Raw genomic sequence first — 109,327 nt, forward strand, 5'->3', positions numbered from 1 at the left:
GTGCGACCTGCGAGACGTTCCTCGAGGCCCGGGCGACCGACCGCGAGGGCGTCGCCGCGGCGGCCGCCAGTTACGCCACCGGGACGATGAAGCTCACCTACGACCCCGAGGTGGTCGCGGAGGAGGACCTGCCCGACGTGGTGGCCGGCACCGGCTACGAGGCGGGGTTCCGGACGACTGACCGCGAGGACGACCACGAACTGGCGGGCCGCCTCGTCGTCGGCGGCTTCTTCGGCATGATGACTATGCTGTGGTACGTCCTCTTCCTCTACCCGGCCTACCTCGGCGTCGACCCGGAACTGCTGTTGCTCGACCCGAGCGGACCGGCCGGCGACTACCTGCTGTGGAACATGGCGGTGATGACCGCCGTCGTCGTCGGCTACACGGGGTGGCCGCTCCTGCGGGGCGCGTACGTCAGCCTGCGGGCCGGCCGGCCGAATATGGACCTGCTGGTGGCGATGGCCGCGACGACGGCCTTCGCCTACAGCGTCGTCGCCGTCGGCCTCGGCGAGACGGAGGTGTACTTCGACGTGGCGACGGTCATCGTGCTCGCGGTGTCGGTCGGCGACTACTATCAGGACCGGGTGCGACGGGCGGCGGCCGGTCGGCTGACCGACCTCACGGCCCAGCGCGCCGACGCGGCCCGCCGCCGGACCGCCGCGGGCACCGAGACGGTCGACCTCGCGGCGCTGGACCCCGGCGACGAGGTGGTCGTCAAGTCCGGCGAACGGGTGCCGGTCGACGGCCGGGTCGTCGAGGGCACCGGGGCCGTCGACGAGTCGCTGGTCACCGGGGAGTCCCTCCCCGTCCGGAGGACCGAGGGCGACGAGGTCGTCGGCGGCGCGATGGTCACCGAGGGCGCACTCGTCGTCGAAGTCGGCCCCAACGCCGAGAGCACGGTCGACCGCCTCACCGAACTGCTGTGGACCGTCCAGAGCGACCGGGGCGGCGTCCAGCGACTCGTCGACCGTATCGCGGCCGTCTTCGTCCCGCTGGTGGTCGCGCTGGCCGGCCTGGCTCTCGTCGGTCACCTCCTCGCGGGCACGGGCGCGACCGACGCCCTGCTGACCGGCCTCGCGGTGCTGGTGGTCTCCTGTCCCTGCGCGCTGGGGCTGGCGACGCCGCTCGCGACCGCCGCGGGGGTCAAGACGGCCCTGGAGGAGGGCATCGTCGTCACCGACGGCGCCGTGTTCGAGACGGCCACCGACGTCGACGTCGTCGCCCTCGACAAGACGGGGACGCTGACGACCGGCGAGGTGACGCTGCTGGCCCGCCCCGACGACGAGGTGCTGCGTCGCGCCGCGGCCGTCGAACAGTTCGCGGACCACCCGCTGGCGACGGCCGTGACCGACGCGGCGCCGCCCCCGGACGCTGCCGTCGACGGGTTCGAGCGCCACCCCGGTCGCGGCGTCAGCGCCAGCGTCGACGGCGACCGAGTCGTGGTCGGGACGCCCCCGCTCCTCCGGGACCGCGACCTCTCGGTCCCCGCCGACCTGCAAGCGCGGTGTGACGAGGCCCGAGCGGACGGCCACGTCCCCGCGCTGGTCGGGTGGGACGGGCGCGCCCGCGGCGTCGTCGTCGGCGGGGACCGACCCCGCGACGCGTGGGAGTCGGTCGTCACCGCCCTCTCGGCCGAGCACGAGGTCGTCGTCATCACCGGTGACAGCCCCGAGGCCGCGGCACCGTTCCGCGACCACGACGCGGTCGACGAGGTGTTCGCCGGCGTCCCGCCGGAGGCGAAGGCCGAGGTAGTCGAGCGGTTGCAGTCGCGGGGGACCGTGGCCATGGTCGGCGACGGCACCAACGACGCCCCGGCACTGGGGTCGGCCGACCTCGGTATCTCGCTGGCGTCGGGGACGAAACTCGCCGCCGACGCGGCCGACGCCGTCGTGACGACCGACGACCTCCGGGCGGTCCCCCGCGTGTTCGACCTGACCGCGGCGACCCGCCGGCGCATCCGGGAGAACCTCGCGTGGGCGTTCTGCTACAACGCCGTCGCGCTGCCGCTGGCACTGCTGGGCCTGCTGAACCCGCTGTTCGCGGCGGTGGCGATGACCGCGAGCAGTCTGCTCGTCGTCGGGAACTCCGGTCGGTCGCTGGGCGGGAGCTCGATTGACGACGCCGCCGGGACGGTGGGCCCGACCGCGACGCCGGACGCCGACTGAGCGGCGTCGACACCGGCCGTCTCCTTTTGTGCCTGCCGCGCCTACTGCTGGTGATGACCGAGCAAGCGACCTTCGCCGGCGGCTGTTTCTGGTGTACCGAGTCGGTGTTCAAGCAGGTGAACGGGGTCGATGACGTGGTGTCGGGCTACGCCGGCGGCCACGTCGAGAACCCCTCCTACGAGGCGGTCTGTCGCGAGGAGACGGGCCACGCCGAGTGCGTCCAGCTAACCTTCGACCCCGACGTCGTGAGCTACGAGGACCTCCTCGCGGTGTTCTTCACGACCCACAACCCGACGACGCTGAATCGGCAGGGCAACGACGTTGGCACCCAGTATCGCTCTGCGGTCTTCTACCACGACGACGCTCAGCGGGCGACCGTCGAGGCGTTCATCGAGGAGATCCAGCCGGGCTACGACGACGACATCGTCACCGAGGTCGAACCGCTGGAGACGTTCTACCCCGCCGAGGAGTACCACCAGGACTACTTCGAGAAGAACCCGAACCAGGCCTACTGCCAGATGACCATCCCGCCGAAGATAGAGAAGTTGAAGCAGAAGCACGCGGAGTTGCTGGCATGAGCTTCGAGTTCACGACGACGGTGGACGTCCGCTACGACGATCTGGACACCTACGGTCACGTCAACAACGTCCGCTACGGCACCTATCTGGAGGAGGCCCGCATCGACTACCTCGCGGAGGTCGTCGCCCGCGGCGACCGGTCGTACCTCTCGGCGGAGGGCGAGGGGACGGGCATCGTCATCGCGAACCTCGAACTCGACTACGAACGCCCCGTTCGGTCGGCCGAGAGCGTCTCGGTCGGCGTCCGGGTCCCCCGGCTCGGCACCAAGAGCTTCCCGTTCGAGTACGAGGTCCGCGACGGCGACGCGGTCGCGGCCACGGGCGAGACGACGGTCGTCACCTACGACCGCGAGGCCGAGGCGCCACAGGAGATTCCCGACGACTGGCGCGAGGCCATCACCCAGTTCGAAGGGCTCTGATGCTCTCGGACACGCCGGGCATCCACCACGTCTCGGCCATGGGCGGCGACCCACAGCGCAACGCGGAGTTCTACGTCACGGGACTGGGGCTCCGACCGCTGGTACGGACGGTCAACTTCGAGGACAAGTTCACCCACCACCTCTACTACGGCGACGACGCGGGCCGGCCCGGGTCCGTGGTGACGTTCTTCGCGTCGCCGGGTCAGCCGGCGGGTCGCACCGGCCGCCCCGGCATCCGGTCGGTCCTGCTGGCCGTCCCCGACGGGACGCTGTCGTACTGGGCCGACCGCCTCGACGCCCACGGGGCCGACGTCGACGACCCACTGACCCGGTTCGACGAGCAGGTCCTGCCCGTCCGTGACCCCGACGGGACCCACGTCGACCTCGTCGCCGACGGCGACCACGGCGTCCCGGTGCAGTCGGGGCCGGTGCCCGAGAGCCGGGCGGTTCGGGGCGTCCGCGGGGTCACCCTCCGGTCGCGAAGTCCGTACGTGACCGCGAGCCTCCTCGACACGTTCGGGTTCGAACTCGCCGCCGAGACGGCCGACGCCGTCCGGTACCGCGTCGACGGGCGCGGGTCGACGGTCGACATCCTGAAAGACGACGCCCCGTTCGGCCGGGAGGGCGCGGGGTCGATCCACCACGTCGCCGTCAGCGTCGACAGCGAGGCCCACCTCCACGAGTGGCACGACCTGCTGCGAGACCGGGACTTCGACGTCTCGCGGGTCAAGGACCGGCACTTCTTCCACTCGCTGTACGTCCGGGACCCCGGCGGCATCCTGTTCGAACTGGCGACCGAACGCCCGGGACTGGGCGTCAGTCCCGACGACGATGCGCCGGCCGACACGCTCCGTCTCCCGCCGTGGCTGGAGGAGGACCGCGAGATGATAGACTCACAACTCCCGCCGCTGTCGATGCCCGAGTGGTGACCCGATGAGCGACGCCGACCCGCACGCCGGACAGGACATCGTCACGGCGGGCGCGCCACCCCAGGCCGCCGAGACGGCAGTCGTCATGCTCCACGGCCGCGGCGACTCGGCGCGGCACTTCCTCAGACTCGCCGACGAGTTCCACCACCACGGCGCGCTGTACCTCGCGCCGGAGGCGGCCGGCAAGGCGTGGTTCCCGGGCCCCGCCGACGCCCCACACGAGCGGCGGGAGCCGTGGCTCTCCTCGGCGGTCGCACTGGTGGGTCGCACGCTCGACCGGGCGGCCGACGCCGGCGTCGCCCCCGAGCGCACCGTCTTCGTCGGCTTCTCGCAGGGCGCGAGTGTCGCCGGGGCGTACGTCACCTCCGAGCCGGCCCGGTACGGCGGGCTGGCGATGCTCGCGGGCGGCCTCCTCGGCCCGGACCCGGTCGCCGACGCCACCGAGTCGGGGTCGCTGGAGGGAACGCCGGTCTTCGTCGGGTGTGGCGACGAGGACCCCTACGTCTCGCCGGACCGCGTGCGCGCGACGGCCGCGGCGTTCCGCGAGATGGACGCCGACGTGACCGACCGGGTGTACGAGGGACTGGGCCACGCCATCACCGACGACGAGATAGCGGCCGTCGACGCCCTCGTGGCGGCCGTCGCCGACGACTCATAGCCCCGCCAACCGACGCCTGAACCCCGCGATGTCGTCGGCGCGGTGGAGCAGAACGCTCCCGACGACGCTGGTCAGGAGGACGTAGCCGACGGTGAAGGCCGGAATCGTCTCCGAGAGCGTCGGCGTCGTCCCGGCCGTCGTGAGGAACGCGGCGATGACCAGCGAGAACTCCCCGCGCGGCGTCAGCGCCGCACCCATCCGGACCGCGCCGTCGGCGTCCAGCCCGAACGCGCGCCCGGCGTAGTAGCCGCTGCCGAGTTGCCCCGCGAGCGTCACCGCGCCCGCGCCGAGGACGAACGGCGTGACGTCGACGACCACACGGGGGTCCGTCTGGACTCCGACCCAGAGGAAGAACACGACGGCGAAGACGTCCCGGACCGGTGCGAGGTACCGCTCGGCCTCGGCGGTCAGGTCGGCGTTCTGGAACAGGCCGCCGGCGAGGAAGGCGGCGACGGCCTCGCTGGTCCGGGTGAGCGCCCCGAGTCCGGCGACGAGAGCCGCGACGCCGAGGGCGGCGACGACGAACAGGTCCCCCCGGAGCGGCCGCAGCGTCCGACCCAGACGGTCGGCACCGCGGAGCGTCACGGCGGCGACGACCACCAGGAAGACGACGCCGACGGCGAGCGAGCGGGCGAGGTCGACCCCGCTCCCGCCGGCGACCAGCCCCGAGAGCACCGCGAACAACAGCGCCGTCACGACGTCCTCGACGACGATGACGCCGAAGATGGCGTCGGCGGTCCGGGACCCCAGCCACCCGGCGTCGACGACCGACTTCGCGATGATGACCGTCGAGGAGTTGAACACGACGAGCGCGAGGAACCCCGCCTCCAGCGGCGTGAACCCCACGGCGAGGCCGACGAGGAAGCCCAGCGGGAGGCTGACGCCCACGTCGACGCCCCCGGCCAGCGCGAACGCCCGGCGCTCGGCCAGCAGTTCGGCGACGCTCAGCTCCAGCCCCACGAAGAACAACAGGAGGACGACGCCCAGCGCCGCCGGCAGCGAGAGCAACGTCGGGAGGGCGACGCCGACGGTCTCGGCCCCGAGACCGACGCCGAAGGGGCCGAGCGCCACGCCGGCGAGGATGTACGTCGGGATGACCGACTGGCCGATACGCTGTGCGGCGAGGGCGAGCGCGACCAGTCCCAGCAGTACCGCTCCGGCGACGAGCAACGGGTTCGCCACGACTCAGTCGAGGAGCGCAGCCAGTTTCGCGTGGGCCTCGTCCGTGCCGACGGTGACCAGAACGTCCCCGGCCTCGACGCGCGTCTGCGCGTCGGGGCTCGATATCGTCCGCTCGCCGCGCTGGACCGCCAGGACGAGGACGCCGGTGTCGCTCCGAATGGCGCTCTCGCCGAGCGTCCGCCCGGCGACCGGGTCGTCCGGCCCGACCTCGACCCAGCGGATGCGCGCGTCCTCGAGGGCGTGGTCGATGTCGTCCGGTGCCGGTTCGAAGTACGTGCCGTCGTATATCTCGGCGAGCTTCCGCGCCTGTCCCTCGGTGAGCGAGAAGAGCCGCTCGCTGTCCTCACCTTCGGCCTCGCGCCAGTACGTCTCGCGGCTGCCGTCGTTACGGAGGAGCACCGTCAACCGCCCGCCGTCGGGGAACGACACCGCGTAGCGACGCCCGACGCCCGGGAGGTCCGTCTCGTAAACGCGCATGTGGGTGTGTCGTCGGCTACCTACTTCGGTGTTCGTGTCGGCGGAGCGTCACCGTGGGTGCTGACGCCGCCCGTGGGACCGGATGCGTAGGAATTGGTGCCCGGAGCCGCCGGACCGACGACCGGTTTAACGGCGCTTTTACCCCATCTTACGTGACAGATAGTTACAGGACCGCGAGCGGTTGTCAGAGAAGGCATGAGACTACGGATACCAGTACTGTTAGGCGTTCTCGTTCTCGCACCGGTGGTCGCGACGCCGGTGGTAGACGCACAGACGCAGGCGTCCGGTCCGACCGCGATTACCGAGTGTCGGACCATCACCGAACCGGGGCGGTACGTCGTCACGCGCGACCTCACCAGAGACGCACTGACCGACAGGCCCTGTCTCCGCGTGCGCGCGAGCGACGTCGTCGTCGACGGGCAGGGTCACAGCGTCGACGTCGCCCGTCTGGCGAACGCGGTCAACGTCGGCAGCGAGGACCGACGGCTCTCGAACGTGACCGTCAGAGCTCTCGATGCCGACGATTACTACGAGGCGTCGGCCATCGCTGTCGACGACGTCGACGGCGTCACCGTCAGGAACGTCACGGCGTCGGACAACAGGGTCGGCGTCTCGGTGACCGACTCGACGGGCGTCCGCATCGAGTCGAGCGGGTTCTACGGCGCCGGTGCCTTCGGTGCGACGACGACGCCATCGACGAGTGGCGTCGCCCTCTTGAACACCACGGACACCGTGATAGTCGACAACAGGTTCGGCCAGTTCACGCGCGGGACCGCGGTCAGCGTCGACCACGGGGCCGCGAACACGACGGTCGCCAACAACAGCATCCGTGGCTGCGTCGAGTGCGACAAGTCCTCCCGGCCCGAGTGGAACGATGGGAATGCGGCCGTCGGAACGGGCGTGGAGGTGGCCTGGTCGACCGGGACGACGGTCGTGAACAACTCCATCTCGCAGCACACCAACGGCGTCGTCGTCGGCGGAGACGCGACCGACACGGTGGTGGAGCACAACCGAATCACCTACGCGCGGACCGGCGTGCTCGTCGCGACGACCGGCCCGACCGACGGCGGCGACGCCGACCGGCGGACGCTCGTCGCGAACAACACGCTCCGGACGAACGCCGTCGGGCTGCAGGCCGCCTCGACGCACGTGCCGCTGGTGGTCCGCCACAACGTCGTCACCGAGAACGACGTGGGACTGTTCCTGCCCGAGGCCAGTATCTGTCCGCCCGACGCCGGCGGGACCGAGCGCACGACGGTCCGCCGGAACGCCGTCGTGAACAACACGCTGTGGGCCGTCAACAACGAGCGGGCGGCCACGCTGAACGCGACGGACAACTACTGGGGGGCCGCCGGCGGCCCGTCGAGCGCGAACGACACGGACGCCCCGTTCGCCGATCCGGTGACCGGGACGCTCGCGGACGGGCAGGGCGGCGCCGTCTCGGAGTCCCCGACGACGGCGGGCGAGTCCAACGTCCACTTCGACCCGTGGCTGAACGAGTCGGCAGTCGAGGCCGGGGCGTCGTAGGGTTCGTCCGTCCGCCGACCGCTCCGTCGCCGCGGTTACACCAGGAGCGACAGCACCGCCAGCACGAGGAAGGCGAGGACGAGCCACTTCGCCAGGGTCATCGACAGGCCCGCGACGCCGCGGGCGCCGACGAGGCCGGCCACGACGGCGAGCACGAAGAACCCGACGGCGAGTTCGAGTATCGCCACGCTACCGCCGCCTCCGTACCGGGAGGTGGCTAGCGGGACTGTGCAAGGCACGGTCGGAGCCGGTCGGCGGTGAGTCGGTCATGCGACACCCGGAGTACGCCGCGGGGCGCCGAGTCGGGCCGCGTTGCAAGTGCAAGGTCGGCCGACCGTGCCGTCGCTCACGGAGCGTCCGACGACGGTCCGCCCGCCTCGCCCCCATGGACGAGGTCACAGCGCGTAGCTCAGCCGCTCGCCGGTGTCGAGGCCGTTCCGGACGGCGGCGTGGAGCCGCGCCTCGCCGGCGACCCAGTCGCCGACGCAGTACAGCCCCTGCTGTTCGGCGCTATCGACGGGGCCACCGGCGACGGCGCCCTCCGTGAGGGCGTACCGCCAGCCCTGCTGGTCCGTCCAGTCCGGGTCGGTCAGTCTGTCGTCGCCGACGACGTCCGCCGTCGCCGCCGCCAGCGCCCGGACGTTCTCGGCCGCGGGCGCGTCGTAGTTGTCGACCGACCACTCGTGGTTGGCCTGCACGACCAGCAGGCTCTCGCCGTCCGGGACGTGCCCGGGTTTGCACTCCTCGCGGGACACCCAGCCGACCTCGTGTTCCTTGTCGGTGTTCACCAGCGCGTAGTAGGGCCGGTCGAGCTCGAACGGGTAGTGCAACACGGCGGTCCAGATAGTCCGGTAGTCGACAACCCCAGCGGCGTCGGCGAGCGCGCGCCGTGCCGGGTCGTCCCACGACGCCTCGCGCACCAGCGCCGCCGTCTGTGGGGCGGGCGGGTTCATCACGAGGGCGTCAAACGGCCCCCACGTCTCGCCGGCCCCGTCGACCAGCTCCCACTGCTCGTCGCCGGGCAGCCGTCGGAGTTGCTCGACGCGCGTCCGTCGATGGACCGTCGCGTCGGTCCGGTCGAACAGCCGTTTCGCGAGCTGGGTCAGACCCGCCTCGTAGCTCCACTTGTGGTCGTCGGCGTCGCGGCCCTCGCTGACCCGTCCGTCGCTGTCGAAGGTGTACACCGGGCCCGCCGTATCGACCAGCCCGGCGGTGTCGAGCGTCTCTCGGACCAGTTCGGTCACGCGGGGGTCGTCGTCCTTGAGGTAGTTCGCCCCGTAGTCGTAGGTGCAGTCCCCCTTCCGTCTGGTCGCCGCCCGTCCGCAGACGCCCCCGGACTTCTCCAGAACCGTGACGTCGGCCGCCGGCACCGTACCGTCGACCACGTAACTGAGCGCCGCTGCTGCCGCACCCGCCCCGACGACACCGACTCGTGGCATACCGCCGTGTAGGTCGTCGACGAGTGTGAATCCCTCGCCGTCGGCAGGGCGACTGGAGCGCGTCTCGAGAAGACAACTGCGAACGGGTCGCGTCGGGACGGACGGCGGTCGCCGAGCCGTGAAAGGGCGGCTCAGTCGTCCGCGACCGTCGGCGCGGTCGACTCCGTCGCGTCGACGGCGGGGCTCTCGGACATCGGCGTCCACGCCAGCTCGCCCTCGTAGTGGAACGCGCGGTGGTCCTGCGTGGGGTCGACGACGGTCAGCGAGAGCCAGCCGTTGTCGAGCAGGTCGGTGAGCTCCTCGTGGTCGGCCAGCACGTCGGTGACGCGGTCGACCGGCGCGTGGATCACCGTCGAGAGGCGCAGGGGCTGGTGGTGCGGGTCGTCGTCGGCAGCCAGCACGGACTGCAGCGGGAGGCCGGTCATCAGGTCGCCGCCGTTGCCCTGGTAGACGCCGACGTTGCCGACCGGGTTGTGGGTGACCTTCGACCCGCTCCCGAAGGCAGCGGTGTCGACGGTGGCGAAGTAGTACTGGTTGTTTATCCACTGGGTGACCACCATCGGACCGGTCATGATGGCCGCCAGCGCGTCGCCGTCGGGGTCGGTCGACCAGTCGTAGGAGTGGAGGAACGCGCGCCCGTCGAGGTCGGTGCCCTCGGTGAGGTCGCGGGGACCGACGACGAACCCGGCGTTGCCGGCGAGGCCCCACTCGGGACGGGTCTCCGCCCAGTCGGCGGCGCGGCGCTCCGTCTCGCGCACGCCCGCCTCCTCGGCGCCCATGGTGGTGGCGCGCTCGGCGGCCGCCCCCTCGCGGGCCGTCTCGAGGTCCGCGCGGAGCTGTTCGAGGTCCGCATGGTGGCTCTCGGGGACCTCGTCGGCGTAGAGGGTCACCTCGTCGGTCGTGGTGTTGTGCTCGCCGGCGAGGAAGACGGTGTCCTCGGGGACGTCGAACCCGCGCTCGCGGAGCTCCTCGAGGACGGCGTCGTCGTTGCAGATGGCGGCGAGGACGCGTGCGCTCGGTCCGCCGGGGTTGCCGGCACAGGCGCCACAGTCCAGGCTCGAATCGAACGGGTTGTTCGCCGTCTCGCTGGCGTGGCCCGTGAACACGACGAGGCGGGCGAACTCCTCCCAGCCCATCAGGTCGAATGCCGTCGCGGCGTACTCGACCTTCTCCTCGAGGGTGAGTCCTTCGCGGAGCTCGTGGACGCCGTCGGGGTTGTAGTCCACGCCGGGGGCGCAGAACTCGTGCTCGTCGGGGGTGCGGTCGTCGGCGGCGTCGATGAGACCGGCGGCGCGGGCCGGCGCGAGCGTGCGGGCCGCCAGCGCGGCGCCGTAGCCGCTCCCGGCCGTCTCGACGAAGCTGAACGCCGTCGCGGCGTTCTTCTTGAGCGACGCGAGGAGGTCCCCGCCCGCGTCGAGCGTCGCCGACCAGCGGTCGTGGTCGGCCTGTGCGTCGTCGGCGCCCTTCGTCGGGCGGTCGACGACGTGGTGCTGGGCGTCGACGATGGGCGGGCAGGCGTCGACAGCCACGTCGGCGTCGTAGCCCTCGTAGCGCATCGGGACGCCGAAGAAGCCGGCGTAGCCGTGCGTATCGTAGTCGCCCGTGGTTTCGAGGTGGCGGCGGAGTATCTCCGAGCGGGTGTCGATACAGAAGACGAGTTGGGCGTCCGGACGGCCGCCGTCGTCGGCCTCGGCGCGGGACTCGCTGGCGTCGCTGACGGCGCCGACCAGCTCCTCGCGGTAGCTGGCCTCCCACGCGGTCAGCCAGCACTCGCGAAGCGGGACGTCCTCGGTCTCGCCGACCGGGTCGACGGTGCGGGTGGTGCCCGGGGCGTCGAGCGGGTCGATGGGCGCGCCGACCAGGTCGGCGAGCGCCAGGCGGGCCGCCAGATAGCCCTCGAGCGTGACGGGGAACTCCGACTGCCAGTCGCCGCCGTCGGCCGCGCGCTGCTTGACGTAGCCCGTCCAGCCCGGCAGGGCCGTCAGGTGGTGTTCGAAGACGTCCGGCAGGCGGTCGGCCGGGTGGTCCGCGAGGAGGTGTCCGAGCGCGTCGACCGGGTCGGCGGGCAGGTCGGCGATCGCCCCGGCGTCGGGAATCTCGCCGTCGTGGCGAGCCACGGCGTGGAACGCGCCGTAGAACCCCTGCTCGCGGTTCGGCATCGACCACTGGGCCTGTCCCTGGTCGAGGAACGACGACAGCCACTTCGTCAGGAGGCGGTCCACCTCGTCCTCGACGGTCTGTTCGTCGTCGGCCTCCTCGGCCCCGTCGGTCGACGCCGCGGTCATCCGCTCCAGCGATGTCTCCGGGTCCGTGTCGTAGCCGTGGTCGGCGAGTTCGGCGCGCAGGACCTGCGGGTCTATCTGGCCGGCCGCCCAGGCCTGGCGGAACACCTCGGGGCTCGGGTAGCCGTCGGCGTCGAACAGGTCCGCGGCCTCGGAGACGGCCTCGTGGAACGGCTGGTCCTCGAAGCCCGAGAGCGGGTTGGCCGTCACGAAGGAGTGGAGCGGCCAGGCGTCTCCGACCGCGGTCGCGGCCTGTTCGATGCTGTCGTGAATCTGGGTCTCAGTACTCATTGTAGTCCTCCTTGGCAGTCAGAACGGTGTCAGCGGGGGGTTGGCTCAGGTTCAGGAGCGCCACGTACAGGCGCTGGCTGTACTGGTACGCGCCGCATTCGATGGCGACGTAGACGGCGAGGAAGGCGGCCGCGACGACGCCGTGGACGAGCGTCAGGTCGGTGGGGGCCGTGACGACCGGCACGTCCACCAGCAGAGTTCTGACGAGGTTGTACGTGAGCGCGTAGACGGCTATCGCCGGCAGGAACACGAGCGGCACGGCCCCGTACCGGACCGTGGCCGGCAGGTCGGTCTTCGCGAGGGCCGTGCGGGTGGCGTGTAGCGTCGTCAGCACGACCAGCCCCGCGAGCAGGAGGCCGCTGTCGAAGTGGGTCCCCTTGCCGGTGAGGACGGCGAAGACGGCACCGCCCGCGAGCGCCGACAGGATGGCGACGCCGGCGCCGAGGACGCCGGTCGACGTCGCGTCGGCCTCGCCCGGCGCGGTCTGTTCGACCTGACTCCCCGTCGAGAGGAACTGGTAGGCCTTGTAGAACCCGTGCAGGATGAGGTGGGTGAGCGCCGCGCCGAAGAAGCCGAGCCCGGCCTGCATTATCATGAATCCCATCTGGCCGACCGTCGAGCAGCCCAGTTGGCGCTTGACGTCGGACTGGACGGTCTTGAGGAGCTTCCCCAGCAGGGCGCTCGTCGCGCCGACGACCAGCACCACGAGCATGAACTGCGCGTCGGCGGTGACCACCGGGGCGAACCGGAGCAGCAGGACGCCGCCCGCGTTGACGAAGCCGGCGTGCATCAGCGCCGACGCCGGCGTGGGGGCGGTCATCGAGGAGAGCAGCCACGTGTGGAACGGCACCAGTGCGGACTGCATCATCGCGGCCAGCAGGAGCGCCGCCGCCGCGACCAGCCACGCCGTCTGCGGGACGGTGTCGGCGGCGGCCACGATACCGGAGACGGTGGTCGCTCCCGTCGACAGCCACAGCGTCACGAGCGCGACGGTCAGCAGGGCGCCGCTCGCGAGGAAGTAGCGGCGGGCGAGGGCGGCCGCGGCCTGTGCCTGCGGCCAGCCACGGACGTGACCTATCAGGTCGGCCATCACGAGGCCCATCGCCACCCACGCGGCGGCGAACAGCGCGACGTGGTCGGCCGCGACCAGCACCATCACGGCCACCGTGAACGCGAACACGCCGCCGAAGAAGCGGTCGATGGTCCGGCTCCCGGCCATGTAGCGGCGCGAGTAGCTGTGGACGATACCGCTGAAGAAGGTGACGACCACCCACATGACGGCGGTCAGCCCGTCGACGGCCGCCACGCCGGGCAGCGTCCACGCGCCGTCGACCGTGAGTCGGGCGGCGAGGACGCCGAGGCTCGCGACACACAGCGCCCACACGACGACCGTGAGTGTCCGGGGCACCGGCGACGTCGCGTCCGTGTCCGTGTTCGGAAGCTGTCCGACCGCCGTCGTCTGCTGTTGTTCCGTCATCGTTTGTTCCGTGTCGACCGGTCGCCGCCACCGCGGACGTCTGGTCCGCGTCGCACGGCACCGGTCGCCTTCACCCACCATTACGAACAAACTGGTTATTAAAGTCTTCTATTCTACCAGAACGTTCTCGATATTGCGGATTATAGAACATTATGATTACGCAGATGAAGGCGGCCGGGTTCGGGCCACGGCCGCTGCGGGTCAGACCGTGTAACGGCCGACGGCGAGAGGAGCGAAAACTGGCGACGTAGCGCCACTCCATGACGATATCGACGATAGCAGTTGCGCGCGTTCTGGAGGGCCCGCGCGTGCGACGTGTGACTACCCACGCCGGGATGGGCTCCCGACCGAACAGGACCTACCGGACACTCTGAGAACGAAGCGGTCGTACTGATGGTGTATTTCGACCAGATTGTGAGCGAGCGTGCGGTCGGGACGAAGTGGACGCCGCGGACTACTCGGACGTGAACTCGCCGAACGGGGTCGTCTCGTGGCTGCGGACGAGCACTTCGTCGGCGACGGTCAGCCCCATGTCGAGCAGTTTCTGTGCGACCGGCGTGATGTCGCTGTCCGTCTCGCCGACGACGGTGACGAGCAGGTTCTGCTCGCCCGTGACCAGCTCCTGGACGGAGACGACGCCGTCTATGTCGAGGATCTCGGGGATGAGATCGCCGCGCTCGGGTATCGAGGCGGTGCAGAACAGCAGCATGCGGAGTGGATACCCCGACTGCTGGTAGTCGACCTCGGCGCTGTATCCCTTGATGACCCCGTCGGACTCGAGACGCTGGATTCGCTTGCGGACCGTGCTGTCGGACGTGCCGGTCCGGTCGGCGATGTCGCCCGACGACGTGTTTCGAGCGTCCTCCTGGAGCGCGTGGAGGATCTGTCGGTCCACTTCGTCGATGTCGTCGCCCATACAAGTTCGTCCCGCGGTGGCGACAAAGGTACTTCGGCTCCCGGCGTACTTCGTGGCGGCACAGTGTGATTCGATATAGCGTTATTTGATTTACCCACGTGAGACGCCCGACGCGTCGAACTTTTACGAGTCGGGCGATTATGAGCCGCTAATGGTCCAGAACGTCGCCTCTGTGATGCCGGAGCTGGAGCCGGAGGACTTCCACCTGCTCTCCGGCGTCGAGCAGGGGATGCGGTTCTCCGAGTACGTCAACCGCGAGAAGCTCACGGAGTTCTCCCGCCTGTCCGCCGAGAACGTCGACTACCGGCTGGACCGCTGTGAGGACCGGGAACTCGTCGAGCGAAAGACCATCCAGTACGAGGGGTTCAAACTCACCTTCGAGGGGTACGACGCGCTCGCGTTGCACACCTTCGTCGAGCGAGACACGATCGAGGGGTTCGGCGCGCCGCTTGGCGTCGGCAAGGAGAGCGACGTCTACGAAGTGCAGTCCTACAAGCCCATGGCCCTGAAGTACCACCGCGAGGGGTACACCAACTTCCGCGAGGTGATGCGCGAGCGGGACTACACCTCCGACCGGGACCACGTCTCGTGGCTCTACACCGCCCGGAAGGCCGCCGAGCGGGAGTACGAGGCCCTGGAGACGCTGTATCCCGACGTCTCGGTCCCCCAGCCCATCGATACGAACCGCCACGCCATCGTGATGGAGAAGGTCGACGGCGTCGAGCTCTCCCGTACCGGCCTCGAACCCGAGCAGGTGGTGCCGATACTCGAGCTCGTTCTGGACGAGATGCAGACCGCCTACGGGGAGGGGTTCGTCCACGCGGACATGAGCGAGTACAACGTCTTCGTCACGACCCAAGGGGTCGTCGTCTTCGACTGGCCACAGGCGGTGCCGACCGACCACGAGAACGCGCGTGACCTGTTGGCACGCGACGTGGACAACATCGTGAGCTACTTCCAGCGGAAGTACCCCGCGGAGGTCGGCGACGTGGACGTCGAGTCGATCGCCGATGCACTGGCGACCGACTCGTTCGACGCGCTGAGCGAGCACGTCGACTGAGCACGGTTTTCCCGTTTTGCTGGTGTTCCCGCGACGAGCGACGGCCCTGAGTGGCGTTCGCCGGCTGACTTGTAAACTATATGTTGCTATATCAAATTTCCAGTCCGGCGCCTACCCCCATCTTGAGTCAGCGGCAGAGGAGGAGGGCTGAGCCGACGGTTCTCGGCCATCACGCGGAGAGAGCCAACGGCTAAGTTCGCGCGGGCCGACGGTCCGGCCATGACGCTCGAACTACTCGGCAACTTCGACGCCGACCCGGCGGCCGGGAACGTCGTCGACGGCGAACTGGCCGTGACAGACGACGTCCTCGTCAAGGCCTTCGCCCTCGGCCCGGGCGGACGCATCGAACCGCACGAACACGACGGCGCGACCAACGTCTTCCACGTCGTCGAGGGGACGGTGACCGTCCAGCGGGACGACGAATCGGAGACGGTGACCGCACCCGGTGTCGTCCTCAACGAGCGCGGACAGGTCCACGGTGCACACAACGAGAGTGACGAGCGAGCGGTGCTGACCGCGAGCCTCTGTCCGTTGCCCTGAATCGAGTCGCGCCCACGCGACGGCCGTTCCGGCAGAAGGCGCCGCCACCCTCGTGTACTGTTGCCCGAACGAGTCTGCGTAGCGGCGACTGCGTGGCCGTCGCCGACGCCGCGACCCCCTGATCAGGTCCGGAGAAGGGGGAGTTCCGAACTTACTCGCAGGTCGTCCGCGACCGGCGTGGCACACTCCGTGGACACCGTTGTTCCGGATGCTGCTGGGCGTTCGCTGTCGTCCTGAGACGGCTGCAACGGTGAGGCGAGCGGAATCGGCCGGCCGGACGTGCCACGGGACGGCCCGTCGGCTACGTCGAGTCAGCTGCGGCACGGCCAATCGGCCAGAAGCTGGAAGGCGACGTGGACGAGTGACTGCGGGAGCGGCGTCAGTACGGGTCCGGGGTTCGAACCAACAGAATCGCACTGGCGCGGTACCGCGGCCGTAGAGGTAAACGGCTGCGCGCTATATGGAATCGGGTCAGCTGGCCGAACCCTGACCCATCTCCGCGGGGTTCTGCATCCCCTCTTTGACGCCGACGCTGACCAGGGCGAGATTGACGGGGAACGCCGCGAGGAAGCCCAGCGACAGCGACAGCACCAGCGCCAGCCAGAACAGCACGTCGGTGATGTGGGCTTCCGCCGCGACGAAGAGGTCCGCCCCGATAGCGACGACTTCCATGACCGTGATGGAGGGCGTCTCGCTGTACAGCGCGTCGCGCATCGCGGTCCAGAACTCGACGCCCTCCTGCATCAACGGCCCGACGGTGAGCGCGTACCCGAAGGTGTACGCGAAGCCGAACGTGACGGCGGCGACCCACCCGACGGTGAGGCCGAGCAGGCCCTGAGCGAGCAGGATACCCACGACTTCGCCGGCCCCACAGCCGGAGTAGCAGTGGGCTGTCGACCGGAGGCCACGGCGCCACAGCGAGTCGCCGCTAATCTGGGTGCGACCGGCGTACCAGTAGACGGCCAGCCCGAAGGGGCCGGAGTAGAGGACGACGAGCGACCAGACACCTTTCATCATCGACGGCAGGGCGCGGTTGTTGGCGCTGATGTCCCACCACAGGACACCGACCGACGCGACGGCGACGAGCGCCCAGACGAGCAGCACGCGCGGGTCCGAGAGGACGGGCTGGAGCGTCGCCCGAACTGGTTTAGCGGCCTGTGCGAGCTGGGTGAGCAGTCCCTGTTGGAGCATGATGCGTACGAGCGTCGTGCGGGCGTCGCCGTTACTTGGGCTGGACGACTCTATGCCGTTGCGGTTAGCGTTCCAAAGGCGCGACTGGCGAACGAGCTGCCGTTCCAGTAGAGCAGTTCCGAGAGCGGTCCACAGGGGCCGGAACCGACCGGGTTCGGAATCCAAACCGCTCGTCGATCACCAGCTCTCGCGTAGGTTCTCGACCGGGTTCGCCTCGTCCGTCTCCACCATGTCGGCGTAGAGGTCGGCCACGACGTGGACGTACAGCGTGACGCCGACGACGAGCGCCCAGTAGGGGGCCGAGGCCAGCCACAGTCCCCCGACGGCGACGCCGGCCAGGAGGACGTGGCTGAGCAGTCGCTGGAACTTCGAGAGGTCCGCCGTCTCGAAGATGTCGTCCTGCCCGGTGAACGCGAGGCGCGGGTTCCGGAGGACCCGGCGGGTACTCTCGGCCGACCCGGTGTTGAGATACGCGACGAGGAAGTGGTCGAAGTCGATACCGACACCGAGAGCGACGGCGACGGCGACGACCACGGCAGGGTGGACCGGCGGCGTGGTCAGGAGGACGAGAGCGAGGCCGGCGAGGACGGAGAGAATCGCGTGGTCGCGGGAGTACATCGTCGGACGTTCACCCCGCAAGGTAATGAACGCTGGCCGTGGGGACCGGTAGACTGACACTCCCCTCTCGCAATCGGGACGTATGGACGAGCAGTTCCTCGAAGCGACAGTGAGCGTCCGCGGGGTCGTCTGCCGGCCCGACGGGCGGGTCCTCACCATCCGTCGGGCGAGCGACGGCGGGTGGGAACTGCCGGGTGGACGGATTCGGGACGGCGAGGCCGTGACGGACTGCCTCCGGCGCGAGGTCGAGGAGGAGACCGGGCTAGCGGTCGCGGTCCACGACCCGGTCCACACGGTCACCTGGCACAACGAGGCCGGTGACGGCCGGCTCGCGGTGTACTACCACTGCACGACCGAGCGTGCGGACGTCGTACTGAGCCACGAACACACCGGGTTCGAGTGGCTTCCGGAGGTTGATGCCTCCGAGCGGCTGAGCGAGCCCCAGACGACCGCGACGAGTCGGGCACTCGCCCGGGGTGAGTCGAGGCCCGCGGAACGTGTCGACTAGTCGCCGGGTCGGCGGCCAAATGCGCGCCCGAACAGGTGCGCGACGACGCGGTCACTCCCGAGAAGGTAGAGGACCCGACCGACGAGCGAGGCGACCCGTTCCCACCGCACCGTCGGGACCGCGCGCCCACCGAACTCCGTCTTGAACGAGAACGTACCGTCCGCGAAGTCCGGCGTCGTCTCGCCGAAGTTGCAGGTCCCGTACCCCGCGTCGATGCCCCACTGGATGGCCGCCCGGTAGAGCACCTCCGAGGGGAACTGCTGGAAGTTCGACGGGTCGTAGGCCGGAAAGAGCAGGGACAGACAGTCACGTTCGTCGTCACGGACCGCGAGCAGTTCACCGGCCGGGGCACCGTCCCCGCCAGTCGCCCGGAACAGCACGAGACGGTCACCGATGGTCGCCAGTAGCGCCCGCAGGAACGCCGGCGAGGCGCCGTCGCCGTCAAGGCGGTGCATGTGCTCGGCGTGGCGTGCCGCGAAGCTGTCGATACTGTCGGCCGTGACCGGCACGTTCGTCGCGGTGACGCCGGCATCGTCCGCTTTCCGGAGGTTCCGGCGTTTCTTCTGGGAGAGGTCGGCGGCGACGGCGTCCCACGGCCGGTCGGTGTCGAGGACGAACTGGCAGTCACGCACCGACGGGAAGTAGCCCCGGTCGCGCAGTCGGCTGGCGTATCGCAGCGAGTCGCCCCCGGCGGGCCTGAGCAGGTGCCCGATGGTCCGTCCACCCGTCAGCGTGGCCAGCTCGTCGGCGATGGCGTCGAAGACGGCGGCCTCGTCCGTGGCAATCATCGCCCCGTTGCAGCCCGGTTTCGCCGGCCCGAGAAACCGGAACGGCGTCCCCGGGAGCGAGCGGACGAACGCCGGGTGGACGCCGACGAGCGTCCCGTTCGCGCGGACCTGCACGTGCCGAGCTGACGCGTCGGTCGCGTCCTCGTAGGCCTGCAGCCACTCGTACCGCTCGAAGACGCTCCCCGTGCGGGACTGCTGGGCGACGATAGCGTTCCACTCCCCCTGTTTGACCTCGGTGATAGAGCGGTGGACCGAAGTCGTGAGGTCGGTCATCCGGTAAGCGTTCGCGCGGGTACGTCCTAACTATATGCTTCGGCCGGAAGGCGCTCCGTTCCGTGGTAAGCAGCGCCTAGGGATGGGTTTATCTCCGCCACGGGCGAGAGGTAGTCCATGACCGAACTGGCCGTCGGCGTCGTCGGGGCTGGCTGGATGGCCACCGACTACCACGTGCCGGCTTTCACCAGTCACCCGCGCACGCGTGTCGTGGCCTTCGCCGAACGGGACGCCGCCCGGCGATCGACCGTCGAGGCGGACCTCTCGGTGCCGGGCTACGCGGACGCCGAGGCGATGCTCGCGGCCCACGACCTCGACGTCGTCAGCATCTGTACGCCGCCGAGTACACACGAGGGTATCTTCCTGGACGCCGTCGAGGCGGGCTGTCACGTCCTCTGTGAGAAGCCGCTGGCGCTGACCGCCGAGAGCGCCCGCCGGATGGCCGACGCGGCCACGGAGGCGGGCGTCGTCACGCAGGTGGGCTACCTCCACCGGTACTACCGGAACTACGAGCGCGCCCTCGAGATGCTGTCGAACCACCTGCTCGGCGACGTCGTCGAGGTGACCGTCGCCCACCACTCGGCGCCGCCACAGCAGGGGTGGTACTACAATCCCGACCTCGCGGGCGGCGGTGTGGCCCGCGACCTGTTCCCGCACTCGCTGGACGTCCTGTTCGAGGCGTTCGGGGAGGACGCGACGGTGACCGACGCCGACGTGCGCCACCTCCGAGGGAACGCCGTCGAGGACACCGCCCGCGTCTCGCTCGACATCGGCGGCGTGCCGGTGGACATCTCGGCGACGTGGACCCAGACCGACGGCGTCACGCGGGTGCTCGTCGTCGGGACCGAGGGCTGGCTGGAACTGGACGCCGAGACGTTGCAGGGCGAGGTCCACGGCCGCCCCATCGAGTTCCAGCACGGCGACCTGCCGCTGGTCGACATCGGCGTGGCGACGCTGTTCCCGGCCAGCGACGAGGACGCCCACACCGCCCGCATCCACGACTTCGCGGACCACGCCGCGGCGGGCGACACCGAGACGGCCGCGCCCGCCGCGCGGGGCGTCGCCGTCGCCGAGGTCGTCGACGCGGTGTACGAGCGGACCGGGGCCGCATGGAGGGCCGAGCGGTGACGGTCCTCGTCACGGGCGCGACGGGCTTCATCGGCCTGAACCTCCTGCACGCCCTCGACGACCGCGAAGCGGTGGCGATGGTCCGACCGGGCGCGTCGACCGCCCGACTCCCCGACGGCGTCGCCACCGTCGAGGCCGACCTCTCGGACCCCGGTTCGCTCGCGGCGGCCCTGGACGGGGTCGACTCGGTCGTCCACCTCGCGGCCGCGGTGTACGCACAGGCGGAGATGGAGCGGACGAACGCCGGCGGTACCGAACGGTTGGTCGACGCGGCGGCCGACGCCGACGTCGAGACGGTCGTCTTCCTCAGCACCGTCGGCGCCCACCCCGAGGTGCCGGCGGACACGGGCTCGCCGTACCAGCGCTCGAAGGTCGCGGTGGAGGACCTGCTGTTCGGACAGGACCACCCCTTCGGCGTAGCGGCGCTGTACCCCACGTACATCTTCGGCCCGCGGGACTACCGGTTGACCCGGTACGAACACGTCCGGCCCGTCGCGGCCAACCGGGTGCTGGTGCCGCCGCTGTACACCTACGACGAGTACAACATCGTCCACGTCGACGACGTGGTCGGGAGCATCGCGCACTGTCTGGACGCGGACGCGACGGGTCGGCACCTGATCACCGGCCCGAACCTCACGAACCGGCAGGTGCTGGGGACCATCGCCCGACACGCACCGGGGAACTGCCGCGTCGTCGGCGTCCCCTACGGCGTGACCCGCTGGGTCGTCAAGCCGACGCTGGACCTGCTCCACCGGGTCGGCGTCTCGCCGGTGCCCGGTGACGGCTTCCTCGAACGCGGAGACTTCGGGACGGTCCGTGAGGCCCTGACCGAACAGGCACCGGTGCGCCAGCGCTCGTGGCAGTCGGCGCTGACCGAGACCATCGACTGGTACGAGTCGGTCGGCGTCCTCTAACCGGTGAGCCGGTAGACCACGCCCTCGCGCTTCGAGAGCGGGTTCTCGGCCAGCGCCGCTCTGGTCCCCAGGACGTAGCTGTCGTCGCCGTCCTGTCCGAACGAGAGCACCTGTATGTCCAGCCCGCCCTCGACCTGCACCTCGCGCATCGGCCAGCGACCGCTGTCCCGCGGCGTCGCGGCGACGATGCGGCCGGCGGCCTCCGTGAACGAGCTCGTGAACGCGCCGAAGACGTACTCGTCGCTGAGTGCGTCGACGTTCCCGGTGTGGACGTGGCCGCCGATGACCGCGAAGCCGACGGGGTACCCGTCCGCGTCGAAGTGCGGGAACTCCAGCACCGGGTCGACGAGCGGTTCGCCGCGGTCGGACTTGACGACGCACTCGCCGTCCTCGCTGGTCCCCAGCTGCGGGTCGTGACAGTGGAACCCCTCCTTCAGCGGCCATCCGTAGTTGGCGCCCTTCTCGACGACGTCGACCTCCTCGTAGGTCGCCTGCCCGACGTCGCCCAGGACGAGTCGGTCACCGCTGAAGGCCATCTTCCACGGGTTCCGCAGGCCCCACGCGTACTGCTCGTCGCGGCCGTCCGTCCCGACCAGCGGGTTGTCCGCGGGGATGCCGTAGGGCAGGTCGCCGGTGCGGCCGTCGACGTCGAGGCGGAGGACGCTCCCCTTGAGGTTGCCCGTCAGGTCCTGCCCGTTGAACGGGTTCAATCCGTCGCCCAGCGCCGCGTAGAGGTAGCCGTCGGGACCGAACGCTATCGTCCCGGCCTGGTGGATAGGCCGTTCCCACGGCAGGTCCAGTAGCACTCGCTCGGTGTCGGGGTCGCCCCGCGTTCCGTCGGCCGTCGCCTGGAACTCCGAGAGCCGTTCCCGGTGGTCGAGTTCGTCGTCGGTCGCGGGCGTGCTGTACCGGACGTAGAACAGGCCGTTGTCGGCGAACTCGGGGTGGAAGGCGAGTCCGAGCAGTCCGCGCTCGTCGAAGGCCACCCAGTTCGGGAGGTCCACGCCGAGCGCGACCAGTCGGTCCGAGAGGTCCAGAAACGGCTCCTCGCGGAGACCGTCGGCGTCGTGGACGTACACCACACCAGTCTGGTCGACGACGAATCGCCGGTCGATACCGTCGTCGGCCGTCACGAGGGCCGTCGGAGAGACGAGGCCGGTCGCGACCTCCTCGACGCCGATTGTCGGTCCCTGCTCGAAGAAGTTGCCGGTCGACCCGCCGCTGTCGCTGCCATCGCCGCCGTCGGCGGTGTCGCCACCGTCGCCGTCGCCCCCGTCCCTGGCGTCGTCGCGCGCCCCGAACGAACACCCGGCGAGTGCGCTGGCGGCCCCGACCGCACCGAGCGTCCGCAGGAAGACTCGTCGGGAGGACCCCGCACCACCCTCGTTCCGTCGATTCATGCACCGAAGAAGGCCCGAACGCATTTAACCGTTTGTCGGCGCCTACCGGACCGGAGCAACCTATATGCCGGTCGGCGACTACCGGTAAGTCATGCTTATCGGGACGGTAGAGCCATGCAAGCAGTGATACTCGCGGCCGGCGAAGGTCGGCGGCTCGGCCCGTTGACCGAGGGCCGGCCGAAACCGATGGTCCCAGTCGGTAACCAGCCCATTCTCGAGTCCGTGCTGGAGGCCGCGGTCGAAGCCGGCGCCGACGAGATAGTGCTCGTCGTGGGCCACGCCCGCGAGCGCATCCAGAGCCACTTCGGCGACGGGGACGAGTGGGGTGTCCCGGTACGGTACGTCGTACAGGACCACCAGCTCGGCGCGGCCCACGCGCTGGCACAGACCGAGTCCGTCGTCGACGGCCCCTTCCTCGCGCTCCACGGCGACCAGCTGGTCGACGCCGACCTGCTGGGCGACCTGCTGGAGCGGTGGGAGCGGACCGGGCAGGCGACCATCGCCGCCGTGCAGTCCGACCGGCCGACGGAGTACGGTGCGGTCGACGTGGACGGCGAGTCGGTCGTGGCCGTCTCGCGGGACCCGACCGACGACCCACCGTTCCTCGTCAACGCCGGGGCCTACGTCTTCGATGCGGGCGTCTTCGACGTCGTCCGGGGCGTCGAGGCGACCGAAGAGCAGGACTACGGGATGGCGACCACGCTCCAGCGGTTGGCCGACGAGGGGGCGCTGTCGGCGGTGCTCCACCGCGGCACGTGGCAGGACCTCACCTACCCGTGGGACCTGCTGACGACGAACGCCGCGTTGCTCCGCGGGCAGGCCGACGGCGGCGACGGGGCACAGGTCCACGACAGCGCCGCCGTCTCGAACGACGTGGCGCTGGACGAGGGCGTCACCGTGGGTCCGAACGCGACGCTCCTGCCGGGCACGGCCCTCGGCCGGAACGTCCGCGTCGGGCCGAACGCGACGCTCTCGAACTGCATCGTCATGGCCGGGGCGAGCATCGGCGACGGCGCCGTCCTCCACGACTGCATCGTCGGCGAGTCGGTGTCGGTCGGGCCGAACGCCACCGTCGAGGGCGGCCCGGCGCGGGTCGTCGTCGGCGACACCGTCCACGACGACGTGGGCCTCGGCGGGGTACTGGCCGACCGGACGACCCTGCGGGGCGGCGTCACCGTCGCGCCGGGCACCGTCGTCGGCCGCGAGGTGCTGGCCGACTGCGGGACCGTCCTCGAGGGACGAATCGACAGCGGCGACACGATACGGAGGGGGTAATCATGTGTGGAATCATCGGCTACGTCGGCACGGAACCGGCCAAGCCACGACTGGTGTCGGGGTTACAGAAACTGGAGTACCGCGGCTACGACTCGGCGGGGGTGGCGCTCGTCGACGACGCGCTCTCGGTGACCAAACAGGTCGGGCTCGTCGCCGACCTCGACCTGCCCGCCGAGGCCCCCCAGACGTGTGGCATCGGCCACACCCGCTGGAGCACGCACGGGAAACCGACGGACGCCAACGCCCACCCGCACACCGACTGTTCGGGCCGGGTCGCCGTCGTCCACAACGGTATCGTCGGCAACTACGACGACCTGCGGGCCGAGCTGCCCGAGCACACGTTCCGCAGCGAGACGGACACGGAGGTCGTCGCCCACCTCGTCGAGGAGGAACTCGAACGCACCGCGGACCTGCGGGCGGCGGTCGCAGCCGTCGTCGACCGCATCGAGGGGAGCTACGCGCTGGGCGTCGTCGCGGCCGGCTACGACGGCATCGTCGCGGCCCGCCGGAACAGCCCCCTCGTCGTCGGCCACGGAAGCGACGGCAACTTCATCGCGAGCGACGTGACGCCCCTGCTGGAACACACCCGCGAGGTGTCGTATCTGGAGGACGGCGACGTCGCGCGCCTGACGCGGGACGGCATCGACGTCTGGCACGACGGCGCCCCCGTCGAGCGGGCGGTCCACACCATCCAGTGGGACGCCGAGGCCGCCGAGAAAGGCGGCTACGAGCACTACATGCTCAAGGAGATCCACGAGCAACCACAGGCGCTTCGGCAGGCCGTCGCCGGTCGCATCGACCCCACCGAGGAACGGGTCGACCTCGACCTCTCGCTGTCTCGGTCCTTCCTCGACGACCTCGACGAGATCCAGCTCGTCGCCTGTGGCACCTCCTACCACGCCTGTCTGTACGGCAAGCAGCTGCTGGAGACGCTGGCGGACGTGCGCGCGACCGTCGAGTACGCCAGCGAGTACACCGTCGGCAGCGGCCGGGACCCGGGTCGGACGCTCGTCGTCGGCGTCAGTCAGAGCGGCGAGACGGCCGACACCCTCCGGGCGCTGCGGATGGCGAAACGGACCGGCATCCGGACGCTCGGCGTCACCAACACCGTCGGGAGCACCGTCGCCCGCGAGTGCGACGATGCGCTGTACATCCAGGCCGGCCCCGAGATCGGCGTCGCCGCGACCAAGACGTTCGCCTCGCAGGTGGTGAGCCTCGCCATGTTCGCGATAGACGTGGCCGACACGCGGGGCGAACTCGACCCCGTACAGGGCCGGGAACTGCTCTCGAACCTGCAGGCGCTCCCGGGGGCGGTCCAGCAGGCGCTCGACCGCGACGAGGAGGTCCGCGAGGTGGCGGAGGCCTACGCGGGCGGCGAGGCGTTCTTCTTCATCGGTCGGCGGTTCGCCAACCCGGTCGCGCTGGAGGGCGCGCTCAAGCTGAAGGAGATCTCCTACGACCACGCCGAGGGGTTCCCCGCGGGCGAACTGAAACACGGGCCGCTGGCGCTGGTCACCGAGGCGTCGCCCGTGCTCGCCGTCCTCACCGACGGCGCCCGGCCCGAGGAGACCCAGAACAACGTCAAGGAGGTCCAGTCACGCGGCGCACCGGTCATCGCCATCGCCTCCGAGTCGGGCCGAGAGGGCGACTACGAGGTGGGGTTCGACGTCCCCGACCTCGGCCTGCTGGAGCCGCTCGCGGCGAACGTCTACCTCCAGCTGTTCGCCTACTACGTCGCCGACAGCAAGGCCCGCCCCATCGACAGACCGCGTAACCTCGCGAAGAGCGTCACCGTCGAGTAAGGGCGTTTTGACGCCTCCCTGACCACTTCCCGAGCTGCGGACGTCGACTCCGACCCGACAGTAGACCTCGTAGTTCGACAACAGTAGTAGAAAAGGGTATATTTGCTGGTAACTAATCGATACGAAGATGGCACCAGACCCACCGACAGACGAGGGACCGGGCGAGTACGACCTCTCGAGGCGGTCGCTGCTCAAGGTTACCGGGGCCGCACTCGGGACGGCGTCGATCGCCGGGTGCCTCGGACAGCGCCCGGATGGCTATCGGCGTCTCGGCTACGGCGGAGTGCCGTGGTTCGTCACCGGAGGCGTCGAATCGGCGGTGTTCGCACCGCTCGCGCTGTCGCTGTCGGGACCCAGCGACGGCCTCGTGGCCCGCTGGGCGCTCGACGGGACCGGGTCGACCGCGGCCGACGCCGTCGGCGGCAACGACGGCGCCATCCGCGGCGCACCGACACAGGGCGTCCCCGGCGTCCACGACTCGACGGCCTACGACTTCCTGTCGGGGTCCGGCAACTACGTCGAGGTGGCCGACGCCGGGCCCCTCCGTCCCGCGACACTCTCCTTCGGCGGGTGGTACCGGACGACCAGCGGCGCGAACAGCCAGACGGTCGTCCAGAAGGCCGACGCCCGCTTCGGCGACGAGGGCTACGCCGTCGACGTCCAGACCGACAACAGCGTCCGCGGCCACGTCGCCGTCGAGAGCGGGCGAGCGTCGGTGAACCCGTGGGGCGTCGCCACCCACGACGGCGCGTGGCACCACCTCCTGCTGACGTGGGACGGAAGTGCTCTCGTCCTGTATCTCGACGGCGAAGAGGTCGACCGTGACACCTCCCAGTCGGGCGCCGTCGTCCACAGCGACCGGTCGCTGTTCATCGGCCGCGGCGACAACGGCTACACCACCTACTACGGGATGGACGGGGCCGTCGACGACGTGCGCGTCTACGACCGCGCACTGTCGGCGAGCGAGGTGACGGACCTCTACGAGGGGGTGTCCGAGACAGCGACGGCGACACCGACGCCCACTCCGACCCCGACGCCTACCGAAACGGAGACGCCGACAGCGACACCCACGGCCACGCCAACGCCCACGGAGACGCCGACAGCGACTCCGACGCCTACGCCAACCCCGACAGCGACGCCAACGCCAACGCCCACGCCGACGCCCACGGAGACGCCGACAGCGACGCCGACGCCAACGCCCACGCCAACCCCGACCCCAACGCCCACCGAGGACACCGGTCCGGCAGCCGTCGCCCGCTGGCGGTTCGAGGAGACGGACGGGACCGTCGTCGCCGACGCCGTCGGGGCCGCAGACGGGTTCCTCCGCGGGTCGCCGACCCTCGATACGACCGGCGTGTTCGACACCTCGGGCATCGAGTTCGGGTCGAGCGACGACGACTACGTCGAGGTGGCCGACGCGGCCGCGCTGCGACCAGCGGCGGAACTCTCCTTCGGCGGGTGGTACCGGACGACCAGCGGCGCGAAGAGCCAGACGCTCCTCCAGAAGGCCGACGCCCGCTTCGGCGACGAGGGGTACGCCGTCGACGTCCAGCGCAAAAACAGCATCCGCGGCCACGTCGCCGTCGAGAGCGGCCGGGCCGCGGTCAACCCCCGGGGCGTCCACACCCACGACGGCGAGTGGCACCACCTCATGCTCACGTGGGACGGTGACGTGCTCGTGCTCTACCTCGACGGCGAGATGGTCGACCGCGACACCTCCCAGTCGGGCGCGGTGGTCCACAGCGACCGCTCGCTGTTCGTCGGCCGCGGCGACAACGGCTACACCACCTACTACGGGATGGAGGGGGCCATCGACGACGTCCGCGTCTACGACACCGCCTTGACCGCCACCGCGGTCGCGTCGCTGTACGACGGGGCGGCCCTATCGCCCACCCCGACGCCGACGCCCACGGCGACGGCGACCCCCACCGCGACCGAGACAGCGACTGCAACACCCACACTGACACCGATTCCAAACGACGAGTTCGGCGAGTCCGGCTACGGGAGCCACGGCTACGGCGGCATCGTCGACAACTGACCATGACCGACAATCACCAATACGAGACCCCGGCCGCCGGTACGCTGGACTGGGACCAACCGCTGAACCGCAACTTCGAACGCATCGACACGGACGTCGAGATACGCGACGCCGACGCCGACCGGTCGAACTACGTCCCGAAGGCCGGCGCGAAGTTCCTCGCGACGGACACCGGGAACGTCTACATCGGCGACGGCGGGTCGTGGACGCAGCTCGGTACCATCGGCGACGGTGGCTCCGGTGACGGCACGGCCGTCGAGAGCTCGGGCGTGACCTCGCTGCTGCTCGACGGCTTCGTCGTCGCCGTCGGGCGCAACCTCGCCGACCCGCAGACCGTCGATCCCGCTGGGACCGACACGCCGGTCCAGGACGCACTGGACCTCGTCGCGGCCAACGGCGGCGGCGAGGTCCACCTTCCGGCGGGCGTCGTCGAGGAGACGGGGCCCATCCGCCCCTACGAGGAGACCCAGATACTCGGCCTCGGCGTCGAGATATCGAAGGTGGCCATCACCGACCGGAGCGCCGACGGCATCCTGTTCGACCGGGGTGCGGGCGCGGACCGCGTCAAACTCGACGGGTTCGCGCTGAACGGGCCGGCCGGCACGGGACCGACCGGCGTCGCCATCCACCACGCGAACAGGGACACGCAGGACCTGCAGGTCGGCCACCTGCTGTGCTGGGGCTGGAACAACGCCGTCTACCGCGTCGACGAGGGCGTCGGCCCGTTCCAGTGCCGGCACGACCAGCTCACCATCTACGAGTGCGACGCCGGCGACCAGGACGGCCTCTTCGAGTTCCGCTCGTGGTACGGCCCGGCCAACTGGTTCGGCACCATCGCCGCCTACCCCAGCGCCACCGTCAGCGGGCAGAACACGACGGTGTTCTTCTCCCGGGGCGGCACCCAGACCGTCGACTACCTCACGATGGGCGGGTCCGCGGGCGTGGCCGTCCACCAGACGTGGGACAGCGTCCTCGAGTTCGGCAACGTCCACTGGGAACCGACCACCAATCCGACCAGTCCGCCCGCGATCGTGCGACTGTTCGGCCACGGGTCGGCCGTCGTCGACACGGTGAAACACGTCACCGGCACGGCCGACTACGTGTACGAGCTGGGGTACGACAGCTACAACGGCCGCGGGCCGGCCCGGAAGATACTCGGCCCGTACATCGAACTGGGCGCCGACGCGGACATCGCCTCGAACGTCGTCAACCTCTCGGCCGCGGGCGACCCCGGCGCGCCGTCGCTGTACCAGGGCGCCCCAGAAGACGTCACCGTCACCCACGGCGACGGCAATACCGGCGGGCTCCGGGCGCTCGGCACGGCGGGGACCGGGTTCTGACCCGGACGGCGCCGTATGTCGTTAAGTGGCCCCACGGCGGAGTGGTAGGCATCGATTATGGCCGACGACCCCGCGCGGACCCGGTTGCTCGCACACGCCCGCACCCGAGTCGACCCCGCAGTGAGTGGCCTCCGACGGGTGCTCGCGAAGTCGACGCTCCTCGAGCGGACAGCGTGGCACACCGGCGAACGCATCCACATGCGCGAACCAACGGCACGCCGGCGTCCCGACCCAGTCGACGTCGCCGGCCGCTACGACGGCCCGACGGTACCGACCTACCCCACTGACGCCGACCGCGCACCGTCGCTGTTCCAGCCGGCGGGTGACCTCAATCCGGTCCTCACCGCCGCCGACGTCACCGACTTCGGCCGGACCGACTGCGTGGCCGACCCGTTCCTGTTCGTCACTGAGGCCGGCGAGTGGCACCTGTTCTTCGAGGTGTACACCCACAACCGCGACCCCTCGGCGGCTATCGCCCACGCCGAGAGCGCGGACGGCTACGACTGGACCTACGACCGCGTGGTGCTCGAGACCGACGAACACCTGTCGTACCCCTACGTCTTCCGCTGGGAGGGCGACCACTACATGGTGCCCGACCGCTGGGCCAAGGCGCGGGGGCCTGCCGGCGTGACCCTCTACCGCGCCGAGTCGTTCCCCCACGAGTGGACTCCCGTCGCGGACCTCGTCCAGCCGGCGACGCCGCTGCACGACTTCAGTCCCTTCCGCTGGGAGGGGCGCTGGTGGGGGCTGCTCGGCGACGGCGTCGACCTCTATGCCTACTACAGCGACGACCTCGAATCGGCCGACTGGACGCCACACGAGGACAACCCCGTCGTCGAGGGGCGGGCCCGCGCAGCCCGACCCGGCGGCCGCCCCATCGTCTTCGAGGACCGGGTCCTCGCGTTCTATCAGGACTGTGCCGACCGCTACGGGGAGCGGGTGCGCCTCTACGAGATCACCGACCTCACGCCGACGAGCTACGACGACGAAGAGCGCGACGACTCGCCCGCCGTGGCGGGGACCGGCGGCCTCGGGTGGAACTCCGGCGCGATGCACCAGGTCGACCCGTGGTTCGACGGCGAAGGCTGGCACTGTGCGGTCGACGGTAACCTCGGCCTCGGCTATCAGGTGCTCGGCGAGCACCACTGGGCCATCGGCATCTACCGGGCCTGACCCCGCTACGGCAGGTCCTGTGGCACCGGGTCCGGCGTCGTCAGCCCCTCGAGGAAGCCGACGCCGTAGAGACAGTACTGCGCGGCGAGCAGCACCGGGACCAGCAGCGCCAGCGGACTCCGCCGGTCGCGGTACACCTGCGCCGTGGCGTAACCGCTGACGAGGAGGAACGCGACGAGCATGAGCGGGACGCAGCGGGCCCTCCGGGCGCGGAGGTCGGCCAGTGCGGCGAGGGTCCCGCCGCCGAGCGCCAGCGACGGGAGCGCGGAGTACCACCGTATCACTCGCCCGTGCCGGCGCTGGATGCGGGCCATCGCGTAGCCGTACGACCGGCTCTTCTTGCAGAAGGCGCCGAAGTCGGCCGAGAGGTGGTGCGAGACGGCGATAGCCGGGTCGAAGGCGAACCGGTAGCCGGCCTCGGAGAGACGGAAGTGGAACTCCGCGTCCTCGCCGACGTTGACGGCGTCGTCGTACCGGAACTCCTCGAACACCGCGGCCCGATAGAGGACGTTGCAGGCGGCGACCGACCGCACCCGGCGGACCTCGTCGATGGCGTGGGACTGCGGGGACCCGCCGGACCCGAAGACGGTGCCCTGCAGACTCCCGACCAGTTTCGCGAAGGCCGGGTCGTCCGGGAACGGGCGGTTCGGCCCGCCGACGCCGACGACCGACTCGTCGTCCGCGTAGGCTTCGATTCGCTCGACGTGCGAGTCGAGCCACGTCGCCGGCACGGCACAGTCGGAGTCGGTGAAGGCGACGTACTCGCCAGTGGCAGCGTCGACGCCGCGGTTCCGGCACTCGCCGATGGTCGCGCCCTCGGCGACGAGCCACTCGGCGCCGTGACGGTCGGCAATCTGCGCCGTCCGGTCCGTCGACCCGCCGTCGACGACGAGCACCTCGTAGCGGTCGTCCGGGTACGTCTGTCTGTCCAGCGACGTGAGCGTCTCGCCGACCGTCCCCTCGGAGTTGTACGTCACGACGACGACGGACACCATCGGTGCCACACCGTCGTCTCCCTGTACTGACACGGGTATGCAGTCGCTTCCGCGGCGAATAATCCTATCGGTGCCACCGGTCCGCTCGTCTCCGATAGCCCCGCCCCGGAAAGCATAACATCCCGCTCGGCGATACAGTAGGACGTACATACCGTCTCCCGGTCCACACGGTGCGGCGCGGGTGACATCACATCCAGCCCTCATGTCAGACGACCCGATATCTCGAAGCAATCCAGTCGCGGGGTCGGACGGCGGACCGTCCTACCGCGTCCTCGGCTGTGCGACCGAGCACCCGAACCACGTCTTCCAGGTCCGCACCCCGTTCAACCACCGTTCGTTCGACGCACTGAACGCCACCGGCGTCGACCTCGACGTGGTGTCGCCGACGCCGTTCGCCCCGCCCGTCGGCCCCTACTCCGAGTACCGCCACGTCCCGAAGACCGAACAGTGGGGGTCCTACCGCGTCCACTACCCGCGCTTCCTCTACATGCTCCCGAAGCGGTACTTCTATCACGTCTCGGGCAACTCCGCCCGGAAGCGCGTGAATAAGTACGTCGAGGAGACGTTCGAGACGCCCCACGACGTGGTACAGGCCTGCGGGTTCTACCTCGACGGCTACGCCACGCTGGAGTACTGCAAACGCCACGACATCCCGCTGGTGGCGCTCTCGCACGCCGGCGACCTGAAGAACTTCGACCGGTTCAACGACACTGTCCAGTCACACATCCGCGAGACCATCGACTACTGCTCGGCCGTCCTCACGGTCAGCGACGAACTCAGCGCCGTGGCCCGCCGGTTCGCGCCGGCGAGCAAGGTCACGACGCTGCCCATCGGCGAGGACCCGGAGAACTACCCGACCGACCGGCGCGAGGCCATCCGCCGAGAACTCGGCATCGCCCCGGAGACGAAACTGCTCCTGTTCGTCGGTCGCTTCGAGAAGGAGAAGGGCGTCCGCGACCTCGTCGCCGCCCTCGAGTCGCTGGACCGCGACGACGTCGCCGTCGCCGCCGTCGGCCACGGCGGGGCGCTCCACTGGTGGTTCCTCGACCGGCTGGGCGAACTGCGCCACCCGGCCCACGCCTACTGGCAGCTCGATCCCATCGCCGTCCGGCGTCTCCACGTCGCCGCGGACCTCCTGGTCCACCCCAGCCACTTCGAGGCCCGCCCGACGGTCATCTACGAGGCGATGGCCGCCGAGACGCCGGTGCTGGCGTCGAACGTCGGCGGCATCCCGGAGATGGTCGTCGACGGCGAGACCGGCGTGCTGGTCCCCCCACACGACCCCGAGACGCTGGCCGCGACGCTGGACCACCTCCTCGACGACCCCGAGCGACTCCGCGAGATGGGCACAGCGGGCCTCGAGCGGCTGCTCGACCAGCAGTGGACGTGGAAGCGCCACGCCCAGCGCCTCACCGAGATACACCGGGAGGTCATGCGTGTCTGACCCCCGCGTGAGCGTCGTGATTCCGGCCTACCAGCGGGGTCACATGGTCGGCCGGGCCGTCGACACCGCCCTCGCACAGACCGTCGCTGACATCGAGGTCCTCGTCGTCGACGACGGCTCGACCGACGACACGCGAGCGGTGGTCGAGGGGTACGACGACCCCCGGGTTCGCTACCTCGCCCACGAGACGAACCGCGGCGTGAGCGCCGCCCGCAACACCGGCGTCGAGGCGGCCCGCGGCGAGTACGTCGCCTTCCTCGACTCGGACGACGAGTGGCTGCCGCGGAAGCTAGAGCGCCAGCTCGCCGCTATCGACGCCCGGGGCGAGGGGTGGGTCGGTGCCTACTGCGACGTCGCGACGTCCGGTAGTTCCCTGCTGGGGCGTGTCGCCGCGGCCGTCTCTGACCGCCTGTTCCGTGGCGCTGCGCCCCGCGAGGGCGGGCGGGAACTCGCCGCGTCGCTGCTCGCGATGCAGGTGTTCATGGGTCCGGGGTCGACACTCGTGGTCGAGCGGCGCGTCTTCGAGGCGACGGGCGGGTTCGACGAGGGCCTCTCGGCGTATGAGGACTGGGACCTCGTCCTGCGAGTCCTCGCCGTCGGGAACCTCGCGTACGTGGACGAACCGCTCGCGCTGACCCACTTCACCGGCGACGCGCCCGCGGCGACCTACGTCGAGAACGACCGCCGGTACCTCGACCGGAACGCCGCCCTCGTCGCCGAACTGGAGGCCGAAGGCGTCCCGGTCCGGCGCGTCCACCGGATGGGTCTGGTCGGGCACTACCTCGCCGAGGGACGGTTCGGCGAGGCCGCCGAGTACCTCGACTGGGAGACGGTCACGCGGCCGAAAGACCTCGCCCGACTGGCGTTCTGGTCGGTGCTGGGTCTCCGGTCGCTGGCGGGGGGTCGGAGCGGATGAGCGCGTCGGACGGTGCCATCGGCGACCCCTACCGCGTGCTGGCCTGTTGCATCCACCACCAGAGCCACGCCCTGCCGGTCCGGTCGCCGTTCAACCACCGGTCGTTCGACGCGCTGAACCGGACCGCCGCCGACCTCGACGTGGTGGTGCCGACGCCGTTCGCCCCGCCGGTCGGCTCCTACTCCGAGTACTCGCGGGTCCCCCGGACCGAACGCTGGGGGACCTACGTCGCCCACTACCCCCGGTTCCTCTACGCGGTGCCGAAGCGGTACTTCTACCACGTCTCGGGCGACTCGCTCCAGAAGCGCGTCACGAGGTACGTCGAGCGCACCTTCGAGACGCCCCACGACGTCGTCCACACCTCGGACATCTACCTCGACGGCTACGGGATGTTGCGGTACTGCCGCCGGCACGACCTGCCGCTGGTGGTCAACAGCCACGCCGTCGACCTCCACAACTACGAGTCGTTCAACGAGCAGGCGCAGGCCCGCATCCGCGAGACGCTGGCGTACGCGGCCCGAATCGTCGTCGTCAGCGACGAACTCGCGACCCGCGCCGCCCAGTTCGTCCCGGAGTCGAAGATCCGGACCGTCCCCATCGGCGAGGACCCGTCGCGGTTCCCGACCGACCGGCGCGAGCAGATCCGCGACGAACTGGGCATCGGCCCGGAGACGACGGTGCTGCTGTCGGTCGGCGCCTACGCCGAGGAGAAGGGCCTGAAGGAACTCGTCGCGGCCGTCGACGCCTTAGACCGGGAGGACGTGATGCTCGTGACCGTCGGCCACGAGGGCGACCTCCGGTGGTGGCTCCTGGACCGCCTCGGCAAGCTCCGTCACCCCACCCGGTCGTTCTGGCAGCTCGACCCCGTGGCGCTGCGGCGCTGGCAGATAGCCGCCGACGTGCTCGTCCACCCCAGCTGGGCCGAGGGGCGGCCGACGGTCATCTACGAGGCGATGGCCGCGAAGACGCCGGTCGTCGCCTCGTCGGTCGGCGGCATCCCGGAGATGGTCGTCGACGGCGAGACCGGCGTGCTGGTCCCCCCACACGACCCGGAGACGCTCGCCGCGACACTGGACCACCTCCTCGACGACCCCGGGCGACTGCGCGAGATGGGGGCCGCCGGCCACCAGCGACTGCTCGACCAGCAGTGGACGTGGCACCGCCACGCCGAGCGCCTCAACGAGATCCACCGGACGGTGATGGCCGAATGGTGACCGACCCGACCGTCTCGGTCGTCGTCCCGTACAGTCCGCAGTACACGCCGGCTGAGATGCTCGAAGAGGCGAAGGCGACCGTCGCCGCACAGACGGTGCCGACCGAACTGCTCGTCGTCGACGACGTCGACACCGGCCCCGCGGACGCCCGCAACGCCGGTCTGGACCGCGCCGCGACGCGGTACGTCGCCTTCCTCGACGCCGACGACCTCTGGGAACCGGACAAACTCGACCGGCAGCTCGAACGGATGGCCGAGACGGGCGCGGGCCTCTGTCTGGCCGGCGACCCGATGACCCTCGACGAGTTCGTCTACGAGGCGTTCGTCGGCGACCTGGACGAGGTCACGTCGGCCATCCTCGTCGACACCGACCGGGTCGGCGTCCGGTTCGAGTCCTCGCTCCGCCGCGGCGAGGACACGCTGTACGTCCTCGAAGCCGCGACCGAGGCGGGCGTCTGTCTCTGTCCGGACCTGTTCACCCGCCGCCGCCACGACCGGAGCATGATGGCCTCGGGACTGCCCGTCGAGGAGTACCTCGAACAGGCCAAGCGGTTCGGCTATCTGGTCGACCAGCGGGTGCCGGCAGCCCACCCGTACACCGACATCTACTACGTCCAGTTGTTCACGACCGTCGGGCGGGCCTACCACCGAGCGGGGGCGTACGACCGCGCCGTCGCCTACTTCATGCGGGCGCTCCGTATCTCGCCCCACCCGTCGACGGCCCTCGCGCTGGCCCGGACACTGGTCGCGCGGGTGATGCCGTGATGGTGGTCGACAGTCCCGGGCCCGCGCTCGCACTCGAACGGACCCCACGATGACCCGAGACGCCGACCGCCCCGCCGGGTCCGTCGGCCGCCCGACGATGCCCCGGCGGTTGAACTTCGCCAGAGCGGGCGGCCTCCTGCTGGCGCTCGAAATCGTCGGCGTCGTCGTCGGGTTCGGGTCGACGGTGTACTTCGCCGGCGCGCTCGGCGCGACGGCACTGGGCGTGTTCTTCCTGTTCGAGGCCGTGCTGAGTACGCTCGGCACGTTCGCCGACTTCGGCATCAACGGGGCCGTCGAGAAACGCATCAGCGAGGGCGGGGACGCCGACGCGCTCCTCGCGGCGGCGCTCCTGCTCAAGGGTGGCCTCCTGCTTGGACTCGCGGCCCTCGTCGTCCCGTTCCGGGGCGTTGTGAACGGCTACGTCGGCGCACGGGTCGTGGTCCCGCTCCTGGTCGCCGCCGTGCTGTACCAGCTGTCGATGCTCACCGTCCACGTCCTCCGGGCGGAGCTGCGGGCCGACGAGACGGCCGTCCTCCAGTTCCTGCGGCTGGCGACGTACGTCGTCGTCGCCGTCGTCCTCGTCCAGTTCGACGCGGGTGCGATGGCGCTGGTCTACGGCCTCGTCGCCGGCTACGTCGTGTTGCTGGCTGCCGGCGTCGTCCGGATGGAGACCGGGCTGGCCCGCCCCTCGGTCCGGCACCTGCGGACGCTCGTCGACTACGCGAAGTTCAACGGCGTCTGGGGACTGGGCGGCCACGTCTACAACACGATGGACATCCTCGTCGTCGGCCTGTTCCTCTCTGGGGCCCACGTCGCCAGTTACGAGCTCGCGTGGCGGGTGACGGTGATGACCGGCATCGTCGGCGGCGTCGTCGCGAACACCGTCTTCGCCCAGATGAGCGCGTGGGACGCCAGCGGCGAGCGAGCGCGCATCGCGCCGACGGTCCGGGACGGACTGGCCGCGTCGCTCGTCCTCGTGATTCCCTCGTTCGTCGGCGTCGCCCTGCTCTCCGAGCAGCTACTCGGCCTCGTCTTCGGACCGGAGTTCCTGCTGGCGGCGACGGCGTTCGTCGTGCTGATGGGCGAGAAACTGGTCGCCGCCGTCAACAACGTCTTTGACGCGGCGGTCCGGGCCGTCGACCGACCCGACGTCGGCGCCTACGCGACGGTGGCGTCGCTGACGCTGAACGTCGTCCTGAACCTCCTGCTGGTACCCCGGTACGGCCTCGTCGGAGCCGCCGCCGCGACCGGGACGGCGATGGCGGTCAACACCGTCGTCCTCGGCGGGTTCCTCCGGCGCATCGTCCCGCTCTCGTTCCCGACGGACGTGGTCGCGTGGTGTGCCGGCGCGGCGGCGGTGATGGGCGGCGTGTTGGTCGTCGCCGGCACCGTCGCGCCGGCGACGCTCCCCGGCCTCGTCGCACAGGTGCTGCTGGGCGGCGTCGTCTACGGTGCCGTCCTCCTCGCCTCGCCCTCGCTCCGTGCGAGACTGCTGGCGACGGCCCGGCAGTTCGGGGCGTGACCCCTACCCAGTAACGTCGGCCGCCGTGGTGCCGTTCTCGCCGTAGAGGCCGCGGAACCCGTCCGAACTGTGGTAGACACGGACCGAGTCGGTGGCGTACACGACGTTCGACCGCGCCTCGGTCGCGGCGAACCGCTCCTCCGAGACCGTGAAGACGTTCTGCTCGCTGCTCCGCAGACTCAGCCCGAGCGCGACGAGGTGGTCGGTCCAGCGGTCGCGCACCACGAGGAAATCGGCGTCGGTCCGGAGCCCGTCGGGCCGGGCGCGGAGGACCCGCGTGGCGTTGTAGGCCGCCGTCTCGAAGGCGCGGTTGGTCACCTTGTCGGTGGCGACGTCGTCGGAGCCGTACGTCTCGACGAACTCGGCAGTGGTTCCGATAGCCCGGAACTCGGCGTCGGTCATCGACACCTGCTCGCGGCGCTCGCCGGTGTAGACGCCCTCCACGTCGTCGGCCGTGAGGACGGTGAACGCCGTCGCGCCGCCGAGCGAGGCCACCACCAGGAGCGCGACGGCGACGTACCGGCCGTCGACGGCGAGCGCACGGCGGAGGCCGACGGCGAGCGGGAACACCGCGACGAGCGTCACGACGAACTTCAGCCGCTCTAGCTGCGGGACGGGAATCGGCAGCGGGAGCAGCAGTCCCGACAGGCCGAGGCCAGTGACCGCGAGCGTGAAGCCGCGCCGGTACCGCCCGAGGTGGTCCAGTAGTTCGTACGCCGCGAGCAACAGGAGCGCCCCGAGACCGGCGGCGTAGACGCCCGTCGGCGTCAGCAACCACCGGCCCGCCCGCCCGACGCTGTCGGCGGGGAGCGTGACGCCGTAGGTGTACAGGCGGGCGGGCGGGACCGTCGCCACGTCGAACAGGACGCCCAGCGACAGTTCGACGATGCCGACGACGATGCGGCTGGGCGAGTACGACCAGTACGCGAGCAGGAGCGCCCCGCCGACGACGCCGGGGAACAGCCAGCGGTACCGCAGCGTCGACCAGCGGCCACCCGAGACGGTCGGGAGGAGGTACGGACGCGCGAGCGCCACCGGAACGGCCGCGGCCACGACCCCGGCGAACAGGAGGTACGTCAGGTGGTGCGTGACGACCATCGTCCCGACGAGGAGGAGGGCGAACACCGAGAGGCGACGGTAGGTCCGTTCGTCGCCGGCGTCAAGGAGCCGGCTGTTGACGTAGACGGCGACGAGCAGGAGGACCGACGCCAGCGCCTGCGGGTAGAAGTACAGCGCGTGGTAGCTGAAGAACTCCAGCACGACGACCGAGAGGGCAGCCGTCAGCCCCAGTCGCGTCGACCCGAACACCGACGCGCCGAGGAGGTACGCGAGCGGGACGACCAGTGTGAACAGGAGGATGCCGGTCAGGACCAGAGCGTCGTACGCGTCGAGGCGGGTGAAGTGCGTGACGGTGCCGACGAGGAAGTGAAAGACCGGGTAGAGGTCGTAGCCGTGGGGGACAGCCGTCGTGTAGCGGGCCGAGATGAGCGTGTCGACGGCGGCGACGTGGGCGAACGTGTCGGTGCCGCCGAAGTAGAACCCGGTCGTGAGGTACTTCCCGAGACGGCCCGCGAGAAAGAGCGCCGAGAGCTGTGTCACGACGGCCGGGACCGACGGCTCGGCGCGTATCTGCAGGGCGACCAGCACCAGCCCGAGCGGCAGGGCGACGGCGAACGGGAGCAGGCGCGAGCCGAGCAGCGCCGTGGCGACGACGGCCCCGCCGGCGAGCACGAGGACGACCTTCGTCGTCACGCTGGCCGGGATACGGCGGTCGACCGCGGGAAACTCGCCGCGGGAGGCGACGAAGAGCACCAGCGCGACGACGGCACCGACGAGCGTGAACCCAGCCCTGAGGAGCGTGGGCCGGCCCAGGAGGTCGAGCGCGTACAGCGCCGACAGCCCTGCGGCCGCCAGTAGACAGACGGCGACCGGGACGTACTCGGCGCGGCGGAGGGTCGGAGCGGAGACCATCGGGGTTCGTTGGAGGCTCTTTCGCTGGCGGCAGCAAAAGTGTTGCAGTCGCCGACCAAGCTTAACCTGCTGGCGAGCGTCTGGAACGTATGCACAGACGGACGCTACTGCGGTTGGGTGGGGCGGGACTGGTCGGCGCGCTGGCCGGGTGTGGCGGGTCGGGCGACGACGGACCGAGCGAGACGCGCGTGGCGATGACCGACGACCTCGTGTTCGACCCGAAGGAGGTGACGGTCGCCGTCGGCGACACGGTGGTGTGGGAGACGACGGGGTCGGTGGCCCACAGCGCCACGGCCTACGAGGCCGACCTGCCCGACGGCGCCGCCTACTTCGCCTCCGGGGACTTCGAGAGCGAGTCGGCCGCCCGGCAGGCCTACCCCGACGGCAGCGTGGGGTCGGGCGAGACGTACCGCCACACGTTCGAGACGCCCGGCGAGTACCCCTACTTCTGTATCCCCCACGAGTCCGGGATGCGCGGCACCGTTGTCGTGGAGTGAGTCAGCCCGCACCGAGCGTACGGACCACGGAGAAGAGGGCGAGTCCCGCGCCGAGAGCGACGAGCGACCGACCGACGACGAGCGACGGCCACAGCGCGTCGGCGGTCGCGGTCGACCGCCGGTGGCGACAGACGACGGCCGCGCCGATACAGAGCGCGACCACGCCGTGGATGGCATACAATCCCAGCCCGAGAGTGAGGGCGAGGACGTAGGCCCCGACGTACGCGGCGGGGGTGAAGAGGAGCTGGGGCCACGGCGAGACGTCGTGACGGTCGAACAGGCGGAGAAAGACCGTCGGGAAGTACCACGAGGCCGTCCCCGTGAACAGCAGGAACCCGGCCAGGGCGACGCCGATGACGGCGTCGGTCACGGTCTCGGGGAGCATCGACACACGGTAGCGAGCGGCGGTTGAAAGTCGTTCCCCTCCGGCGCTGCTCACCCGAGATAGTCGGTGAGACCGGCCTCCAGCGAGACGGTCGGGTCGTACCCCAGTCGCTCGCGGGCCTTCGTGATGTCGGCGACGCTCTCGCGGATGTCGCCCCGTCGCGGCTCGCCGCTCGTTATCTCGGCGTCGGGCGCGACCCGGTCCCGTATCGTCTCGGCGACGGTCCGGATGGTCGTGCCCGTCCCGGTGCCGACGTTGAACGCCTCCCCCGTCGCGTCGGTGGTGGCCGCGAGCAGGTTCGCCTGCACCACGTCCGCGACGTCGACGAAGTCCCGCGTCTGCTGGCCGTCCCCCTGCACGGTGAGGGGGCCGCCACCGCGGGCCTGCTCGGTGAACGCCGTGATGGCACCGGCGTAGTCCCCGCCGGACTGGCGCGGTCCGTAGACGTTGAAGTACCGGAGCGCGACCGTCGGCAGGTCGTAGAGGTCGGCGTACAGCCGACAGTAGTGGTCGCCGGAGAGTTTCTCCAGCCCGTACGGTGAGGAGGGCTGTTTCGGTGCCGTCTCGGCGACCGGCATCGACTCGGGCGCGCCGTAGATGGCCGCGCTGGAGGCGAAGACGACCCGGGCGTCCTGCCGGCGGGCGGCCTCCAGCACCGACAGGGTCCCGTCGACGTTGACCGCGTGGCTCGTCGTCGGGTCCGCGACGGACTGGGCGACGCTGACGACGGCCGCCTCGTGGAAGACGAGGTCGACGCCGTCCATCGCCCGTGCGAGCGCCGCGTCGTCGCGTACGTCGCCCTCGACGAGCGTCACGTCGGCGGGCACTCTGGCGCGGTCACCGGTGAGGAGGCTGTCGAGGACGCGGACGTCGTTCGTCGGTCGGAGCGCGTCGACGAGGTGGCTCCCGACGAACCCCGCCCCGCCCGTCACGAGGACGGTCTGCTCGGCGACAGTCGCAGTCATAGCCTACCGTGCGCGAGGGGCGACCAAATAGCCGTGGGTGCGGCGTCAGTCGGGGCGCGGGGGCCGCCACGTGGGTGCTCGCCAGACGTGTACGAGGACGACGAGCCCACCGACGGCGGCGAGCGCCAGGTGGCCCAGCGCGTTCGGCGACTCCCCGATAGCGCGGAGCAGTTCACCGAAGCCGATGGCGGTGTCGTACGGGTACGCCGGCAGGAACGGCCACAGGAGGAACGTGAGCTCCTCGACGCGCCAGTAGTACAGCGCCACGTAGGTGTCGCCGAGGAGGTGGCTGGCGTACCCCAGCCAGAACGCCACGCCCACCTCGGGGTGGGCGCGGTGCCACGCCACCGCGAGGACCAGCGCCGAGAGCGGGACGGCGAGGACGAGCGAGTGTGCCAGCGACCGGCCCGAGGGGATGACCCCGACCCACCACGCCAGCGGCTTGTCGACGAGGTCCGGGAGTTGCGTCGCCACCAGCACCGCCGCCAGCTCCGCCCGCGAGACGCGTCGGCGGAGCACCAGCGCCAGCACGACGAGGAGGGCGTAACCGAAGGCGGCGTGGGTCCAAGGGTACATTCGCGTACCGACGAGACGGGGGCCGACGGCTTGAACCCCCCGCTAGGCGACACCTACCGGACCCCGTGGGATTATGCGCCTCGCCGGCGTAGCGACCGGTGATGACGACCCACAGACAGCGCCGCTTCCTGTACGCGCAGGTCGGGCTGACGCTGACCGCCACCGCGCTACTGGCGACTGTCGGGGCGCTCACGCTCGAGTACGTCTTCGTCGTCTCCTTCCTCGGGTTCGTCGTGTTGACCGCGCTGACCGCGCCGCTCCACGCACGCCCGCGCTGGCGGTCGCGGCTCCGTTGGCCGCTGCTGGCCGGTGCGGTCGTCTTCCTCGTCCTCGTCGGCCTCCGCACGCTGGAGAAGTTCGTCGGGTCGCTCTAGTCCCAGCGGCAGGTGACGACGAGACGGTCGTCCTCGGCGGTCGGTTCGACCCGGACCGGACGCCCGACGACCCGGGCGAGACCGACGCCGACGACGGAGACGACCGGGTGGTCGAACAGTGCGTCGGTGCCAACGGCCGGTCCGGTGACGGTCACCTCGGCCCCGGCGGCGGTCGTGTGGCCGGTCGCGCTGTCGGCGAGTTCGAGGTCCGCGACGAGGCAGTCGACGAGCACCGGGAGTCGGTCGGACGGGTCGGCGGCCGTCTGGTCGTCGGCCACCGACGTGTCGAGCGTCGTCAGCAGGCGCACGCCGACGGGGTCTACGTGGGTATCGTGTCCGTCTGCGGTCAGCGTGACCGACTCGCCATCGGGGACGTATTCGGGCGGGCCGTCGCCGGCGAGTCGGCGGGCGTTCGCGCCCATCGTCGCGGCGAGGTCGGACGCGACCCGTGCCGGCACCGTCCGCTCCGTCGCGACGAACTGGAGCAACAGGGCCGCGAAGAGGGCGGTGCCGCCCCACGCGAACAGCAGGGTCTGGAAGGCTGGCACCGCGACGCCGGCGGCGGCGAGGCCGACGCCGACGACGGCAAACACCGGGACCGGGTTCCGGTCACCGAACCGGTCTCGGAGTCGGCCGCCCGCGGCCGCGTGGGTGCTATCCACGGCGCCTCACCGTCCCACGGGCCGCCAAGACAGGGTCCATACCGCTGTCCAGTCCTGCCGCCGGTTTAGCTGTTCCCCTCACTGGCCCAGCCGTTTCATCGTCGGGTGGCCGTTCAGGACGTACATCATCAGCGCCGTGATGCAGAGCAGCGTCCCGCCGATGGCGAACATGACGGCGATACCGAGCTGGACCGGGTAGAACGTCCCCGCGTCGACGTACTGGACGAGCAACAGGAGCGTGACGCTCACGCCCAGCAGCGTCGTGATGGCGCCGGGCAGGCCGACGATGACGAGGGGGCGGCCGTACTCGACGGTCCAGACGATGTTGCGGACGAGGTCCAGTCCGTGCGAGAGCGAGCCCTGCGTGCTGGCGTTCGCCACGTCGTAGGAGATGGTCGTCCCCACCTCGGCGACGCTGAGGCGGTTCCGGTGGGCGTGATACAGGATGTCCGTGCTCGCGCCCATGTTGTTGCCGATGGTCTGGTCGCTCGCCAGCGAGCGCACCGCCCGCCGGCTGTAGGCCCGGTAGCCGCTCTGCGTGTCGCGGACCCACCCGCTCGGCCGGAGCTTGCCGAGGCTGACGTTCGTGAGGTTGTTGATGACCGCCAGCCCGAGCGACCGGACGAACGGTATCTTCGACCGCCGCTCGCCGACGTAGCGACTGCCGATGACGATGTCGGCGTCGTCCCGGGATTGGGTCTCGACGAGCATCGGGATGTCGCCGGGGTCGTGTTGCCCGTCGGCGTCGATGACGACGAGGTGGGCGGCGTCGCGGTCGGCCGCCTCACGGAACAGCGTCTTCAGCGCCCCGCCGTAGCCCTGGTTGCGGTCGTGGACGACGACGGTCGCACCGGCCTCGCGGGCACGGTCGGCCGTCGCGTCGCGGCTCCCGTCGTCGACGACGACGACCTCGTCGGCGTACGACGCGGCACGGTCGACCACGTCGGCGATGCTGTCGGCGGCGTTGTACGCCGGAACCCCGACGACGACGGTGGGCGTGTCCCGTGCGACACTCCACTGCTCGGGGATGGCGACCACCTCGTAGTCGGCGTGCTCGATGGCGGCGAGCGTGCGGTCGTAGTCGATGCGCGGGCAGTCGCGGGTCTGGAGGACGATGCCCGGCGAACCGCGCTCTCTGGCGGTCCGGGAGAGCAGTCGGTTGAGTTCCGCCTGCGACGCCCGTCTCGACGGCGGCGAGAGGACGACCGCGCCCAGCGAGGCGAGCGTATCGAGCGGCTCGGCGCCCTCGTCCAGTCCCGAGTAGGTCACGAGGACTGGGTGGCCCCGACGGCTCGCCCGGAGGACGGTCCGGATGGCGGCGTCCCCGTTGGTCGGGGTGAGGACGACGCCGATAGTCACGTCCTGCATCGCCCGCGCCGCCTCGGCCGTCGTGTCGTCGGGAATCGAAACGAGAGGGAGGGTGTCGTCGCTGCGACCGGGAACCGACGCCGTCGCCACGTCCAGCACCGTCGTCGCGCCGTCGGCGGAGACCCACCTGACCGTCGGCGCCGCCGGTGACGCCCCATCGCCCGAGAGCGGCACCACCTCGTCGACTGTCGGGTCGGACACGGCGGCCTCGCCGGGACCCTCGAGGAGGTAGCCGACGGTGGTCGACTCGCCGGGTTCGACGGCGGCCTCGACGGCGAGCCGGCCGTCGCTGAACGTCCCGTCACCCGCCCCCCGGTCGCGTCCGCTGAGCGTCGCCGTCGCTGGAACGGGGTCCGAGAGACTGACCGCGACGGGGTCCGAGAGACTGACCGCGACGGGGTCCGAGCCGTGCGTCCGGACGGCGAGCGAGACGAGCCGTCGGCCGCCGTCGACGTCGGCCACCGTCTTGGTCACTGCAACGTCGTCCGACTGTGTGTGCGCCGAGTCGTGTTCCACCGTGAGTCCTCCCGTATCACCACTCCCCAGTAGTGTACTACCCAGCTATACGTCGATTGCCTACATATAGATGCCGACGGCTACGAGCCGTCGGAGACGCGCACCCAGACGTGGACCTGTCTGACCGGCGACCCGGCGCCGGAGCGGTACAGGCGGTAGGTCAGCCGGAGGTCCTCGCCTGCCATGCCCGGCCGAACGGTGTGCCTGCTGACCACCGACTCGCCGGGGGCGACCGACACCGGGAACCGAACCAGCTCCTCGGCGTCGGTGACGGTGACGGTGTCGTTCTCGACCGCGACGCGTTCGAGGCGCCCGACGACGGTGCCCTCGAACCCGTCGGGACCGCGGGCGCCGACGCCGATGCCGACGGTCGTCGGGTCGCCGACCGTGAGTTCGGTGGGGTGGTCGCCGGCCCCGAGGTCGCCGGAGTCGGTCTCGCCGAGGAGGTAGAACTCGGTGACGCCGGCGGTGTCGGTGGCCTCCTGTGCGACGACGCCGACGGCGCCGACGCCGGCGACGAGGACCAGGACCGTCAGCGCGATGCCGAGGGCCCCCTCGTCGGTGACGGCGACGGCCCGGTCGCGCACGCTGCCGAGGTCGGTACCCGCCCGCACGTCGACCGGCACTCGCAGACGGCGGGCCCACGCCACGGCCGTCGCGGCGAGCGTCACGAGGCACAGACCGCCGACGACGGCCGGCCGCTGGAACCCCCAGACGGTGAAGTCCAGGACGCCGCCGACGACAGCCACGGCGACGACGCTCCCGCCGACGCTCAGGCCGAGCCGGGCCAGCCACGAGGTCCGCGCCGTCGCCCCCGGTGCCGTCTCCCCGGCCCGTGGGAACACTGCCGAGACGAGCGCGTACCCCGGCACGAGCAGGACGAAGGGGATTCCCACGACGATGGCGAGTGGCGTCCACTCACCGGCCGGCGAGAAGGCGACGACGCCGACGAGCACCACGCTCGCGACGAGCAGTAGCAGGTCGGCCGGGCGGCTCGCCCCCGACCCCGAACGAGTCATAGCGGAGTATCTGCGCGGTGGGACTAAAAGAGCGCGGGCTTCGGTACGGGCGTCCTACCGGTTGCCTCCGAGGGTCGTATCGCTCGCTACGCGCTCGCGTTCGAGCTGCTCGACGCGCTCGTATCGACGGGGTCGCGGTCGGACTCGGCCTCGAGGAGCTCCCGGTAGCGGTCGCGGATGGTGACGGTGCTGACGTCGGTGGCGTCGCTGACCGTCTCCTGGGTGAGTTCCTCGTTGACCAGTAGGCCAGCGGCGTAGATGGCGGCGGCGGCCAGTCCGACGGGGCTCTTGCCGCTGTGGACGTTCTCGGCCTTCCCCGTCTCCAGCAGGTCGTGGGCCCGCATCGCCAGTTCGTCGCTGGCGTCCAGTTCCGAGACGAACTTCGAGAGGTAGTCGGCGGGGTCCGGCGGGCCGATCTCCAGCGAGAGCTCGCGGTTGATGTAGCGGTAGGCGCGGGTGAACTCCTGTTCGTCGACGCGGCTGACGACCACCATGTCGTCGATGGTCTGGGGGAGGTTCGCCTGCCGGACGGCGGCGTACAGCGACGCCGTGGCGATGCCCTCGATGGAGCGGCCGGGCAGGAGGCCCTCGTCCAGCGCCCGACGGTAGACGACGCCGGCCGTCTCGCGGGCGCTCTTGGGGACGCCGAGGGCGCTCCCCATGCGGTCGATCTCGCCCAGCGCCTGCTTGAGGTTGCGCTCGCTGTGGTCGCGGGTGCGGAACCGCTCGTTCCACGTCCGCAGGCGCTGCATCTTCTCGCGCTGGCTGGCGGACAGCGAGTTCCCGTTGGCGTCCCTGTTCTGCCAGCCGATGTTCGTCGAGAGGCCCTCGTCGTGCATCAGCTTGGTCGTCGGCGCGCCGACGCGGGACTTCTTGTCGCGCTCGGCGGAGTCGAACGCGCGCCACTCGGGGCCGCGGTCGATGGCGTTCTCGTCGACGACCAGCCCACAGTCTGCACAGACCGTCTCGCCGCGAGACGCGTCGTGGGTGAGGTGGCCCCCACAGTCCGGACAGACCTGCCCCTCACTCGCCTCCGCCGCTGTCTCCTCGTCGACGGTGCTACCCCGTTCCTCGGCGTCGTGTGTGCTGAGTGTGGTCATGATAGATGACGAGCGAGCGGTACCGCCACCACCCGCGTGCGTACAACAGTAGAGACGGGCTACCAGTATCAGCACTAGTTCGGCGTATGCCAAACGATAGTGGGTATCGTTCACACACCCGAGCGACCGACGCGCAGCCGGGTCCCCTCCGCGACGGACTCGTCGGCCTCGACGGGGCCCATCGACCGGGTGACGAACGAGCGGACGATCCACGCCTCGGCCCGCTGGAGCCGGTACTGCAGCGTCGACCGCGAGACGTCGAGCGTCTCCGCGAGGTCGGTCAGCGAGACGTCCCGCGGGGTGCGGTAGTAGCCGTGTTCGACGGCCGCCTCGACGGCCGCCTGCTGTTCGGGCGGGAGTTCCGCCAGCGTCACGGACTCGTCGGTCCAGTAGGACGGCTCGCCGAGCTGGCGGAACTCGACGGTCAGGCCGGGCCGTAGTTCCGCCTCCAGCGCCGCGAACAGGTCGTCGACGCCCTCGTCGCTACAGAGGAGGAGGCGCCACTCACACCGGCTCCCCCGGCGTTCCGTCTCACAGAGGACGCCGTTGCCGACGTGTTCGATGGCCAGCCGCGGGATGGAGTGACAGTCGCCTGCCTCCGACCGATAGCTGTAGACGGTACGGCGGCCCTGCTCCGACGCGATGACCTCGTAGTGCCACTCCGTGTCGCAGTCCCGGGTCCCGATGCACTCCGTGCACTGGACGGGGCCGTCGAACACCTCGTCGAGTCTGTCCAGCGCCGCCTCCGTGCCGGCGACCCGTTCCAGCCGCCACATCCCGTCGTTCGTGACGTTGCAGGCGATGGTCCGGGAGTGGGTCTCCGGGTAGTCGATGAACACGTCCATCAGGGGGTCGACCCCGCGTTCGTAGTCGATGGTGAAGATGAACTCGCGCATTGGCCGTGCTACTCGACGGAGCGGCTTATATCCACGGCCGATTTCGGCGTGTGCCGAACGGGTCGTCATACCGGTGGGGCCCGTCCACTATGGTATGTCGTGTGAGTCGTCGCAAGCGCCCCGACCGGAGCGCGACCCGCCAGCGAGCGACGCGTCCCGGGGTCGAGCGCCGGCCCACAACTGGCGCCCGACCGTGGTCCACGGGGCCGTCCTGTGGGCCCTCCTCCTCGGAGCGGCGCTGGCCGTCCCTGCGGGCCACCCGCTGGAGCTCGGTGTCGCCGTCGCCGGCGTGTTCGTCCTCCCCGTCCTGCCCGTCGCGCTGTGCTGTGACTACCGACAGGCCAGACGCGCCGGCACCTGCGACCCCGGCGTCGCCGCCTACCTCGGCAACCTCGCCCGCGACGTCCGGACGACGCTCACCCGCGGCGACGCACTCGGGAGCGAGCGCCGGGCGTTCGACTCGTGCTGACCGGCCTCAGAGCCAGTCGGTGTCCGGGTCGATGTAGTCCGGCGGCGTCTCGCCGGCCAGCGCCGCCTCGACGTTGGCGGCGACGGTGGCGTTCAGGTCCGCGCGGGCCTCCTCGGAGTACCACGCGGCGTGGGGCGTGACGATACAGTTCTCGAGGTCGGTCAGCGGGTGGTCCGTCTCCGGGGGTTCCCGCCGGAGGACGTCCAGTCCGGCGGCCGCGATACTGTCGTCTCGCAGGGCCTCGAGCAGGGCTTCCTCGTCTATCAGGCCGCCCCGGCCGGTGTTGACGAGGACGGCGTGGTCCTGCATCGCGTCGAGCGCCGCGGCGTCGACCATCCCGCGGGTGTCGTCGGTCAGGGGCGCGTGCAGGGAGACGTAGTCCGCGCGCTCGTACAGGTCGTCCAGCGCGACCTTCTCGACGTCGGCCTCGGCCATCGCCGTCTCGTCGACGTACGGGTCGTAGGCGACCACGTCGACACCGAACCCGCGCATCTGCTCGCGGACGCGACGGGCGATGGGGCCGAAGGAGACCAGCCCGAGCGTCCGGCCGCGGACCCGGTGGACCGGACGGGTCCGCTCCCAGCCCCAGTTGCCGGCCCGCACGTCCCGGTCGTAGGCGGCGACGGTCCGGATGCAGTCCAGCAGGAGCGTCACCGTGTGGGTCGCCACCTCGTCGGTGCAGTACTCGGGGACGTTCGTCACCGCGACGCCGTTCTCGGCCGCCGCGGCCACGTCGACGTTGTCGATGCCCACCCCCGCCCGGGCGACGATGCGCAGGTCCTCGAGTTCCTCGAGCACCGCCGCCGTCACGGGCGTGTTCACGTCGACGACGAGGGCGTCGGCCCCCTCGGCCGCCGCCAACAGCGCGGCTTCGTCGCTCGTCTCCGCGGCGACTACCTCGGCATCCAGTTCCTCGCGGAGCAGCGCGACGTCGATCATCGGGTCGTCGCTGGCGACCACTCGTGGCATATCCGGACGAAAGGACGCCCCGTATATAACGGGCCCGTGGCGTTTTCAGTCGGCAGGAATCCGACGTCGGATGGTTTTCGCACAGCTATCCGCCCACGGGCACAGGACAGATGCACCTATATTTAGTCACTTTGCATCCAATGTTCTCAGCTTTCGAGAGCTAACTCGTTTTTCAATCCTAGATTCGGATATTTATCTACATATGCGCCACTATTAGACTCTAAATTTGTAAAGCGTTTCTGCACTCTATACTTACGACTGTAAATCCGACAGGAGGCAGTTGCTCTCCGGGTGGCGGGCCCCGCCGGGCAACGATTGGCCCTCGGAACGAGTGCAGCGATGGTGGAACGCCGTGCACACGCCGGGCGGTGGCTACGGAGACGCGGGGTCAGTACCGCGGGCGCGATTCACGGGTCGAACGTTATCATACCCTTGACAACGGTCGGGTCCATCGCACGCTGGAAGGCGTCGTCGATGTCGGCCAGCGAGGACTCGAAGTCGACGATGCCCGCGACGTCGACGACGCCGTCCGCGAGGAGGTCGACGGCAGCGTCGTAGGTGTTCTTGTAGCGGAACGACCCGTGGACGTCGATCTCGTTGTCGATGACCTCCAGGACGTCGAAGGGAACGTTCGCTTCGTCGGCCAGACCAACGAGGACGACGGTGCCGCCGCGCCGGACGGCGTCGAGCGTCGACCTGATGGACGGTTCGGCCCCGGACGCCTCGACGACGACGTCGGCCCCGACGCCGTCGGTGTAGTCGTCGACGGCCGCTTCGAGGTCCGTCTCGGTGACGTCGACGGCCAGGTCGGCTCCGCGGTCCTCGGCGAACGACAGCTTCTCTTCGACGACGTCGGTGACGACCACGTCCGTCGCGCCGGCGGCGCGGGCCGCCTCCATCACCATGAGGCCGATGGGACCGGCACCGGTGATCACTACCGTATCACCGGTCCCGACGCCGCCGCGACGGCAGGCGTGGATACCGACCGAGAGCGGTTCGCAGAGCGCGCCTTCGGCGGTGGAGACGGAGTCGGGCAGCTCGTAGGCGAAGTCCGCCGGCCACGCGACGTACTCGGTGAACGCGCCGTCGTGGGGCGGTGTGGCCATGAACGTGACGTCCTCGCAGAGGTGGTAGTCGCCGCGTTTGCAGTGGGCACAGCGGCGACAGGGGACGCCCGGTTCGAGCGCGACGCGGTCGCCCGGTTCGAGACCGGTGACGTGCTCGCCTACCTCGACCACCTCGCCGGCGCTCTCGTGACCGAGGACGAGCGGGTCCTCGACGACGTAGTCGCCGATACGCCCGTGCTCGTAGTAGTGGACGTCCGACCCACAGATGCCGACGTCGCGGACGGCGACGAGGACGTCGTCGGGGCCGGGTGACGGTCGCGGACGGTCTTCGAGTTCGAACTCCGTAGGTTCGGCTAACACTGCGGTGCGCATGTGTGCGGATTCGTCACACGCCTACTAAAACTCCAGGGGTCGCCGCTCACCACTCGGCGAGGCTGCCGTCCTCGTGATGCCACACCGGGTTGTACCAGTTGACCTCCGTCTGTGCCTTCTCCCGGACGTACGCCTCGTCGACGTCGATGCCGAGGCCGGGCCCCGTCGGGCGCTCGACGTACCCGTCCTCGAACTCGAACGTCTCGGGGTCCTCGAGCAGGGCGAGGCGCTGGCTCGACTCCGGGTCGTCGATGTCGAGGTCCTGCTCCTGCAGGACGACCCCCTGGGAGCTGAACGCGACCTGGAGGCTCGCGGCGAAGGCGACGGGACCGAGTGGACAGTGCGGGACCACGGCGACGTCGAAGGCCTCGGCCATCGAGACGAGTTTCCGCATCTCGCTGATACCGCCCACGTGGGAAACGTTCGGCTGGATGACCGACACCGCGTCGTCGGCGAGCATCTGCTTGAAGTCGTATCGCGAGTAGAACCGCTCGCCGGTCGATATCGGGACGGTGGTCTGGTTGTTGAGTCGGCGGAGGAACTCGGAGTGTTCGGGCAGCACGGGCTGGTCGACGAAGACGAGGTTGTACGGTTCGAGTCGGCGGACGAGTTCGAACGCCATCGATTTCGAGACGCGGCCGTGGAAGTCCACCCCGAGCAGGCAGTCGTCGCCGACGGCCTCCCGGAGGGTGGCGACCCGGTCGATGGCCCTGTCCCGCTTCGCCGTCGTCTCCAGGGGCCGGAACTCGCCGCAGACGTTGGACTTGAACGCGCGGTACCCCCGCTCGTACCCCTGCCGAGCGGACTCGGCGATGTCGTCGGGGTCGTCGCCGCCGACCCACTGGTAGACGAGCAGCCGGTCGCGGACGTGGCCGCCCAGCAGCTCGTGGACCGGGACACCGTGGTGCTTGCCCTTGATGTCCCAGAGCGCCTGGTCGATGCCGGCCAGCGCGCTCATCAGGACCGGGCCGTTCCGGAAGTAGCCGCTCTGGTAGAGCTTTCGCCAGTTGTACTCCGTCCGGCACGGGTCCCCCCCGAGGAGGTACCCCTCGACGAGTTCTGCGACGGTGGCCCGGACCGACTCCAGTCGTCCCGGAATAATCGGCTCGCCCCACCCGACGACGCCCGTGTCCGTCTCCAACTTGAGCAGCAGCCACCGGGGCGGAACGGCGAACAGTTCGTAGTCGGTTATTTGCATGGGTGGCACATAGTGAGGTGTCCACTTGAAACGGAAGGTCGGGAGGGCACCGGTCGCGGAGTGACGGCGTGCACGCGCCTGCGAGGATACAATTTTATGACCGTGGAAACCGTTAGCATGGCTGTTAGCATGAGTATCGTCGACAGTTTCTCCCTCGACGGAGAGACGGCTATCGTCACCGGCGCGGCACAGGGACTCGGGAAACAGATGGCGAGCGGCCTCGCGGAGATGGGCGCCGACGTCGCCATCGCCGACGTGAACCTGGAGAAGGCCGAACGGACCGCCGAGGAACTCGACGGCGAGACGGACGTCGTCGCCACCGAGGTCGACGTCACTGACGAGGCGTCGGTCGAGGCGATGGTCGCGGACGTGACGGACCGACTCGGTCCCATCGACGTCCTCGTCAACAACGCGGGCATCGTCGAGAACTCGGCGGCGGAGGAGACCAGCATCGAGTCGTGGCGGCGCATCGTCGCCGTCAACTTAGACGGCGTCTTCCTCTGTGCGAAGCACGTCGGCCAGCAGATGCTCGAACGCGGCGAGGGACGCATCGTCAACATCTCCTCGATGTCCGGGTTCGACGTCAACGTCCCCCAGAAGCAGGCCAGCTACAACACCACGAAAGCCGGGGTCCGGATGCTGACACAGTCGCTGGCCGTCGAGTGGGGCGACCGCGGCGTCCGGGTCAACGCCATCGCGCCGGGGTACATGCGGACGGAGCTCGTCGACGAGGTGCTGGCGGAGGACCCCGAGATGGAGGAGGCGTGGCTGGAGAACACGCCGATGGGGCGGCTGGGTCGCCCGGAGGAACTGAAGGAGCTGGTCGTCTACCTCGCGTCGGACGCCTCCTCGTACATGACCGGGTCGACCGTCGTCATGGACGGCGGGTACACCTCGCGGTAGCGGGTCGTTCCGATCTCGGAGACCGATACGGCCGCGTCGGCGTCAGTCCGCCGCGAGTCCGGTCACCCGTTCTTTCGCGCGCGCCCACCCCTCGACGTCGGTGGGCTCGTACTGCGTCGTCTCGAACGCCGACTCGACCAGTCGGCGGCCCGCCGCGAGGTCCGGGAGCGTGTCGACGGCCAGCGCCTGCGTCAGGAGGTTGCCGACGGCCGTGGCCTCGACCGGACCGGCGACGACCGGCATCTCGGTCGCGTCGGCGAGCAACTGACAGAACAGGTCGTTACGGACGCCGCCGCCGCCGAGGTTGATGCTGGACGGCGGGTCCTCGACGACCGACGCGAGGGCGTCGAGTTCCAGCGCCGTCTTCGCCACGAGGCTGTCGAGCAGACAGCGGACGATACCGCCCTGTCCGGTCGGCACCGGCTGGTCGGTCCGCCGGCAGTAGTCACGAATCTGCTCGGGCATCGGCGCGTCGATGCCGAACGCGTCGGCGTCCGGGTCGACGAGCGCGGCTCGCGCCGGGGCGTCCCGGGCGGCCGACAGCAGGTGGTCGTAGTCGACGGGGTCGCCGGCCTCGCGCCACGCCTCGCGGCACTCCTCGAGCAGGAAGAAGCCGTTGACGTTCGTCAGGAGGCGGACGGTGCCGTCGACGCCCAGCTCGTTCGAGACGCCGTGTTCGAAGGCCGCGTCGGTGCGGACCGGCGCGTCGCGCTCGACGCCGAGGATGAACCACGACCCCGTGTTGAGGAAGGCAGCGTCCTCGGAGAGCGGGAGGCCGGCGACGGCCGCCGCCGTGTCGTGGCTCGCCGGCGTGACGAGGTCCGGCGTCGACTGGAGCGCCGTGGCCACGTCGTCGGCGACCGGACCCAGTCGCTGGCCGGGCTCCTCGAGCGCCGGGAGGAGGTCGGTCGGGAGGGCGAGTTCGTCGAGCAGGTCGGTCGCCCACGCACGTTCGCCCGGGTCGACCATCTGGGTGGTCGAGGCGACGGTCACCTCGCCACAGGGTCGGCCGCCCAGCAGCGTGGTCAGCAACTGGGGCATCATGAGCAGGCTGTCGGCCCGTTCGAGGAGTGCGGGGTCCTCGTGGGCGAGCGTGTGGAGCTGCCACAGCGTGTTCGGCGTGTTCCAGTTGGTGATGCCGGTGGCGTCGAAGACCCGGCGCTCGTCGACGGCCTCGAACAGCGCCTCGCGGGTCGCCGTCGCGTCCGGGTCCCGGTAGGAAACCGGGTCCCGCAGGACCTCGCCGTCGGCGAGCAGGCCGAAGTCGAGGCCCCACGTGTCGATGCCGACCGTGTCGACGTCGTCGGCCCGGTCGCCCGCGGCTTCGAGGCCGTCGACCATCCGCTCGCGGAGCGCCGCGAGGTCCCAGACGTAGCGGCCGTCCTGCTCGACCGGCCGGTTGTCGAACCGGTGGACCTCGCGGACGTCGAAGTCGGTCGGCGTCACGCTCCCGAGGTACACCGTGCCCCCGCTCGCACCGATGTCGATGGCGACGTGGTTCATGGCGTGCTCACTGTCCGTAGCTGTCGAGTTTCCCCTGCAGGCGGTCGATTTCGGCGTCGGGCAGTATCTCGGGGTCACCGATGGCACAGGCCTGATAGTGGATGCGGGCGCAGTACTCGACCATCAGCGCGACGTTGTAGGCGTCCGCCAGCGAGCCGTCGGCGGTCAGGACGCCGTGGTTCCGCAGCAACGTCGCGTTGTAGTCCTCGCCGAGGGCGTCGACGGCCGCGTCGCCGAGGGCCTGGGTCGCGTGGGTCTCGTACTCGGCGACGGGCACCTCGGACCCGGTGAACGCCAGCAGGTAGTGGGAGGCCGGAATCGCCTCGCCGAGCGACGCGAACGTGGTCGCGTACGGCGAGTGCGTGTGGACGACGCCGCCGACGTCGGGGCGCTGGTCGTACACCTCGAGGTGCATCGGCAGTTCGGTGGAGGGGTCGGCGTCCCCCTCGACGACGGTGCCGTCGGTGTGGACGACGGGGACGTCGGCGGGTTCGATGTCCGCGTACGGGATGCCAGAGGGGCTGATAGCGACGTGGTCCTCGTCGAGGCGGGCGCTGAGGTTGCCGCCCGTCCCGGTCGTCAGGTCGTCGTCGAGCAGGCTCCGGCCGTACTCGCAGATGGCACTACGTGTCTCGTGGTACGAAAGGTTCTGTGATGACATGTGTCGTGTGTGGAATCGCGGATACTCTGTCGGTGATACGTGCGATGGCGGGACTGCTCCCGTCGCGGGAGTCAGTCCGAGGAGCTGCTGACGGTCTGCATCCCGTCTTCGAGGGCGACTTCGGCGTCCGAGTCCAGTTTCCGCTGGTGGATCGTCTCGCCGGAGCCGGCGTCGAAGAGGTGGACGTCCTCGTCGGGGATCTCGACGTAGACCCGGGAGCCCTCGCTGATGGGACGCTGGCCGTCGATCTCGACGATGAACGTCTGTTCGTGGCTCTGGTTGACCGCCTTCAGGTAGACGTAGGAGATGCTCCCCATCGGTTCGACGACGTCGACGACCGCCTCGAACTCGTGGTCAGTCACGGGTTCGTCGTGTAGCGAGATGTCCTCGGGCCGTGCCCCGAGGACGAGTGCGCTCCGGTCGCCGACCGACGTCTGCATCCGCTCGGTCAGGTCGAAGTCGAACCCGTCGGCACGCAGCGTCCCGCCCTCGACCTCCCCCTCGAAGAAGTTCATCGAGGGCGACCCGAGGAAGCCGGCGACGAACTGGTTGGCCGGCCGGTAGAAACACTCCAGCGGCGTGCCGACCTGTTGCAGTTCGCCGTAGTTGAGGACGACCAGCCGGTCACCCATCGTCATCGCCTCCGTCTGGTCGTGGGTGACGTAGAGCGTGGTGACCCCGAGGTCGTTCTGCAGCCGGTTGATCTCGGTGCGCATCTCCGCCCGGAGCTTGGCGTCCAGATTCGACAGCGGTTCGTCCATCAGGAAGACGTTCGGGTCACGGACGATGGCGCGCCCGAGCGCGACACGCTGTTGCTGGCCGCCCGAGAGTTCGCCGGGGCGGTTGTCCAGCAGCTCGTCGATGTCCATCATCTCCGCGGCCGAGGTGACCGTCTCCTCTATCTCCTCGTCGGACATGTCCGTGGACATCTTCAGTCCGAACGACATGTTCTCCTCGACGGTCATGTTGGGGTACAGCGCGTAGTTCTGGAACACCATCGCGATGTCCCGAGCGCGCGGGCCGAGCTGGTTGACGATGGCGTCACCGATCTCGATGTTGCCGTCGCTCTGCGTCTCGAGTCCGGCGACGATCCGCATCAGCGTCGACTTCCCGCTCCCCGACGGCCCGACGAAGACGACGAACTCGCCGTCTCTGATGTCCAGGGAGACGTCGTCGACCGCGACGACCGACGAGTCGCCCTCACCGAACCGTTTCGTTACGTCGTCTATCGTGATTCTAGCCATTATCGTACCTCCGTTGTGCAGCTACCTGAATCTAACCCCGCTGCGAGGGTGTGGTTCGCGAGCGATGCCTGCCGTCCGTCTGGAGTCGTGCTCATTCCTTGATCACCACACCGAAGCTGAGACCGGCAGCGAGGTACTTGTTGACCGCGATGAGGAAGATCGCCACGGGGATGATCATCGACATCGACGCGGCCGCGAGCATCGACCACTCGATGGAGCGAGAGCCGATGAACGAGTAGACGAACAGCGTCACCGGCACCGCCTCGAAACTCGTCAGCACGAGCCCGAACAGCAGCTCGATCCACGCGAAGATGAAGCTGATGATGGCCACGGAGAAGATGCCCGGCTTGGCTGCCGGCAGGACGACCTTCCGGAAGCCCTGGAACTGGGTCGCGCCGTCGACGCGGGCGGCCTCCTCCAGCGTCTCGGGGATGCCGTCGAAGAACGCCTTCATCACCCACACGACCAGCGAGAGGTTGATGCTGATGTACATCAGCACCATCCCGATGCGGGTGTCGAACAGGTTGAGCTCCCGGAAGATGATGAAGAACGGGAGCACGACGGCGATGGGCGGGAGCATCCGCGAGGAGAGTATCCACACGAGCACGTCCCGTTCCATCGGGATGTCGTACCGCGAGAGGACGTACGCCGCCGGCACGCCGATGGCCAGGACGAGGACGACCGACGCCCCGACCATGACGAGACTGTTGACGAACGCCCCGACGAAGTCCGATTGCTGGGCGAGCTCGATGTAGTTGTACACCGTCGGCAGGAAGACCCAGTCCGGCGGGAGCGAGTTCGCCTGTCCCGGGGGCTTCAGCGACATAGAGGCCAGCCAGTACAGCGGGAACAGCACGACGAACGACCACGAGAGCAGGAAGGCGTGTCGGACGACCTTCACGAGCGTCTCCCGCGTGTCCTTGTCGAGCCGCTGGGCGGATCCCGGGTCGATGTCTTGGGTGGCCATCAATCCCACACCCCCTCGAAGCCGACCTTCGCGATGACGATGTTCGCGATGGCGATGACGAAGACGAGGTACACGACCGCGATCGCGGCCGCCACGCCGACCTGGTTGTTGATGAACATCTGTTCGTAGATGTTGATGCTCACGAGCTGGGTGGCCGTCCCCGGGCCGCCCTGTGTCAGGCCGTACACGACGCCGAACGTCCGGAACAGGTCGATCAGCCTGATGAGGGCGGCGACGAACACGACCGGCTTCATGTACGGGATAATGACGTGGACGTAGCGCCGCCACAGCGGCGCGCCGTCGACCCGTGACGCCTCGACGAGCGTGTCGGGCACCGACGAGAGGCCGGCGTAGAAGATGATGAACATGAACGGCGTCCAGTTCCACGTGTCCAGCAGGATGACCGTCAGCAGCGGCAGGTCCGAGAGGAACGCCGGCGAGGTGAAGGGCGTCGCCGTGTTGATGACGTACGGGATGATCCCGATCTCGGTGTTCAGCATCAGTCGGCCGATGGTCGCGAGCGAGACGGGGGCGACTGCCATCGGGAGGATGAACAGGACCCGGTAGAACGACTTCATCCGCGTGGATTCGACGCCGGCGACGAAGGCTGCCAGGAAGAACCCGAGCAGGCTCTCGAGGACCAGGGCGCTCACGACCACGGTGACCGTGATGACGAACGAGTGGAACGCACCGCCTCGGGTGAACGCCGTCCGGAAGTTATCGAGGCCGACGAAGTCGGCCGCGAAGACGTTCAGCGTGGGCTCCGCGATCAGCGAGAGGTACAGGTCGTAGGCACCGGGGAAGAAGGTGATACTTACCATCACCAGCACCATCGGCGCCATGAACCAGTACGGGAGGTAGTCGTTCCACAGGTCCCGGACTCTGGCGAGGCCTTCTGTGTTGGTCGTTTCAGTTTGCGTTGGTGTACTCATGATGTGTTTGAAAATGTAACCCGTGACGGGTATAGTGCTTGGCCTCAGCCGCTGTAGATGTCTTCGGCGGCCGCCGCGGCGTCTCGCATCGCCTTCGCGGCTTCCTTCTGGCCGGCGATGGCCCGCTGGAGCTCTTCGGAGTAGCGCTGGCCCCACTCGGGGTACTTGCGGTCGAACGGGTCGGGCGAAGCGACCTTGAGCGATTCGAGCGAGACCGACGCGTAGTCCTCACCGACTTTCGAGATGTAGTCGTCGTTCTCCCAGGTGGACTCACGCACCGAGAACACGCCGCTGCTCTCCGTGTTTATCCAGAGGTCGGTCGGCGGGGACGTCGCCCACAGCATGAACAGGAAGGCCTGCTCCGAGTTCGAGGCGTTCGTGGACGTGGAGATCTGCCAGTTGAACGCGTTCGGGTTCAGCTCGCCGCCTTCCGGCTTGGGCACCTTCGCGATCTGGACGGTGTCCTTGACGCTGGACTCGTCGCTGGTCAGGCCGCCCCAGAACATGTTGGCGTCCGCGACGATGTGGCCGGCGCGGCCCTCCTGCATCGTCGTGAGAACGTCCGACCAGGTCTGGGTCGACGCGCCGTCCGGGCCGTAGTCCTGGAGCAGGCTCGTGTAGTACTCGGCGGCCTCGATGACGCCGTCGGTGTCGAGCCCCGAGTCGGTCGGGAAGTCGGTCCAGAGGCTGGTCCCCTTCTGGCGGAGGAGCGTGTTCAGGATGTAGATGTTCATCCCGTAGCCCTTCTGACCACGACCGGCCGTGCCGACGATGTCGGACTCCTCCTCGTGGATGACCTTCGCGTTCTCGCGGTGCTGTTGCCACGTCTCGGCGACCTCCAGACCGTGCTTGTCGTAGAGGTCCTGGCGGTAGAACTGGGTCTGGACCTCGACCGTGATGGGCAGGCCGGTCCAGTTGTCGCTGTACCCACCGCCGTGGGCCTGCCAGCGCGACGACTCGAAGAGGTCGTCGGGCTTGTAGAAGCTCTCGTCGTAGAGGCTCCCGTCGTTGAAGTACGGGTCGAGCGGCTGGAGCCAGCCCTCCTCGCGGAACTGGTTGACGACTTGGTCCATGAAGAAGACGTCGAACTGCCCGGCACCCGTACTCGCGTCGGTCTGTCGCTTGGTCCGGAACTGGTTCTCCGGCAGGATGTTCCACTGGACGTCGATGCCGGTCAGCGCCTCGAACGTCGGGATGGCCGGCTTGATCGCCGACACCCACGGATGCTGGACCGCACCGATGTTTATCGTGTCGCCCTCGAACTGTTGCCAGTCGATGTCGGCGCTGTCGTACTCGCTCAGCGGGATCGGGAGGTCCTCCTCGGAGCTCCCGTCGCCGCTAGAGCCGTCACCGCTCGAGCCGTCCCCGCTCGAGCCGTCGCCACCCCCGGAGCCGCCTCGCGTACATCCCGCGAGACCGCCGAGAAGGCCGACACTCGTCGCTTTGAGGAACTTACGCCTTTTCTGCGAGTATCTGCTGCTGTCGTCTGCCATTGGTGTATCTCTCCTTCGTGACCAAACTCCCCATCGATAATAAACTTAATCATTTGTCGAGCATGTTATAGAAGTGCACGCCACCCAAACAGATATATAGAACAGATATCAATTCCGTCGGTGTATGGAGTACGATCTCACAGACCGGACCGTCCTCATCACCGGTAGCGGCAGAGGGATGGGGAAGGCAGCGGCGGAGAAGTTCGCACAGAACGGAGCGGACGTTGTGGTCAACGACGTCGACACCGAGGTAGCGGAATCGACCGCCGCCGAGCTTCGAGAGAGCGGTGCGGACGCCGTCGGTATCGGCGCCGACGTGAGTGACGACGCCGAAGTCGCGGCCATGGTCGAGACAGCGACCGAAGAGCTGGGTACCATCGACGTATTGCTGAACAACGCCGGCGTCGGCGACGCCGGTCCATTCCTCGACGAACAGTACGACGACACCTTCGAGTTGAACCTCGACGTCCACCTCTACGGTGCGTTGAACTGCATCCGCGAGGTAGTCGACGGGATGGTCGACCAGGGGTACGGGAAGATCATCAACACCACCTCCATCCACACCAAGAACGGCGTCGGGATGTCGCCGGCGTACGACGTCGGCAAGTTCAGTCTGCTCGGACTGACGAAGAGCCTCGCGCTGGAACTCGGGCGCGAGGGAATCCGGGTCAACGCCGTCGCGCCGGGCTGGGCGGACACGCGGATGACAGACGAGTTCAGCGACGCCGTCACCCAGCAGATACTGGACAACAACCCGCTCGGTCGGTTCGCCGACCCGGAGGACGTCGCCAACGCGATGGTGTTCCTCGCGTCGCCGGCCAGCGACTACATCAACGGCCACGAACTCCGCGTCGACGGCGGACAGGTCCCGATCGACAGCTGGCGGCTGGACGACCGGTAGGCCCGCGGCGACACCGGCAAAAACTATTTATTGTGCGACTGGGATAGTCCGATTCGTTGGACCGACAAGACAACTCTCGTCGCTGACCAGCCGAGGCGGTGCCGACCGGCATCGGCCCGCCGGTATCGGCGGCGAGGCGGACGCCGACAGTGTGCGAGTCGTTCACGCCACCGTCGGGACAGCACGAACGAGTTCGAGAGAGCACCCATGATACGAGATAGACGCACTGCGAAGCGCACCACGCGACCGACCACTCGAAGCGACCGGAGGGCCGAATGATGCGCGCCTCCGCTCTGACAGGCGTCGGCGAGATAGAGGTACAGGAACGGGAGCGACCGGAACCGGGGGCCGGCGAGGTGGTCGTCGAGGTCGGTGCCTGCAGCGTCTGCATGACCGACTACCACATGTACCACGGCACGTTCCCCGTCGAGACGCCGGTGGTTCCGGGCCACGAGGCGGCCGGCACCGTCGCGGCTGTCGGGAGCGACGTCACTGGCTTCGAAGCGGGCGACCGAGTCGCCATCAACCCGACGGTGCCGTGTACCACCTGTTCGTACTGCAAGCGCGGTGACACGCACCTCTGTGACAACAACACCAGCATCGGTGGCGCTGCCGAGACGGTACTCGACGGCGCGTTCGCCGAGTACGTCCGCGCTCCGGCCATCAGCCTCGAGCCCATCGAGGACATGTCCTTCGAACGGGCCGCCCTCGCCGAACCGCTGGCCTGCTGTCTGCACGGCGTCGAACAGGTGGACCTCACCCCCGGCGACAGCGTCGCTATCATCGGCGCCGGTCCCATCGGTCTCCTGTTGCTGCAGGCGTTCCGCAACGCCGGCGCCGCGCCCATCGTCGTCTCCGAACTCGACGAGGAGCGGCGGGAATACGCCGCCGAACTCGGCGCGGACGTCGTCGTTGACCCGAACGAGGAAGACCCGGAGGAGGCCATCCCCGAGGCGGCCGGCGGCAAGGTCGACGTCGGCGCGGAGGCCATCGGTCTCGTCCCGACCATCGGGCAGGCCAACGCCGTGACGGCGAAGGGCGGGTCGACCCTCATCTTCGGCGTTCCCGACCAGGAGGTCACGATGGAAGTCAGCCCCTTCGACATCTTCTTCGACGAGGTGGGCTACCGCGGGTCGTTCGCGTTGAACACCGAGGACTTCGAGCGTGCAGTGACGCTGCTCCAGCACGACCGCATCGACACCGAGACGCTCGTCACCGAGCGTATCGGCCTCGAGGACCTCCCGTCGGCGTTCGAGCGGATGGAGAACACGGAGGGTCTCAAGAAGGTCGTCGTCCCCGGCGGCGACTGACCGACGTCGACTGTTCCCGCTGTACCGTTCGCCGGCCGACCGTACGATAGCTCGTGATTTATACGTCGGTATTGTGGGCGCCTCGAGCCCGCTCCGGCGGAGAGAACCGAATCGAGACCACTCACGGCAGGCTCGTTCTTCTCTACAGAACGCGAATATTCCAATCAGAATTGGTAGAACGAATCAATTATGTTTGATAATTCGTGATAAATACGACCGTGGTATTAGTTCACACTGTCGAGGATGTTCTGCTGTAACGAACAGAGTTTTACCCGTGGGGCCTGTACACAACGGACATGGCCGACACACCCGACTACACCATCGATGCGACGGAGACGTCGTTGGACCTATTGGAGCTCCTCGCCGACGCTCCGGAGCCGATGGGCGTGACGACGCTCGCCGACCGCCTCGACGTCTCGAAGAGCGTGGTCCACAATCACCTCTCGACGCTGCGTAGCCGCGGATACGTCGTCAAGCGTGGGAGCCGGTACGAACCGTCGCTCCGAAGCCTGAGTATCGGGTCCCAGACCCGGGCGAAGATACCGGTGTACCAGTCCGCGCGCCAGCAACTGGACAACCTCGCTGCGGCGTCCGGGGAGACGTCTGTCATGTTCGTCCTTGAAGAAACCGAAGGCGTGCCGATATACATCGCCGAGGCCACCGAAGGGTGGTCGCCACGATACCGTGAGGGCGAGCGGCTCCCGCTGCACGTAAACGCACCCGGGAAGGCGATCCTCTCGTCGCTCCCTCAGGACCGTATCGACGACGTCCTCGACGCGACGGACCTCGTCGCGCCGACGAGTGCGACGATAACCGAACCCGCGGAACTCAAGGCCACGCTCCGGAGCGTCCGGGACGACACCGTGGCATTCTGCAGAGGAGAACAGTACGAGGGGATCGTCGGCGTCGCCACTGCGGTGTCGACCAGCGACACCGACCGGGTCGCCGCTATCGGCGTCTGCGGTCCCGTAGAGCGTCTGAACGGCCGCTACCTCGAAGAGGACATCGCCGGACAGGTCCTCAGCACCGCGAAGTCGATACAGGTCGCCCTGACGAGCCGGTGACCTGTTTCCACAAGTGGAATAACGCGTGTATATCTGTTATGAGAATCCCTTCGGTCTCCCCATCGCCGGGACGCGTCGGAGGGTCGCGAGCGTCACTGCAACCCGCCCTGTTATAACAAGCGTACATACGGTTCCTGAGTAACACGGGGAGAGATTTCCGTAGTGTATCGGTATATTTTGCATATCGACACCCAAAATACGACATGCAGTGCAATATCTCGACTACCAAATCCATATTCCCCATAATTAGTCAAATTATTCAGACTAAGAGCGGGCTCTGGTCGCAAATACCGATATTTAGCTGTCTTTTCCGCACATATTCTGGTATATTGAATTTTCGCCACCTTCGAAGGGCGATTTAGACGTCTTCGTTCCGGAAGTGACGTTTCGAATCGTTCCGTGTGACGATTTCCGGGTCGAATCGGCACTACCATCGCTTTCTGGCGACGAGAACAGCCACGGCGCGGACACACCGGTCGGATTCGAGTCCAGACAGACCACACGAGCGACGGCCCGTACGTTCGACAGCAGGCCGTGGAGCCGTCCCGGTCCGGTGGGTCAGCCCCGGGCGAGACAGTCGTCAGTGTGACCGACCCGCACGCACGAGTCCGCTCCGAACGGTTTAAGGGCGCGAGCCGAAAATCCCGTAGTAACTCGCTGGACGACGGGCACCAGCGGGCACCTGCGTGTGCAGGTCGGGATGTGAGTCGCGAACGCGACTTGAACCACGCAACGCCCGTGGTGAACCACAATGGCACGAAGTGCATACTCGTACATCCGAGACGCGTGGCAGAGCCCCAAGGAAGGCAAACTCGCAGAGCTGCAGTGGCAGCGCCAGCAGGAGTGGCGCGACGAGGGCGCCGTCGAGCGAATCGAGCGCCCGACCCGCCTCGACAAGGCCCGCTCGCAGGGTTACAAGGCAAAGCAGGGCGTCGTCGTCGCTCGCGTGTCCGTCCGGAAGGGCAGCGCTCGCAAGCGCCGCCACAAGGCCGGTCGGCGCTCGAAGCGACAGGGCGTCACCCGTATCACCCGCCGGAAGGACATCCAGCGCGTCGCCGAAGAGCGCGCCGCTCGGGTGTTCCCGAACCTGCGGGTCCTCAACAGTTACTCCGTCGGACAGGACGGCCGACAGAAGTGGCACGAGGTCATCCTCGTCGACCCCGAGCACCCGGCCATCCAGAACGACGACGACCTCGCGTGGATCTGTGAGGACGACCAGACCGACCGCGTCTTCCGCGGGCTGACCGGTGCCGGCCGCCGCAACCGCGGCCTCGGTACGAAGGGCACCGGCGCCGAGAAGACCCGCCCGTCGCTGCGCAGCAACCGCGGCAAGGGCAAGTAACGCGGCTTTCTCCCCGTTTCTGCACCCTCGCGAGCCACCGGTGTGACGCTACGCCCAGACGCCTTGCGCCCGGTCCATGACCGTCACTACCACGACGTGAGGGAGCGTGACGACGGCGATGAACACGAGGTAGAGCGCGACCCACTCGGGCAGCGTGGCGGGCGGGTTCGGGACGAGAACGTAGAGTCCCACGAGCAAGCACAGCGACGCCACGGTCAGCGGGAAGGCATCGCGGGCGAACTGCGTGAACGCCCCCGTCGGGTCCCGGTCGCGGAGCGCCGCGACCGCGTCGTCGTCCACCAGTAGCAGGCGGGCGACGTGGCGCAGGGAGTGCCACAGGCAGAAGTAGACGCCGATGGCGAGGACCGGCGGGACGACGGCGAAGTAGGCGACCAGTCCGAGCGTCTCGGCGGCGTCGAGGCGCCACGCGGCCTGTTCCTCCGCGCGGACGTAGCCGACCGCGAGCGTCGCGACCACGAGGACGCCGTAGCCGGCGGCCAGTGCGGCCCGGACGTCCGTCCGGAACGCCCACTCGATGGCGGCGACGGCACCCGGCGCGAACAGGTCGACGAGGTCCACGGCGACCCGGCGGTACCACGCCGGGAACGCCAGCAACGGCACGAGCATCGGTAGACCGCCCCGGACGGCGACGGTGGCCACCCGCTGGAGGGGCGACCGGAGGTGGTCGGCGTCGGCGAGCGCCCGCAACGCGTAGAGGTCGCCCTGCCCCCAGTGGAACCACGTGACCGCGATGAACAGGACGAAGGCCGCCGCAGGGGTGAGGAACCAGCCGACGGCATAGGCGCCGCCGACGAGCCCGTAGAGCGCGACCACCCGTGCGACGGCCCGCCAGTCGGGATGCTCGCCGCGGGACCGCGCGACGGCGAGGTGGTCGACGGCGCCGTGTGGCAGTCCCAGGAGGAGGACGCTGGCGACCAGCGGGACGTACTGGAGCGTCGGCGGGACCGACAGGCCGCCGAGGAACGGGACGACGAGGAGGGCACTGGCGACCCAGGAGGGAAGGAGAACCGTCCGGCGAATCGTCTCGCGGGCCGGGGCCGCGAGGCTGTCGGTCACCCCCATCTGTCACAGAGCCACGCGTAGAGGACCAGTCCCTGTACGACGAACAGCGAGGTCAGCAGGAAGAAGACGGCCTCCTCGACGGGGAGGTCGAGCAGGGGAATCACCAGGCCGGTCGTGTACTGGTCAGAGAGCGTCCACACGCCCAGCGCCAGCGCGATGCTGTCGGCGACCCAGAGGTACAGCGTCGGCACGAGCGTCCCGATGGCGACGGTGCGCCACTCGGCGACGAGGAACGGCCACCCGAAGGCCCACTGGATGGCGAGGATGGGGACGCTCCAGACCAATAGCGACCCGAGGTAGAGGCCGGCGGGGGCTGCGAGCAACGCGACGCCGACGGCTGCGACCACTCCGGCGGCGAGCAGCCCGAGCGCCCGCGTCGGGAGTGGGATGGCGAGCGAGCGCGACGTGTCGACGCCGTAGCGGGCCACCCACAGGCCGACGCCGACCGGCTGGAAGACGAAGAAGAGATACTCGCCCAGCGGCGCCGCCCACAGGCGCGTCAGTACCGTGCCCTCGCCGTACCACCAGACGCCGCGGAGGACGAGGTAGTTGTCCCACGGCGTCGTGTAGACGAGCGCCAGCGTCGCCAGCACGGCCGTCCCCGAGAGGACGACGCGGCGGCTGGCCAGTCGATAGCGCGCGGTGAGCGCCAGTCCGGCCAGTGCGGGCAGGACCAGCACGGCGTGGAACTGCAGGTAGGTGAGACTCGGCGTCATCGGTGGGGCTGTGCTGACCGAGCGCGGCCGACCGGGAATCTCATCCGCGCCAGGTGGGCTGGCCGTGGTTGTGAACGTCGGTCGGGACGGTGTTGGGACCGCGCTCGGAGACGGCACTGACGGCGTAGAAGGTGGCTTCGGGGTCGCCGTTGCGCCGCCAGTGCCACCACGTCCGCGCGAGCAACCAGAGCCGGCGGCGGCGGGTGAGTTCCGGCGTCTCCGTCAGCACGTCGTAGCCGCGGTCACGGATGAGTCGGTGGTGTTCCGCGTACAGCACCGCCGACAGCAGGACGCCGAACTGGCAGTCCTCGGGGAGGTAGCTGATGCCCTTGACGCCCTCGCGGTACAGCTCGTCGGTGCGGGCCAGTTCCTCCTGCATCACGGCGCGGAACGCGTCGTCGACCTCCGCGTTCGCGAGCTGGTCCTCCGTGACGCCGTGCCGCTCCAGCGTCTCCTGTGGGAGATACACCCGGCCGTACTCGTGGATGTCCTCGCGGACGTCCCGGAGGAAGTTCGACAGCTGGAACGCCTCGGCGAGCGCCTCGGCGTGGGGGAGGGCCGTCTCTTTCTGCGGCGGGTCCATCACTATCGTCATCATGTTGCCGACGGCGACGGCCGACCCGCGCATGTACTGGCGCAGGTCCTCGAACGTCTCGTAACGGGCCTGTGCGATGTCCATCTCCATCGCGTCGATGAAGACGTTTATCTCCTCGTCGGGGATGTCGTGTTCCTCGCGGAGGTCCTGAAACGCCGCCAGCACGGCGCCATCGTCCGTGTCGTCGGGTTCGCGGTTTCCGAGGGCCGTCTCACGTATCGTCTCCAGTCGTTCGTGCTGGACGGTCGGCGGCGGCCCGTCCGGCTGGTCCACCACCTCGTCGGCGACGCGGAAGAAAGCGTACATCACGTAGGTCGGATAGCGGATCCGCTCCGGGAGAACGCGAGTCGCGAGATGGAACGTCCGGCCGGTCTGCTGCTGGATCGATTTGCTCGTTCGGATATTGTCAGATTGCATTGAGTGCTGGCGACAGGTCGGTCATCGGCTGATACGACGGGTCCGCGACATACTCCGGCACCGGGTCCGTCGTCGGGCCGTCCGGCCCGACTGCGGCGCGGGCTCGGCCACGACCGTTCGCGGCGATCGCGTGCTCGGACCCGGGTCGGAATGACACATCATCTACAGACAAGTAGGTGGAGAGCAACTTTAAACTGTGTACCCAACTGCTTTGGACCGATTCGAGACAGCGGTTCCGTCCGTCGGTTTGGCGCCGGACCCTCACCACGTCTCGAAGACCTCTTCCAGCAGTTTCCGCTCGCCCGCACGGAGGTGCTGGTGGAACGTCGACGGACAGATGTCCATCGAGTCGGCCAGTTCCTCGCCGGAGACGTCCCGCGGCCAGTCGAAGAAGCCGCCGAGGTACCCCTTCCGGAGCGCCGTCAACTGACGGTTCGTCAGACGGTCCTCCAGCGTGGCGAGGAACGCCTGCCGGGAGACCGGTGGCTCGTCGCGTTCACGGACGGACACGAGGTCCGTACCGGGGTAGCTGTCGCGGACGTGTTCGACGACGCTGCGCGTCTCTGTCGTCGCCGGGAGCGTCACCGAGAACACGGCGTGGTTCGGCGTCACGGTGATGTCGCGCGTCTCCGCGCCGCGGTCGGCCAGCAGGGAGACGACGGGCGGGTCGTCGACGGCGAACTCGAACAGCGACGCCGACTCCGACGTCGAGACGTGCGTCGCGGCGGTGACCTGTGGGTGGTCTGCGGCGGTCGCACACACCGCCGACGGGTCGTCGGTCTCCACGAGGAAGAACATCACCGTCCCGTCGTCGTCGGTGACGCTCCCGCCGTACTCCATCCGACAGCCGAGGTCCCGGGCCAGCGAGACGAAGAAGATGTCGTCGTCGCGTATCTGGAGCTCCAGCTCCGTCACGTTGTCCGCGGTCAGGAGCTTGCTCGTCTCCGTCGCGTCGATAGCCGTCGAGATGGCCTGTCCGACCGCCCCCAGCACCGCCCGCTCGCGCGGGTCGAACACGTCGGCGCTGTCGGCGTACACCGTGAGGACGCCGTACAGCGACTCCCCGGCGACCAGCGGGACCGCCGCGACCGAGCCCACGTCGCCACCCGCCAGCTCGTGGTGGTGGGCGCCGACGTCGCCGGTCGCGACCTGTATGTCCTCGGTCCGGGCAGCGAGCGCGACGGGGTCGTCGTCGGACAGCGAGACGGCGAGGTCGGAGTCACGGGCCGTCGACAGGGCCGCCGGCCGGATGGTCTCGTCCCGGAGGTCGAACTCGCCGATCCACGCGAACTGGTATGAGTCGACGGCCGCCAGTCGGTCGACGACGACCTGCTGGATGTCGGATCGGGACCCGGCGGTCATCACGTCGTTCATGACCCCCGTGACGAGGCCGTCGAGGCGGTGCACGAGGTGTTCGAGGTTCGAGCGCTCGGCCCGGAGCTGCTCGCTTCGACGCTCGGCCGCCAGTTCGGCGAGTTTCCGCTGCGTGATGTCGATGTGCGCGACGACGGCGCTCCCGGCCTCCTCCGCCGGGAGCGGCGCGACCCGCATCAGGAACCACTGCTTCTCGTCGGGCGAGTGACAGGGGTACTCCAGCGTAAACAGGTCCCGGTCGCCGGAGATGACCGACTCGATGCCCGCGACGGCCTCCGCGGCGTACTCGTCGGCGTCGACGTCGGTCGTCCCGAAGTAGTTCACCCCCTGCATCTCGCCCTCGTCGGCACTGGCGAACTCCCGCCAGGCCCGGTTGGTGAAGAGGATGGTTCCCTCCTCGTCGAGGACGGCAATGTTGATGGGGAGCGTATCGAGCGTCGAGTGCGCGAGTGTCTGTGGTGGCTTCATTCGCGATTGCCCCGGCTACGGCGTGCCGATACCCCCTACTAGAGGTGGCTCGTGGATAAACGTGTGGCCCGAATCCCCAAGTGAATGGGTATCCGAGCGGACCCCACGGTAGGTTGCCCGGGCGGAAAACACTATACTGTGCCAGCGGGTAGCAGTGGGTATGTTCGAGTCCCGGAGCGACCGGGAGACGGTGACCTGTATCGCCTGCGGTGACCGCCTCGCCCGGTCGGACGCTCGCGAGTACGACAAGCACGGTGACCGGTGGGAGCGCCGGGACAAGGAGTTCGAGTACCTCTGCAAGGGGTGTTTCGCCGACACGTCCCGGCAGCCACGCGGCGACCTCGAGGCGACGCTCGACGACGCCGGGGCCGGCGAGACGGACCGCGAGACGTTCCTCCGCCGCTATCGGGAACTGGCCGAGGACCGAAGCGTGGAACGGGAGTGAGCGCCCCCACGAGACACCGCCGATTCTCACCCCGACAGTCCTAACTACACCGTGGGCGTAGGCCGGGGCATGACTACCGAGGACGCCCAGTCGGCGGCCGGCACCGCCGAGGGGCAGGGCCCCGTCGAGATCGACGAGGAGATGGCCCGGCACATGGAGAACAAGCGCGAGGAGTTGTTCGAGAAGTTCGGCATCCGCGACGAGTTCCCGCCGGAGGTGCTCGACGAGGCCGAGGAGCGCACGCAGGACGTCCAGCAGGAGATCCAGGACGAGGTCGACGAGCGCCGGGACCTCCGGGACATGACGACGTGGACGACCGACCCCATCGACGCGCAGGACTTCGACGACGCTATCTCCGTCGAGGAACGGGACGACGAGTACGTCCTCTGGGTCCACATCGCCGACGTGACCCACTACGTCAATCCCGACACCGCGATGTGGGCCGAGGCCGTCGAACGGGGCAACACGGTGTACCTCCCGGGCTACACCATCCACATGCTCCCGCCGGTGCTCGCCGAGACGGTGTGCTCGCTGGTCCCCAACGAGGACCGGCTGGCCCACACCGTCGAGATGCATCTGGACAAGGAGAACCTCTCTTACGAGACTATCGACATCTACAAGTCCGTCATCGAGAGCGACGCGCGCCTCACCTACACGCAGGCCGAGAACCTGCTCGACGACCCCGACAGCGCCGACGCGTTGCTCGAAGACACGAGCGTCGACCTCGCGGAGAAGACCCAGCTCATCTGGAACCTGGCCGACCGGATGCACGAACAGCGGAAAGAGGACGGCTCGCTCGTCCTGAACCCCGCACGGGACCGCGCCCACACCATCATCGAGGAGTGCATGCTGAAGGCCAACAAGGCCGTCACGCACGAACTGATGTGGGACCGCGGCGTCGAGGCGATGTACCGCGTCCACCCGCAACCGAGCCCCGAGGAGTGGGACGAGGCCCTCGTCGAGATCCAGGACCTCGACGGCGTCTCTATCCCCGGGTCGACGTGGGACGACCCCCGGAAGGCGGTCAACGCCACGCTCGAACAGGCCCCCGGCCGCCAGCTCGACAAGATCCAGTGGGCCGTGATGAAGGTGATGCCGCGCGCGAAGTACATGAACGACCCCTTCGGCGGCCACCACGCCCTGAACTTCGAGATATACGGCCACTTCACCTCGCCTATCCGCCGGCTCTCGGACCTGATCAACCACTGGATCGTGTACACCAACGACGTGCCCGAGGACCTCGTGGCGCTGTGTGACCGCGCCAGCGACCGGCAGCAGGACGCCGAGCAGTGCGAGCGCGAGTACAAGAAGTTCCTCGAGGAGATCGGCCTCGACGCCGCCGCCGTGAACAACCGCGGGCTGGAAATCGTCGACGAAGACGAGGACTGAGCTACGTCGGGGGCTGTCCCTCGGCGAGGTGATCACGGCTCCACGACTGGAGCGCGTCGATGATGGGCGCGAGGTCGGCCCCGGCCGTCGTCAGCGAGTACTCGACGCGAACCGGTTTGTCGTCGATGACGTCCCGCGTGACCAGCCCCGACGCCTGCAGGTCGTCGAGCGCCTCCGAGAGCACCTTGTCGGAGATACCGTCGACGCGGGTCTTCAGGTCGTTGAACCCGAGCGGGCCGGCCACGAGGAGCGTGTGTATCAGCATCGGATGCCACTTCTTGCCCAGGATGGCCGTGGCGCGGCGGAGCTGGCGCCGCTCGCTGGTCTCTCTACCGGTCGTGTCCCCGTCGGTGCCCATACTGTCTCCGGGTTCAGACGGACGGATAATATAGATACTGGCACCTGGACGGTGGACGTACCCACCGTACCCGTGGGTCGGCACCGACAGCGGCGTCCAGCACGACCGAGAGTCAGCAGATCGGTTTCGGGTCCAGCCCCATGCCCGACAACGTGTCGGCGTAGTCCGCGTACGCGGCCTCGATGGCCTCGACTGCGGCGTCGCGTGCCGCCTCGCGCCCCGCGTCGTCGAGCGCCGACAGCGCGTCACGCGCCGCGTCCAGGTCGCCCGCGTCGGCCCGTATGTCGCGGAACGTGTCGGCACCGGCCTCGTCTGCTTCGTTGACGAAGAAGCTCACCACCTGCAGATAGAACCGGTCGGCGAGGAGCGGGGCAGCGATGAGGCCGGCACCGACGCGGGCGTCCGTCGCACCTACCGTCCGGAGGTGTGCAGCGAGCGCGTCCGGGTCGCCGGGGTCGGCGTCGATACTGCCGGCCCGCTCGCGGGCGCGCTCCTCGGCGGTCCCGAACGCCGTCGCGATAGTCCCGTCGGCGTCGTCCACCCAACCGGCCATCGCGTCCGCGACGCCCGCTTCGCGTGTCGCCGCGGCCTCGCGGACGGCTGCCGGCGTCAGGTCTGCGCCGGTGACCGCGACCAGCAGTTTGTCCGACCCGAGGCGCTCCAGTTCGGTACTCGCCTCCTCGCGTACGGCATCGAGTGTCTCGGCGGCGTCCATACCGATGTCGATGGTCGCTCGGTGCTTAGAACCCCCACCCGATTTATCGGCCGTCGGTCCCTATCGGAACCATGCCCGAGGACTACCCCGACCCGCCGGCCGACCACCCCTCGCTGTCGGCGGCCGACCTGAAACGACGCCTCAACGCCGGGGAATCGGTCCGTCTGCTCGACGTCCGCGACCGCGACGAGTTCGACCAGTGGCACATCGACGGCCCGTCGATCACGGCGACACAGCTCCCGTTCACGAAGTTCCTGCAGGCGAAGGTGACCGGCGGCGTCGACGACCTCGTTGCCGAGGTGGCCGGCGACGGCCCGATCACCGTCGTCTGCGGCCGCGGCGAGGCCAGCGGCTTCGTCGCCGGCCTGCTGACGGACCACGGCGTCGACGCGCGCAACCTCGCCGACGGGATGCGTGGCTGGGCCCGCCTCTACGAGAGCCGCGAGGTACCCTGCGACGCGGCGACCGTCGTCCAGTACCAGCGCCCCTCCTCCGGCTGTCTCTCGTACCTCATGGTCAGCGACGGCGATGCGGCCGTCGTAGACCCGCTCCGGGCGTTCACCGACCGCTACGTCGACGACGCGGCCGACCGCGGCGCGACGCTCCGGTACGCGGTCGACACGCATATCCACGCCGACCACGTGAGCGGCCTGCGACGACTCGCCAGCGAGTACGGCGTCGACCCACTGTTGCCCGCCCGCGCGGCCGACCGCGGCGTCACCTTCGCCGTGACCGAGCTCGGCGACGACGAGGCCATTACGGTCGGGTCGGCGTCACTCGACCCGATGCCGCTCCCCGGCCACACCACCGGCATGACCGGGTTCCGCGTCGGTGACGTGTTGCTGGCCGGCGACAGCCTCTTCCTCAAGAGCGTCGCACGCCCGGACCTGGAGGCCGGCGACGACGGCGCGCCGGCCCTCGCACGCTCGCTCCACGAGACGCTGACCGAGCGTCTGGCGCCGCTCCCGGACGAGCTACTTGTCGCACCGGGCCACTACTCCGAATCGACCGTCCCCGCCACCGACGGGACTTACACCGCACCGCTCGGGGCGCTGCGCGAGCGACTCCCGGCCTTCGGACTGGACCGCGCGACGTTCGTCGAACGAATCTGTGGCGATATCCCCCCGCAGCCCGTCAACTTCGAACGCATCGTCGCGGTCAATCTCGGCACCGACGACGCCGATGACGACACCGCGTTCGAACTCGAACTCGGGCCGAACAACTGCGCCGCGGCGCCGATGGACGCCGCTTAGAACGGAAGTCGCCGGCGGAGCTGTTCGAACAGCGATGGGTCGTCGTCTGTCGACTCCGGTCCGACGACGTCCTCGTCGGGGAGGATGACGGTCCGCTCGCCGTCGTCGTCGACCTCGATGAGGTCGTCCTCTTTCAGCGCCGCCAGTGCACCCTCTATCTGGTCGATGTTCACGTCCGCCTGTGAGCGGATCTCGAACACGGTCATCCCCTCGTTGTGGCGGTCCGCGAGCGCGTCGAGTACCGCAACCTCGGTCTCGTCCCGGTCGCGGTACTCCGGCTTCGCTCTCATACTGGCCTCTATACCCGCCCGGCTCTTGGCTTTGTCCCTCCTTCTTGGGCTGTGCTCCTACGTTCGAGTAATGGACCACCACGCCATCGGAGACATGAGAACGATACCGCTGCGAATAGGGGGATACGCGGCGACCTGTTCGAGTGTCTGTCTGCTACCCATCCGTTCTGCATCTGGGTCATCATCAGGCAACTACTACGCCGTCGCATAAGCCACGAAAACGGGGCAAGTAGTCAACGTCGGAGCCCGTTATCTGACGCCCACTTTGATCTCCTCGCTCTTGTTTCGCCTGCCTATCTCTCCCGTTGCAGTAGAGTGGTTCGCTCCCTCGACGTAACTCTGATGGGCCGGACCGTGGGTAAGGGTGCTGAGATAGCGGAACAGATAGGTCCGCAGTTCGATATTGCCCTCCTCCCACTGGCGAGCCCACTCGGTCGTCGTGTAGGTCACGCGATACAGCTCGCCGTCCGGCGTAACCGCACGGTGATACACTCTGTCTGGCGTCCAGCTTTCATTGAACGTTGGATCCGGTTCGTCACGGTAGGCATTGTCGATATTCGAGTGAGCCAGTATGAGAGCGGTGTCGATTCTGGTGAGGAAATCCTGTGAAGCGTTGGGTCGCATCTCGTAGGTCACGACAACGTAATTCTTCTCACCGTTGACAAACGCATATTCTATATCAGTCACATTGGTACCACTTACCAACGTCGTTCGGTAATCAGCGGAATATTCACCGAGTTGCTCGGTATGATTCCACGTCGATGAATCCCCGGCAAACATTTCATCTCGCTGAGCAGGCGGGATGAACTGATCAACGGTGAGATAGTACGTGAACGCGGTGTTTGGCTCACTTGTCGTAGCAATGATGGTGTACTCGCCTGTCTCGGGAAGCGTCACCATCGTCAGTTCTGCCGTGTCATCGATGCCGCCGTCGTCGTTCGTGCCGAGCACGGTTCCATTCGGACCAAGGAGCCGTACGAGCGGGTCGCCGCCGTCCCCACCGAGCGTGATATTGGCTTTCGTCCCCGCTTCTGCGGAGAACTCGACTGGCTCGTAATATCTTTGCCCATCCTTCGGATCGCCACCGTCCAACTCACTCCGAATCGTCCGACCGGCATCTTGTTCTAATGAGACGCTCCGTAGGTCTGTCCCGTCTTCCGGAACCGTTGGCGTTGCCGTCGGCGTCGCCGTCGAAACAGGAGTTTCGTTCGGAGGTGTGCCATCCGTTCCACTGGATCCGGTCTCGCTTTGGCCGACGCCGAGACCGGTACAGCCCGATGTAATCAGGAGAGCGATAACTGCGAGCGTAAGGAGAGCGTGCCGAGGTGGGCTTAGAATATCTTTTGCCATTGTTATGTTTTTAATTCTCTTGTAATTAATTACTTTCCAAGGTATATAAAACTAGGAAAACGGTTGGGTGAGGGATGTTAGAATCAGAACCACAGGAGAGCACTATCCACAAAGAGAGGGGTAATCCGGGTACTGACAACCGCCGGTGTCACTGGAACCACTGCTTGAACCGTAGTGGTCGGAGGGCGTGCCCCCATCGTAGCTACCTGAGCTACTGGAGTCGTCTATCTGGTCGTGACTAGACCCGGACGAGGTACCACCAGCGAACAGTCCACTACCGGAGGCTTCACCGCTTCCCCCGCCGAAACTAGCCCCAGATCCAGTATCGGTGGTACTGCCACTCGACCCTCTCGTGAGATTGTGGCCGCTATCACTTGTTGTGTCACCGTGATTAATACTGGAACTGCCAGTGTCACTGGACTCACCGGTGTCACCTGAGCCGCTATCGTAGTGGTCGGAAGGTGATCCGCCGTTGTACGTATCGGTACTGCCGTCGTATATGTAATCGTTGGAGCTACTGGACTTGTCTGTCTGGGTAGTATCACCAGTTGAAGAATCAGAACCCGAGTCCATTCCGAGGTCCTGTCGATTCGCAGCAGGCTCCGCGTCGTCCATCACTGCGTCGTAGTCCAAAGTCCCATCTGGGTTCCTGTAGCCGCTGAGGTCCGAATCGAGAAGTTCGTTGAGGTCGCGTGGTTTGCCTTCGACCCATATCGAGGTCCCCGACTCGCCGTCGGCCTCAATTATCTTCTGCTCCCCAGTCATGGGGTTGGTGAGGACCACGTCACTCAGACAGTCGTTCTCCCAGAAATGACAGTCGGAGTCACCACCTCGACCGTTGCCGCCGTTCGAGGCAGATTGGCTGACACCCCCATCAAACACGTCGACACGCTTCGTCGCGGTCCCGCGACGGCCGCGGGCGTCGTAGGCGACGACACGGAGAGACTGCGTGCCGGCGTCGTCGAACACGTGCGTAGTGCGCGCGCTAGCGTTCGCACCGGAGACGGGCGTTCGCCCGGTGACGTTGCCGTCGACGACCCACGCGAGCGTCGAGAGTGCCGACTCGGTACTCGCGGCGTCGGCGGTGAAACTGACGGCGTCACCGCGCGTGACCGTCGTCGGCCCGGTCAGCGACACCGACGGGCCCGACGACGACGAGACGACGACGTGGAGGGTATCGGACCGGGTCGCCCCGTCGTCGTCGGTCACCGAGACGGTGACGTTGTACTGGCCGACGGCGGTCGGGCGGAACTGTGTCTGTCGGCACGAGCGACAGTCCGGCGGGACAGTCGCGCCCGACGGCGTCTCGACGGTCCACGAGACGCGCGCGACGGTTCCGTCCGGGTCGCGGGAGCCGTCTGCGTCGAGATACACCGTGGTGTTCGTCGACACCGTCTGGTCGAGGCCGGCGTCGGCGAGTGGCGGGGCGTTCTCGGCGGCGACCGCAGTGCCAGCGAGGAGCGCCGCTGCGAGGAGCGCGACCGCGGCCAAACTGTGCAGACGCATCGCTCGACGCTGGGCCCGCCTCACGGTATAAAATTACGTTTTCAATTCGAACAAATAAGTCACCTATGTCGGGAAATGTAGCGACGATGGCGTGACGTGAGCGTGACGGGTAGGGTTTAAGTAGGACACGGCGGCAAGAACTGACAATGGGTCTCAAATGTTCCGTCCTCGGGCACACGTACGGTGAGGCCACCGTCGAGCGCGAGCGCGAAGAACAGGGGAGCGAAGTCGTCATCACCATCCAGGAACGGGAGACCTGTGAACGGTGTGGAAAGACGCGTATCGTCTCCGAGAACAAAGAGGTGACCGCGATCGAGACGCCGTCGGACATAGCCGGCGACATGGTCAAGGACACGGACGAGCCGTCGACCGTGGCGGACGACGCCGACGACGAGTCAGTCGAGGTATCGGATGAGGGACCGACCGACGAGGTGACAGCCGATGCGGCGACAGAGCCGGCGGACGAGGACGACGGCCCCGTAGCGTCGCCGACGGAGTCGGCGGACGTGGGCGAATCGGCCGCCGACGTCGTCGACCCGGACGCCGACGACGCGGAGATACTGGACGACAGCGACGACGAGACGGGGTCGGGCGGCGACACCGAACTGGAGGACCCGACGACGGACGTTGACGTCCCCGACGCGGAGGACGACACGCCCGTCACCGACGTCGAGACGGAGGACCCGGAGGAGGACGACGGCCTCATCATCGACGGGGACGACGAGGAGTCACAGACCACCGACCGCGAACCCGGTCAGTGGCCCGACGAGCCGGGCGACGACGGCGACGACTGGGCGCCGGAGACGGTGCTCGGTGGCGAGGACGACACCGACGACACGCCGGACTCCGAAGCGGCCGGGAGCACCGCCGTGACCGTCCCGGAGGGGCAGTTCCAGTGTCCCGAGTGTGGGTTCACGACGGACGTCGAGGCGAGTTCGCTACGTGCGGGTGACTTCTGTCCGGAGTGTCACAAGGGGTCGCTGGTCACCGACACCGAGTGAACGCAAAGAGTAAGACGGCGCCTCGCAAAACGACGGCCATGCGAGAGTACAAGATGCGACGGGGCGAGCATCTCGAAGACCGCGTCCCGGACATGGAAGCGTTCGTCGAGGAGTACTTCGGTCCGATCACGGACACCGAAGAGCACAACGGCAGCGACCTCCTCGTCGTGGACGACCCCGACAACCCGGTGTTCGAGCGGGTCGTCGCCGGCACCGTCGACTACGGGAGCAAGAAGGACAAACTGGCCCTGCACATCGACGAGAAGCCCGCGGAGCAGGTCATCTCCGAGGGACACGTCGACGCCGCCGAGGACGCCGTCTCGGTCAAGAACGACTTCCTCGAGGAGGCGACCGGCCGGGACGCGAAGGCCCGCCGTGACTCCCTGAAGCGGTCCGTCGAGGACGACGCGGACGCGCCGGACAACGTCTGAGCGAGCGGCGCTGTTTTTCGAGACGAGTCAGATCGCCGTCACCCCTAAATACTCTCGTGTCATACGTTCACACACGCCCCACCGGAGGCGCACAGAATATCCGGGCCGCGGCACCCCCGCGTGGTCCGGCCGGAAGCCGGGCACCCTGTCATAGTTTGTCCGCCCCGCCGGAGGCGGACCCAATCCGGCATTCCGGGCACGTCCGTCTCGTCTTCAGTCGACCAGGCCGTAGCCGCGCCTGACCAGTTCGATGTCGAGTGCGACGACCGCGACGGTGAGGCCCGTCAGCACGAGGAGCGACCGGTTCGGCGGGACAGCCACCGCTTCGGGGATGACGCCGTAGCGGACGCCGTTGACCATGTACACCATCGGGTTCAGGAGCGTGACCTGTCGCCAGATGCCCGACAGCGCCGACAGCGGGTAGAACACCGCGCCGAAGAACACCAGCGGGCGGATGATGAACTGGTTCATCACCGTCAGGTAGTCGAAGTCACGCGCCCAGAGGCCGCCGATGACGCCGAAGGCCGCGAACAGCGTCGGGATGACGAGCGTGAACGCCGCGAGGTAGAACGGGTTCGCGACGGTCACCGGCGTGAAGACGAGGCCGACGCCCCAGATGATGGCGCCGACGACGATGCCACGGAGCGAGGAGGCGGCGACGTAGGCCAGGACCATCTCCGTGTGCGAGAGTGGCGAGGTGAGTACCTCGTGGATGTACTCGTTCCAGCGCCCGTGGAAGATGGAGAACGAGGCGTTCTCGAAGGCGTTCGATATCATCCCCAACACGACGAGCCCGGGGAGGATGAACAGGATGTAGCCGGCACCGCCGAAGGCGTTCGGGTCGCTGCCGCTGATTCGTTCGCCGAGGACGACGCCGAAGACGGTGAAGTACAGCACGTTCGTGATCATCGGCGGGAGGAACGTGTTGCGCGGGCGGCGGACGTAGCGGAGGATCTCCCGGTGGAGGAGCGTCCAGAGGCCGACGAGCCGTGCCCGCAGGCCAGTGGGTGCGCCGTCGCGGGCGTCGTCGGTCGCCGGTCCCGCGCCGTTCGTCCCCACGTCGGTGTCGTGGCTCATGCCGACACCTCCGCGTACTCGCGGTCGTCGCGGGTCAGGTCGACGAACACCTCTTCGAGCGACGCCCGGCGGATGTCGAGCGACGTGACGTGGTGGCCCTGCCGTTCGAGCGCCCGGACCAGCTCCGGCGCGGTCTCGCTCCCGCCGGCCGCGGTGACGCTGAGGCCGTCGTCGGTGACCGTCACGTCCGTGACGCCGTCGACGGCGAGTCGCGGCGCGGTCCGCGGCGGGTCCGCCAGTCCGAGGTCGATGGTGTCGGTGCCGCGGGCCATCAGGTCGTCGGGCGCGGCCACCTCGACCTTGCTCCCGGAGTCCATGATTGCGACCCGGTCACAGAGCCGTTCGGCCTCCTCGATGTAGTGGGTCGTCAGCAGGATGGTGGTCCCGGCGTCGTTCATGCGGTTGATGATGTCCCAGAGATCGTGGCGCAGCTGGACGTCGACGCCGGCGGTGGGTTCGTCCAGAATCAGCAGGTCCGGGTTCGAGACGAGGGCCCGCGCGAGGACGAACCGCCGTTTCATCCCGCCCGAGAGCCAGTCGAAGCGGGTGTCGCGCTTGTCCCAGATGCCGACGGTCTTCAGCGCCTCCTCGGCGCGTCGGCGAGCCTCCGTGCTCCCGATACCGTGGTAACCGGCCTTGTGCTCGAGGACCTCGATAATCGGGAAGAAGCGGTCGACGTTGAACTCCTGTGGTGCGAGGCCGATGCGGTCGCGGGCCTCGCGGTAGTCGGCCTCGACGTCGAAGCCGAACACCTCGGCGTCCCCGTCGTCCTTGTGGACGAGGCCGACGAGCGTGTTGATGAAGGTCGTCTTGCCGGCCCCGTTGGGCCCGAGCAGACCGAAGAACTCGCCGCGCTCGACGGTCAGGTCGAGGCCGTCGAGCGCCTGTACGTCACCGTAGTTTTTCCGTAAGTTTCGGGCGCGTATCGCGGGAGCTGTCATTACCGGTGCTACCCGGTGGACACCGAAAAGGACGTTGAACGCGGTGGCGCGGGTGAGAGAACGCAGACCTACCGACCGAGGCGCTCGCGGGCGATGCCGACGCCGGCGGGCGTGATGATGAGTTGGTCGTCGTCCTTCTGGACGATGTCGCCGCCGACCTCGCTGGCGACCTGTTTGAGTTCGTCGCTGATGTGTTCCATCGTCCGGTCCTGCGTCGAGTGGCGGGTGATGTCGGCGATGACGATGTCGCCGTCGTAGACGGCGTCCTTGATCTCGACGACGTCCTGCTTGTCGCTGATACGGGCGATACGGACCTGGCGCTCTGCCTCGGCACCCGACGCGTCGAAGTCGTCCGCGTTCAGTTCGACGTAGTCGTCGGTCTTCCGGGAGTTGCCCGACTCGCCGAGAATCTTGCTCATGAGTCCCATGTGCCCCACGGCGGGCGCTACCCGTTTCAACTTTTCGTCAGACGGGGTTTCCGCCGAATCCGCCGCCGAGGACCCGACCTGTGACACCGTGCAGCCGTCACACCGAGAACTCGAACAGGTCGTCGCCCACGTGGTGGATGGACTCGACGACCTTCCCGCTGTCCCCGACCATGTCGTCGCCGTCGGTCTTCGCGCGCCCGATGGCGAGGAACTTCCCGTGTGCCTCCTCGTTGATGGCGACGAGGTCACCCGCGGCGATGTCGGCGTCGGCCTCGGTGATGCCGGGCCGCATGATGTCCGCGCCGTCGGAGACGAAGGAGATGGCACCGGTGTCGACGGTGACGACGTGCTTCTCGGGCGGGTGTGCGTTCGCGCCCTCGACGGTGAGGAACGGTTCGCCGTCCACGTACAGCACGAGCGGGTCGCCGTCGACGAGGACGACGTCCCAGTCGCTGTCGTCGAACTCGACCTTCTCGAAGCTGTCGGCGTCGAGTTCGACGCCGAGGTTGTCCGCGAGCGCCGTCGCGATGGCGTCGACCTCGTCCGAGCGGAGGTGGTGCCGCGATTTGACGTTCATACGAGCGTCTGCGGGGTCGTGGAGGGTAAGCGTAACGAAGGCCCGGTGCGCGAGCCGCGAGGGGAGTCTTTAGTCACGGCGGCCCGTAGCCGACGTATGCGCGTCGTCACGCTACTGCCGTCCGCGACGGAGATCGTCTACGCCCTCGGCGTCGAACCGGTCGGCGTCTCTCACGAGTGTGACTACCCGCCGGCGGCCCGCGAGCGACCGTCGGTCAACCGCTCCCGTGTCGACCCGGATGCCACCAGCAGCGAGATAAACGAACAGGTCGCCGAGGCCGAGTCCGGCGACGGCGTCTACGCCATCGACCGCGAGACGCTGGCCGCGGTCGACCCCGACGTAATCGTCACACAGGGCGTCTGTGACGTCTGTGCCGTCGACCACGTCATCGTCGCCGAGGCCGTCGAGGACCTCGGACTGGACGCCGAGGTGCTGACGCTTGACGTCCACAGCCTCGGCGACCTCTTCGACTCCATCCACCGCGTCGGCGCGGCCATCGGGCGTGACGAGGCGGCCACCGACCTCGTGGCGACTCTCCGAGAGCGGGTGGCCGCCGTCGAGACGACGGCCGCGCGAGCCACCGAGACGCCCAGCGTGGCCGTCCTCGACTGGCTGGACCCGGTGATGGTCGCCGGGCACTGGATACCCGAGATGGTGGAGATGGCGGGCGGGGCCTACGGGATGGCCGAGCGCGGTGCACACTCCCGACCGCGCGAGTGGGCGGAAGTGCGGGAGTACGACCCCGACGTGCTGGTGGCGGCCCCCTGTGGCTTCGACGTCGCCCAGACCCGCGAGAACCTCGCGGACCTCACCGAGCGACCGGGATTCGACGACCTCACCGCCGTTCGGGAGGGTCGGGCGTACGTGGTGGACGGCCACCACTACGTCAACCGTTCGGGGCCGCGGCTGGTCGACACGCTGGAGTTCCTCGCGGCGCTGTGTCACCCGGACCTGTTCGACGCGCCGCCGCGGGACGCGGTGCAGGAACTGCCGTCGCTCCGTGCCTGAGCGGGGCGCGACGGCCTACTCCGCGGTCAGCGAACAGCGGCCCTCGTAGCTCCCCTCGTCGATGCTCCCGATGGCCGGGTCGTCGCCACACACCGGGCAGTCCGGGTTCGGGGCGACGGGCACCTCGTCGACGGTCATCTCGGCGGCGTCGTAGGCCAGCAGACGGCCGTCGAGCGGTTCGCCGTAGTCCATCGCGAGCTTGACGACCTCCGTCGCCTGGATACAGCCGATGGTGCCGGGGAGGACGCCGAGGACGCCCGCCGTCGCGCAGTCGGGGACGGTGCCCGCCGGCGGTGCCTCGGGGAACAGACAGCGGTAACACGGCCCCTCGCCGTCGCCGACGAAGGTCGTCACCTGCCCCTCGAACCGGAAGATGGCGCCGTGAGAGAAGGGGATGCCGGCGAGGGTACAGGCGTCGTTGACGAGGAAGCGCGTCTCGAAGTTGTCCGAGGCGTCGACGACGATGTCGTAGTCGGTCACGAGGTCCCCGACGTTCGCCTTCGAGAGGCGAACCTCGTGGGTGTCGACGGTCACGTCGGGGTTCAGCCCGGTGACGAACTCGCGGGCGCTGTCGACCTTGGGTCGGCCGATGTCGTCGTCCCGGTGGATGACCTGCCGCTGGAGGTTCGAGCGCTCGACGACGTCGTCGTCGACGACGCCGAGCCGTCCGATGCCGGCCGCCGCGAGGTACTGCAGGACCGGCGAACCGAGGCCGCCCGCGCCGACGACGAGCACCGACGAGTCCAGCAGTTCGGCCTGTCCCTCCGGCCCCACGTCGTCCATGATGATGTGCCGGGAGTAGCGGTCGAGTTGCTCGGGGTCCAGGTCCGGTCGCATGGGTCGTGGTTGGCCACCGGGAAAGATAAGCGACGGGGTGCGACGGGGTCGTCAGGCTGCCAGCGGCGGCGGCTCAGCAGTCGTAGAGGTCGCGGTACTTCGCGTCGGCGTAGTCGAGGAAGTAGTCGGCGGTGAACGGCTCGCCGGTCGCCTCCTGCACGAGGTCGTCGGTCCGGTAGCGGGCGCCGTGGCGGTGGACGTTCTCGGTGAGCCAGTCGTGGATGGGGTCGAAGTCGCCCTCGCGGACGAGCGAGTCGACGTCGCCCACGTCCTCACGGAGGTGGTGGTCCAGCTGGGCGGCCAGCACGGACCCGAGCGTGTAGGTGGGGAAGTAGCCCAGCGCCCCGTTGGTCCAGTGGATGTCCTGCAGGCAGCCCTCGGCGTCGGTGTCGGGTCGGACGCCGAGGTACTCCGCCATCTTGTCGTTCCACACCTCGGGGACGTCCTCGACGGCGAGGTCACCGCGGATGAGGTCGCGCTCTATCTCGAAGCGGAGGACGATGTGCATGTGGTAGGTGAGCTCGTCGGCCTCGACGCGGATGAGGTTGTCCGGGTGGACCGTGTTCGCGGCCTCGTAGAACTCCCGCGGCGTCGCGTCGGTGCCCAGATGCTCGTTCGCGGTGTCGGTAAAGAGGTCCCAGAACGCCCGCGTCCGGCCGACGTGGTTCTCCCAGAACCGGGACTGTGACTCGTGGACAGAGAGGTCCCGGCTGTCGCCCAGCGGCGTCCCGTAGGCCTCCTGTGGCAGGCCCAGCGTGTAGGTGGCGTGGCCGAACTCGTGGATGGTCGACCCGATGGCATCCATCGGGTCGTCGGGCTTGAACCGCGTGGTCACGCGGGCGTCGAACTGTGTCCCCGTCGAGAACGGGTGTGGCGCGGTGTCGAGGCGGCCGTGGTCCCAGTCGTAGCCGAGCGTGTCGAGCGCCTCCTCGACGAGGGCGTGCTGGTCGTCCTCGTCGTAGGTGCCCTCGAAGGGGTCCGCGAGGGTCACGTCGCTGTCGGCGATGTCGTCGACGAGCGGGACCAGTTCGTCCCGCAGCCGCGTGAGAATCGCCTCGGCGGTGTCGATGCCGAGGTACGGCTCGTACTCCTCGAAGAGGACCTCGTAGGGGTCGCGGTCGGGGTCGATGGCCGCGGCGTACTCCCGGCGGAGCTCGACCATCTCCTCGAGCGTGTCGGCGTACAGCTCGAAGTCGTCCTCGGCCTTGGCCTCCTCCCAGACGGGCAGAGCGTTCGAGGAGGCCTCCGAGATGCGCTCGACGAGGTCGGCCGGCACCTTGACCGCCCGTTCGTGGTCCCGGCGGACCTCGCGGACGACCGCCGCCTGTTCGGGGTCGAGGTCGGCGTCCTCGAGTTCGTCCAGCCACTCGCCCAGCTGGTCGTCTGTCAGCAGCTCGTGGTGGAGCGTCGACAGCGCGGAGGACTGCTTCGCGCGGGCCGGCGTCCCGCCGGAGGGCATCATCACCTGCTGGTCCCACTGGAGGACACCCCCGGCGTCGGAGACGTAGTGGAGGCGCTTGACGTGGTCGAGGAACTGCTCGTAGGTCGACTCTGTCTCGGTAGCTGTTGCCATGGGTCGGTGTTAGGCGTAGGGTCCTAAATGCTCGGTGCTGGCGGTAAGGAGCGAGCCACGCGGACCGCGCTCACAGACGAGGTCACCGGAGCCACGACTCGACGACGCCCGCGTAGATTCGCCGGCACCGCGCCAGTACGTCGATTGAGACGCTCTCGTCGGCGGTATGGGCCTCGCCGGGTTCGGCCGCGCCGACGACGACGCAGTCGGTGCCGGCGTCGGCCAGCCAGCCGGCGTCCGTCGCGTGTGGCTTGACGACCTGTTCCGGTGCGCCCTCCTGGGCGTCGGCGGCGGCGTCGCGGACGGCGTCGGCGAAGTCGGCGTCGCCACAGGCCATCGGCGGCAGGTCCTGGTCGACGCGCCAGGAGACGCCCTCGACGTCCTCGACGCGGTCCAGCGGCGCGCGCTCGCCGGGCACGGTCCGCTCGTCGACGGTGGCCTCGCAACGCTCGGGGATGACGTTCCACGCCGACCCACCGTCGATTTCCGTGACGGCGACGCTCCCACGGACCTCGTGGCCCAGCACCGTGGTCGACGGGAACTCGAGGCCTCGTACCACGTCGACCGCGTCGGTCGCGCGGTAGATGGCGTTCTCGCCGGCGTCGGGTTCGCTGGCGTGGGCGGCGCTCCCCTCGGCGACGATGGTCGACCCGCGCCGACCCTTGTGCGCGACGGCGACGTCGGTGACACCCGGCGCGGAGTAGCCCGTCGACCCCTCGCCGACGACGGCGTAGTCCACCCGGAAGCCGTCCTCGATGGCGGCCCGGCAGCCGACGCCGCCCTGCTCCTCGCCGGCGAACGAGACGAAGACGAGTTCGTCCTCGGCGGGCATCTCGGCCGCCTCGAACGCCAGCATCGCGGCCGCGAGGCTCCCCTTCATGTCCGCGCTGCCCCGACCGTGGATGCGCCCGTCGCGCCGCTCGACGACGTAGCCGCCGTCGGGGTCGACCTGTGACTCGTCCGGCGGGACGACGTCGTGGTGGCCGACGAGCGCGAGTGACGTGCCGTCGCCCGGCCCCTTCCGGGCGACGACGTTGCCGTGGGCGTCGTGTTCGACGGCGGCGTCGGTGTGGTCCCGGAGCCACGCCGAGACGAACTCGCCGGCGGCAGCCTCGTCCTCGTGGCTCGGGATGGCGACCAGTTCCTCGGTCAGATCGGCGACGTACATACCCGAGGGTGGCACGCGGTACGTTTGGCTCTGGTGGACGGGTGCGGCGGCGCGGAAAGCGCGGCGCCGCCTACCCCTCGGCGGGCGGCGGGAACGGGAGGTAGGACTGCCAGCGCGTTATCTCGCCGTCTGCCGTCTCGACGACGAACACCTGCCGGAAGTCCGCCTCGCTCCCGTCTTTCATCGTGTGGTGCGTGTCCACTTCGACGGCGAAGGCGTCGTCCGCCTCCCAGACCTGCCGAATCGTCAGACCGGGCTGTTCGACGATGTTCTCGAGCGCCCACGCGAGCGCCTCGCGAATCGCGTCCGGGCCGCGATACTCGGACTCCGGGTAGTGCGGGTCGATGAACACGCCGTCGTCGGCCCAGAACTCCGCGGCGGCCGCCAAGTCCCCGTCTTCGAACGCCCGCAAGACGTCCTCGACGTCGTCCCGGGTGAGGGTCTCTGCAGTGGAAGCCATGGTACCACCGACAGGGAGGTTGTCTGGCCAACGGTGTAGTCATTCGCTCGCTACCGCGAGATGGCTGACGTTTACTCACCGCGGTCGAGCCCGTCGTCGGACAAACGACGGCTTACCGCGCGGCCAGCGGAGACCCGAACCCGACGCAGTCGGTCAACTCGCGAACAGCCGACGCTCGGCCCGTTCGTGGTCGGCGGCGAGCACGTCGACCAGCGGCGCGAACGGCGTCATGTCGTCTATCGAGCGGCCCGCGCTGTCGTCGACGGCCGCGGTCATCACCGGCCGGAGGGCGTCGAGAATCCGCTGGGCGTCGGTGTGGCCCAGCGAGAGGAGGCGCTGGGCCGCGCCGAGTAAGCCGGTGACGAAGCCGTGACAGCACAGCAGACACGCCTCCCGTACGTCGATGCCCGCCAGTCCGGCCGCGGCGCCGAGCACGACGGCGTAGTTGCCCGGCGCGTCCCCGGCGTGGACCCGCTCGGCGTACGCTTCCAGCAGGTCGGCCTCGCGCAGGTCGCGCTGGAGCGACAGGAGGCGGTCCCCGGACTGCTGGGCGCTCTCGCGGAACTCCGCAGCCAGCGTCACCGCCGCCAGCCGTCGGTCGGCGGCGCAGATAGCGTCGAGGTCGCCCTCGCGGGCGGCGGCGTGGGCACGCCGGAGGGCGACCAGTTCGGCGGGGCCGACCTGCCGCCGGAGGTACGTCTCGAGGAGCGCCTCGAGGTCGGCGGCGTCGGTCACCCGGTCGTCGGCGACGAACTGTTCGAGGCCGTAGGAGACGGTGTAGGTCCCCACGGGGAGGAAGGAGTCGGCCAGCCGGAACGCCTCGAGGGTCGCGTCGTCGCTCATCGGTCCGCCCCGTCGATAGTTCGGACCCCGTGGTCGTGGGCGTGCGAGTGCGTGCCGCCGTCGTGGCTGTGGGAGTCGTCGCCGTGGCCGTGCGAGTGCCCGTCGCCGCCGTGACTGTGGTCGGGGTCGGCGTCGTCGAACGTGGTCGGCGGCACGGCCTCGAAGCGCGTCTCGACGCCCGGGGGGAGGTCGTCCGCGACGGCGGCCAGCATCCGCTCGCGGGTGTCCGGCACCGGGAACAGCGCCTCGCCGTCGCGTGTCGCGAGGTCCCAGTGGCGGTTGCCCAGCGCGTGGCCCAGTTCCAGCGCCGCCGTCGGCGAGACGTCCGCGTCGCCGAACGAGAGCACCAGCGCCTCGATAGCGGCGAGTTCGACCACGACGAGCGTGCCGTCGTCGGTCTCGAGGACGTCGCCGTCGGCGAGGTCACGGGCGACGACGATGCCCACGTCCTCGCCCTCGGTCGACTCGGTGCGGACGCGGGAGCGCCGTCGGTCGGTGTCCGAGAGCACCACGCGGACCGGGTCGGCGTCGGCCAGTCGGGCCGCGACGTCGGCGTCCTCGCGGTGGCCCAGGCGCGTCTCGGCGACCAGCATCAGTACTTCCTCCCGGACGGTGCGGGCGCGTCCAGTAGCTCACGTCGAGCGTCGTCCCACGCGGCGCGGAGCGTCGACTGGACCGTCTCGGCGCGGTCGGCCAGCGCGCGCACGGCGACGCCGGCTCCGTTCGGGAGTGCGGTCGCGCCGGCCCGTGCGTCCGCGTCGGTGACCGTCTCGTGCAGCGCGTCCGAGAGCCCCGCCGCGTCGCCGTCGGGTGCGACGACGAACAGGGTTCCGTAGACGGTGAACTCCCCCAGGACCCCGGGTGCCCTTGGCTCGCCGTCGGCGGGCGTGAGGTGGGTCGCGTCCTCGAACAGCAGGCCGTCGGGCCCTCTCACGCGGACCCGCGAGAGGTACCGCTCGAACGCGAACCGCTCGCCGCGGGCGAGGCGTCCGGGCACGACGATATCGGCGAGTACCGCCGACCCGCCCGCGGCGAGGTCCAGCGTCAGGTTCTGGTAGTACCGCGACGCCGCATGTAGGATGGTCGGTTCCGGGACGTAGTCGAGGTGGCCGCCCGCACCCACCGACAGGGTCGCGTCGGCGGCGGCGTAGTTGGCGTTCATCGACTGCACCTTCGTCGAACTCTGGGTGGAGACGTGGGCGACGGCGTCGTCCTCGACGGCGATGGTCACGTCGTGGCGGTCCCCCTGTGCGATGCCGCCCGTCGGCGACTGGAGGAACACCGTCTCGGCCGCGGGATGGGGGTCGTGGCCCAGCGTCCCCGAGACGTGGAACGGCACCGTCGCGTAGTCGTGGACGAGCTTCGTCCCGTCGCTGGTCGGCGCGAAGCGGAGTTCGAGGACCCCGTCCTTGCCCGGCGCGCCGACGGCGGCCTGCGGCGGCGACTCGGCGGCGTAGGCCTCGAAAGACGGGTGTGGCGCACCGGCGTCGGTCGCGTCGTCTGCAGGGTTCTCGCCGTCCCCCTCCGGTCGCGCCTCCGGCGCATCCGTCGCCATCAGGCGAACAGCACCCCCTCGCGGACGTGCTCGAGCACCTCGTCGACGCCCTCCTCGGCCTTGCAGTTGGTGAAGACGAACGGACCGTCCCGGACCTCGCGGGCGTCCCGTTCCATCAGGTCCAGGTCGGCGCCGACGTGGGGCGCGAGGTCCGTCTTGTTCACCACCAGCAAGTCACAGTCCACGACGCCGGGGCCCCGTTTCCGGGGGATGTCGTCGCCCTCCGCGACCGAGATGACGTACAGCGAGTAGTCCGCGAGTTCGGGGTTGAACGTCGCCGCGAGGTTGTCTCCACCGCTCTCGACGAGCACGAGGTCCAGTTCGGGGTGGTCGGCGAGGAAGGCGTCTATCTGCTGGAGGTTCATCGACGGGTCCTCGCGGATGCCCGTGTGCGGGCACGCGCCCGTCTCGACGCCGGCCACGAGGTCCTCGGGGACGACGCCGGCAAAGCGCTCGCGCAGGCGGTCGGCGTCCTCTTGGGTGAGGATGTCGTTGGCGATGACGCCGACGTCCAGTCCCTCGTCGCGGAGGCGCGGGACGAGTTCGGTGAGCAGGGAGGTCTTGCCGGACCCGACCGGGCCGCCGATACCGACCGTCGCGACGTCGCGGTGGGTCAGACTCACGGTTCCTCCTCGCCCTCGGCGGTGCCGACGCTGTCCGAGCGGATGGGGTCGTGGACCGTCACGAGCTTCGTCCCGTCGGGGAAGACGGGTTCGACCTGAATCATGTCTATCATCTCCGGGACGCCCTCCATGACGTCCTCGCGGCCCAGCAGCTGGGAGGCGCCGGAACGGATCTCGGCGACCGACTGGCCGTCACGGCCCCGTTCGATGCACCAGTCACTGATGTAGGCGACGGCCTCGGGGTGGTTCAGCGGGACGCCGCGCTCCTTGCGGCGCCGCGCGACCTCTGCGGCGGTGAAGACGGTGAGTCGTTCCTGCTCTTTGGCTGTGAGTTTCATAGCATGTACCGCTGTGCGAGTGGCAGTTCGGAGGACGGTTCGCAGGTGACGTGTTCGCCGTCGACCTGCACCTCGAACGTCTCGGGGTCGACCGCGATGTCGTCGGGACAGTAGTCGTTGTACATCATGTCGTCCTTCCCGGGCGTGCGGGTGCCCTCAACCGGGACGATGGGGGTGTCGAGGCCGTACTCCTCGCCGACGCCGCGTTCGGCGGCGGCCGGCGAGACGAACGACAGCGAGAGCGCGTGTTTGGCCTTGCCGACGGCGCCCGCTCGCTCCCGCTGCAGGATGGGCTCGCAGGTCATCAGCGACCCGTTGGCCTCGCCCATCTCCGAGTGGACCGGGAACCCGCCTTTGAACGTCATCGCGGGCTTGACCCCGAAGAAGGCGGGGTCCCACAGCACCACGTCGGCGAGTTTGCCGGGTTCGAGCGTCCCGACGTACGGTTCGATGCCCGCGGAGATGGCGGGGTTGACGGTGTACTTCGCGACGTAACGCTTGATGCGGAAGTTGTCCGCGCCGGTCCCCTCGTCCTCGGGCAGCGGGCCGCGCTGGGACTTCATCTTCGAGGCCGTCTGCCAGGTGCGCGGAACGAGTTCGGCCATCCGCCCCATCGCCTGGGAGTCGGTGGTCATCATCGAGATGGCGCCCATGTCGTGGAGGACGTCCTCGGCGGCGATGGTTTCGGCGCGCACGCGTGACTCGGCGAAGGCCACGTCCTCGGGCACGTCGGGGTTCAGGTGGTGACACACCATCACCATGTCCAGATGCTCGTCGAACGTGTTGTCGGTGTAGGGCATCGAGGGGTTCGTCGAGGACGGGAGCATGTTCGGCTGGCCGACCATCTCCATGATGTCCGGCGCGTGGCCCCCGCCGGCGCCCTCGATGTGGAACAGGTGCATCGTCCGGCCGTCGACGGCGTCGAAGGTGTTCTCGACGAACCCGGCCTCGTTGAGCGTGTCCGTGTGCATGCAGACCTGTACGTCCTCGGCTTCGGCGACGTCCAGCGCAGTGTCGATGGCGTCGGGCATCGACCCCCAGTCCTCGTGTAGCTTGAGGGTGCAGGCGCCGGCCTCGATCTGCTCGCGCAGGGGTTCCGGGTCCGAGGCGTTGCCCTTGCCGTAGAAGCCGACGTTGACCGGCCACGCCTCGGCGGCTTGCAGGTGGCGCTTGACGTTCTCGGGGCCGGTCGTACACGTCGTGGCACCGCCGCCGTAGCCGCCGCCCAGCATCGTGGTGATGCCCCCCGAGAGCGCGTGTTCGTGCAGTTGGGCGGAGTTCCAGTGGACGTGGATGTCCAGCGCCCCGGCGGTCGCTATCTTCCCCTCGCAGGGGTAGACGTCGGTCGACGCGCCGACCACGAGGTCGACGCCGTCCATCGTGTCGGGGTTGCCCGCCTTGCCGATGCCCGCTATCTCGCCGTTTCGGATGCCGATGTCGGCCGCGACGATGCCCAGTACGGGGTCGATGATTGTGGCGTTGGTCAGCACCCAGTCCATGGCGCCTTCCTCTTGTGTGACGCCGGGGGCCTGGCCGAGGCCGTCCCGCAGGGTCTTCCCGCCGCCGAAGACGGCCTCGTCGCCGTGCGTGCGCAGGTCCTCCTCGACTTCGGCGAACAGCTCCGTGTCGCCCAGACGGACCTTGTCGCCCTCCGTGGGGCCGTACAGTTCGGCGTAGGCGTCGCGGTCGATGTCGCGTGTCATTCGGCCTCCCCCTCGCTCTCGTCACCGTCGCGACCGGTATCTCGAAACCCGGCGTCTCGCAACCGCTCCAGGGCCTCCGTCGGGTCGGCGTCGACGCTCCCGTTGACCATCCCGTTCATGCCGTGGGCGACGCGCTTGCCGCCGATGGCGACGAGTTCGACGGTCTGCTCGTCGCCGGGTTCGAACCGGACCGCGGTGCCGGCGGGGATGTTCAGTCGCATCCCGAAGGCGGCCTCCCGGTCGAATGCGAGGGCGGCGTTGGCCTCGAAGAAGTGGAAGTGTGACCCGACCTGTATCGGTCGGTCACCGGTGTTCCCGACGGTCACCGCGACCGTCTCGCGGCTCTCGTTCAGCGTCACGGTACCGTCGCCGGCGACGACCTCACCGGGGACGAGGTCCTCAGTCACGGCGACCCCCGTCCCTCGCTATTTTCGACTGTTCGTCCAACATATGGGTTTCCGTTTGGACAGGTGTGATAAGCAACTTCCTCTCGGCGCAAATAGCGCCATGGATTTCTTTACTTTCGCCGTTTTGTGATGCCGCCCGTGCCACTATTGGGCATTCGTCCACGCCCCCTCGCCGACGCGGGCCCGCGTTTCGACATTCGACAGCGACACGCTCCGGCGGTCGTCGAGGCGCCGACCGGACGGCCCGTGACCGACCGCCCGGACGCGTGGCTGCCAGCCGTCGCGGACGGGCCGGGGGGTCGGGTCGCGGGACAATATTTGCACTGTCGGGAGGTGTTTTACCACGATTCGTCTAGGTAGACGGTATGAGTGTACCCGAACGGAACCCGGTTCGCGAGACCGAAACGCTCGTGTGCCGGCGTGGCGACGGTGCGAGTCGATGACTGGAGCGTTGTTGCCGGCGCTGTTGACCGCGGGCGTGCTGGGGATCACCCACGCCATCGAACCCGACCACGTCGCCGGCATCTCCTCGCTGACCAGCGACTACGGCGACTCCCGCCTCTCGGCGCTCGCCGGGGCCTGTTTCAGCGTCGGCCACGTCGTCCTCGTCGTCGCGTGGCTCGGCGTCGCGTACCTGCTCCTGGGCCGGACGTCGTTCCCCGCCGTCTACGGCCAGGTCGGCACGCTCGGCGTCGGCGTCCTGCTGGGCGTGTTCGGTGCGGCGATGGCCGTCGGTGGTCTCCGGCGCGCCGTCCGAGACGACGAGCACGCACACGGCGACGTCACCCACAGCCACCCGCACGTGCGCCTCCCTGTCCCCGGTTTCGACGGGGCGGACCACGGCCACGACACGGTCTCCTATCTCAAGACCGGACTCGTCGGCGCGCTGTTCACCCTCTCGCCACCGGTGTCGATGATAGTGTTCGCCTCGACGCTCCTCCCCGGCTACGGGGCCGACGTCGTCGCCCTCGCGGTGCTGACCTACGGCGTCACCATCACCGCGACGATGAGCCTGCTCGGGGCCGGCGCCGGTGCGCTGTTCGGGCTGACGAAGGGGCGGAGCAGGACCGTCCACGGGCTGGCACAGACCGTCGCCGGCGTCGCCGTCACGGGACTCGCTGCCACGCTGTTGCTCGACGCGGTCCCGGCGCTGCTGTGAGTCGCCGCGGAGGCCAGCCATATTAGCCCCACCACCGAACGTCGGGGCATGACCGACGACATCGACCGCATCAGCCTCACGCTCCCGTCGTCGATGGTCGACCGACTCGACGGCATCGTCGAGGACTGGGAGTACGCCAGTCGGTCGGAGGCGATGCGGGACGCCCTGCGGGACTTCTTCGCGAACTACGAGTGGGAGAGCGGCGGCGACGGGCGACACCACGGCACCATCGTCGTCGTCCACGACCACCACGTCGACGGCATCGCCGACGCCCTCCAGACCATCCAACACGAGATGGCCGAGGCCATCACGTCGGTCCAGCACATCCACCTCTCACACGACACCTGCATGGAGACGCTCGTCGTCGAGGGCGCGGCGAGCGACATCACCGAACTCGCCAACCGCCTCCGCGCGCTCACCGGCGTCCAGCAGGTGAAGGTGGTCGTCGTGGGCGAGTAGGGCTGCTCGCGGCACGGTTTGCCGGCTCCGCGCTCGGCGACCCAGAATACTGTATACTTGCGGAATTATCGCTCCGAATCGTTCGTACATCTCGTTTTCTGACTGTTCCTAACACATCCTTATACTCACCTCACCATATGAAGGAGAGTATAAGATTAGATGAGTAAACCTTATTTGCGTACTGCTGAAGGGCAAGAACGTGAACGAAATCATGGACGAACGTGCGAGTATCAGCGAGAAACGTGTCGATACGTGCAGTGAAGTCGCGGTTACGGTTGACGGGCGCGCCGCGTTCTCGGAGGGAGGCGAATGACCGACGGGCTCACGAGTCGGCGCGGCTTCCTCGCCTCGTCGGCGGCGCTGGCCGGCACCGCACTCGCCGGGTGTTCCGGTGGGTCGGCGTCCAGCGACGACACGATCCAGCTCGGCGTGCTGGAGGACCGCTCGGGGAACTTCGCGCTCGTCGGCGACCCCAAACACAAGGCGTCGATGCTGGCCATCGAGGAGATAAACAACGACGGCGGCATCGACGGCAAGCAGATAGAGGTGTTCGACCCGGACCCGCAGTCGGACAACCAGCGGTATCAGGAACTCACCCGGCGGGCCATCAACCAGAAGAACGTCGACGCGCTGTGGGCCGGCTACTCCTCGGCGACCCGCGAGGCCATCCGCCCCATCATCGACCGCGAGGACCAACTGTACTTCTACACGACCCAGTACGAGGGCGGCGTCTGTGACAAGAACGTCTTCGCCGTCGGACCGACGGCCCGCCAGCAGCTGGGGAGCGTCCTGCCGTATCTGGTCGAAGAGTACGGGCCCAAGATATACACCATCGCCGCCGACTACAACTTCGGCCAGCTGTCGGCCGACTGGGTGAAAGTGCTGGCCGACGAGAACGGTGCCGAGGTCATCGGCGAGGAGTTCATCCCGCTGTCGAACTCCCAGTTCGGGTCGACCATCAACCGCATCCAGCAGGCCGAACCGGACTTCGTGATGTCGATGCTCGTCGGCGCGAACCACACCTCCTTCTACGAGCAGAAGGCCTCCGCCGGCCTCGAGGTCCCCATCGGCACCTCGACGGCGATGGCACAGGGGTACGAACACCGCCGGCTGGACCCGCCCGCGATGGCCAACATCTACGCCGGCGTCAACTACATGGAGGAGATCCCGACGAACCGCAACACCAGCGACGGCGGCTTCGTCGACCGCTACTACGAGAAGTTCCCGGACGCCCCCTACCTCAACGAGGAGGCCGAGAACAACTACTTCTCCATCTACATGTACAAGAAGGCCGTCGAGCAGGCCGGGACGACCGAACAGCCCGAAGTGAAGGAAGCGCTCGAGTCGGGCATCACCTACGAGGCCCCCGAGGCCCCGGACGGCGAGTCCATCGCGCTCGACGGTGCGACCCACCACGTCGACCACCACATGTGGGTCATGCGCGCCGACGACCAGCACAACGTCGAGGCCGTCGACGACCGGGTCATCCCCGAGACGTTCCTCTCGGAGACGGTCGGCTGTGACCTCACCCAGGAGGACGAGGAGACGCAGTACACCCCACAGGACTTCTACGAGGAGGCGGGGTGAGATGGTCAACGGCCTGAACCTGCTGTTCCAGTTCCTCGATAGCTTCGCCTTTATCGTGCTGGCGGCCGCGGGCCTGGCCATCATCTTCGGCATCATGGGCGTCATCAACCTCGCACACGGCGAGTTCATCATGGTCGGCGCCTACGCGACGACGCTGGCGAACATCCGCGCCGGCCTCCCGCTGCCCGTCGCGATGCTGGTCGGCGTCGCGGTGACCGCCGGGTTCGGCCTCGTGGTCGAACGGGTCGTCATCTCGGGCACCGTCCCGAACGCCATCAGCCAGCGGTTCCTCGGCCGGAAGGTCATCGAGCCGCTGTACGACCGACTCGCCGACTCGATGGTCGCGACGTGGGGCCTCTCGCTCATCATGGTGCAGGGTGTCCGCATCGTGCTCGGCAACTCGCTGGACCAGATCGGCACGCCGCTGGGCAACATCGCCTACAGCGGCTTCTCGTACTCGACGTACCGCGTGTTGCTCTCGGTCGTCGCGCTGGCCGTGCTGGCGCTGACCTACTACGTCTTCACGCGGACCGAGTACGGGATGCGGGCCCGGGCGACCATCCAGGACGAGGACACCGCCCGCGCACTCGGCGTCGACACCGAACGCACCTACATGACAACGTTCGCCATCGGCTCCGGCCTCGCGGGGCTGACGGGCGCGCTGTACGCCCCGACCATCACGATGGTCCCCGGCCTCGGGAGTTCGTTCCTCGTCGAGGCGTTCGTCGCCGTCGTCGTCGGCGGCCCCAGCGTGGTGCTGGGGACGACGCTGGCGGGCGGCCTGCTGGGCGCCATCAACGCGACCGTCACGAACCTCTTCGGGACGTTCTTCGGTCGCATCGCGCTGCTCGTGACCGCTATCGTGATGATCCGGTTCCTGCCGGAGGGCATCACCGGCTTCGTCGAGACGCTCCGGGAACGGAGACAGGAGGGAGCGTAGATGGCCACCGAAGCGAGCGGTGCGGGCCCGGCCGACGCCGGCGGACAGTCGGCGCTGGCCAGCCTCCGCAGTCGCTTCGAGGGACCCAACACCGTCGGGAACTCCCGCGGGTTCTGGGTCGGCTTCCTCGTCGCCGTCCTCGCGCTGGCGGCGTACCCGCTCGCCGTGGGGTCCTACCAGGCCTCGCGGTTCTCGCTGTTCCTCGTGTACGCCTTCCTCGGCCTCTCGCTGTCGGTCGTGTGGGGGTACGCGGGCGTCCTCTCCTTCGGCCAGGTGGTCTTCTTCGGCGTCGCCGGCTACACCTTCGGCGTCGTCTCGGTGAACTTCGCCACGCCGGCGGGCATCACCGGCGCCTTCGCCGTCGGCGTCTTCGGCGGCGCCGTGATGGCGTTCGTGCTGGGGTACTTCATGTTCTACGGGGGCGTGCGCGACGTCTACGTCACCATCATCACGCTGGTCTCGACGCTCGTCCTCCACACGTTCATGGCCCAGACGGCCGGCGACGAGTGGACCATCGGCGAGGCAGCGCTGGGCGGGTTCAACGGGATGCCGACCATCCCGAACCTCGCGTTCGGCGTCGGGAGCGCGTCGATAACGTTCAGCAGCATGACCTTCTACTACCTCGTGCTGGGGCTGCTCGTCGCGACGTATCTGGCCCTGCGGGCGCTCGTCAACTCGGACTACGGCCGCGTGATGGTCGCGGTCCGCGAGGACGAGGACCGCACGCGGATGTTCGGCTACGACGTCGAGCGCGTGAAACTCGCCGTGTTCACGCTCGGCGGCGCGCTGGCGGGCCTCTCGGGCGTGCTGTACGCCGCGTGGGGCAACTACATGAGCCCCGGCGTGTTCGAGTTGACCTTCGCCTCCCTGCCGGTCATCTGGGTGAGCGTCGGTGGCCGGAAGACCCTGCTGGGCGCGGTGACGGCCACCGTCGGCATCGAGTTCCTCCGGAACTCGCTGGGCGGCGAACTGGCGTTCGTCATCGTCGGGGTCCTCCTGCTGGTGTTCATCCTCGGCCTCCCCGGCGGTATCGTTCCGTGGGTCCACGAGACCTACGTCGAGATGCGCGGCGACGGCACCCAGCCGGAGCCACCCGAGGCGACGACCGAGGTGAGCGATTGATGAGTACGAACAATAGCGCGGCGGGCAGTCCGAACGTCCGCCAGACGGCCGCGGAACTGGCGACGGGCGACCGAACGGACACGCTGTTGCAGACCGAGGACCTCCGCAAGGAGTTCGGCGGGTTCACCGCCACCGACGACGTGGACTTCTCGGTCGCCGAGGGCGAGCTGCGGTGTCTCATCGGCCCCAACGGCGCCGGGAAGTCGACCCTGCTGAACCTCGTCACCGGCACCTACGACGCCTCGGGCGGCAGCATCTACTACGACGGCCACGACGTCACCGACCTCGACCCCCACGAGCGGGTCCGCAAGGGCATCAGCATGAAGTTCCAGGTGCCGTCGGTGTACGGCGACCTGACGGTGCGCGAGAACGCCCGCCTACCCATCCAGCGGTTCGCCGACGGTGAGGAGCGCCGCCGGCGGGTCGACGAGGCCATCGAGGCCGCCGGCCTCGCGGGCTACGAGCACGTCGACGCCAGCCAACTCTCGCACGGCCAACAGCAGCAGCTCGAAATCGGGATGGCCGCCGCGCTCGAACCGGACCTCCTCCTGCTGGACGAACCGGTGGCGGGGCTGGACGTGGCCGAACGCGAGGCCATCGCCGAGCGCGTCACCCGCCTCAACGAGACGGAGGGCATCGCCTTCGTCGTCATCGAGCACGACACGGAGTTCGTCGCGAACATCGCCGACGAGGTGACCGTGCTCCACAACGGCGACGTCTTCCGCGAGGGCCCCATCGAGGCCATCGAGTCCGACCCAGAGGTCCAGCGCATCTATCTGGGAGGTGAGCAGTGATGCTGGACCTAGACGGCGTCACGGCGGCCTACGACTCGACGCCCATCCTCCGGGACGTGGACCTCTCGGTCGCCGAGGGCGAGATCGTCGGCGTGATGGGGAAGAACGGCGTCGGCAAGACGACGCTGATGAAGACCATCATCGGCCTGCTGGAACCGTCGGACGGGACCATCAGCTACGCCGGCGCGGACGTGACCGACGCCCCCGCCGACGAGCGCGCCCGCGCCGGGATGGGCTACATCCCGCAGGGCCGGGACGTGTTCCCGAAACTCACCGTCGAGCAGAACGTCCGGATGGGCGAGACGGTCAACGCCGACAGTTCGGAGACCCTGTACGACCAGATATACGGCTACTTCCCCGTCCTCGAAGAACGCGCCGACCAGCAGGCCGGGACGCTCTCGGGCGGCCAGCAGCAGATGCTCGCCATCGCGCGGGCGCTGGTGTCGAACCCGGACCTGCTCCTGCTGGACGAACCCAGCGAGGGCATCCAGCCCTCCATCGTCGACCAGATCAGCCACGACATGCAGGCCATCAACGAGGACCTCGGGACGACGATACTGTTCGTCGAGCAGAACCTCGGGGTCATCCGGGAGATGGCCGACCGCTGTTACGCGATGGAGCGCGGCGAGATCGTCGACGAAGTCGGACCGACGACGCTGGCCGACGAGGACGCCATCGCCGAGTATCTGGCCGTCTGAGCGCGTCGTCTTCGCTCTTGACGGCGTGTCTGCCTAGAATGCCGACCAACCTCACTAGCTGACCGACCGGCCGACACGGGCGGGACTGAAAGGGACCACGCGCTCCGGGAACCCCGACGACGTAAGCACTGCACCGAGCGAGTACGTGAACGAGGACGCGCGAAGAGTCGCCGGAGCGAAGCGCGTGAAGGGTTTCTGAGTGTTCAGACCGATTTCCACGGTCGTTCCCTACTCGACTCACGGTGCACGATACAGGAACGCCACTCGCTAGCGCGGGCATCAGGACCCTTATCACTCGACAGGCACCTAACCCGCGTATGGAAATCGTACCGGACACGAGCGTGGTCATCGACGGCCGCGTGTCCGACCAGATAGCAGCCGACGCCGACCCCGACGGCACGGTGGACGGCATGGGCTTCGCCGGCGCGACGGTCGTAATCCCCGAGGCCGTCGTCGGCGAACTCGAGGCACAGGCCAACGACGGCCGCGATACCGGTTGGGAGGGACTGGAGGAGCTCCAGCGCCTCGTCGACCTCGCCGAGGAAGGTACCGTCGACGTAGAGTACGTCGGCCGCCGCCCGGACGCCGTCGAGAAGCGCGAGGCAGGCGAGGGCGAGATAGACGCGCTCATCCGCGACGTGGCCCAGGACCGCGGGGCGACCCTGGTGACCAGCGACGACGTGCAGGCCGAGGTGGCCCGCGCGAAGGGGCTGGACGTGGAGTACATCGAGCCGCGCGGCCGCGACGTCGACCGCCTCCAGATAGAGAACTTCTTCGACGAGGGGACGATGAGCGTCCACCTCAAGGTCGGCGTCCAGCCGTTCGCGAAGAAGGGCTCTATCGGCGACATGCACTACCAGCCCATCCGGGACGACCTCGCCACCGAGGCGGAACTCCGGGAGTACGCCGACGACATCGAGGACGCCGCCCGCGCCTCCCCCGAGGGGTTCCTCGAACTCGACGAACCCGGGATGAGCATCGTCCAGTTCCGGGACCTGCGCATCGCCATCGCGCGCCCGCCGTTCTCGGACGCCATGGAGATCACTGCGGTCAGACCCATCGTCAAGACCGATCTGGACGACTACGAGCACGCCGACGAACTCCGGAGCCGCTTCACCGAACAGCAACGCGGCGTCCTCATCTCCGGGTCGCCCGGTGCCGGGAAGTCCACCTTCGCGCAGGCGGTCGGCGAGTTCCTCGTCGACTCGGACTACTCCGTCAAGACGATGGAGAAGCCGCGGGACCTGCAGGTCGGCCCCAACATCACCCAGTACACCGCGCTGGGCGGGTCCATGGAGAAGACGGCCGACTCCCTGCTGATGGTCCGGCCGGACTACACCATCTACGACGAGGTCCGGAAGACCGACGACTTCGAGGTGTTCGCGGACATGCGTCTCGCGGGGGTCGGGATGGTCGGCGTCGTCCACGCGACCCGTGCCGTCGACGCCCTCCAGCGGCTCATCGGCCGCGTCGAACTCGGCCTCATCCCGCAGATCGTCGACACCGTCGTCTACATCGAGGCCGGCGAGGTCCACACCGTCTACGACGTGACGACCGAGGTGAAGGTCCCGCAGGGTCTGATGGAGGAGGACCTCGCGCGCCCGGTCATCGTCGTCCGGGACTTCGAGACCGGCCAGCCCGAGTACGAGATCTACACGTTCAACCGGCAGGTCGTCACCGTCCCGCTGAACGAGGACGACGACCAACAGGATTCCGGCGTCGACCGCCTCGCCAAGCAGGAGGTCGAACGCGAGATCCGCTCCATCGCCCGCGGTCACGTCGACGTGGAACTGCGCGGGCCGAACAACGCCGTCGTCTGGGTCGAAGACGACGACATCCCGCAGGTCATCGGCAAGGGCGGCGGCCGCATCACCGACGTGGAGAACCGCCTGGGTATCGACATCGACGTGCGGACCCTGGACGAGAAGCCCACCGGCCCCTCCGGCGGTCCCCAGACCGACAGCGGCGGCCAGCAGGGCGAGATCGTCCAACCGGAGGTCACCTCCCGACACGTGATGGTCCCCCTCGACGGCCACGCCGGCGACACCGTCGAGGTGCAGGCCGACGGCGAGTACCTCTTCACCGCCACCGTCTCCCGCGGCGGCGAGATCCAGGTCTCGCGTGGGTCGGGCATCGCCGAGGAACTGGAACGGGCCATCGACCGCGGGAAGACCATCACGGTCGTCCCGTCGTAGCCTCGACCGCACCGCCGCGCGATATTTAAGTCCCGGTGTCCCTAGAGCCCGGACATGGAAATCGAGTTGCGCTTCTTCGCGAACTTCCGCGCGACGGTCGGCCAGAAGATACTCCGCCGGGAGTTCGACGACGACGCGCGGGCGGGGGACATCCTCCGGGAACTGAGCGAGGAGTTCCCCGAGATGGACCTCTTCGAGTCCGAGGACACGCTCCGGCAGTACCTGACCATCCTGCGCAACGGGCAGGACATCGAGCACCTGGACGGTCTCGAGACGACCGTCGAGGACGGCGACGAACTCAGCGTGTTCCCGCCGGTCGCCGGCGGCTAACAGCAGAAGATGAACGGGTAGAGGAGGCCGATGCGGTCCCCGCCGTCGAGTTCGGTGTCCAGTCCGTCGAGGTGTTCGTTGAACCGACCGTTGACCGTCACGCGGGCGTAACACCGCGTCTGGTCGCCCTCGGGGTTCTTCTCCCACGTCCCGGGCAGGGACTCGAGTTTCGGGGCCCATCCCTCGGTCGCGGCGTCGGACTCCGTCTCGGCGATGAGGAGGTCGGCGACGTCGTATCGCTCACAGAACGCTTCGAGGAACGCGCGGAGCGTCGTGCCCTCGAAGGTGAACTCCATGTGTGGCTCGCCGACCGCGTCTCTGACGTGGCCCGTGCACCTGACATCGACGGTCGTCTGCGCTCGCTGGGCCGTCTCGTGGGTCGTCCCGCTCATGGGCCCCCTAGGGTGGGCGACACCGAAAGCGTACGTGCGAACACGTTCGGGCAGGACCGAATTTAATGCCGGCCGGCACGAGGGACCGGTATGGAGGACATCGAACTGGGGATTCCGGCGGGCATCGTCGACTCCCTGCCGGCCGACGGTGAGGACGCCAAACAGGACATCCAGCGGGCCGTCGCCGGGTGGGAGGGCGACATCAACGCGGCGCTCGACAGCGAGGACCCGGCGAGCGCCGTCGTCGACCTCATCGAGTACTTCGAGGACCGCTGGGAGGCCTACGACGAGTACGTCATCGAGCTGCGGGCGTGGGGCCAGTCGCCCATCTACGCGATGGTGTGGCGGGACCTCACCGCGTCGGTCATCCAGCAGATATACGACCACGCCGACCTCGCGGACCGCATCAGCCGCGAACGCAACGCCCGCATCGTCGACGACGGCATCCGACCCGGATGACCGCACACACACGCCCCGAGGCGTTTAGTCGCGGCGGTGCCTAACGACGCCCGATGCGACGAGAACGGAGCTTTCGGGGTATCTCGATGCGACTCGCACGCCACTATCTGGAGGGGCTCGGTGGCGAGGAACGCGACGAGACCACCGTCGTCGCCGACGACTGGACCGCCGAGCTGTCGGCCGAGAAGGTCGGCATCGGGCCGACCATCGAACTGACGGAGATCACCGTCGTCTTCGAGGGCGACGAGGAGACGCTGGACCCGCTGATAGAGCAGTTCGCCCAGAAGGCGATGCGGGCCGGCGGGTAGCGATGGGCGACCACCCCATCGAGGCGCAACTCGTCCTCCTCGCGGGCACCCACGCGAGCGTCCCGCTGGACCGTCTCCCCGATTTACTGGAGGGGGCTCAGCGATACGTCGCGGACCATCGCGCGGAGTACGAGCGGCGCTACGAGCGCATCGAGGGGGCCAGAGACGCCGACTACTACTGCGTCGAGACGGGGTACTGGGCGTCGGTCGGCGAAGAACTCGGGTACGGCCGACGGGAGTGGGAGGCGGTGCGGCGCGCCCACGAAGCGCAGTTCGAGCGGGACGGCCGACGACTCGACAGGGAAGCGGAGTTCGAGTCGACGCTGGACCTCCGGGAAATCGTGGCCGTCGAGGCTACACGCTGAGCGTGTCCAGCACCTTCTCGGAGAAGTCCGTCTGTGAGAGGTCGCCGTTGTGGAGGCGGTCGAACCACTCGGCGTCGACGTACCAGTAGCCGCGGACCTCGCCCTCCAGGTCGTGGACGGTGGCCTCGACGTCCGCCCCCGACCAGTCGTCGGCGTGGAGGTCACGCAGGACGTTGATGACGCGGCCGATCTCCGAGTGAGGGACCGACCCCTGCTCGGCCGCGATGGACTCGTAGGTGACCGCGTAGGTGTTCTCGTCCTCGCGCTCTTCGAACGTCTGTACGTAGACGCCGTGACTCGTCAGTCGGGACTCGACCTGGAACTCGAAGTCGTCGAACTCGTCTTTGTGCATCAGTACTCACCGCGTCTGCGTTCCGCTCCGTTCACCGCGTCGGTTCGAGGGACGGTCCCCGACGCCCGCGCTAGTCGTCGCTCGGTGCCGCCGCGCCGCCGGAACTGACGCCGGTGCCGGGGCCGACGTCGATGCCGAGTTCGTCGAGTTTCTCGTCGGGGACGACGCCGTCCTCCCAGTCCCGGACCTCGTAGTACTCGTCTTTCAGTTTGTCCAGTTCGGCGAGTTCGCCCTCCGAGCCGCCCTGTGCGGGGATGGCGTTCTCGTTGCCCTCGACGAAGCGGTCCGGCAGGTCGTCGTCGCTCCCGTCGAAGCCGACGAGGTTGTTGTAGTAGCGCTCGAGGTTGTAGATGCGCTCGCCGGCCTCCATCAGGTCCTCCTCGGTGACGTCCAGTCCGGTCATGCCGTTGTACTGGAGGACGTACTCCTCGATGCCCTCCGCGAAGGCGTTGAACTTGCAGATGTCGAACGAGTCGCTGATGGCGTGGAGGTCCTGGAAGGTGGCACACAGCTCGCCTTTCCCCTCCCACTCGCGCGGGTCGACCTTCTCGGGGACGCCGAGAATCTCGGCGGCCGGGGTGTAGCCGCGCAGGTGGCAGGCCCCGCGGTTCGAGGTGGCGTAGCCGATGGCCATCCCCTTCATGCAGCGCGGGTCGTAGGCGGCCATCGTCTGGCCCTTCACCGCGAGCGAGTTCTCGCTGGCGTCGAACTCCTCGGCGAGGTGGCTGGGGCCCTCGGCGAGGTGGTCGGCGAGGTCGCCCTCGCGGTGGGCGATGGCGTCGATCATGTCTATCATCGTGTCCGCGTCGCCCCAGTCGAGGCCGTCGCCGAGGCCGTCGAGTTTGCCCTGCTCGGTCATCTCCATGGTCATCGCCATGGTGTTGCCCACGTCGATGGTGTCGACGCCGACGTCGTTACACCGCTCGAGCATCACGGCCACCTTGTCGCGTTCGACGTGGCCGGAGTTCGGGCCCAGCGCCCACGCGGACTCGTACTCGTAGGACTCCGTGCGGACGTTCATCTCCTCGCCCTTGTGCATCGCCTGCACCTCGACCTCCTTCTTGCAGGCGACCGGACAGGAGTGACAGGTCGGCTCGTCGACGAGGATGTTCTCCCGGACGTTCTCCCCGGAGATCTCCTCGGAGTCGATGATGCGCTCGCCGTCGCCCTCCGCGTCGGACATCGACCGGGTCGAGGAGTACTTCGCGTTCTTCGTCGGGAGGCCGTCTATCTCCTCGGTGAGGTTCATCAGGACGTTGGTGCCGTACAGCGAGAGGCCGCCCTCGTTCGGCCCGGTGATGTCCGACTCCTGGATGACCTGCATCGCCTGCTTGTGCCCCTCCTGGAACGTCTCCTTGTCGACGGGCTTGGGCATCTTCGTCGCCGACTTCACGACGACGGCTTTGAGGTTCTTGTTGCCCATCACACAGCCGGTGCCGCCCCGTCCGGAGGCCCGGTCGTCCTCGTTGATGATGCAGGCGTACTTCACCTCGTTCTCGCCGGCCGGGCCGATGGCCATCGCCGAGAGGTTCTTGCCGTAGGCGCCCTCCACCTCGTCTTCGATCTCCTCGATGGTGTCGTGGACGCCCCAGCCCCACATGTGCGAGGCGTCACGGAGTTCGACCTCGCCGTCCTCGACGACGGCGTACACCGGGCTGTCGGCCTGTCCCTCGAAGAGGAGGCCGTCGAACCCGGCCCACTTCAGGCGCGCCCCCGACCAGCCGCCGTGGTGGGAGTCGGTGACGGTGCCCGTCAGCGGTGACTTCGTACAGATGGCGATGCGGCCGCTCATCGTCACCTGTGTCCCCGTCAGCGGGCCGTTCATGAACGCCAGCAGGTTGTCCGGGCCGAGCGGGTCGACGTCCGGCCCCTGGTCGAAGACGTACTTCACGCCGAGACCGCGTGCGCCGATGTACTTCTTCGCGTCCTCCTCGTCGATGCCCTCGTAGGCGATATCCCTCTCTCCGAGGTCGATTCTCGCCACGTGGTCCTGGAAGCCGCCGAGTTCAGTCATGAATGTCTGTGTAAAACAGAGGCGCGAGTTCACTTAACAATTCGTGCTAGTGACTGGTTTAGTTGTGACTACGCCGACCGTCCGCCGCGGTCGACGACGAGTGTCGACGCCTACTCGTCGGCGGTGCGCGGCGAACAGGGGTGGACACGGCCCGGGTCGACCGACACCCAGACGTCGCCGCCGACCGGCGGTGGGTCGTCGGCGAAGGCGTCGATGGTCCGTCCATCCAGCGAGAGGACGACGCGGTTGGTGGCGTCCTCGCGGACGACGCGTTCGACGGTGGCCCGGAAGTCCCCGTCCGTGTCGTGGAGGCGGACGGCCTCCGGTCGGAAGGCGACGTACTCCTCCGTGGCCCCGTCGACGGCGTCCCCGAGCGAGGGGACGGCCGACAGCGGGACCGCGTTCGCGCCGGTGAACTCGGCGACGACCGGCGAGGACGGCCGCTCGAACACCGTCTCTGGCGTCCCGGTCTGGACCACCTGCCCGTCCCGCATCACGGCGATGCGGTCGGCGATGGCGCGGGCGGTCGTCCGGTTGTGCGTGACGTAGACGGCGGTCACGTCCGCGAGCACGTCCGCCAGGTCGTCCCGCAGCGACTGGCGCGTGGGCACGTCGAGCGCCGCGAGCGGTTCGTCCAGCAGCATGACCGACGGTTGGACCGCGAGGGCGCGTGCCAGCGCGACCCGCTGTTTCTCGCCGCCGGAGAGCGTCGGCGGGTACCGGTCGGCGAGGTTGTCGACGCCGAGTTCCGCGAGCAGGGTGGCGGGGTCCCGCGTCTCGTCGTGGTACTTCGTGCCGTACTCGACGTTCTCCGTGACCGAGAGGTGGGGGAACAGCGCGTAGTCCTGGAAGACGAAGCCGAAGTCACGGTCCTCCGGCGGGACGTTGTCGAGCCGGCGGCCGTCGGACTCGACGAACCCCTCGTGGTCGTGAAAGCCCGCGACGGTCTCCAGCAGGAGCGTCTTGCCGCTCCCGCTGGGACCGAGGATGACGAGCGTCTCGCCCGCTTCGACGTCGACGCCGGCCCGAACGGTGAAGGCGTCGGCTCCGTCGGCGGTGAACGTGGCAGTCACGTCCGCCCGCAACTCCATCAGGGCATCCCTCCCGTGACGCTGCCGTCGTCGGTCAGGTACCGGACGACGAGGAAGATGAGCGCCGAGACCCCCAGCAGGAGGAAGGCGACGGCGCCGCTCTCGTCTAAGCCGCCCTGCAGGTAGGTGTTGTAGACGAACACCGGTGCGTGCTGGGCGGTCACCCGCTCGCCGGCGGGCGCGTAGAAGAACTTGACGCTGTAGGCGACGACGGCGACGGCGCCGAACTCGGAGACGGCCCGCGCCCACGCGAGGACGCCGCCGGTTATCATCCCTCTGACCGCCAGCGGCGCGGTGACCCGGCGGAACGTCTCCCAGCGGTTCGCGCCGTGGACCCGCGAGGCGTACGAGAGCCTGTCGTCGATGGTCTCGAACGCCTCGCGGGTGGTGTTGACCGCGTAGGGCGCGGCGACGAACGCCATCGCCAGCACCATCCCGACCATCGACCCGAGGACGGATATCCCCGGGAAGGCACCGCCCTGCCCGAAGCCGAAGAGGATGATGATGCCGGCGACGGAGTGGGGGACCACCAGCGGCAGGTCGACCAGGCTCTCGACGAACTGCTGGCCGGGGAACCCCTCGGCGAGCAGGTGCGCGAGCGGGACCCCGAGCAGGAGGCTCACCAGTGCGGCCAGCAGCGGGCCGTAGACCCCCAGGTACAGCACGCGGTGGACGCCCGGGTCCAGCGCCTTCTCGACGACCAGCGACGGCGACTGCCGCGCGACGAACATGAACAGCGGGAGCCCCAGCGCGACCATGAGGAGGCTCCCGACGGTGGCCGTCGCGACGGTGAACGAGGAGCCGTCGAGCGCGTAGGCCGTGACGGCGACGCTCCCGACCATGAAGTAGGCGTACCACGTCGGCCGCCCGTAGGAGTACGCGGCGGCGAACGCGACGACTTGCACGACGATGAACGTCGCGACGAGCGAGCGCCGGGTGACCGCCTCGTTCGCGAGGCGCGTGTCAGTTCCTGTCGCCATGTGTCGTGGGCGCGTGGGTGTTTGCCGGTCCGGTCAGCGTGACGGACACTATAGCTCCAGCGGGCCGAGGGAGCTCTGGGCGCTGGCGACCTCCATCACGCGGTCGGGGACCGCGTCCTCCCCGCTCGCCGGGACGACGATGGGGTCGACCGGCACGAGACCCATGTCTTCGAGGATAGTCCGACCGGGGTCGGTCGCGAAGTACTCGACCCACTGGGCGCCGCGCCCGGGGGCCTCCGCGACGCCCGGGACGGTGATGCCGTAGGCGATGGGTGCGCCGGTGAACGTCCCGCTGCCGGTCTCGACCTCGGCTTTCGCGTAGTGTTTGGCGTACTTGCTGTTGGCCTTCGAGAGGTCGACCTCGGGCTGGAGGTTGATGAACGGCTTCCCCGAGGTGCTGGAGATGGACTGGTAGTACATCACGTAGTCCAGCTCGCCGCTCTCCAGCTGGCCCTCCAGGTTGGTCTCGGTACCGGTCGGCACGACGGAGTTGTCCCGCAGCGCCTGATAGGTCGACTCGTCGTAGAGGCGCTCGCCGTCGAACTCCTCCTTCCCGAGTTGCTGGGTCATCACCGCGCGGTAGCCGCCGGGGTCGACGGCCGGGTCCGAGTGGCCGATGGTGACGCCGTCGCGGGTCAGCACCTCCCACCAGTTGTCCTTCGAGATGTCGCCGGCGCCCGGCGAGTCCTCGCGGTACTGTATCGACATGGAGTTGGTCGTGAAGATGGCGTACCACTTCCCGTAGTCCGGCAGGATGCGGTTGCGGATGAGCCGGAAGTCCGAGACGCCCAGCACGTCGGCTGTCCGGCCCTGCTGGGTTATCTTCTGCGTCGAGGCGACCGACCCCTTGGCCTCGCGGTTCACGTCGACGCCGAACTCCTCCTCGAACCCGGGTTCGGCCTCGCCGAACGGCGGGGCGAGCGAGCCGGCGTGGAAGATGGTCATGGAGTCGGCCATCCCGCTCCCGGACGTGGTGGTCGTCGTCCCGCCGTCCCCGCCACCGCTCTCGCCGTCGGTGCCACCGCCGCCGTCGCTTTCGGTGCCGCCGTCGCCGCCGTCCCCGCTACAGCCTGCGAGGCCGAGGGCAACTGTCGCGCCGACGCTCCCGAGGAACGCGCGTCTACTGCTTCGCTGTTTCGACATGGATACATCGGTATTGTTACCAACCCTTCATAACGATTTTCCCTGAAGGCGTGACAATACACCGTATGGACGCCAGCGTCGACGCGCAGTTACAGGCCGACGGCGTCGCCTTCACCGCGGCCGACGCCGAGTTGCTCCGCGCCGTCCGGGAGGCGGGGTCGGTCGCCGGGGCGAGCGAGGCGCTCGGTCGGTCCAGGGCGCGGGCGCTCGGCCGCATCGAGACGCTGGAGGAGGCGTACGGCCCCCTCGTCGAGCGACGGCGCGGCGGCGCGACCGGAGGCGGGAGCGAACTGACCCAGACGGCCGAGGAACTCCTCTCGCGGTTGGCGCGCCTGCAGGCGACGCTCACGGGGACCGCGAGCGTCGAGGAGTGTGTCGTCCCCGGGCGCGTAATCGAACGCGACGGCGAACTCGGCGTCGTCGCCACCGACGCCGGCGACCTGCGGGCGCGACTGGTGGCGCGGGACGACGACGACCCGCCGGACGTCGGCGCGCCCGTGCAGGTCAGCGTCCGGTCGGACGCGGTGACGCTGCACGCGCCCGACGACGCCCCCGCCGCCGAGAGCACGAGCGCGCGGAACCGGTTCGAAGGGACCGTCGTCGACGTCGATGCGGGCACGACGGTGGTGTGTGCGACCATCGACATCGGGACGTCGGACTCGCTGTCGGCACTGCTCACACACGAGAGCCTCGACCGGCTCGACCTCCGCCCGGGGAGCCGCGTCGTGGCCTCGTTCAAGGCGACCGCCACCCGGGCGATCGCGACCGACTGATGGCCATCTCCATCGACTACGGCGAGGACGCCCGGTTCGACGTGGCGTGGCACGAGGTCACCGGCGCCGTCGGCGACTCGGCGACGGTCCTGCCCGTCGTCGTCGCCGTCGCGATACTGACCGACCTCTCCCTGCCGGTGATGCTGCTCTGGTTCGGCCTCATGCAGGTGGTCTGGGGGCTGTACTACGGCGTCCCCGTCTCCGTCGAGCCGATGAAGGCGCTGGCGGCGCTGGTCGTCGCCGGGGCCGTCTCGACCGGTGAACTCGTCGTCGCGGGGCTCCTCCTCGGCGTCGTCCTGCTGGGTCTCGGGTGGACGCGGACCCTCGAGACCGTCGAGCGGTACGTCGGGAACGTCGTCGTCCGGGGGGTTCAGTTCGGCGTCGCCCTCGTCCTGTTCGAGACGGGCGTCGGGCTCGCGGCCGGGGACCTCCGCCTGGCCGCCCTCGGGGTCGGCGTCGCCGTCGTGTCCATCGTCGTCGGCTACCGCTCGGTGAGCGCGCTCGCCGTCTTCCTCGTCGGCGGCGTCGTCGCGCTGGCGACGGCCGGCGTCCCCGCGCCCGCGCTCCCGTCGCCGGACGCGCTGCTCACGCTCCCGGCGGCGGACCCGACAGTCCGGAGCGTCGAGGCGGCGCTGGCACAGCTGGCGATGACCGTCGGCAACGCGGCGCTGGCGACGTCGGTGCTGCTCGGCGACTACTTCGACGGCGATGTCTCGCCCGACCAGCTATCGACGAGTATGGGCGTCATGAACCTGCTTGCGGTGCCGTTCGGCGCGTTCCCGATGTGTCACGGGAGCGGCGGCGTCGCCGGGAAGTACGCCTTCGGCGCGCGGACGCCGGGGGCGAACGTCGTCCTCGGCGTCGGCTACGCGCTCGTCGCGGTGCTGGCGGTAGGACTGGTCGCCGCCTACCCGACCAGCCTCCTGGGCGTGATTCTGGCGCTCGTCGCGATCCAGCTCGGTCGGACGGGGCTCGCCGAGGCCGAGTCGACGCTCCCGGTCGTCGCTATCGGCGCCCTCGGCGTCCTGACCAACCTCGGGGTCGCCTTCGTCGTGGGCGTCGTCGGCTACCACGCGCTCGCCCGGTGACGCCCGCTAGGCGAGGAACTCCACGCCCAGAGCGAGCAGGAACACCAGTGCGACGAGCATCGCCGACACTTCGAGCCACCGCGACCCGCTCTCTTTCGTGTCCGATACCACTTTCGCGATCGCCCCGAGCCCGACGACGGCCACGCCGACGGCGAGGACGAGGTATATCGCGTCGAGTATCC

The 109,327-nt window shown here is 68.8% G+C and carries 110 protein-coding genes (2 of these 110 cut by a window edge); 49 read left to right on the top strand and 61 right to left on the bottom strand.

The genetic code is table 11. From position 1 onward, the window contains the following. The 5 genes in view from ACV7GQ_RS12770 to ACV7GQ_RS12790 are tightly spaced (at most 53 nt apart) and all read left to right on the top strand, a layout consistent with a single transcriptional unit that may run on beyond the window. Positions 1 to 2,165, top strand: partial view of a heavy metal translocating P-type ATPase gene (locus ACV7GQ_RS12770; protein ID WP_470310617.1) — the 3' portion only. Its footprint begins 208 nt before the window's first position; 2,165 of the gene's 2,373 nt are visible here — the last part of the coding sequence; its start codon lies off the left edge, out of view; the stop codon is at positions 2,163 to 2,165. Between the two features lie 53 nt (positions 2,166 to 2,218). Continuing rightward, positions 2,219 to 2,743, top strand: a complete 525-nt coding sequence (gene msrA, locus ACV7GQ_RS12775; RefSeq protein WP_470310618.1) for a peptide-methionine (S)-S-oxide reductase MsrA — start codon at positions 2,219 to 2,221, stop codon at positions 2,741 to 2,743. Then, a complete protein-coding gene (locus tag ACV7GQ_RS12780) occupies positions 2,740 to 3,162 on the top strand; it encodes an acyl-CoA thioesterase (protein ID WP_470310619.1) in 423 nt (140 codons plus the stop codon). Before msrA ends, ACV7GQ_RS12780 begins: the two co-directional genes overlap by 4 nt. After that, positions 3,162 to 4,091: a VOC family protein gene (locus ACV7GQ_RS12785; RefSeq protein WP_470310620.1), complete on the top strand. Its 930-nt coding sequence runs from the start codon at positions 3,162 to 3,164 to the stop codon at positions 4,089 to 4,091. Before ACV7GQ_RS12780 ends, ACV7GQ_RS12785 begins: the two co-directional genes overlap by 1 nt. A gap of 4 nt (positions 4,092 to 4,095) precedes the next feature. After that, positions 4,096 to 4,749 carry an alpha/beta hydrolase gene (locus ACV7GQ_RS12790; RefSeq protein WP_470310621.1) on the top strand — a complete coding sequence of 218 codons (654 nt, stop codon included), beginning with the start codon at positions 4,096 to 4,098 and terminating at the stop codon, positions 4,747 to 4,749. On the opposite strand, the gene ACV7GQ_RS12795 is transcribed toward ACV7GQ_RS12790, so the two are convergent. Together ACV7GQ_RS12795 and ACV7GQ_RS12800 are read right to left on the bottom strand one after the other, a co-directional pair. Further along, positions 4,744 to 5,931: a cation:proton antiporter gene (locus ACV7GQ_RS12795; RefSeq protein WP_470310622.1), complete on the bottom strand. Its 1,188-nt coding sequence runs from the start codon at positions 5,929 to 5,931 to the stop codon at positions 4,744 to 4,746. The genes ACV7GQ_RS12790 and ACV7GQ_RS12795 overlap by 6 nt on opposite strands. 3 nt (positions 5,932 to 5,934) lie before the next feature. Then, positions 5,935 to 6,408: a cation:proton antiporter regulatory subunit gene (locus ACV7GQ_RS12800; protein WP_470310623.1), complete on the bottom strand. Its 474-nt coding sequence runs from the start codon at positions 6,406 to 6,408 to the stop codon at positions 5,935 to 5,937. Positions 6,409 to 6,666: 258 nt separating this feature from the next. Here ACV7GQ_RS12800 and ACV7GQ_RS12805 point away from each other — a divergent pair, with 258 nt between their 5' ends. Then, complete coding sequence (locus ACV7GQ_RS12805; RefSeq protein WP_470310624.1) at positions 6,667 to 7,935, top strand: right-handed parallel beta-helix repeat-containing protein; 1,269 nt, start codon at positions 6,667 to 6,669, stop codon at positions 7,933 to 7,935. Between the two features lie 35 nt (positions 7,936 to 7,970). On the opposite strand, the gene ACV7GQ_RS12810 is transcribed toward ACV7GQ_RS12805, so the two are convergent. The 5 genes from ACV7GQ_RS12810 to ACV7GQ_RS12830 form a co-directional block, all read right to left on the bottom strand. Beyond that, a complete protein-coding gene (locus ACV7GQ_RS12810) occupies positions 7,971 to 8,117 on the bottom strand; it encodes a DUF1328 family protein (RefSeq protein WP_470313166.1) in 147 nt (48 codons plus the stop codon). Positions 8,118 to 8,330: 213 nt separating this feature from the next. Then, on the bottom strand, positions 8,331 to 9,374 hold the full coding sequence (locus tag ACV7GQ_RS12815; RefSeq protein WP_470310625.1) for an NAD(P)/FAD-dependent oxidoreductase: 1,044 nt from the start codon (positions 9,372 to 9,374) through the stop codon (positions 8,331 to 8,333). A gap of 131 nt (positions 9,375 to 9,505) precedes the next feature. Next, the gene (locus ACV7GQ_RS12820; RefSeq protein WP_470310626.1) at positions 9,506 to 11,947 is read right to left on the bottom strand and encodes a DUF2309 domain-containing protein; all 2,442 of its coding nucleotides are present in this window, start codon (positions 11,945 to 11,947) and stop codon (positions 9,506 to 9,508) included. Further along, complete coding sequence (locus tag ACV7GQ_RS12825) at positions 11,937 to 13,424, bottom strand: proton-conducting transporter transmembrane domain-containing protein (RefSeq protein WP_470310627.1); 1,488 nt, start codon at positions 13,422 to 13,424, stop codon at positions 11,937 to 11,939. The genes ACV7GQ_RS12820 and ACV7GQ_RS12825 overlap by 11 nt, the downstream gene beginning before the upstream one ends. 454 nt (positions 13,425 to 13,878) lie before the next feature. Then, positions 13,879 to 14,340, bottom strand: a complete 462-nt coding sequence (locus ACV7GQ_RS12830) for an Lrp/AsnC family transcriptional regulator (protein WP_470310628.1) — start codon at positions 14,338 to 14,340, stop codon at positions 13,879 to 13,881. Positions 14,341 to 14,491: 151 nt separating this feature from the next. Here ACV7GQ_RS12830 and ACV7GQ_RS12835 point away from each other — a divergent pair, with 151 nt between their 5' ends. Next, entirely contained in the window at positions 14,492 to 15,400 is a 909-nt protein-coding gene (locus ACV7GQ_RS12835) for a serine/threonine-protein kinase RIO2 (RefSeq protein WP_470310629.1), read from the top strand. A 219-nt stretch (positions 15,401 to 15,619) separates the two neighbouring features. Next, positions 15,620 to 15,940, top strand: coding sequence for a cupin domain-containing protein (locus tag ACV7GQ_RS12840; RefSeq protein WP_470310630.1), 321 nt, complete (start codon positions 15,620 to 15,622; stop codon positions 15,938 to 15,940). A gap of 471 nt (positions 15,941 to 16,411) precedes the next feature. On the opposite strand, the gene ACV7GQ_RS12845 is transcribed toward ACV7GQ_RS12840, so the two are convergent. Both ACV7GQ_RS12845 and ACV7GQ_RS12850 read right to left on the bottom strand, forming a co-directional pair. Further along, positions 16,412 to 17,131: a DUF4396 domain-containing protein gene (locus ACV7GQ_RS12845; RefSeq protein WP_470310631.1), complete on the bottom strand. Its 720-nt coding sequence runs from the start codon at positions 17,129 to 17,131 to the stop codon at positions 16,412 to 16,414. Between the two features lie 177 nt (positions 17,132 to 17,308). Further along, positions 17,309 to 17,749 (bottom strand): hypothetical protein, encoded by a 441-nt coding sequence (locus ACV7GQ_RS12850; RefSeq protein WP_470310632.1) that lies wholly within the window; start codon positions 17,747 to 17,749, stop codon positions 17,309 to 17,311. A gap of 82 nt (positions 17,750 to 17,831) precedes the next feature. Between ACV7GQ_RS12850 and ACV7GQ_RS12855 the strand changes: the two genes are divergently transcribed. Next, on the top strand, positions 17,832 to 18,257 hold the full coding sequence (locus tag ACV7GQ_RS12855; protein ID WP_470310633.1) for an NUDIX hydrolase: 426 nt from the start codon (positions 17,832 to 17,834) through the stop codon (positions 18,255 to 18,257). Here ACV7GQ_RS12855 and ACV7GQ_RS12860 read toward each other — a convergent pair. Then, positions 18,254 to 19,318: a GNAT family N-acetyltransferase gene (locus ACV7GQ_RS12860; protein ID WP_470310634.1), complete on the bottom strand. Its 1,065-nt coding sequence runs from the start codon at positions 19,316 to 19,318 to the stop codon at positions 18,254 to 18,256. The genes ACV7GQ_RS12855 and ACV7GQ_RS12860 overlap by 4 nt on opposite strands. A gap of 117 nt (positions 19,319 to 19,435) precedes the next feature. Between ACV7GQ_RS12860 and ACV7GQ_RS12865 the strand changes: the two genes are divergently transcribed. Further along, positions 19,436 to 20,446 carry a Gfo/Idh/MocA family protein gene (locus tag ACV7GQ_RS12865; protein ID WP_470310635.1) on the top strand — a complete coding sequence of 337 codons (1,011 nt, stop codon included), beginning with the start codon at positions 19,436 to 19,438 and terminating at the stop codon, positions 20,444 to 20,446. After that, on the top strand, positions 20,428 to 21,360 hold the full coding sequence (locus tag ACV7GQ_RS12870) for an NAD-dependent epimerase/dehydratase family protein (protein ID WP_470310636.1): 933 nt from the start codon (positions 20,428 to 20,430) through the stop codon (positions 21,358 to 21,360). Before ACV7GQ_RS12865 ends, ACV7GQ_RS12870 begins: the two co-directional genes overlap by 19 nt. On the opposite strand, the gene ACV7GQ_RS12875 is transcribed toward ACV7GQ_RS12870, so the two are convergent. Further along, complete coding sequence (locus tag ACV7GQ_RS12875; RefSeq protein WP_470310637.1) at positions 21,357 to 22,760, bottom strand: PQQ-dependent sugar dehydrogenase; 1,404 nt, start codon at positions 22,758 to 22,760, stop codon at positions 21,357 to 21,359. The genes ACV7GQ_RS12870 and ACV7GQ_RS12875 overlap by 4 nt on opposite strands. A gap of 114 nt (positions 22,761 to 22,874) precedes the next feature. Between ACV7GQ_RS12875 and ACV7GQ_RS12880 the strand changes: the two genes are divergently transcribed. From ACV7GQ_RS12880 to ACV7GQ_RS12900, 5 genes are all read left to right on the top strand, one after another. Next, on the top strand, positions 22,875 to 24,035 hold the full coding sequence (locus tag ACV7GQ_RS12880) for a sugar phosphate nucleotidyltransferase (protein ID WP_470310638.1): 1,161 nt from the start codon (positions 22,875 to 22,877) through the stop codon (positions 24,033 to 24,035). Between the two features lie 2 nt (positions 24,036 to 24,037). Continuing rightward, the gene (gene glmS, locus ACV7GQ_RS12885) at positions 24,038 to 25,837 is read left to right on the top strand and encodes a glutamine--fructose-6-phosphate transaminase (isomerizing) (RefSeq protein WP_470310639.1); all 1,800 of its coding nucleotides are present in this window, start codon (positions 24,038 to 24,040) and stop codon (positions 25,835 to 25,837) included. Positions 25,838 to 25,964: 127 nt separating this feature from the next. Beyond that, the gene (locus tag ACV7GQ_RS12890; RefSeq protein ID WP_470310640.1) at positions 25,965 to 27,875 is read left to right on the top strand and encodes a LamG domain-containing protein; all 1,911 of its coding nucleotides are present in this window, start codon (positions 25,965 to 25,967) and stop codon (positions 27,873 to 27,875) included. A gap of 2 nt (positions 27,876 to 27,877) precedes the next feature. Beyond that, on the top strand, positions 27,878 to 29,215 hold the full coding sequence (locus ACV7GQ_RS12895) for a hypothetical protein (protein WP_470310641.1): 1,338 nt from the start codon (positions 27,878 to 27,880) through the stop codon (positions 29,213 to 29,215). 57 nt (positions 29,216 to 29,272) lie between these two features. Next, positions 29,273 to 30,388: a glucosamine inositolphosphorylceramide transferase family protein gene (locus ACV7GQ_RS12900; RefSeq protein WP_470310642.1), complete on the top strand. Its 1,116-nt coding sequence runs from the start codon at positions 29,273 to 29,275 to the stop codon at positions 30,386 to 30,388. 5 nt (positions 30,389 to 30,393) lie between these two features. Here ACV7GQ_RS12900 and ACV7GQ_RS12905 read toward each other — a convergent pair whose 3' ends face one another. Further along, positions 30,394 to 31,416, bottom strand: coding sequence for a glycosyltransferase (locus ACV7GQ_RS12905; protein WP_470310643.1), 1,023 nt, complete (start codon positions 31,414 to 31,416; stop codon positions 30,394 to 30,396). Positions 31,417 to 31,585: 169 nt separating this feature from the next. On the opposite strand from ACV7GQ_RS12905, the gene ACV7GQ_RS12910 reads away from it, so the two are divergent. From ACV7GQ_RS12910 to ACV7GQ_RS12930, 5 genes are read left to right on the top strand one after another with little or no spacing between them, the layout of a single operon-like run. Continuing rightward, positions 31,586 to 32,827 (top strand): glycosyltransferase family 4 protein, encoded by a 1,242-nt coding sequence (locus ACV7GQ_RS12910; protein ID WP_470310644.1) that lies wholly within the window; start codon positions 31,586 to 31,588, stop codon positions 32,825 to 32,827. Further along, on the top strand, positions 32,820 to 33,743 hold the full coding sequence (locus tag ACV7GQ_RS12915) for a glycosyltransferase family 2 protein (protein ID WP_470310645.1): 924 nt from the start codon (positions 32,820 to 32,822) through the stop codon (positions 33,741 to 33,743). The genes ACV7GQ_RS12910 and ACV7GQ_RS12915 overlap by 8 nt, the downstream gene beginning before the upstream one ends. Beyond that, positions 33,740 to 34,957 (top strand): glycosyltransferase family 4 protein, encoded by a 1,218-nt coding sequence (locus ACV7GQ_RS12920; RefSeq protein WP_470310646.1) that lies wholly within the window; start codon positions 33,740 to 33,742, stop codon positions 34,955 to 34,957. Before ACV7GQ_RS12915 ends, ACV7GQ_RS12920 begins: the two co-directional genes overlap by 4 nt. Further along, a complete protein-coding gene (locus ACV7GQ_RS12925) occupies positions 34,951 to 35,721 on the top strand; it encodes a glycosyltransferase (protein ID WP_470310647.1) in 771 nt (256 codons plus the stop codon). The genes ACV7GQ_RS12920 and ACV7GQ_RS12925 overlap by 7 nt, the downstream gene beginning before the upstream one ends. 49 nt (positions 35,722 to 35,770) lie before the next feature. Next, the gene (locus ACV7GQ_RS12930) at positions 35,771 to 37,243 is read left to right on the top strand and encodes a lipopolysaccharide biosynthesis protein (RefSeq protein ID WP_470310648.1); all 1,473 of its coding nucleotides are present in this window, start codon (positions 35,771 to 35,773) and stop codon (positions 37,241 to 37,243) included. A 3-nt stretch (positions 37,244 to 37,246) separates the two neighbouring features. On the opposite strand, the gene ACV7GQ_RS12935 is transcribed toward ACV7GQ_RS12930, so the two are convergent. Next, positions 37,247 to 39,214, bottom strand: a complete 1,968-nt coding sequence (locus tag ACV7GQ_RS12935; protein WP_470310649.1) for a hypothetical protein — start codon at positions 39,212 to 39,214, stop codon at positions 37,247 to 37,249. 89 nt (positions 39,215 to 39,303) lie between these two features. On the opposite strand from ACV7GQ_RS12935, the gene ACV7GQ_RS12940 reads away from it, so the two are divergent. Further along, on the top strand, positions 39,304 to 39,711 hold the full coding sequence (locus ACV7GQ_RS12940; protein ID WP_470310650.1) for a cupredoxin domain-containing protein: 408 nt from the start codon (positions 39,304 to 39,306) through the stop codon (positions 39,709 to 39,711). A 1-nt stretch (position 39,712) separates the two neighbouring features. On the opposite strand, the gene ACV7GQ_RS12945 is transcribed toward ACV7GQ_RS12940, so the two are convergent. The 3 genes from ACV7GQ_RS12945 to ACV7GQ_RS12955 are packed head-to-tail and all read right to left on the bottom strand — an operon-like array spanning position 39,713 to position 41,637. Continuing rightward, complete coding sequence (locus ACV7GQ_RS12945) at positions 39,713 to 40,096, bottom strand: hypothetical protein (protein WP_470310651.1); 384 nt, start codon at positions 40,094 to 40,096, stop codon at positions 39,713 to 39,715. Positions 40,097 to 40,146: 50 nt separating this feature from the next. Further along, positions 40,147 to 41,061, bottom strand: a complete 915-nt coding sequence (locus ACV7GQ_RS12950; RefSeq protein ID WP_470310652.1) for an NAD-dependent epimerase/dehydratase family protein — start codon at positions 41,059 to 41,061, stop codon at positions 40,147 to 40,149. Positions 41,062 to 41,106: 45 nt separating this feature from the next. Beyond that, positions 41,107 to 41,637: a metal-dependent hydrolase gene (locus ACV7GQ_RS12955; RefSeq protein ID WP_470310653.1), complete on the bottom strand. Its 531-nt coding sequence runs from the start codon at positions 41,635 to 41,637 to the stop codon at positions 41,107 to 41,109. A 101-nt stretch (positions 41,638 to 41,738) separates the two neighbouring features. On the opposite strand from ACV7GQ_RS12955, the gene ACV7GQ_RS12960 reads away from it, so the two are divergent. After that, the gene (locus tag ACV7GQ_RS12960; RefSeq protein WP_470310654.1) at positions 41,739 to 42,011 is read left to right on the top strand and encodes a DUF8044 family membrane protein; all 273 of its coding nucleotides are present in this window, start codon (positions 41,739 to 41,741) and stop codon (positions 42,009 to 42,011) included. On the opposite strand, the gene ACV7GQ_RS12965 is transcribed toward ACV7GQ_RS12960, so the two are convergent. From ACV7GQ_RS12965 to ACV7GQ_RS12985, 5 genes are all read right to left on the bottom strand, one after another. Beyond that, on the bottom strand, positions 42,008 to 42,673 hold the full coding sequence (locus tag ACV7GQ_RS12965; RefSeq protein ID WP_470310655.1) for a DUF7982 domain-containing protein: 666 nt from the start codon (positions 42,671 to 42,673) through the stop codon (positions 42,008 to 42,010). The genes ACV7GQ_RS12960 and ACV7GQ_RS12965 overlap by 4 nt on opposite strands. Positions 42,674 to 42,751: 78 nt before the next feature. After that, the gene (locus ACV7GQ_RS12970) at positions 42,752 to 44,557 is read right to left on the bottom strand and encodes a glycosyltransferase family 2 protein (protein ID WP_470310656.1); all 1,806 of its coding nucleotides are present in this window, start codon (positions 44,555 to 44,557) and stop codon (positions 42,752 to 42,754) included. An 80-nt stretch (positions 44,558 to 44,637) separates the two neighbouring features. After that, positions 44,638 to 45,576, bottom strand: a complete 939-nt coding sequence (locus ACV7GQ_RS12975; RefSeq protein ID WP_470310657.1) for a DUF1616 domain-containing protein — start codon at positions 45,574 to 45,576, stop codon at positions 44,638 to 44,640. An 86-nt stretch (positions 45,577 to 45,662) separates the two neighbouring features. Beyond that, entirely contained in the window at positions 45,663 to 46,676 is a 1,014-nt protein-coding gene (locus ACV7GQ_RS12980) for a transcription initiation factor IIB (RefSeq protein WP_470310658.1), read from the bottom strand. A gap of 110 nt (positions 46,677 to 46,786) precedes the next feature. Beyond that, on the bottom strand, positions 46,787 to 47,572 hold the full coding sequence (locus ACV7GQ_RS12985; protein WP_470310659.1) for a helix-turn-helix domain-containing protein: 786 nt from the start codon (positions 47,570 to 47,572) through the stop codon (positions 46,787 to 46,789). 94 nt (positions 47,573 to 47,666) lie between these two features. Here ACV7GQ_RS12985 and ACV7GQ_RS12990 point away from each other — a divergent pair, with 94 nt between their 5' ends. Next, on the top strand, positions 47,667 to 48,041 hold the full coding sequence (locus ACV7GQ_RS12990) for a hypothetical protein (RefSeq protein WP_470310660.1): 375 nt from the start codon (positions 47,667 to 47,669) through the stop codon (positions 48,039 to 48,041). Positions 48,042 to 48,047: 6 nt separating this feature from the next. On the opposite strand, the gene ACV7GQ_RS12995 is transcribed toward ACV7GQ_RS12990, so the two are convergent. The 3 genes from ACV7GQ_RS12995 to dgoD form a co-directional block, all read right to left on the bottom strand. Beyond that, positions 48,048 to 49,010: a C-terminal binding protein gene (locus tag ACV7GQ_RS12995; protein WP_470310661.1), complete on the bottom strand. Its 963-nt coding sequence runs from the start codon at positions 49,008 to 49,010 to the stop codon at positions 48,048 to 48,050. A gap of 407 nt (positions 49,011 to 49,417) precedes the next feature. Continuing rightward, positions 49,418 to 50,449, bottom strand: a complete 1,032-nt coding sequence (locus ACV7GQ_RS13000) for an NAD(P)-dependent alcohol dehydrogenase (protein ID WP_470310662.1) — start codon at positions 50,447 to 50,449, stop codon at positions 49,418 to 49,420. Between the two features lie 46 nt (positions 50,450 to 50,495). Then, the gene (gene dgoD / locus ACV7GQ_RS13005) at positions 50,496 to 51,647 is read right to left on the bottom strand and encodes a galactonate dehydratase (RefSeq protein WP_470310663.1); all 1,152 of its coding nucleotides are present in this window, start codon (positions 51,645 to 51,647) and stop codon (positions 50,496 to 50,498) included. 129 nt (positions 51,648 to 51,776) lie between these two features. Here dgoD and ACV7GQ_RS13010 point away from each other — a divergent pair, with 129 nt between their 5' ends. Then, positions 51,777 to 52,550: an SDR family NAD(P)-dependent oxidoreductase gene (locus ACV7GQ_RS13010; protein ID WP_470310664.1), complete on the top strand. Its 774-nt coding sequence runs from the start codon at positions 51,777 to 51,779 to the stop codon at positions 52,548 to 52,550. A gap of 42 nt (positions 52,551 to 52,592) precedes the next feature. Here ACV7GQ_RS13010 and ACV7GQ_RS13015 read toward each other — a convergent pair whose 3' ends face one another. From ACV7GQ_RS13015 to ACV7GQ_RS13040, 6 genes are all read right to left on the bottom strand, one after another. After that, positions 52,593 to 54,053, bottom strand: a complete 1,461-nt coding sequence (locus tag ACV7GQ_RS13015) for a rhamnulokinase (protein WP_470310665.1) — start codon at positions 54,051 to 54,053, stop codon at positions 52,593 to 52,595. Positions 54,054 to 54,060: 7 nt separating this feature from the next. After that, positions 54,061 to 54,714: a class II aldolase/adducin family protein gene (locus ACV7GQ_RS13020; RefSeq protein WP_470310666.1), complete on the bottom strand. Its 654-nt coding sequence runs from the start codon at positions 54,712 to 54,714 to the stop codon at positions 54,061 to 54,063. A gap of 71 nt (positions 54,715 to 54,785) precedes the next feature. After that, on the bottom strand, positions 54,786 to 55,958 hold the full coding sequence (locus ACV7GQ_RS13025) for an ABC transporter ATP-binding protein (RefSeq protein WP_470310667.1): 1,173 nt from the start codon (positions 55,956 to 55,958) through the stop codon (positions 54,786 to 54,788). 91 nt (positions 55,959 to 56,049) lie between these two features. After that, positions 56,050 to 56,925 carry a carbohydrate ABC transporter permease gene (locus tag ACV7GQ_RS13030; RefSeq protein WP_470310668.1) on the bottom strand — a complete coding sequence of 292 codons (876 nt, stop codon included), beginning with the start codon at positions 56,923 to 56,925 and terminating at the stop codon, positions 56,050 to 56,052. Next, positions 56,925 to 57,857, bottom strand: a complete 933-nt coding sequence (locus ACV7GQ_RS13035) for a carbohydrate ABC transporter permease (protein WP_470310669.1) — start codon at positions 57,855 to 57,857, stop codon at positions 56,925 to 56,927. The genes ACV7GQ_RS13030 and ACV7GQ_RS13035 overlap by 1 nt, the downstream gene beginning before the upstream one ends. A 44-nt stretch (positions 57,858 to 57,901) precedes the next feature. After that, positions 57,902 to 59,350 carry an extracellular solute-binding protein gene (locus tag ACV7GQ_RS13040; RefSeq protein WP_470310670.1) on the bottom strand — a complete coding sequence of 483 codons (1,449 nt, stop codon included), beginning with the start codon at positions 59,348 to 59,350 and terminating at the stop codon, positions 57,902 to 57,904. Between the two features lie 124 nt (positions 59,351 to 59,474). Here ACV7GQ_RS13040 and ACV7GQ_RS13045 point away from each other — a divergent pair, with 124 nt between their 5' ends. The 4 genes from ACV7GQ_RS13045 to ACV7GQ_RS13060 all read left to right on the top strand — a co-directional run bounded on the left by ACV7GQ_RS13045 (position 59,475) and on the right by ACV7GQ_RS13060 (position 63,967). Next, positions 59,475 to 60,251, top strand: a complete 777-nt coding sequence (locus ACV7GQ_RS13045) for an SDR family NAD(P)-dependent oxidoreductase (protein WP_470310671.1) — start codon at positions 59,475 to 59,477, stop codon at positions 60,249 to 60,251. Between the two features lie 278 nt (positions 60,252 to 60,529). Next, positions 60,530 to 61,561, top strand: coding sequence for a zinc-dependent alcohol dehydrogenase family protein (locus tag ACV7GQ_RS13050; RefSeq protein WP_470310672.1), 1,032 nt, complete (start codon positions 60,530 to 60,532; stop codon positions 61,559 to 61,561). Positions 61,562 to 61,857: 296 nt separating this feature from the next. Beyond that, positions 61,858 to 62,625, top strand: coding sequence for an IclR family transcriptional regulator (locus ACV7GQ_RS13055; protein WP_470310673.1), 768 nt, complete (start codon positions 61,858 to 61,860; stop codon positions 62,623 to 62,625). Between the two features lie 751 nt (positions 62,626 to 63,376). Beyond that, entirely contained in the window at positions 63,377 to 63,967 is a 591-nt protein-coding gene (locus ACV7GQ_RS13060; RefSeq protein ID WP_470310674.1) for a 50S ribosomal protein L15e, read from the top strand. Between the two features lie 48 nt (positions 63,968 to 64,015). Here ACV7GQ_RS13060 and ACV7GQ_RS13065 read toward each other — a convergent pair whose 3' ends face one another. The 4 genes from ACV7GQ_RS13065 to ACV7GQ_RS13080 all read right to left on the bottom strand — a co-directional run bounded on the left by ACV7GQ_RS13065 (position 64,016) and on the right by ACV7GQ_RS13080 (position 68,620). After that, entirely contained in the window at positions 64,016 to 65,050 is a 1,035-nt protein-coding gene (locus tag ACV7GQ_RS13065) for a Brp/Blh family beta-carotene 15,15'-dioxygenase (protein WP_470310675.1), read from the bottom strand. Continuing rightward, the gene (locus tag ACV7GQ_RS13070) at positions 65,041 to 65,766 is read right to left on the bottom strand and encodes a lycopene cyclase domain-containing protein (protein ID WP_470310676.1); all 726 of its coding nucleotides are present in this window, start codon (positions 65,764 to 65,766) and stop codon (positions 65,041 to 65,043) included. The genes ACV7GQ_RS13065 and ACV7GQ_RS13070 overlap by 10 nt, the downstream gene beginning before the upstream one ends. Before the next feature lie 40 nt (positions 65,767 to 65,806). Continuing rightward, on the bottom strand, positions 65,807 to 66,778 hold the full coding sequence (locus ACV7GQ_RS13075; RefSeq protein WP_470310677.1) for a phytoene/squalene synthase family protein: 972 nt from the start codon (positions 66,776 to 66,778) through the stop codon (positions 65,807 to 65,809). A gap of 261 nt (positions 66,779 to 67,039) precedes the next feature. After that, on the bottom strand, positions 67,040 to 68,620 hold the full coding sequence (locus tag ACV7GQ_RS13080) for a bacterio-opsin activator domain-containing protein (RefSeq protein ID WP_470310678.1): 1,581 nt from the start codon (positions 68,618 to 68,620) through the stop codon (positions 67,040 to 67,042). A gap of 160 nt (positions 68,621 to 68,780) precedes the next feature. Between ACV7GQ_RS13080 and ACV7GQ_RS13085 the strand changes: the two genes are divergently transcribed. Both ACV7GQ_RS13085 and ACV7GQ_RS13090 read left to right on the top strand, forming a co-directional pair. Next, a complete protein-coding gene (locus ACV7GQ_RS13085; protein WP_220617127.1) occupies positions 68,781 to 69,065 on the top strand; it encodes a DUF7562 family protein in 285 nt (94 codons plus the stop codon). Between the two features lie 69 nt (positions 69,066 to 69,134). After that, positions 69,135 to 70,454 (top strand): RNB domain-containing ribonuclease, encoded by a 1,320-nt coding sequence (locus ACV7GQ_RS13090; protein ID WP_470310679.1) that lies wholly within the window; start codon positions 69,135 to 69,137, stop codon positions 70,452 to 70,454. 1 nt (position 70,455) lies between these two features. On the opposite strand, the gene ACV7GQ_RS13095 is transcribed toward ACV7GQ_RS13090, so the two are convergent. Together ACV7GQ_RS13095 and ACV7GQ_RS13100 are read right to left on the bottom strand one after the other, a co-directional pair. Next, positions 70,456 to 70,812, bottom strand: a complete 357-nt coding sequence (locus ACV7GQ_RS13095; RefSeq protein ID WP_470310680.1) for a winged helix-turn-helix transcriptional regulator — start codon at positions 70,810 to 70,812, stop codon at positions 70,456 to 70,458. 112 nt (positions 70,813 to 70,924) lie between these two features. Continuing rightward, entirely contained in the window at positions 70,925 to 71,527 is a 603-nt protein-coding gene (locus tag ACV7GQ_RS13100) for a transcription antitermination protein (RefSeq protein WP_470310681.1), read from the bottom strand. Positions 71,528 to 71,598: 71 nt separating this feature from the next. Between ACV7GQ_RS13100 and ACV7GQ_RS13105 the strand changes: the two genes are divergently transcribed. Continuing rightward, a complete protein-coding gene (locus ACV7GQ_RS13105; protein ID WP_470310682.1) occupies positions 71,599 to 72,780 on the top strand; it encodes an MBL fold metallo-hydrolase in 1,182 nt (393 codons plus the stop codon). On the opposite strand, the gene ACV7GQ_RS13110 is transcribed toward ACV7GQ_RS13105, so the two are convergent. From ACV7GQ_RS13110 to ACV7GQ_RS13120, 3 genes are all read right to left on the bottom strand, one after another. After that, entirely contained in the window at positions 72,777 to 73,070 is a 294-nt protein-coding gene (locus ACV7GQ_RS13110) for a DUF6432 family protein (protein WP_470310683.1), read from the bottom strand. The genes ACV7GQ_RS13105 and ACV7GQ_RS13110 overlap by 4 nt on opposite strands. A 249-nt stretch (positions 73,071 to 73,319) precedes the next feature. Then, on the bottom strand, positions 73,320 to 74,420 hold the full coding sequence (locus tag ACV7GQ_RS13115; protein ID WP_470310684.1) for a PPC domain-containing protein: 1,101 nt from the start codon (positions 74,418 to 74,420) through the stop codon (positions 73,320 to 73,322). Between the two features lie 102 nt (positions 74,421 to 74,522). Next, on the bottom strand, positions 74,523 to 75,926 hold the full coding sequence (locus ACV7GQ_RS13120; protein WP_470310685.1) for a PKD domain-containing protein: 1,404 nt from the start codon (positions 75,924 to 75,926) through the stop codon (positions 74,523 to 74,525). A gap of 146 nt (positions 75,927 to 76,072) precedes the next feature. On the opposite strand from ACV7GQ_RS13120, the gene ACV7GQ_RS13125 reads away from it, so the two are divergent. Further along, positions 76,073 to 76,927, top strand: coding sequence for a DUF7093 family protein (locus tag ACV7GQ_RS13125; RefSeq protein WP_470310686.1), 855 nt, complete (start codon positions 76,073 to 76,075; stop codon positions 76,925 to 76,927). A gap of 38 nt (positions 76,928 to 76,965) precedes the next feature. Beyond that, positions 76,966 to 77,358, top strand: a complete 393-nt coding sequence (locus ACV7GQ_RS13130) for a DUF5611 family protein (RefSeq protein WP_470310687.1) — start codon at positions 76,966 to 76,968, stop codon at positions 77,356 to 77,358. Positions 77,359 to 77,571: 213 nt separating this feature from the next. Here ACV7GQ_RS13130 and ACV7GQ_RS13135 read toward each other — a convergent pair whose 3' ends face one another. From ACV7GQ_RS13135 to ACV7GQ_RS13150, 4 genes are all read right to left on the bottom strand, one after another. Next, on the bottom strand, positions 77,572 to 78,357 hold the full coding sequence (locus tag ACV7GQ_RS13135) for an ABC transporter permease (protein ID WP_470313167.1): 786 nt from the start codon (positions 78,355 to 78,357) through the stop codon (positions 77,572 to 77,574). 74 nt (positions 78,358 to 78,431) lie between these two features. After that, entirely contained in the window at positions 78,432 to 79,376 is a 945-nt protein-coding gene (locus ACV7GQ_RS13140) for an ABC transporter ATP-binding protein (RefSeq protein ID WP_470310688.1), read from the bottom strand. A 68-nt stretch (positions 79,377 to 79,444) separates the two neighbouring features. Further along, a complete protein-coding gene (locus ACV7GQ_RS13145; RefSeq protein ID WP_470310689.1) occupies positions 79,445 to 79,804 on the bottom strand; it encodes a cell division protein SepF in 360 nt (119 codons plus the stop codon). Positions 79,805 to 79,901: 97 nt separating this feature from the next. After that, on the bottom strand, positions 79,902 to 80,381 hold the full coding sequence (locus tag ACV7GQ_RS13150; protein ID WP_470310690.1) for an RNA-binding protein: 480 nt from the start codon (positions 80,379 to 80,381) through the stop codon (positions 79,902 to 79,904). Positions 80,382 to 80,477: 96 nt separating this feature from the next. Between ACV7GQ_RS13150 and ACV7GQ_RS13155 the strand changes: the two genes are divergently transcribed. Then, on the top strand, positions 80,478 to 81,389 hold the full coding sequence (locus ACV7GQ_RS13155) for an ABC transporter substrate-binding protein (RefSeq protein ID WP_470310691.1): 912 nt from the start codon (positions 80,478 to 80,480) through the stop codon (positions 81,387 to 81,389). A gap of 15 nt (positions 81,390 to 81,404) precedes the next feature. Here ACV7GQ_RS13155 and ubaA read toward each other — a convergent pair whose 3' ends face one another. The 11 genes from ubaA to ACV7GQ_RS13210 form a co-directional block, all read right to left on the bottom strand. Next, positions 81,405 to 82,226, bottom strand: a complete 822-nt coding sequence (gene ubaA / locus ACV7GQ_RS13160; RefSeq protein WP_470310692.1) for an SAMP-activating enzyme E1 — start codon at positions 82,224 to 82,226, stop codon at positions 81,405 to 81,407. 73 nt (positions 82,227 to 82,299) lie between these two features. Further along, positions 82,300 to 83,799, bottom strand: a complete 1,500-nt coding sequence (locus ACV7GQ_RS13165) for a carboxypeptidase M32 (protein WP_470310693.1) — start codon at positions 83,797 to 83,799, stop codon at positions 82,300 to 82,302. Between the two features lie 82 nt (positions 83,800 to 83,881). Beyond that, positions 83,882 to 84,967 (bottom strand): M20 family metallopeptidase, encoded by a 1,086-nt coding sequence (locus ACV7GQ_RS13170; protein WP_470310694.1) that lies wholly within the window; start codon positions 84,965 to 84,967, stop codon positions 83,882 to 83,884. Positions 84,968 to 85,037: 70 nt separating this feature from the next. Further along, entirely contained in the window at positions 85,038 to 85,427 is a 390-nt protein-coding gene (locus ACV7GQ_RS13175) for a nuclear transport factor 2 family protein (protein WP_470310695.1), read from the bottom strand. 153 nt (positions 85,428 to 85,580) lie between these two features. Further along, on the bottom strand, positions 85,581 to 86,270 hold the full coding sequence (locus ACV7GQ_RS13180) for an urease accessory protein UreF (protein WP_470310696.1): 690 nt from the start codon (positions 86,268 to 86,270) through the stop codon (positions 85,581 to 85,583). After that, the gene (locus ACV7GQ_RS13185; RefSeq protein WP_470310697.1) at positions 86,267 to 86,863 is read right to left on the bottom strand and encodes an urease accessory protein UreE; all 597 of its coding nucleotides are present in this window, start codon (positions 86,861 to 86,863) and stop codon (positions 86,267 to 86,269) included. Before ACV7GQ_RS13185 ends, ACV7GQ_RS13180 begins: the two co-directional genes overlap by 4 nt. Then, positions 86,863 to 87,825 (bottom strand): urease accessory protein UreD, encoded by a 963-nt coding sequence (gene ureD, locus ACV7GQ_RS13190; RefSeq protein WP_470310698.1) that lies wholly within the window; start codon positions 87,823 to 87,825, stop codon positions 86,863 to 86,865. Before ureD ends, ACV7GQ_RS13185 begins: the two co-directional genes overlap by 1 nt. Then, complete coding sequence (ureG, locus tag ACV7GQ_RS13195) at positions 87,825 to 88,442, bottom strand: urease accessory protein UreG (protein WP_470313168.1); 618 nt, start codon at positions 88,440 to 88,442, stop codon at positions 87,825 to 87,827. Before ureG ends, ureD begins: the two co-directional genes overlap by 1 nt. Positions 88,443 to 88,444: 2 nt before the next feature. After that, a complete protein-coding gene (locus ACV7GQ_RS13200) occupies positions 88,445 to 88,786 on the bottom strand; it encodes an urease subunit gamma (protein WP_470310699.1) in 342 nt (113 codons plus the stop codon). Beyond that, positions 88,783 to 90,489 (bottom strand): urease subunit alpha, encoded by a 1,707-nt coding sequence (gene ureC, locus ACV7GQ_RS13205; protein ID WP_470310700.1) that lies wholly within the window; start codon positions 90,487 to 90,489, stop codon positions 88,783 to 88,785. The genes ACV7GQ_RS13200 and ureC overlap by 4 nt, the downstream gene beginning before the upstream one ends. After that, on the bottom strand, positions 90,486 to 90,896 hold the full coding sequence (locus tag ACV7GQ_RS13210; RefSeq protein ID WP_470310701.1) for an urease subunit beta: 411 nt from the start codon (positions 90,894 to 90,896) through the stop codon (positions 90,486 to 90,488). Before ACV7GQ_RS13210 ends, ureC begins: the two co-directional genes overlap by 4 nt. 439 nt (positions 90,897 to 91,335) lie before the next feature. Here ACV7GQ_RS13210 and ACV7GQ_RS13215 point away from each other — a divergent pair, with 439 nt between their 5' ends. The 9 genes from ACV7GQ_RS13215 to ACV7GQ_RS13255 all read left to right on the top strand — a co-directional run bounded on the left by ACV7GQ_RS13215 (position 91,336) and on the right by ACV7GQ_RS13255 (position 100,180). Further along, positions 91,336 to 92,055: a HoxN/HupN/NixA family nickel/cobalt transporter gene (locus ACV7GQ_RS13215; RefSeq protein WP_470310702.1), complete on the top strand. Its 720-nt coding sequence runs from the start codon at positions 91,336 to 91,338 to the stop codon at positions 92,053 to 92,055. Between the two features lie 48 nt (positions 92,056 to 92,103). Then, entirely contained in the window at positions 92,104 to 92,514 is a 411-nt protein-coding gene (gene nikR / locus ACV7GQ_RS13220; protein ID WP_470310703.1) for a nickel-responsive transcriptional regulator NikR, read from the top strand. 309 nt (positions 92,515 to 92,823) lie between these two features. Then, on the top strand, positions 92,824 to 94,101 hold the full coding sequence (locus ACV7GQ_RS13225; protein ID WP_470310704.1) for an urea ABC transporter substrate-binding protein: 1,278 nt from the start codon (positions 92,824 to 92,826) through the stop codon (positions 94,099 to 94,101). Position 94,102: 1 nt separating this feature from the next. Then, complete coding sequence (gene urtB / locus ACV7GQ_RS13230) at positions 94,103 to 95,041, top strand: urea ABC transporter, permease protein UrtB (RefSeq protein WP_470310705.1); 939 nt, start codon at positions 94,103 to 94,105, stop codon at positions 95,039 to 95,041. Beyond that, positions 95,042 to 96,163, top strand: a complete 1,122-nt coding sequence (locus tag ACV7GQ_RS13235) for an ABC transporter permease subunit (RefSeq protein ID WP_470310706.1) — start codon at positions 95,042 to 95,044, stop codon at positions 96,161 to 96,163. Continuing rightward, entirely contained in the window at positions 96,163 to 96,957 is a 795-nt protein-coding gene (locus tag ACV7GQ_RS13240) for an ABC transporter ATP-binding protein (RefSeq protein WP_470310707.1), read from the top strand. Before ACV7GQ_RS13235 ends, ACV7GQ_RS13240 begins: the two co-directional genes overlap by 1 nt. After that, on the top strand, positions 96,957 to 97,655 hold the full coding sequence (locus tag ACV7GQ_RS13245) for an ABC transporter ATP-binding protein (protein ID WP_470310708.1): 699 nt from the start codon (positions 96,957 to 96,959) through the stop codon (positions 97,653 to 97,655). The genes ACV7GQ_RS13240 and ACV7GQ_RS13245 overlap by 1 nt, the downstream gene beginning before the upstream one ends. Positions 97,656 to 97,972: 317 nt before the next feature. Further along, positions 97,973 to 99,850 (top strand): ATPase, T2SS/T4P/T4SS family, encoded by a 1,878-nt coding sequence (locus ACV7GQ_RS13250; protein ID WP_470310709.1) that lies wholly within the window; start codon positions 97,973 to 97,975, stop codon positions 99,848 to 99,850. A 54-nt stretch (positions 99,851 to 99,904) separates the two neighbouring features. Continuing rightward, a complete protein-coding gene (locus ACV7GQ_RS13255; protein ID WP_470310710.1) occupies positions 99,905 to 100,180 on the top strand; it encodes a ubiquitin-like small modifier protein 1 in 276 nt (91 codons plus the stop codon). Here ACV7GQ_RS13255 and ACV7GQ_RS13260 read toward each other — a convergent pair. Further along, positions 100,177 to 100,572 carry a MoaD/ThiS family protein gene (locus ACV7GQ_RS13260; RefSeq protein WP_470310711.1) on the bottom strand — a complete coding sequence of 132 codons (396 nt, stop codon included), beginning with the start codon at positions 100,570 to 100,572 and terminating at the stop codon, positions 100,177 to 100,179. The genes ACV7GQ_RS13255 and ACV7GQ_RS13260 overlap by 4 nt on opposite strands. A 90-nt stretch (positions 100,573 to 100,662) precedes the next feature. On the opposite strand from ACV7GQ_RS13260, the gene ACV7GQ_RS13265 reads away from it, so the two are divergent. Genes ACV7GQ_RS13265 through ACV7GQ_RS13275 form a run of 3 tightly spaced genes read left to right on the top strand, consistent with a single transcriptional unit; the run spans position 100,663 to position 101,704 of the window. Beyond that, entirely contained in the window at positions 100,663 to 101,031 is a 369-nt protein-coding gene (locus ACV7GQ_RS13265; RefSeq protein ID WP_470310712.1) for a DUF7971 family protein, read from the top strand. Positions 101,032 to 101,084: 53 nt separating this feature from the next. Further along, complete coding sequence (locus ACV7GQ_RS13270) at positions 101,085 to 101,339, top strand: MoaD-like domain-containing protein (protein ID WP_470310713.1); 255 nt, start codon at positions 101,085 to 101,087, stop codon at positions 101,337 to 101,339. 2 nt (positions 101,340 to 101,341) lie between these two features. Then, entirely contained in the window at positions 101,342 to 101,704 is a 363-nt protein-coding gene (locus ACV7GQ_RS13275; RefSeq protein WP_470310714.1) for a DUF8048 family protein, read from the top strand. Here the strand turns inward: ACV7GQ_RS13275 and ACV7GQ_RS13280 are convergent. The 5 genes from ACV7GQ_RS13280 to ACV7GQ_RS13300 all read right to left on the bottom strand — a co-directional run bounded on the left by ACV7GQ_RS13280 (position 101,694) and on the right by ACV7GQ_RS13300 (position 107,284). Beyond that, positions 101,694 to 102,056, bottom strand: coding sequence for a DUF8159 domain-containing protein (locus ACV7GQ_RS13280; RefSeq protein WP_470310715.1), 363 nt, complete (start codon positions 102,054 to 102,056; stop codon positions 101,694 to 101,696). The genes ACV7GQ_RS13275 and ACV7GQ_RS13280 overlap by 11 nt on opposite strands. A 70-nt stretch (positions 102,057 to 102,126) precedes the next feature. Further along, positions 102,127 to 104,070 (bottom strand): aldehyde ferredoxin oxidoreductase family protein, encoded by a 1,944-nt coding sequence (locus ACV7GQ_RS13285; RefSeq protein WP_470310716.1) that lies wholly within the window; start codon positions 104,068 to 104,070, stop codon positions 102,127 to 102,129. A 110-nt stretch (positions 104,071 to 104,180) separates the two neighbouring features. Then, entirely contained in the window at positions 104,181 to 105,161 is a 981-nt protein-coding gene (locus ACV7GQ_RS13290) for an ABC transporter ATP-binding protein (RefSeq protein ID WP_470310717.1), read from the bottom strand. After that, entirely contained in the window at positions 105,161 to 106,141 is a 981-nt protein-coding gene (locus tag ACV7GQ_RS13295; protein WP_470310718.1) for an ABC transporter permease, read from the bottom strand. The genes ACV7GQ_RS13290 and ACV7GQ_RS13295 overlap by 1 nt, the downstream gene beginning before the upstream one ends. 48 nt (positions 106,142 to 106,189) lie before the next feature. Further along, positions 106,190 to 107,284 (bottom strand): extracellular solute-binding protein, encoded by a 1,095-nt coding sequence (locus ACV7GQ_RS13300; protein ID WP_470310719.1) that lies wholly within the window; start codon positions 107,282 to 107,284, stop codon positions 106,190 to 106,192. A 65-nt stretch (positions 107,285 to 107,349) separates the two neighbouring features. Here ACV7GQ_RS13300 and ACV7GQ_RS13305 point away from each other — a divergent pair, with 65 nt between their 5' ends. Both ACV7GQ_RS13305 and ACV7GQ_RS13310 read left to right on the top strand, forming a co-directional pair. Beyond that, entirely contained in the window at positions 107,350 to 108,057 is a 708-nt protein-coding gene (locus ACV7GQ_RS13305; protein WP_470310720.1) for a TOBE domain-containing protein, read from the top strand. Further along, positions 108,057 to 109,145: a putative sulfate/molybdate transporter gene (locus ACV7GQ_RS13310; RefSeq protein WP_470310721.1), complete on the top strand. Its 1,089-nt coding sequence runs from the start codon at positions 108,057 to 108,059 to the stop codon at positions 109,143 to 109,145. The genes ACV7GQ_RS13305 and ACV7GQ_RS13310 overlap by 1 nt, the downstream gene beginning before the upstream one ends. 6 nt (positions 109,146 to 109,151) lie before the next feature. On the opposite strand, the gene ACV7GQ_RS13315 is transcribed toward ACV7GQ_RS13310, so the two are convergent. Next, on the bottom strand, positions 109,152 to 109,327 hold the 3' portion of the coding sequence (locus ACV7GQ_RS13315) for a hypothetical protein (RefSeq protein ID WP_470310722.1). 7 nt of this gene lie beyond the right edge of the window; the window shows 176 of its 183 coding nt (coding positions 8-183); its start codon lies beyond the right edge, outside the window — the gene reads right to left on this strand; its stop codon occupies positions 109,152 to 109,154.

Source organism: Haloarcula sp. MBLA0163 (assembly GCF_055632435.1).

What these genes read in the sequence shown, in the direction of transcription:
- ACV7GQ_RS12785 (WP_470310620.1), top strand. Translation starts at nt 3,162, where the DNA reads ATGCTCTCGGACACGCCGGGCATCCACCACGTCTCGGCCATGGGCGGC.
- ACV7GQ_RS13110 (WP_470310683.1), bottom strand. Translation starts at nt 73,070, where the DNA reads ATGAGAGCGAAGCCGGAGTACCGCGACCGGGACGAGACCGAGGTTGCG.
- ACV7GQ_RS13100 (WP_470310681.1), bottom strand. Translation starts at nt 71,527, where the DNA reads ATGGACGCCGCCGAGACACTCGATGCCGTACGCGAGGAGGCGAGTACC.
- ACV7GQ_RS12975 (WP_470310657.1), bottom strand. Translation starts at nt 45,576, where the DNA reads ATGACTCGTTCGGGGTCGGGGGCGAGCCGCCCGGCCGACCTGCTACTG.
- ACV7GQ_RS13235 (WP_470310706.1), top strand. Translation starts at nt 95,042, where the DNA reads ATGGCCACCGAAGCGAGCGGTGCGGGCCCGGCCGACGCCGGCGGACAG.
- ACV7GQ_RS13030 (WP_470310668.1), bottom strand. Translation starts at nt 56,925, where the DNA reads ATGGCCACCCAAGACATCGACCCGGGATCCGCCCAGCGGCTCGACAAG.
- ACV7GQ_RS13125 (WP_470310686.1), top strand. Translation starts at nt 76,073, where the DNA reads ATGGGTCTCAAATGTTCCGTCCTCGGGCACACGTACGGTGAGGCCACC.
- ACV7GQ_RS13270 (WP_470310713.1), top strand. Translation starts at nt 101,085, where the DNA reads ATGCGACGAGAACGGAGCTTTCGGGGTATCTCGATGCGACTCGCACGC.
- ACV7GQ_RS13015 (WP_470310665.1), bottom strand. Translation starts at nt 54,053, where the DNA reads ATGAACCACGTCGCCATCGACATCGGTGCGAGCGGGGGCACGGTGTAC.
- ACV7GQ_RS13120 (WP_470310685.1), bottom strand. Translation starts at nt 75,926, where the DNA reads ATGCGTCTGCACAGTTTGGCCGCGGTCGCGCTCCTCGCAGCGGCGCTC.
- ACV7GQ_RS13255 (WP_470310710.1), top strand. Translation starts at nt 99,905, where the DNA reads ATGGAAATCGAGTTGCGCTTCTTCGCGAACTTCCGCGCGACGGTCGGC.
- ACV7GQ_RS13140 (WP_470310688.1), bottom strand. Translation starts at nt 79,376, where the DNA reads ATGACAGCTCCCGCGATACGCGCCCGAAACTTACGGAAAAACTACGGT.
- ACV7GQ_RS12990 (WP_470310660.1), top strand. Translation starts at nt 47,667, where the DNA reads ATGTCGTGTGAGTCGTCGCAAGCGCCCCGACCGGAGCGCGACCCGCCA.
- ACV7GQ_RS12875 (WP_470310637.1), bottom strand. Translation starts at nt 22,760, where the DNA reads ATGAATCGACGGAACGAGGGTGGTGCGGGGTCCTCCCGACGAGTCTTC.
- ACV7GQ_RS13065 (WP_470310675.1), bottom strand. Translation starts at nt 65,050, where the DNA reads ATGGGGGTGACCGACAGCCTCGCGGCCCCGGCCCGCGAGACGATTCGC.
- ACV7GQ_RS12845 (WP_470310631.1), bottom strand. Translation starts at nt 17,131, where the DNA reads ATGCTCCAACAGGGACTGCTCACCCAGCTCGCACAGGCCGCTAAACCA.
- ACV7GQ_RS12945 (WP_470310651.1), bottom strand. Translation starts at nt 40,096, where the DNA reads ATGCTCCCCGAGACCGTGACCGACGCCGTCATCGGCGTCGCCCTGGCC.
- ACV7GQ_RS13250 (WP_470310709.1), top strand. Translation starts at nt 97,973, where the DNA reads ATGGAAATCGTACCGGACACGAGCGTGGTCATCGACGGCCGCGTGTCC.
- ACV7GQ_RS12880 (WP_470310638.1), top strand. Translation starts at nt 22,875, where the DNA reads ATGCAAGCAGTGATACTCGCGGCCGGCGAAGGTCGGCGGCTCGGCCCG.
- ACV7GQ_RS13150 (WP_470310690.1), bottom strand. Translation starts at nt 80,381, where the DNA reads ATGAACGTCAAATCGCGGCACCACCTCCGCTCGGACGAGGTCGACGCC.
- ACV7GQ_RS13305 (WP_470310720.1), top strand. Translation starts at nt 107,350, where the DNA reads ATGGACGCCAGCGTCGACGCGCAGTTACAGGCCGACGGCGTCGCCTTC.
- ACV7GQ_RS12910 (WP_470310644.1), top strand. Translation starts at nt 31,586, where the DNA reads ATGTCAGACGACCCGATATCTCGAAGCAATCCAGTCGCGGGGTCGGAC.
- ACV7GQ_RS13025 (WP_470310667.1), bottom strand. Translation starts at nt 55,958, where the DNA reads ATGGCTAGAATCACGATAGACGACGTAACGAAACGGTTCGGTGAGGGC.
- ACV7GQ_RS13175 (WP_470310695.1), bottom strand. Translation starts at nt 85,427, where the DNA reads ATGGCTTCCACTGCAGAGACCCTCACCCGGGACGACGTCGAGGACGTC.
- ACV7GQ_RS12940 (WP_470310650.1), top strand. Translation starts at nt 39,304, where the DNA reads ATGCACAGACGGACGCTACTGCGGTTGGGTGGGGCGGGACTGGTCGGC.
- nikR (WP_470310703.1), top strand. Translation starts at nt 92,104, where the DNA reads ATGACCGACGACATCGACCGCATCAGCCTCACGCTCCCGTCGTCGATG.
- ACV7GQ_RS12980 (WP_470310658.1), bottom strand. Translation starts at nt 46,676, where the DNA reads ATGACCACACTCAGCACACACGACGCCGAGGAACGGGGTAGCACCGTC.
- ACV7GQ_RS13200 (WP_470310699.1), bottom strand. Translation starts at nt 88,786, where the DNA reads ATGAAACTCACAGCCAAAGAGCAGGAACGACTCACCGTCTTCACCGCC.
- ACV7GQ_RS12860 (WP_470310634.1), bottom strand. Translation starts at nt 19,318, where the DNA reads ATGACCGACCTCACGACTTCGGTCCACCGCTCTATCACCGAGGTCAAA.
- ACV7GQ_RS12830 (WP_470310628.1), bottom strand. Translation starts at nt 14,340, where the DNA reads ATGGGCGACGACATCGACGAAGTGGACCGACAGATCCTCCACGCGCTC.
- ACV7GQ_RS13155 (WP_470310691.1), top strand. Translation starts at nt 80,478, where the DNA reads ATGCGCGTCGTCACGCTACTGCCGTCCGCGACGGAGATCGTCTACGCC.
- ACV7GQ_RS13075 (WP_470310677.1), bottom strand. Translation starts at nt 66,778, where the DNA reads ATGCAATCTGACAATATCCGAACGAGCAAATCGATCCAGCAGCAGACC.
- ACV7GQ_RS12900 (WP_470310642.1), top strand. Translation starts at nt 29,273, where the DNA reads ATGGCCGACGACCCCGCGCGGACCCGGTTGCTCGCACACGCCCGCACC.
- ACV7GQ_RS12800 (WP_470310623.1), bottom strand. Translation starts at nt 6,408, where the DNA reads ATGCGCGTTTACGAGACGGACCTCCCGGGCGTCGGGCGTCGCTACGCG.
- ACV7GQ_RS13165 (WP_470310693.1), bottom strand. Translation starts at nt 83,799, where the DNA reads ATGGCAACAGCTACCGAGACAGAGTCGACCTACGAGCAGTTCCTCGAC.
- ACV7GQ_RS12985 (WP_470310659.1), bottom strand. Translation starts at nt 47,572, where the DNA reads ATGCGCGAGTTCATCTTCACCATCGACTACGAACGCGGGGTCGACCCC.
- ACV7GQ_RS13145 (WP_470310689.1), bottom strand. Translation starts at nt 79,804, where the DNA reads ATGGGACTCATGAGCAAGATTCTCGGCGAGTCGGGCAACTCCCGGAAG.
- ACV7GQ_RS12855 (WP_470310633.1), top strand. Translation starts at nt 17,832, where the DNA reads ATGGACGAGCAGTTCCTCGAAGCGACAGTGAGCGTCCGCGGGGTCGTC.
- ACV7GQ_RS13310 (WP_470310721.1), top strand. Translation starts at nt 108,057, where the DNA reads ATGGCCATCTCCATCGACTACGGCGAGGACGCCCGGTTCGACGTGGCG.
- ACV7GQ_RS12955 (WP_470310653.1), bottom strand. Translation starts at nt 41,637, where the DNA reads ATGTACCCTTGGACCCACGCCGCCTTCGGTTACGCCCTCCTCGTCGTG.
- ACV7GQ_RS13285 (WP_470310716.1), bottom strand. Translation starts at nt 104,070, where the DNA reads ATGACTGAACTCGGCGGCTTCCAGGACCACGTGGCGAGAATCGACCTC.
- ACV7GQ_RS12870 (WP_470310636.1), top strand. Translation starts at nt 20,428, where the DNA reads ATGGAGGGCCGAGCGGTGACGGTCCTCGTCACGGGCGCGACGGGCTTC.
- ACV7GQ_RS13240 (WP_470310707.1), top strand. Translation starts at nt 96,163, where the DNA reads ATGAGTACGAACAATAGCGCGGCGGGCAGTCCGAACGTCCGCCAGACG.
- ACV7GQ_RS13000 (WP_470310662.1), bottom strand. Translation starts at nt 50,449, where the DNA reads ATGCGCACCGCAGTGTTAGCCGAACCTACGGAGTTCGAACTCGAAGAC.
- ACV7GQ_RS13265 (WP_470310712.1), top strand. Translation starts at nt 100,663, where the DNA reads ATGGAGGACATCGAACTGGGGATTCCGGCGGGCATCGTCGACTCCCTG.
- msrA (WP_470310618.1), top strand. Translation starts at nt 2,219, where the DNA reads ATGACCGAGCAAGCGACCTTCGCCGGCGGCTGTTTCTGGTGTACCGAG.
- ACV7GQ_RS13010 (WP_470310664.1), top strand. Translation starts at nt 51,777, where the DNA reads ATGAGTATCGTCGACAGTTTCTCCCTCGACGGAGAGACGGCTATCGTC.
- ACV7GQ_RS13095 (WP_470310680.1), bottom strand. Translation starts at nt 70,812, where the DNA reads ATGGGCACCGACGGGGACACGACCGGTAGAGAGACCAGCGAGCGGCGC.
- ACV7GQ_RS13050 (WP_470310672.1), top strand. Translation starts at nt 60,530, where the DNA reads ATGCGCGCCTCCGCTCTGACAGGCGTCGGCGAGATAGAGGTACAGGAA.
- ACV7GQ_RS13035 (WP_470310669.1), bottom strand. Translation starts at nt 57,857, where the DNA reads ATGAGTACACCAACGCAAACTGAAACGACCAACACAGAAGGCCTCGCC.
- ACV7GQ_RS12820 (WP_470310626.1), bottom strand. Translation starts at nt 11,947, where the DNA reads ATGAGTACTGAGACCCAGATTCACGACAGCATCGAACAGGCCGCGACC.
- ACV7GQ_RS12930 (WP_470310648.1), top strand. Translation starts at nt 35,771, where the DNA reads ATGACCCGAGACGCCGACCGCCCCGCCGGGTCCGTCGGCCGCCCGACG.
- ACV7GQ_RS12925 (WP_470310647.1), top strand. Translation starts at nt 34,951, where the DNA reads ATGGTGACCGACCCGACCGTCTCGGTCGTCGTCCCGTACAGTCCGCAG.
- dgoD (WP_470310663.1), bottom strand. Translation starts at nt 51,647, where the DNA reads ATGCAAATAACCGACTACGAACTGTTCGCCGTTCCGCCCCGGTGGCTG.
- urtB (WP_470310705.1), top strand. Translation starts at nt 94,103, where the DNA reads ATGGTCAACGGCCTGAACCTGCTGTTCCAGTTCCTCGATAGCTTCGCC.
- ureD (WP_470310698.1), bottom strand. Translation starts at nt 87,825, where the DNA reads ATGGCGACGGATGCGCCGGAGGCGCGACCGGAGGGGGACGGCGAGAAC.
- ACV7GQ_RS13055 (WP_470310673.1), top strand. Translation starts at nt 61,858, where the DNA reads ATGGCCGACACACCCGACTACACCATCGATGCGACGGAGACGTCGTTG.
- ACV7GQ_RS12865 (WP_470310635.1), top strand. Translation starts at nt 19,436, where the DNA reads ATGACCGAACTGGCCGTCGGCGTCGTCGGGGCTGGCTGGATGGCCACC.
- ACV7GQ_RS13185 (WP_470310697.1), bottom strand. Translation starts at nt 86,863, where the DNA reads ATGCTGGTCGCCGAGACGCGCCTGGGCCACCGCGAGGACGCCGACGTC.
- ACV7GQ_RS12825 (WP_470310627.1), bottom strand. Translation starts at nt 13,424, where the DNA reads ATGACGGAACAACAGCAGACGACGGCGGTCGGACAGCTTCCGAACACG.
- ACV7GQ_RS13090 (WP_470310679.1), top strand. Translation starts at nt 69,135, where the DNA reads ATGACTACCGAGGACGCCCAGTCGGCGGCCGGCACCGCCGAGGGGCAG.
- ACV7GQ_RS12850 (WP_470310632.1), bottom strand. Translation starts at nt 17,749, where the DNA reads ATGTACTCCCGCGACCACGCGATTCTCTCCGTCCTCGCCGGCCTCGCT.
- ACV7GQ_RS13280 (WP_470310715.1), bottom strand. Translation starts at nt 102,056, where the DNA reads ATGCACAAAGACGAGTTCGACGACTTCGAGTTCCAGGTCGAGTCCCGA.
- ACV7GQ_RS13115 (WP_470310684.1), bottom strand. Translation starts at nt 74,420, where the DNA reads ATGGCAAAAGATATTCTAAGCCCACCTCGGCACGCTCTCCTTACGCTC.
- ACV7GQ_RS12960 (WP_470310654.1), top strand. Translation starts at nt 41,739, where the DNA reads ATGACGACCCACAGACAGCGCCGCTTCCTGTACGCGCAGGTCGGGCTG.
- ACV7GQ_RS13215 (WP_470310702.1), top strand. Translation starts at nt 91,336, where the DNA reads ATGACTGGAGCGTTGTTGCCGGCGCTGTTGACCGCGGGCGTGCTGGGG.
- ACV7GQ_RS13300 (WP_470310719.1), bottom strand. Translation starts at nt 107,284, where the DNA reads ATGTCGAAACAGCGAAGCAGTAGACGCGCGTTCCTCGGGAGCGTCGGC.
- ACV7GQ_RS12920 (WP_470310646.1), top strand. Translation starts at nt 33,740, where the DNA reads ATGAGCGCGTCGGACGGTGCCATCGGCGACCCCTACCGCGTGCTGGCC.
- ACV7GQ_RS13225 (WP_470310704.1), top strand. Translation starts at nt 92,824, where the DNA reads ATGACCGACGGGCTCACGAGTCGGCGCGGCTTCCTCGCCTCGTCGGCG.
- ACV7GQ_RS13060 (WP_470310674.1), top strand. Translation starts at nt 63,377, where the DNA reads ATGGCACGAAGTGCATACTCGTACATCCGAGACGCGTGGCAGAGCCCC.
- ACV7GQ_RS13105 (WP_470310682.1), top strand. Translation starts at nt 71,599, where the DNA reads ATGCCCGAGGACTACCCCGACCCGCCGGCCGACCACCCCTCGCTGTCG.
- ACV7GQ_RS13080 (WP_470310678.1), bottom strand. Translation starts at nt 68,620, where the DNA reads ATGAAGCCACCACAGACACTCGCGCACTCGACGCTCGATACGCTCCCC.
- ACV7GQ_RS13170 (WP_470310694.1), bottom strand. Translation starts at nt 84,967, where the DNA reads ATGTACGTCGCCGATCTGACCGAGGAACTGGTCGCCATCCCGAGCCAC.
- ACV7GQ_RS13295 (WP_470310718.1), bottom strand. Translation starts at nt 106,141, where the DNA reads ATGGCGACAGGAACTGACACGCGCCTCGCGAACGAGGCGGTCACCCGG.
- ACV7GQ_RS12950 (WP_470310652.1), bottom strand. Translation starts at nt 41,061, where the DNA reads ATGACTGCGACTGTCGCCGAGCAGACCGTCCTCGTGACGGGCGGGGCG.
- glmS (WP_470310639.1), top strand. Translation starts at nt 24,038, where the DNA reads ATGTGTGGAATCATCGGCTACGTCGGCACGGAACCGGCCAAGCCACGA.
- ACV7GQ_RS12840 (WP_470310630.1), top strand. Translation starts at nt 15,620, where the DNA reads ATGACGCTCGAACTACTCGGCAACTTCGACGCCGACCCGGCGGCCGGG.
- ACV7GQ_RS13130 (WP_470310687.1), top strand. Translation starts at nt 76,966, where the DNA reads ATGCGAGAGTACAAGATGCGACGGGGCGAGCATCTCGAAGACCGCGTC.
- ACV7GQ_RS12790 (WP_470310621.1), top strand. Translation starts at nt 4,096, where the DNA reads ATGAGCGACGCCGACCCGCACGCCGGACAGGACATCGTCACGGCGGGC.
- ACV7GQ_RS12895 (WP_470310641.1), top strand. Translation starts at nt 27,878, where the DNA reads ATGACCGACAATCACCAATACGAGACCCCGGCCGCCGGTACGCTGGAC.
- ureC (WP_470310700.1), bottom strand. Translation starts at nt 90,489, where the DNA reads ATGACACGCGACATCGACCGCGACGCCTACGCCGAACTGTACGGCCCC.
- ubaA (WP_470310692.1), bottom strand. Translation starts at nt 82,226, where the DNA reads ATGCGACCGGACCTGGACCCCGAGCAACTCGACCGCTACTCCCGGCAC.
- ACV7GQ_RS13085 (WP_220617127.1), top strand. Translation starts at nt 68,781, where the DNA reads ATGTTCGAGTCCCGGAGCGACCGGGAGACGGTGACCTGTATCGCCTGC.
- ACV7GQ_RS12935 (WP_470310649.1), bottom strand. Translation starts at nt 39,214, where the DNA reads ATGGTCTCCGCTCCGACCCTCCGCCGCGCCGAGTACGTCCCGGTCGCC.
- ACV7GQ_RS12995 (WP_470310661.1), bottom strand. Translation starts at nt 49,010, where the DNA reads ATGCCACGAGTGGTCGCCAGCGACGACCCGATGATCGACGTCGCGCTG.
- ACV7GQ_RS13290 (WP_470310717.1), bottom strand. Translation starts at nt 105,161, where the DNA reads ATGGAGTTGCGGGCGGACGTGACTGCCACGTTCACCGCCGACGGAGCC.
- ACV7GQ_RS13070 (WP_470310676.1), bottom strand. Translation starts at nt 65,766, where the DNA reads ATGACGCCGAGTCTCACCTACCTGCAGTTCCACGCCGTGCTGGTCCTG.
- ACV7GQ_RS13040 (WP_470310670.1), bottom strand. Translation starts at nt 59,350, where the DNA reads ATGGCAGACGACAGCAGCAGATACTCGCAGAAAAGGCGTAAGTTCCTC.
- ACV7GQ_RS12815 (WP_470310625.1), bottom strand. Translation starts at nt 9,374, where the DNA reads ATGCCACGAGTCGGTGTCGTCGGGGCGGGTGCGGCAGCAGCGGCGCTC.
- ACV7GQ_RS13275 (WP_470310714.1), top strand. Translation starts at nt 101,342, where the DNA reads ATGGGCGACCACCCCATCGAGGCGCAACTCGTCCTCCTCGCGGGCACC.
- ACV7GQ_RS12835 (WP_470310629.1), top strand. Translation starts at nt 14,492, where the DNA reads ATGGTCCAGAACGTCGCCTCTGTGATGCCGGAGCTGGAGCCGGAGGAC.
- ACV7GQ_RS13020 (WP_470310666.1), bottom strand. Translation starts at nt 54,714, where the DNA reads ATGTCATCACAGAACCTTTCGTACCACGAGACACGTAGTGCCATCTGC.
- ACV7GQ_RS13045 (WP_470310671.1), top strand. Translation starts at nt 59,475, where the DNA reads ATGGAGTACGATCTCACAGACCGGACCGTCCTCATCACCGGTAGCGGC.
- ACV7GQ_RS13180 (WP_470310696.1), bottom strand. Translation starts at nt 86,270, where the DNA reads ATGAGCGACGACGCGACCCTCGAGGCGTTCCGGCTGGCCGACTCCTTC.
- ACV7GQ_RS12890 (WP_470310640.1), top strand. Translation starts at nt 25,965, where the DNA reads ATGGCACCAGACCCACCGACAGACGAGGGACCGGGCGAGTACGACCTC.
- ACV7GQ_RS13260 (WP_470310711.1), bottom strand. Translation starts at nt 100,572, where the DNA reads ATGAGCGGGACGACCCACGAGACGGCCCAGCGAGCGCAGACGACCGTC.
- ACV7GQ_RS12780 (WP_470310619.1), top strand. Translation starts at nt 2,740, where the DNA reads ATGAGCTTCGAGTTCACGACGACGGTGGACGTCCGCTACGACGATCTG.
- ACV7GQ_RS13245 (WP_470310708.1), top strand. Translation starts at nt 96,957, where the DNA reads ATGCTGGACCTAGACGGCGTCACGGCGGCCTACGACTCGACGCCCATC.